The organism is Mycobacterium sp., assembly GCF_047975165.1.
Classification (GTDB): Bacteria; Actinomycetota; Actinomycetes; order Mycobacteriales; family Mycobacteriaceae; genus Mycobacterium.
In genome coordinates, this window is the sequence record NZ_JBKECZ010000164.1 from 1 (window position 1) to 101,536 (window position 101,536).

A 101,536-nucleotide genomic window follows, 5' to 3' on the forward strand; every position below is an offset into this window, starting at 1 on the left:
CAGGGTCAGTGGGCAGGGCTCGCGTCCAAGAGTGGTGCTACCGGTGGTGGTTCACCGGCGCCGCGGGCGCCGGCTCACTCCCCCTCGCGGCCTGATTCTCGGCTACGTTCACCGGCGCCGCGGGCGCCGGCTCACTCCCCCTCGCGGCCTGATTCTCGGCTACGTTCACCGGCGCCGCGGGCGCCGGCTCACTCCCCCTCGCGGCCTGATTCTCGGCTACGTTCACCGGCGCCGCGGGCGCCGGCTCACTCCCCCTCGGTACCGAAGTTGCGCGTGACCGACGGGTCCACCGGGATCCCCGGCCCCGTCGTCGTCGACACGGTCACCTTCTTCAAGTAGCGCCCCTTGGACGAGGACGGCTTGTGCCGCAGGACCTCGTCGAGTGCCGCACCGTAGTTCTCGGCCAGCTGCTTCTCATCGAACGACGCTTTGCCGATGACGAAGTGCAGGTTTGCCTGCTTGTCGATACGGAAGTTGATCTTGCCGCCCTTGATGTCGTTGACGGCCTTGACGACGTCGGGGGTTACGGTGCCGGTCTTCGGATTGGGCATCAAGCCGCGGGGACCCAGCACCCGGGCGATTCGCCCCACCTTGGCCATCTGGTCCGGAGTGGCGATCGCGGCATCGAAATCGAGGAATCCGTCCTGGATCTTCTCGATCAGGTCATCGCTGCCGACGATGTCGGCCCCGGCGGCCGCAGCCTGCTCGGCCTTCTCGCCCACCGCGAACACCGCAACTCGAGCGGTCTTGCCGGTACCGTGCGGCAGGTTCACCGTGCCGCGCACCATTTGGTCGGCCTTACGCGGGTCGACACCGAGCCGGATCGCCACCTCGACGGTAGCGTCCTGCTTGGTCGAAGACGTCTCCTTGGCGAGCTTGGCCGCCTGCAGAGGTGTGTAAAGGCTGTTGCGGTCGATCTTTTCAGCCGCAGCGCGATATGCCTTGCTGTTCTTGCTCATTTCGATATCCAATCTGTGTTGGGTTCGTGGTCGTCAAGCGGGCCGAAGCTGGCCCTCCCACGTTTTCCTCAGGCCGGTACTACTCGACCGTGATACCCATCGAACGGGCGGTACCGGCGATGATCTTGGCTGCCGCGTCGATGTCGTTGGCGTTGAGGTCCACCTTCTTGGTCTCGGCGATCTCGCGTACCTGATCCCAGGTGACCTTGGCGACCTTGTCCTTGTGCGGCTCCGCCGAACCCTTGGCGACGCCGGCGGCCTTCAACAGGAGTTTGGCGGCGGGAGGCGTCTTCAGCGCGAACGTAAAGCTGCGGTCCTCATAGACCGTGATTTCCACTGGGACGACATTGCCGCGCTGGTTCTCCGTCGCGGCATTGTAGGCCTTGCAGAACTCCATGATGTTGACGCCGTGCTGGCCGAGCGCCGGGCCGACCGGCGGCGCAGGGTTGGCCTGCCCCGCCGCAATCTGCAGCTTGATCAGCCCGGTTACTTTTTTATTCTTCGGGGCCATGAGATGTCGAGTCCTTCCTGGTTCTTCAAAGCTTCGGCGACGATGCCGGCCAGCTAGATCTTGGAGACCTGGTTGAAAGTCAGCTCCACCGGTGTTTCGCGTCCGAAAATGGAGACCAGCACCTTCAGCTTCTGCTGTTCGGCGTTGACCTCGTTGATCGTGGCCGGCAACGTGGCGAACGGCCCGTCCATCACCGTCACCGATTCGCCGACCTCGTAGTCGACCTCGATGACCGGGCGCTCCAGCCCACCCGCCTCGGCCACGACTGCCGTACTTGCCGCCCCCTTCACGGGCTTCTTTGCCGCCCCACGCGGCAGCAGGAACTTCACCACGTCGTCGAGTGTCAGCGCCGACGGCCTCGACGTCGCACCGACGAACCCGGTCACTCCCGGGGTGTTGCGCACCGCGGCCCAGGAGTCATCGGTCAAGTCCATCCGCACCAGGATGTAGCCGGGCAGCACCTTGCGGTTGACCTGCTTGCGCTGCCCGTTCTTGATCTCGGTGACCTCTTCGGTGGGAACCTCCACTTGGAAGATGTAGTCACCGACGTCGAGGTTCTGCACACGAGTTTCAAGATTGGCTTTCACCTTGTTCTCGTAGCCAGCATACGAATGGATGACGTACCAGTCGCCGGGTTTGCTGCGCAACTCCGCCTTGAGTGCAGCGACCGGGTCGACCTCTTCCGCCGCTTCTTCCACGGGCGCATCGACATCCTCGGGCTTGTCGGCCTCTTGCACGTCGACCGCCTCACCCGCGAACGCGTCACCGGTAGTCACGGTATCAAAGTCCTCTCTATCACTGGAACGCCTCAGCCGAACACCAGCAGCACAAGTTTGCTCAAGCCCACGTCGGCACCGGCCACCAGCGCCACCATGAAAACCAGGAAAACCAGCACCACCGACGTGTAGGTGAGCATCTGCTTGCGGTTGGGCCAGATCACCTTCCGCATCTCGGCAACGACCTGCTTGAGGTAGTTGTAGACGAATACGAACGGGCTCAGCACACTCGACGAATCCGCCTTCTTGGACTTCTTCCCCGACTTCCGGGCCTTATCTGCCTTGGCTTTCTTACCCGCGCCGGACGGCGAATCCGAAGCCGACTTCGACGCACCCTGCTGCCCGGCCGCCTCGGACTCGGCCGCGTCGCCTTGGTCGGATTCCGCGGCTCGCTGCCGCGACCGTTTGCCCGTCGGGCGCTGGGGTCGCGGGACCGTCTCGGTCGCGACCACCGCCCGGGTCTCGCTATCGCGGTTGCCCCCGGTGTCGCCGCCGTCGCTTGCGGCGTCGTCGGCAATATCGCCTTCGTCGCTCACCGCATGCTCCTTCGTTCGCTGACTATCCGACGTGCCGTGCCACTGCGGCTGGCCACATTCCCAGTGTCCACCATGGCACCCTACCTATGCCTGCCTATGCGCCCGCTCCTCCTCAAACCGACCCGGTCCGCATCTTCGCCGGGTGGCCAGCCTCAGCAGGGGCGACAGGACTTGAACCTGCAACCTGCGGTTTTGGAGACCGCTGCTCTGCCAGTTGAGCTACGCCCCTTCACGGGCCTACACAACTCGCGCGCTCCCCGATCGCCCCGGATGGACCGACGGACAGCGCGCTTCTACTGGGAAAACCCGAGGTCCGAGTGTACATCGACCCGGGACCCAGATACCAATTAGCCGGTCCTGACGACCTGACCGGTCTCCTTGTCCCACCGAAGTTCGATCGAGTTGTCGCCTTCGTGCCCCATCATCGTGGTGAAAGCCTCCAGGACCACTTCTCCGTGCTGGTTGACGCAGGTGTTCCTGGTGACCACGATGTCGGCGCCGAAACGCTCGTTGACCGAATCGACGACCATGGTGGCGACGAGCCGGTCTCCGACTTTCACCGGCTTGCGATAAACGAACTTCTGATCCACCTGAACGATCTGCATGGTTTCGAAGCCCACATCGACGTTCCGGAAGAAATCGTCCTGGACAAGCTTGGCGACGATCGCTACGAAGGTCAGCGGCGCCAACAGGGCGTCGTGGCCGAGTTCGGCGGCAGCCTGCTCGTCGAAACTGGCCGGATCGGTGGCTTTCACCGCTGTTGCGAACTGGCGGACCTGCTCGCGGCCCACCTCGAAATAGTCGGGGTATTGCCAGCTCATCCCTCGGATATCGGTTTTGAGGGCCATCGGCTACGCCAGCTTCGCCGAGGCGGTGGCCCGACCGAAGATCTTCTTGCCGCCGGTCGTCGCGGTGAGGGCGACGGTCACCGACTTGCTCTCCGGATCGACCGACTTGACCCGGCCGTTGAACACCAGCTCCGCGCCTTTGCCGTCGTTGGGCACCGGTACGACCGCGGTGAATCGCACGTTGTATTCGGTGACCGCGCCCGGGTCACCGACCCAGGATGTGACGTAGCCGCCACCGATGCCCATGGTCAGCATGCCGTGGGCGATCACCGTGTCCAGCCCCACCACCTTGGCGATCTCGTCGTCCCAGTGAATGGGGTTCAAGTCACCCGATACACCCGCGTAGCTCACCAAATCCTGCCGGGTCAGGGTGTAGATCTTCTCTGGAAGCCGATCTCCGACCTGCACCGAACTGAACTCACGCACCGCCATCAGAAAATCCCTCTCCGCCGTCTTCCCCGGCACGACCGGCCAACGTCGTGTACGTCTCCTGCACGATGTCACCTTCTTGGTTGCTGATGATCACCTTATTCACGATCAGCTCGGCACTGTGGGCGGCACGCACGGACTCCACGTACACGTCGCAGTAGAGCTTGTCGCCGGCCCTGATCGGCCCGAGGAACTTGAGCACCTGATCGACATGGACGATCTTCGCCTCCATCAATCCGATGCCGGCGTCATGGAAAAAAGCCAGCTGCGCCTTATAGCCCAGCACGCTGGTGAACGTCGGCGGCACCGGCAGCGCCGAGTAGCCGAGTTTGGCTGCCTCGTCCTCGCCGAAGAAAAAGCGGTCGTCGTTCTTCACCGCCGTCGCGTACTCGCGGATCTTCTCCCGCTCAACGACGTAGTAGTCGGGGTAGCGGTAATGCATCCCGACGATCTTCTGGCCCAGTGACACTGGCTATCGCACCTACCTACGAATCCGCTGCGTTGCGCACATCCGGGGCTCAGCGTGTTTCGCGGTGCGCCTGGTGTTTGCCGCAGTTGGGGCAGAACTTCTTGAGTTCCATCCGGTCGGGGTCGTTTCGTCGATTTTTCTTGGTGATGTAGTTGCGGTGCTTGCACACCTCGCAGGCCAAGGTGATCTTCGGCCGCACGTCGGTACTGGAAGCCATATCTGTTCTCTCTCGAATCTCTGTCGAAGCCGCATCTTGTGTTGTAGCGATGGCCGGACTCGAACCGGCGACCTAACGATTATGAGTCGTTCGCTCTAACCAACTGAGCTACACCGCCTCGGAACCCGCCCATCTGCAAGTTCGGCGCCACCTCATCGGCATCCGCCGAGCCCCCTAACGGAATCGAACCGTTGACCTTTTCCTTACCATGGAAACGCTCTACCGACTGAGCTAAGGGGGCCGTCCGCCCGTAGCGACCAGTCGTGCCGCGGGCCTAGAAGAGGGTACAACCTGCCCCGCAACGGCACCAAACCACCGACGACCTTCACCGACCCGATAGGACGCCGGGCTCGCTCGAGGCGCCGCGATGGCCGGCCTGGTTCGCAGTCCGGTGGACAACCAATACGCTGTTGAAATGTCAGACTCAGACCGGCTGTACTTCCGTCAGCTGCTATCCGGCAGCGATTTCGCCGTCGGCGACCCGGTCGCGACGCAAATGCGCAACTTCGCCTACCTGATCGGCGATCGCCGGACCGGCGACGCCATGGTCGTCGACCCGGCGTACGCGGCCGGAGACCTCCTCGACACCCTCGAATCCGACGGCATGCGACTGTCCGGTGTCCTGGTGACCCATCACCACCCCGACCACGTCGGCGGCTCCATGATGGGTTTCGAACTCAAAGGGCTGGCCGAGCTGTTGGAGCGGGTGAGCGTGCCCGTCCACGTCAACACCCACGAGGCACTGTGGGTTTCCCGGATCACCGGAATCCCCCTGCCCGATCTGACCACCCATGATCACCGGGACAGGATCGCCATCGGCGACATCGAGATCGAATTGCTGCACACTCCCGGCCATACTCCCGGGAGCCAGTGCTTTCTACTCGACGGACGGCTGGTCGCCGGCGACACACTGTTCCTCGACGGATGCGGGCGCACCGACTTTCCCGGGGGTGACAGCGACGAGATGTACCGCAGCCTGCAGCAACTCGCGGCGCTGCCGGGCGACCCGACCGTCTACCCCGGGCATTGGTACGCGACCGAGCCCAGCGCAGCACTGTCGGAGGTCAAGCGTACGAACTATGTGTATCGCCCCGCCAGCCTCGAACAGTGGCAGACGATGATGGGCGGCTGAGGGTTCCCGACGCGGTATTCGGCGGGAATATCCGGCCGGCAGCCGGCCGCGGCTGCACGCTGCGGGCCACCACTCTACGATCGTCTCAACCGCATTCCTGAGGGGAGTTGGCCGGTGGGATGGATTCAAGCGCGTTGGGATGACATCACCAACGTCGAGTCCAGTACGTGGCTCGCGTGGGCCGCATGGGTCGCTATCGCACTGGGCGTGGTCACGCTGATATTCACCTACCGGCAACTGCAGCGCAATCGCGGGCTGGTGACGAGCAAGACGAGGCCTCATGTCGCCATGCTCATGGAGCCCAACGTCACCGACTGGCACATCATCGAATTGGTGGTACGGAATTTCGGCCGCACCGCCGCCTACGACGTCGGGTTCAACTTCCCCAAGCCCCCGACGGTGGCCGCGTACGAGAACGCGTCCGCTGGCTACGCCGACGTCGTCGAACTGCAACTCCCCGCGACCTTGCCGACACTGGCGCCCGGCCAGGAGTGGCGGATGGTATGGGATTCCGCACTCGACCGCGCCGAAATCGGCCACAGCATCGATTCCCGATTCGACGGCACGCTGACCTACTACGACAGCCCGGAGCGGCCGCGCGGATGGAAATTCTGGCGGCGCACCCGGCGTCCGCTGGAGACCAAGGTGGTGCTGGACTGGGACGCCCTGCCGCCGGTTCAGCGCATCGAACTGATGACAACGCACGACCTGGCAAAGCGGGAGAAACAAAAACTCGAGTTGTTGCGCAGCCTGCTGACCTACTTTCACTACGCGAGCAAAGAAACTCGCTCAGAGGTGTTCCGCAGCGAGATCGAACGCATCAACCAGGCAATTCAGGAAACTCAAGACAGGTGGCGCACCCGGCAGGCCGACGAGTCCGCCACTGCCGGCTCGAACTGGGGCGGCACCGACACCGACCCGGGTAGGCATCGCGGTCAGCCCGCGTGACCGACCGACGGGAACCCCCGGCAGCAGGCACCGGAATCGGTCCCGGCGTCGATCTGATCCAATCGAAAACCGCAGAAGAGGAGCAGCACCCATGAGCGGCCCGGTTACCTACACCCACGACGGAGCCATCGCGGTCATCCGGATGGACGACGGCAAGGTCAACGCGTTGGGACCGGCCATGCAGCAGGCCCTCAACGACGCCATCGACCAAGCCGAAAAGGACAACGCCGGGGCGTTGGTGATCACCGGGAACCAGCGGGTGTTCAGCGGCGGATTCGACCTGAAGATCCTCACCTCCGGCCAGGCGCAACCCGCGATCGACATGTTGCGCGGGGGCTTCGAACTGGCCCACCGGCTGCTCTCGCATCCCAAACCGGTGGTGATGGCATGCACGGGCCCCGCGATCGCGATGGGCTCATTCCTGTTGTGTTCCGGCGATCACCGGATCGCCGCCCCCACCTACAGCATTCAGGCGAACGAGGTCGCGATCGGAATGGTCATCCCCTGGGCCGCCCTGGAGATGCTCAAGCTCCGGCTGACCCGGGCGGCCTACCAACAGTCCACCGGGCTGGCCAGAGCCTATTTCGGGGATACTGCACTGGCGGCCGGCTTCATCGACGAGATCGTCGAACCCGACATGGTGGTGGCCCGCGCCGAGGAGTCCGCGCGCGAATTCGCCGGCCTCAACCAGCCGGCGCATGCGGCAACCAAGCTGCGTGCCCGCGCAGAGGCGCTCAAGGCGATTCGTGCCGGCATCGACGGGATCGAAAAGGAATTCGGGCTCTGACGCCCGACTAAGGGCAACGTGTCGGCCGCCCGGTCTAAGGTGGCCCGCGATGGCACTTCACCTCCACCGGGCTGACCGAACCGACCTGCTTGCCGACGGCTTGGCCGCCCTGCTGGCGGAGCCGCCGGCGGACCCGTTCGCCGGGGAAATCGTGCTGGTTCCCGCCCCCGGGGTCGAGCGTTGGCTCAGCCAGCGCCTGTCGCACCGATTGGGCGCGTCGGTGCGTCGAAGCGACGGCGTCTGCGCCGGGGTGTCGTTTCGCAGTCCGGCATGGCTGATCGCCGAGATCACCGGCACCGCCGACGACGATCCGTGGTCACCGGAGGCAATGGTGTGGCCGCTGCTGGAGGTCCTCGACCGCTCGCTGGACGAGCCGTGGTGCCGCACAGTGGCACAGCACCTGGGCCATTTCGACTCCGGCGACGAATCCGAGCTGCGGCAGGGGCGGCGCTATTCGGTGGCGCGACGGCTGGCCGGGCTGTTCGCCTCCTACGCCCGGGAGCGTCCCGAACTGCTTGCCGGCTGGCTCACCGGAGACACGAGCGACCACAGGGATCTCGACTCCGACCTGACCTGGCAACCGCAGCTGTGGCGCGCGCTGGTAAGGCAGGTTCCGGCCGACCCGCCACATATCCGCCAGCAGCAGGCCCTGGCCCGGCTGCGCAATGCTGCTAGCGACCTGCCGGCCAGATTGTCGCTGTTCGGCCACGCCCGGCTGGCGAGCAGCGAGGTGGCGCTGCTCACGGCGCTGGCGACCCACCACGAGCTGCACCTGTGGCTGCCGCACCCCAGCGAGGCGCTGTGGCGGTCGTTGGCCGGCGGGCACGGCGCGGTGCCCCGCCACGAGGACGCCACGCACCGTGAGGTCGCCCATCCGCTGCTGGCGACACTCGGCCGGGATCTGCGCGAGCTGCAACGCGGCCTGCCACCGGATCCCGCCACCGACGAGTGTCTCGACGGAATCGATCGGCCGCAAACCCTGCTCGGCTGGTTGCAGTCCGACCTGGCCGCCGACGCCGTCCGGCCCGAGGGCCGCACGTTGGCCGCCGACGACCGATCGGTGCAGGCACACAGCTGCCACGGTCCGGCCCGCCAGGTCGATGTGTTGCGCGAGGTCCTGCTCGGTCTGCTCGCCGACGACCCGACGCTGGAGCCTCGCGACATTCTGGTGCTGTGCCCCGACATCGAGACCTACGCGCCGTTGATCGTCGCCGGATTCGGTGTCGGCCTCGCCCTGGCCCCCGGCGACACGGCGCCCGGCGCACATCCGGCGCATCGCCTGCGGGTGCAACTGGCCGACCATTCACTGCTGCAGGCCAATCCGCTGCTCGCGATGGCATCGGAACTGCTGGCGCTGGCCGGCGGCCGGGTGACCGCGGGCGAGGTGCTCAACCTTGCCAAAACGCCTCCGGTGCGCGCCCGGTTCGCCTTCGACGACGACGATCTGGAGGACATCGCCGGTTGGGTGCGGCAGTCGAACATCCGCTGGGGTTTCGATCAGGCGCACCGCGCACCCTTCGGCGTCGACTTCGTGCACGACACCTGGCGATTCGGCATGGACCGGATACTGGCCGGGGTCGCGATGTCGGACTCGTCGGCGGCCTGGATCGGCTCAACACTGCCGCTGGACGACGTCGGTAGCAATCGGATCGAGTTGGCCGGCCGATTCGCCGAGTACATCGACCGATTGCGGCGGGTGGTCGCTTCCCTCACCGGGACGCAGCCAGTGCGCGACTGGCTGGCCGCCTTGGCCGACGGCATCGGCCTGCTGGCGCTGGTGCCCGACGACGATGCCTGGCAGACCGCCCAGATGCAACGAGAATTCGCCGAGGTACTGAACACGGCGGGCCCGAGGTCGCACACCCCGATGCGGCTGACCGATATCCGCGCGCTCTTGCGGCAACACCTTGCCGGGCGTCCCACGCGCGTCAACTTCCGCTCCGGTTCGCTGACCGTGTGCGCGATGACGTCGCTGCGGTCGGTCCCCCACCGCGTGATCTGCCTGGTCGGCCTTGATGATGGCGCGTTCGGACGGACCGGAGTCGTAGACGGAGACGACGTACTGGCCCGGCACCCGTTGACCGGCGAACGCGACCCCCGCTCCGAGGACCGCCAACTGATGCTCGACGCCATCGGTGCCGCGACCGGCAGCTTGGTGATCACCTATACCGGCGCGGATCAATACTCGGGGCGGCCCCGCCCGCCGGCGGTGCCCCTGGCCGAGCTGCTCGACACCCTGGACGTGACCACAACCGGGCAGATCCGCTCTCGTATCCTCACCGAACATCCCTTGCAGCCGTTCGATGTTCGCAACGTCGAGCCCGGCAGGCTGGTGCCCGGGGTGCCGTTCAGCTTCGATCCGACCGTGCTGCGGGCGGCCCGTTCGGCCACCGGCAACCGCGGCGAGCGACCCAAGTTCGTTTCCGGGCCGCTTCCGTCGCCGGCAATCGGCGACGTCGACCTGGACGACCTGGTCTCCTTCTTCAAGGATCCGGTGAAGGGCTTCTTCCGGGCACTGGACTACACACTGCCGTGGAAGGTCGACGGCACCGTCGACGGCATGCCGGTGGATATCGACGCACTCGGGAAATGGACGGTCGGCGAACGGATGCTGCACGACATCCTCGGCGGCATGGACCCCGACCAGGCAAGGCAGGCCGAATGGCGGCGCGGCACCGTGCCGCCCGGCCGGCTCGGCTGGCGCACGGTGACCGAAATCCGCGACCAGGCCGCGCTGCTGGCCACCGCCGCGCAGGAGTTCCGCCGGGCTGATCCGGTGGCCTACGACGTCGACATCGACCTGGGCTCCAGGCGGCTGACCGGCACGGTGCCGCAGGTGTTTGCCGACGGCCTGGTGTCGGTGACGTACTCCAAACTGGACGGCAAGCATCTGATAGAGCCGTGGATCCGGCTGTTGGCGCTGTTCTCCCATGCCCCCGATCGGGCCTGGTCGGCCATCTGCATCGGTCGGGCGAAGCAGGACACCACCCCGCGGGAGAGGGTGCTCGGACGGGCGGACCGGGAGGCCCGCGACGTCCTTGCGGAGCTGGTGGCCATCTATGACGCCGGACGACGCGAGCCGATTCCGTTGCCGCTCAAGACGTCCTACGCGTGGGCGGAGGCCAGGCACACCGGAGATTACCCACAACGGGCAGCGAATTACCGGTGGCAGTCGGGCCAGTATCCCGGCGACGACGCTGAACCCGCCCATGTCCGCGCGTGGGGCCGGCAGGCGCCGCTCGCCGACCTCATGCAGCCGGTGCGGCCGGGCGAAGAATTCCCGGGCGAGGACAACCGGCTGGGCGCCTACGCCGCTCGCCTGTGGCTGCCCATTTTGCGCGCCGAATCGCCCGCGGGAAGAAACCGCCGCTGATGGAGCCTTTCGACCTGTTGGGACCACTCCCAGCCGACGCCTCCACCACCGTACTGGAGGCCAGCGCCGGAACCGGCAAGACGTTCGCGTTGGCCGGACTTGTCACCCGCTACATCGCCGAGGGCCGGGCGCGGCTGGACGAAATGCTGCTCATCACGTTCGGACGGGCGGCCAGCCAAGAGTTGCGGGACCGGGTTCGCCGCCAGATCAACGACACGTTGGCGGCTTTCGACGACCCGGCCACCGCGGGCGACAACGACTTGACGGCCTATCTCATCCAGGGCGACGACGCCATTCGCAGCGAACGCAAGCAACGACTGCGTGATGCGCTGGCCGGAGTCGACACGGCGACGATCGCCACCATTCATCAGTTCTGCCAACTGGTGCTCAACTCACTTGGGGTAGCAGGTGATTCGGACTCCGGCGTCACACTCGTCGAGGACTTCGGCGACCTGGTCACCGAGATCATCGACGATCTCTACCTGGCCCGGTTCGGCCACGATCGCGACGCACCCACATTGGGCTACGACGATGCGCTGAACATATGCCGTGCAGCGGTGAAGAACCCGTCGACGCAATTGCGGCCGGCCAGTCCACAGCCGGGCTCACCCGAAGCCACCCGGGTCACCTTCGCCCGGGACGTGCTCGCCGAACTGGAAAAACGCAAGCGCCAGCGCGGCATCCTCGGGTATGACGACCTGCTGAGCCGGTTGGCCGATGCGCTGAGCGCCGACGACTCCCCTGCCCGGCTCCGCATGAAACAGCACTGGCCCATCGTCATGGTCGACGAGTTCCAGGACACCGACCTGGTGCAATGGCAGGTCCTGGACCGGGCCTTCAACGGACAATCCACGCTGATCCTGATCGGCGACCCGAAGCAGGCCATCTACGGGTTCCGCGGCGGCGACATCGCCACCTACCTGCGTGCGGCAGCCACCGCGGGGGACAAGCGCACGCTGGCGACGAACTGGAGAAGCGACAGCGCACTGGTCGACCGGCTGCAGGTCGTATTGGGCGGAGTCGAATTGGGCGCCCCGGAGATTGTCGTTCGCAACGTGCGGGCATCCCGCCGAGGCCACCGGCTGACGGGTGCCCCACGCAACGATCCGTTCCGGCTACGGGTGGTGCGACGAACCACCCTGGGCCACAATAAAACTCAAGACGTTCCCATCGACAAACTACGCACCCACATCGGCCGTGATCTCGCCGCCGACATCGGCGCGCTGTTGGCCGGTGGAGCGATGTTCGACGGTGAGCCATTGCAGGGCCGTGACATCGCGGTGATAGTCGAGCGGCACCGGGATGCCGCCATCTGCCATCAGACATTGACCGAGGCGGGGATTCCCGCGGTGCACACCGGCAATTCGGACGTCTTCCAATCGGAGGCCGCCGAAGACTGGCTGGCCCTTCTGGAGGCCTTCGACCAGCCGCATCGCCCCGGCCTGGTGCGCGCCGCCGCAGCGACAATGTTCTTCGGACTGACCGCCGAGGACATCGCCACTGGGGGTGACACGCTCACCGATGAGATGGCCCAAACCTTGCGCGAGTGGGCCGACCAGGCCGGCCGGGGCGGGGTCGCCGCCATCTTCGAGGCAGCCCGGATACGGGGAATGAGCGACCGGGTCCTGTCGTGCCACGGCGGCGAGCGGCGCATGACCGACGCGGCGCAGGTGACCCAGCTCTTGCAGGCGGCCGCGCACCGCGAGCATTTCGCACTTCCCGCGCTGCGGGACTGGTTGCGCGCCCAACGCGATGAAGGTGACAGCAGCGAACGCAACCGCCGCCTGGACAGTGATGCGGCGGCCGTCCAGATCATGACGATCTGGGCGAGCAAGGGGCTGCAATACCCGATCGTGTATCTACCGTTCGCGTTCAACCGCTACGTCCGGCAGCGCGGCCCGGTGCTGTTCCACGACCGGGATGTGCGGTGCCTGCACATCGGTGGCAAATCCAGCCCGGACTTCACCGCCGCCAGCCCCCTCGGGCTCCGCGAAGCCGCCAACGATGCCAGCCGATTGACCTACGTCGCGATGACTCGCGCCCAGTCCCAGGTGGTGGCGTGGTGGGCGCCTGCCAAAGACGAACCCAACGGCGGACTGTCGCGGCTGCTCAGGGGACGTCGACCCGGCGAAGCCACCCTCCCCGATCGTTGCGAACCCGCCAGGATCACCGACGATGACGCGCGGGCGCGGCTTCGGGAGTGGGAGGATGCCGGCGGTCCGGTCCTGGAAGATTCCGTGATCGCCTGCGCGCCACCTGCTTCCGTCACCGCGCCGCCGTCGGATCTCGCTGTCCGCCAGTTCCAGCGAACCATCGACACCGGATGGCGACGCACCTCCTACTCGGGGCTGGTCAGGGCGGCCGAGACGGCAGGTGCCGGCGGCGAGCCCGAGGTGAGTGAATTGGACGACGAGGCCGCGGAGATCCCGATCGGCGAAGCCGCGGCCGCACCGGGCGTGCCATCTCCCATGGCCGAGCTGCCCACCGGAGCAAAGTTCGGCTCGCTGGTGCATGCGGTCCTGGAAACCGCCGACCCGCTGGCCGCAGACCTCACCGCCGAACTCGAGGCCCGGATCCGAACGCATTCGGTGCGGTGGCCGGTGAATGTTGCCGATGCCGAACTGGCGGCGGCCCTGGTGCCCATGCACGACACCCCGCTGGGGCCGCTGGCCGGCGACCTGACGCTGCGACAGATCGGTCTCCCGGATCGGCTGCGGGAGCTGGACTTCGAGTTTCCACTGGCCGGCGGAGACCGCTGCGACCGCGACACTGACATTCGGCTCGCCGATGTCGGGAGGTTGGTGGGTTCCCACCTTCCCGCCGGCGACCCGCTGGCATCTTACGCCGACAGGCTCCTCGACGAACCACTGTGCGACCAGTCGCTGCGCGGGTATCTCAGCGGCTCGATCGACGTGGTGTTGCGCATTCCCGACGGGCCGGGGCGGGGGCCGGGGCACCGCTACCTGGTCGCCGACTACAAGACCAACTGGCTGGCCGGACCGGACCGCCCGCTGACCGCTGCCGACTACACCGGACCGCGACTGGCCGAGGCGATGCTGCATTCGGATTATCCATTGCAGGCGATGCTGTACAGCGTTGTGCTGCACCGTTTTCTGCGTTGGCGGCAGCCCGGCTACGACCCTGCGCGACACCTGGGCGGTGTGCTCTACCTGTTCGTTCGCGGGATGTGCGGGCCGGGCACGCCGGTGATCGATGGCCATCCGGCCGGGGTGTTCAGTTGGGCGCCGCCGACGGCGCTGGTGAGCGATCTGTCCGAACTGCTCGATGCGCGCGGGGGGGCCGGATGAGCCTCGACCCCGTAGACGTCCTCGACGCCGCGGACCGAAGGCGCACTGTCGGCGCCACCGGGCTGCTGCGGACCTTCAACGAGGCCGGCGTGATCGAGGCCGCCGATGTCCATGTCGCACAAAGGCTTACCGAGATGGCGGGTGAATCGAATCCGGACGTTGCGCTGGCGCTCGCGCTGGCGGTGCGTGCGCTGCGGGGCGGTTCGGTGTGCGTGGACCTACGCTCGGTGGCCGCGCAAGTCGGCATCGCCGATCTGCCCTGGCCGGCGCCCGAGGGGTGGCTTGCCGCGGTACTCGCCAGCCCGCTGGCGGGGTCGCCTCCGGTGCTGCGGATTTACCACGACAACCTGTATCTCGACCGGTACTGGCGCGAGGAGCAGCAGGTCACCGACGACCTGTCGCACCTGTTGGCCACCCGGACCTCGGGGCGAGCACCCGGGATCGGGCGGCTGTTTCCGCCCGGCTTCGATGAACAACGTGTGGCCGCGCAGGTGGCGTTGGGGCAAGGCCTGACGGTGCTCACCGGTGGGCCCGGGACGGGCAAGACGACCACGGTGGCACGGCTGTTGGCCCTGTTCGCCGAACAGGCGGAACTGGACGGCAAGCCGCGGCTGCGGATCGCGCTGTCCGCACCGACGGGCAAAGCCGCCGCGCGCCTCAACGAAGCCGTGCAGACCGAAATAGACAAACTGGATCCTCTTGACCGGCACCGGGTTTCCGGCCTGCGGGCCACCACCCTGCACCGCCTGCTGGGCAGCCTGCCGGACAGCTCGTCGCGGTTTCGCCACAACCGCGGCAACCGGTTGCCGCACGACGTGATCGTGGTCGACGAGACCTCGATGGTGTCGCTGACGATGATGGCTCGGCTGCTCGAATCGGTGCGTCCGCAGGCGCGGCTGCTGCTCGTGGGAGATCCCGATCAGTTGGCGTCGGTGGAGGCCGGCGCGGTGCTGGCCGACCTGGTCGAGGGGTTCGGGGCCGCCGCGGGTTCTCCGGTAGCCGCGCTCAAGACTTCCCACCGGTTCGGCAAGTCGATAGGCGCGCTGGCTTCAGCGGTCCGCAACGGCGACGCGGATCGGGCCGTCGAGGTTCTGCGGTCCGGCGGCGATCACCTCGAGTGGATCGACACCGACCAGCCCGCCGATGTGCTGCGCAATCCCCTGGTGTCCCACGCACTTCGGATCAGGCAGGCCGCGCTGCTCGGTGATGCCCGGGGTGCACTGGCGACGCTCGATGAGCATCGGCTGCTGTGTGCGCACCGGCGCGGACCCTACGGAGTCCAGTACTGGAATCGGCAGGTAGAACGCTGGCTGGCCGAGGCGACCGGCGAGCCCATCTGGTCCGCGTGGTACGCCGGCCGGCCGGTGCTCGTCACGAAAAACGATCACGGAATCGGTGTGTACAACGGCGACACCGGCGTCACCGTCTTGCACCGCACCGGTCGCCGGGGCGCGCTGCGCGCCGTCATCGCCGCCGCCGACGGCATGCAGGAGTTCACGACCAGCCGCCTGTCCGATATCGAGACCATGCACGCCATGACCATCCACAAGAGCCAGGGAAGTCAGGCCGACGAAATCACCGTGCTGATGCCACCGGAGGATTCACGGCTGCTGACCCGGGAGCTGTTCTATACCGCGGTCACCCGGGCCATGAGCAAGGTGCGGATCATCGGTTCCGAGGCCACGGTACGTGCGGCGATCCAGCGCCCGGCGGTGCGGGCCAGTGGGCTGGCGCATCGGTTGCGGGCGGGCGCAGGCAACTAGGCGACGTGTCGCCCGCCGGGCGCGGGGTTCGGCGGGCCCGGACTTGTCGTACCCCTTTGTGATGATGGGGTCATGTACTCGATCGCACCCCCGGGTGACAGTGATGCGCTGCCGTTTCCGGCGTCGGTGTCTGATGGCCGGCTGGAAGGACTGTTCGAGGAACTCGCGGAGTTGACCGGGCAGCGCAATGCCATCGATGGGCGGATCGTTGAGATCGTCGCCGAAATGGATCACGACGGGTTGTGGGGCAACACCGGGGCGCGGTCGGTCGCCGCGGTGGTGGCCTGGCGCACGGGTTGTTCCCCGGCGAACGCGAAAACGGTCGCCACCATCGCCCAACGCTCCGCGGAGTTCCCGCAGTGTGTGGCCGGGTTGCGGGAAGGCCGGCTCTCGCTGGATCAGGTCGGCACCATCGCCGCCCGCGCGGGGGACGGCTCCGATGCCCACTACGCGCAGCTGGCCCGGTGCGCCTCGGTCACCCAGCTGCGCACCGCGATCAGCCTCGAACCACGACCGGATCCCGACCCCGCACCGGAACCGAAACGTTCGATCCGCAAGACCAGCGACGAAACCTCCACCAGTTGGCGGATCACCCTGCCGCACCTGGAGGCCGCCACCTTCGACACCGCCCTGCAAGCCCACCTCGATGCACTGGTCACCAACTGGAAAGCCGACCGCGAAGAAACCGGTACCGGCGCCGGCCAGGGGTCCGGTGAGGACGCTGACGAGGGTGCCGGCGGCTGGCCGGGTGACAGGGCCGGCGGCAGGCCCGGCGGCGAGGCGAACGACGGCGAGCAGATCCCACCTATGCCCACCACCATCGACGCGTTCCTGGCCCTGGTCGAGGCCGGCTGGGACACCGAAGCCGCCCGGCGCCCGCATGCCCAGCGCACCACCGTCATCGCCCACCTCGACGTCAAAGACAGGGCTGCCGCCCTGCACCTGGGCCCACTGCTCTGCGATGCTGACCGCCAATATCTACTGTGCGACGCCACTTTCGAGGCCTGGTTCGAACGCGACGGCCAACCCATCGGTGTCGGGCGCACCAGCCGCGCCATCCCCCGCCGGCTACGCCGCGCCCTGGAACACCGCGACCGCACCTGTATCGTCCCCGGCTGCGGAGCCACCCGCGGCCTGCACGCCCACCACCTACGGCACTGGGAAAACGGCGGCCCCACCGAACTAACCAACCTCGCCCTGGTCTGTCCCTATCACCACCGAGCCCACCACCGCCGCCTGATCACCATCACCGGCCCCGCCGAGAACCTCACCATCACCGACAGCGACGGCCACCACCTCACCAACGCATCCGGGGCCCACCCACCCACCAAACCCCCACCGGAGGTACCCCCTGCACCGGACCCACCGGCGAACGCGCCCAATGGTGGTGGTACCAGCCCTACGAACCCAAAACGCGAGAACCAGCGGCCGAACCCGAACCCCAGCCGGAACCCACGGCAGAACCACAGCCACCACCGTCGGCAAGCTGACCCCAGCCCCAGCCCCAGCCCCAGCCCCGGCCCCGGCCCCAGCCCTGACCCCAGCCCCAGCCCCGGCCCCGGCCCCGGCCCCGGCCCCGGCCCCGGCCCCAGCCATACCGGAACCGGTGCGACCGGAAGACTCACCATCCACGGCAACCGGCGCCGGGCGGCGATCCCGGGCGTCGCCACCGGAGAATGATCCGGGATACCAATCCCCAGGTGCCGCAACCGACTGTCACCGCAGGACAGCCGCTACCGACCACGGGTCACCGGCCGCGCGTGATCCCGGCCCCTCGGTCACCTTGGTGCGGAATCGCACCGTGGCGAACGTGACGACGTCGTCTTGCCACTGACCGGTAAGTCGGGCGATGGTAGTGACCGACAATCCCGCACCCGTGCCGAGGAACTGCTCCAAAGCTGGGCCGAAGTCGCTGGTCGACAGCCCATGTAGGTACAGCAGCGGCAGCACCTCACGTGGTTGCCAATTGCCGTTGCCCACCACCAGCCGGTGGCCGTTCCCGTCGAGCTGATCATTGAACTGAGCAACGTAGGCGGCAAACTCAGCCTGCAACGCCGAGGCCGACATCTGCCGAGTGTCCACGCGGGCGAAGTCATCGATCACCGACGACACCGGGCCCGCCAACACGACCGGCGCAGCAGAACCAACACGATTGCGGCCTCACGGACTGCGTTGGGCATGGGGCCTACCTTCCCGAACCAGCGCGCCAACGCCGGCCGTTGATCAGACAACTGGACTTCAGATCGCCCTCGGGACGGTGCACCCAAATTCGTCGCCTCGCCGAGGCTCATCCACAGGTTCTGATCAGTGCTCGCGCCGCGTTCGGCAACCTGAGTTGCACGATCGCCGGCGTGGGATCGAATCCACTGGCCTACCCAGCGCAACCGCGTGGTCGCGGCGGCCCGCGGCATCTACCGGAGCCAACCGCCCACCCTGGTGGAATCGCATCGGCGATTCACCCCGCCCGCGGTCAGCACCAACCAGGACCGTTGCAGCTAAGCAACCGCGGCACGCGAGGCCACGAACACCTCGGTGGGCATCGGGCGGCGCAACCGCCAGGTGATCGCCATCGGTCGATCGCCCTCGTGCGAAACATAGTCGGCCGGACCGAGGAACACATAGGGTGCCGCTCCCAGCTCATTGGTCTTCGAGTCGCGGACGAAAAGCAGGATGCGCGAGCCGCGTTCGCGATGATGAATGTAGCGTTGCCCGGTCGGCGACGCCGACGACGTCGTCGATTGCGATTCCCAGTGGAAAAGTTCTGGGCTGAGCGCGAAGTCGCGATACATCGTCGTCGGCGAGTAGTCCGTTTCGGTCTTGCTCAGAGTGATCAGGAAGGCGTCGGCGTTCGCCGCAGCGCACCAGGCCACACCTTCTCGCATGGTGCTCGGGGTCCGTTTCATCGATGCGAGCCCCAGTGCCGACAGAATCTCTTCGCGCGAATAGGTGGCATGCACTTCCAGCGGCACGTCACCGAAATCAGGACCGAAACCACCCAGGGGATGAGTAGTGCGATGCGCTCGACCGAACGCGATGTCGATGACCTCTCGCAGTTCGTCGACAACCGGCTCCTGAGCGAGCGCGGCCAATCCATCCGCCGCACTGGGAAATTCGCCGCCGTCCGGGAAGAGCGAAAAGAACAGCATCGCGGCCAACCGCTCTTCCGCGGCACTTGGTGGCTCACCCGCCAAAATCGCCTGATAGGCAGCCCTTCGCTGAGGATCATCGACGTGCGCAAAAACGCGCACCCGCTTGACCAACGCCCGCTCGTAGGGACCCGGTTCGCCCGCGAGTTTCCCGGCCTCGCGGCACAACGTCGTCCAGGACCGTCCCGATCCGTCCGAACGCAACACGTCTTCCAGGCTTCGGCCGAATTCGTCGAGGTAGGACGCGAGGTCGCTGCCCGGGTGCGAGCGCACCTCGGAGACCAGCTCCGTCCGGCGGGTCGACACCTGCTGGCGGATGTTGTACAGCACGACTTTCCGCGCCACCTCATCGAGCACAATCTGACTACCCGATGGCAGGAAAGGAAAACCCTGCTGAACCTGGCGCTCCAGAGATCTGCGGCCCACCCCGGTCAATGCGCGGAATCGCAGATCGAAGCGGAACTCACGGCGTTGGTTACCGACGAAGTCCAGCGCGGTCAGCACCGTCTTGCCCGGCGTCAGCCGCAACCCGCGGCCCAGTTGCTGCAGAAAGACGGTGGCGCTTTCAGTCGGACGAAGGAACAGGACCGTGTCTACCTCGGGAATGTCCAGTCCCTCGTTGAATAGGTCGACCGCGAAGACCACGTTGATCTCCCGATTACGCAACGCGGTCAGCACCGACCGGCGTTCGGCAGCCGATGTGTCCGCCCACACCGCTCGCGCCGGAATGCCCGCCGCGACAAAATGTTCCGTCATATAGCAGGCATGGTCGACGCTCACGCAGAAACCGAGTGCCCGCATCGCCGAAACATCGTCCACCTTGTCGCGCAGTTCCTTCAGCACGATGCGGGTCCGTGCGTCATTGCCGGTATAGAGATTGCTCAGCGCCGCCAGATCGTATCCACCCCGTTTCCAGGCCTGGCCGTCAAGATCCGTCCCGTCGCCGATGCCGAAATAGTGGAACGGACACAGCAGGTTCTGCTCCAGCGCCTCCCACAGCCTGAGTTCGGTGGCGACCCGACCGCCGAAGAAGTCGCGCACGTCCACACCATCGCCGCGCTCCGGCGTCGCCGTAAGGCCCAGCAACTCCAGCGGCCTCAAATGATCGAGCAGACGGCGGTACGAGGATGCCTCGGCATGATGGAACTCGTCGACGACGACAACGTCAAAATGCCCGGGTTCCAACGTCGACAGACGATCGGCAGACAGTGACTGGACGCTGGCGAACACGTGGCGCCACTGCTCCGGAACGTTGCCGTCCACCAGCAACTCGCCGAACGTGGCGTCAGTCAGTACCTCCTGATACATGCGACGGGCCTGGGTCAGGATCTCCTTGCGGTGCGCGACGAACAGCAGCGTCAAGTCACGGCCGTGGATCTCCCGGGCGAGGCGCCGATAGTCCAGTGCGGCGACGACGGTCTTGCCGGTGCCGGTGGCCGCGACAATCAAATTGCGGTGGTTGCCATGCAGAACACGCTCGGCATCGAGCTCCTCGAGCATCTCGGCCTGGTAGGGCTTGGGCTGCACCTCCAAACCCGACAGGGTTACCGTGAGCCGGTCGCGTTGCCGACCACCGGCCGCGATATCGAGGGCGGCCCGTAGCTTGTCCCCATCCGCATCTGGCTGGTACTGCTCGAATTCGCGATTCTGCCAATATGATTCGAAAGTAGTCCGGAATTTGTCCAGCAGATGCGGTGTCGACACCGCCGACAGCCGCACATTCCACTCCAGGCCGTCCACCAGTGCGGCATGCGACAAATTGCTCGAACCCACATAGGCGGTGTGAAAGCCCGTGTCGCGCCGCAACAGCCAGGCCTTGGCGTGCAGCCGGGTCCGGTCGGTCTCGTAGTTGACGCGGACCTCGGCACCGAAGTCGCGCACCAGCGCATCCAGCGCCCGCGCGTCGGTTGCACCCAGATAGGTGGTCGTGATGACTCGCAGCGGCACACCGCGCGCCTTGAGATCATTGAGTTGACATTCCAGCAGGCGCAGCCCCTGCCACTTGACGAACGCGCACAGCAGGTCGACACGGTCGGCGCTGGCAAGCTCGGTACGCAATTCCGCCGCCAGCACCGGTTCGTTGCGTGCGTTCGTCATCAACGCGGCGTCGGACAGCGGGGTGGCCGGCCGCGGCAGTCGACGATCACCGAGCCTGTTTGCCGGGGCTACCGACTCCAGCCGGGTGATCCTTTTCGGATCGTCCTGATCCAGGCGTTCGTCCATCACTGCCGGGTCGGCCAAAACCGACAGAATCTTGGACACCAACTCGGCCCGCGCCTGCGGGCCGACCGTCATCCGCAGCGCCCGCTCGATGAGCGGCGTCAGGTGCCGCGCGATGGTCAGCGGCTGCTCGGCCTCATCGACCACTCCGATACCGGGATCGAGGTCGGCACAGGCGGCCAATTCCGCTTTCAGCCGCTCTGTCAACAGTGACTCATAGAGGCCTTCCCGCACGCCCGCACCGTAACGCACGGCCCGACAACCCGCCCGCAGGCGCGAGGCCCCCAGCCATTTCCGGCCGAGCCGACTTGTCACACCCCGGTTGTAGCGTTCGCGCCATGTTCCACTTCGCGCCAAGGAGGATCCGATGACCGCGCCCCTGCCAGGCTGGTACCCCGACCCGCCCGGGGCACCGGGGCAGCGCTATGTCGATGGTCGGCGGTGGACCTACCGCGCGCCATCTCCATCACCGCCGCCAACGCCACCCCCGACGTCAATCGTCATCAACAACACCGTCGCCGCCCCGACGCACCTGGTTGTCAGCCCGGGTCCCAACCACGCCTTGCACCTGGTGCTCACGCTGCTCACCTGTGGCATGTGGCTACCGGTCTGGCTGGTCGTCGCCGTCGCCGGCGGCCGGCAGCCGGCGAACGCCGGTGGCAGGCCGCTCCGCGGCGTCGAATGCCGGCGTCATAATTTCCAGCACAATCGGCGGCCTGTACCTGCTGGGCCTAGCGACCAGTTACCCCGCCGTGTTCCTCGGCCTGGTCGCGCTGGCCGGTCTCGGCTACCTGAGATACCGGGCCTACGAACGTTCGCTGGACCGCCGCGCCGAGCAGGCCAAGATCGCCGCCCGCGCCGAAGGCCAGCACCAGGCGTACATGTCAGGTGAACCGCGGGGCATCTACGGCCAATATCCACCCGCACCCCTCACCGTATCCACGATGAGTGAGCTCTCCGGTCAATCGGAGCACCCGACCGCTACGGCCAACGCGGCGCAAACCGCGCGCATCCGAGTGTCCGCGAGCCGGCCCACTCGACTGACCAGAACCGATACCGAGACACTTTCGACGGAGTCCAGGTTGACCGCGCAGCGACGCGGAATCGGGTCGGCGTCGGGTTCGAGGACCACCTCGCTGGCCAGCCCCCGAACGTTCGTCGTACACGGAGCGACCAGAGTTCGACGCAGCCGGGGGATCGCCGCGTCCCGCGACAGCACGACCACAGGACGCCGCCCGATATCCGCCAACTCGCACCACCACACTTCGCCACGGGCGGGTAACCCGCTCACACGTTTCCCACCGCCCGGCGCCACGCCGCCAGATCGCCCCACGCGTCGGGTTCGCCGGCAGGGTGCTCGTCATAGACCAGATAACTCGCGTCGATCTCGGCCGACCGATGAGCCGAGACCAACGCGGCGAGTGCCTCATCGACGAGCGCGGCGTCGGTCAGCCCCGCGCGCAGGCTGCGCGCACGCCCGAGAAGCCCACCGTCGACCGTTGTGCTCAACCGTATGCGTTTCATGCCACAATTATGGCATCATCATGTGATCATTTCGTCGGTGGCGTGGCCGCATCACGCAATCTCTGATCTCGTCACAATCGTTTCGACGACGTGAAGCGACGGAGGGTTCCCGCCGTTTCGCCGACGGGATCGCAATGGACTCGCTCGACCCGCGCATTCCGAGGATCGGAATCCGAGCCGGCTACACCCGCTGCGCCGCAACGAACTGCGTGCGGGGCGAGGTGTCCTCCACCCCGTCGGGTATCCCCCGCCCGAACCCGGCCATCAGTTCGGCAGCGGGCGTCACGCTCGTCTCCCAGCCGTGGCGGCGCAGCCAGGCGCCGACGTCTTCGCGCTCCTCGAAGTACCAGAGTTCGTCGGTACGCGGCATAACCCGTTGCGGATCGACCTCGGCCATGATCCCGCGGAGGCGGTCCATCCGCTCGCGCCGCCGCGCACGAAGATCCGGATCCAGCCATTGGGCCCCGGGCGCTTCGACGGCAATCCTGCTTCCGGCCGCCGCGAGCACCTGGATGCGCTCGAACAGCAGCTCATGAGCGGCGGCGGGCAGATACGACAGCAGCCCCTCCACCGACCAGGCACTCGGTGCCGACGGGTCAAATCCTGCCTGTCGCAACGCCTCCGGCCAGTCCTGGCGCAGGTCCACCGCGACGGCGATCCGCTTGCACGCCGGCTCGGTTCGCAACCCGGGGCCAGATCCGGCACTCGAACCCGCAACAGACCCCGCAATGGCCGACACCTTGAACTCCAGCACCTTGGCCTGGTCCAGTTCGTAGACCGCGGTGCCATCCGGCCACGGCAACCGCCAGGCCCGCGAGTCCAGGCCGGCCGCCAAAATCACCGTCTGCCTGATCCCCGGGCCCCCGGCCTCCACTGCCTGCCCCCCGGCCCCGGCCCCGGCCCCGGCCCCGGCCCCGGCCGCATCGAGGAAAAACCCGTCGAAGAACGCCGTACGCGCCGCCATGTAGTCCACCATCGACTGCATCTGCACCGGCAGGTGCGGCTCGGCTCGCAGAAGTTCGTCGGGCAGGTCCGGCTTGGCGAACCAGTTCCATATCCCGTCGCCCACGACATCGAGGAAGACCCGCGCGTACGGATCGCTGATCAGCGGATTGTCGCTCTCGGTTTCCGCCGCCCGGGCTGCGGCCACACCCCATGCGGTCGCCCCGACGCTCTCGGTGATTTCCCAGCTGTCGTCGTCGCTGCGTGCCACTGTCACATCCTCAGTCGTTTTCAGCCGCCCGGTGCCAGCATGCTCTGCCAACCCCGGTCGCCGATGTGTTCGGAGCTCTCTACCGAATACACCGCACCGTCGGGCCCTACGACGGTACCGCTGGTCACGTCGTAGAGCGCGGTAGGTGCGACATCGGGTGTGTAGACGCACGGATTGGGTTGTTGGCCATTGCATTCGACGGTTCCGGACCCCGGACGTTGCAGCGGATCGCTGGACGGCGGCGGCGTGCCCGGAACCCGGTCCGCGGGTAGCGGGTTCTCGCCGGTGTTGACCGACGGCGCCGGCATCACCTGGCCGGGCTTCACCGGCTGATCACAACGGGCTGCCGGCGCCGGACAGGTGAGCAGCTGGTCGGGGTCCCCGTACCAGGGGTTGGTGCCGAGCGGCACGTAGGGCTGGTCGCTTCGGCACTCCCGGGGGGTCGCGGCCCGTTTGCCCGGCACGTCGACGCAGGGGTAATTCCGCGCTCCGCGAACCACATTCTGCGCATCCATGGGAATCTTGCAGTACGTGTTGCCCGGCAGTGGCGCCGCACTGGTGTCGGCCGGCGCCCGCCACTGCGAAGCCGGCAGGAAACCGGTCAGGCACGGCGGCGGTTGGTTGAGCGCAATCACCCCCACTCCCAGCGACGCCTGGCCGGGAGCACCCGAGGTAACCGACTGGGCGATGGCACCGGCCTGCGGAAGGAACACCAACGCCTGTTCGACGCCATTGCGGTAGCGCTTGAGCATGTCGAACACGATCTCGAGATTGGCCAGTGTCTGCGGCAGCGACTCCCGCACATCGCCGAACGCCGCATTGACCTGGTCGGCGGTCGGGGCCGCGTTGCCCAGAATGTGCCGTATCGAATCGTCCTGCTGCGCGGTCTGTGCGGCCAGCGTGTTCAGATTCGCCGCCCAGCGACCGATGTCGTCGCCGGACACGACCTGACTGTCGATGATGGCCGAGGCCCGCTCGACGATGTCGTCGATGTCGGTCAGGCTGCCCCGGAAGTCGTGGGCGATCGCCTGGGTGGCATCCACCAGCCGGCGCAGCGATGGCCCCATTCCGCCCACGGCCAGCGACGTCTCGTGCAGAAGATCGGCGATCGTGTCCTTGGGCAGCACCGCCAGCCCCCGATAGGCGGCGTCCAGCGCCGGACCGATCCGACCTGGAACGCTGGTCTTGGTGATGGTCTGCCCGTCGTGCAGATAGGGACCACCGCCGTGGGTTGCCACCAGGTCGAGATACTGCTCGCCGATCGCCGACACCGAGTGCACATCGGCCGACGCGTCCGACGGGATCCGGTAGCCGTCGTCGATGCTCATCCTCACCCGCGCACCGCGCTCGGTCGGCTCCACCTCGGTCACCGTTCCGATGGTGATGCCCCGGTAGGTGACGTTCGCGGTGCGGTACAGGCCGCCCGATTGCGGCAACTCCGCGTACAGCGTGTAGCGGCCGACACCGACGAGGCTGGGTATCCGCAGGAAGTACCACACCAGGACCACCACCGCGGAAACGGCCAGCAGAACCAGCACGGCGAGCTGGACCTTGATGAACCGGGTCAGCATCACTCCCCCCTTTCCACCAGCGGTCCGCCCGGCGCATCGTTGGGGTTGGGCGTGTAGCGCACATCGGGAATCATGGTGTCGGGGTCCCGGCCCCAGGACTGCTCCAGCGCCCGCAGCATCCCGGAGAACCCGGTTGCACTCAGCAGCGAATTGTCCAGGGTGGACAGCGTCATGTCGAAAGCCCCGGAGATGTTGATGTAGTCGCCGCGAATCACCTTGGCGACGTCGTCAATATTGAACGGCGCGGTCAGTCCCAGCCGCAGGGCGTCGACCACGAACGGGGCGGCCCGCAGCAGCTGCCGCAGCGGCCGTTGCAGTGCCCTGAGGTTCTCGTCGAGGTCGGCCCGGGAATCGGTCAACGCGGTGCCGGCGATTTCGCTGAGCCGGCCCAGAGACAGCATAGCGTCGGCGAACAGATCACGTGTGTCCGCGAAATGCTCTATCAACGGGGGCATTTCGGTGAGGACTTGGTCCAACGTGTCGCGCCGGTTCGCGACGGCGGCCAGCAATTGGTTCGACGAGTCGATGGCGCGGGTGAAATCGTCTCGCCGGCGGTTCAGTTCGGTCGAGAACGTGGCCATCCGCTGGAGGAATTCGCGAATCTGGTCGACGTGGCCGTCGAGAATCCCCAGAATTTCGGTTTGAATCAAATCCAGGCTCGGGATACCGCCACCGTTGAGGATCACCGCCACACTGGCCAGCGTGCGTTCGACTGTCGGGTAGGCAGACGAATTCCCCAGGGTGATCGTGTCTCCGCTGCGCAGAGGTTTCGGCGACGGCTCCGGCGGTGCGGCCAGCTCGACGTGCTGGGTTCCCAGCAGGCTGGTCTGACCGACCTTGGCGGTGGCGTTCTCCGGCAATCTGACGGTCGGGTCCAGACTCAGCGTCAGGGTCGCGACCCAATCCCGGCCGATCCTGATGTCGCGCACGGTGCCCACCCAGACGTCGGCGACCCGGACACGGCTGTTGGTGTTGAGCGCCAGGGTGTCGGGGAGCTGCACGTAGACGGTCATGTGATCCGGCCCCGCACCGTGCCCGACCGGCAGTGGGACATTGGCGATTCCGCGCCAGTCGCACGATGTGACCAATGCCGGCACCATTGCCAACACCAGCGCGTACAGTGCCCCGCGGCAGCCTCGGCGCACCCCGGCTCGCAGCAGCGCGCTCATCCTGCGCCTCACCGCCCCGGTCCTGCCGGGGAGGCGGCTCCGGGAGGCCCGGGCGTGGGAGCCGGTGGCAGATACCAGGGCGGCACCGGCGGATTGGACTCGTCATAGGAGTTCGGCGGTCCGGGCAGGTTTGTTCCGGGCGGCGGCGGAGCGATGTCGGGACCACCCATCAGCTCTGAGAGTGATTCAGGTGTAAGAAGATTCGATGTTGCCCTCTGAACCTGCATGCCCTGCATTCCCGGCGCGACAACCCAGCCCGGTTCGTGATTACCGTGAGAGAGCAGGGTATCCGGCGAGAATATTCCCGGCACCGTCGTGTCCTTGTATCCCGGCGGCGGCCGCAACCGATCCTCGGAGTAGGCGACCTCTTTGGGTAGAGCGGCCGCGGAACTGAAGAAGTTCGCACCCATCGGCAGATAGTTGAACTTGATCGTGTCCAGCACCGGTGTCAGGTACTGCGCGCACAACTCGGCGGAATCCTGATAGCCCAGCCGGCTGCCGGCCTGGATGGCACTGCAGATGAACTGCAGCGGATTGGCGAAGTTCGGGAATGCAAACAACCCCACCAGGGAACCGTGCAGAGGGTAGTAGATGTTGTTGAAGTTCGCCGCAAACGTCGGCAGCACGTGCAGCGCAGTTTCCAAACCGTCCCGGGTATCGGGTTGCAGGATCGTCGTCGTCACATCGGAGATGTTTCCCAGGTCATGGGTCAGGTCGGATCTGTTGTCCTCGACGAACGTTCGAACCTCGGCAAGCACATCGTCGACACGGCCGGCCATATCCGCGACGTCGTGATCGGATTCGGCGAACCAGTCGGTGAAATCGGCCAGGTTGTCGTTGAGCGCGACGAACTGCTTGTCGTTGCGGTAGAGGGCGGTGACGAACTGCGCCAGGCTGCGCGTGATCGCGACGAAGTCCCCCCGGCCCTCGTTCAGGGCGGTCAACGCCTGCGACAGGCCGTCCAGTGTCTCGCGGACCTGCCGCCCCCGGTGAGCGAGATTGTCCCCGGCCGAGTCGATGATGTCGCCGAACGGCCCCTTGGGCTGCGCCTCGGTGGGCCCGAGTTCCCGCAGGATGCCATTGAGGGAATCGCGCAACTGATCCCACTCCACCGGCACCGTGGTCCGCTCGACCGGGATCACCGCCCCGCTCCGCAGGGCCGGACCACCGGTGTAGGGCGGCGAGAGTTGGATGGTGCGGGAAGCAACCAGGCTGGGGTTCAGTATCGTCGCTGTCGCGCCGGCGGGCACCAGATACCGGCTGCTGTAGTGAAATTCAACCCGCATCTGGTCGCCGGACGGCTCGATCCTGTCGATCGATCCGACCCGCACCCCCATGATCTGCACCTTGTCGCCCGGGTAGAGGGCAAGTGTTTCGCTGAAGTATGCGACAACCCGGGTGTTGGTCAGCTTCCGGTAGATCTGCACCCCGGTCACAGCGGCGACAGCGGCCAGCACCATCGCCGAAACGGCCACCAGGATCACCGTTCGGGACAGCTTCGGCAGCCGAATGCTGCGGATGTCGAAGATCGTGCTCATTTGGTGCCACCTCCCGTTGCTGCCGGCCCCACCGGCTCCGTCCGGGCACCCGGTGGTGCGTCTGCCGGGAACGGAACCGGCATTCCGGGCACACTCGGAGGTATCTCGCCGGGTCGACCCGCAGCCGGCACACCGGGTGCCGCCGGAGGCGCCTCGGACGTCGGCGCCGACACCCGCACGTCCAGGGGCGCCGGGAAACCACCCGCGATCGGACCGAACGGACCCTGGTCGGACATGGCGCAGGGCAACGGATTTTCCGGCCCCGGGCGGGCGTCGGCTGAGGGTGTATACGAACAGGGCGAACCCGGCGGCACGGCCGGCAACGGATGCTCGGGGGTACCCTCCAGGACCACCGGGCCCGGCGGCGGTGCGCCGTTGGCGGACCGAGTGCCATTGGGATCGGGGAACCGGAATGCCGGCAATCCCGCGCTGCGCCAGAATTCCTCGGGATCGATGCCGCGCTTCTTGAATGCCGCGTCGACGAATGGCTGAAGCATCTGGGGGGGTATCAGATTGACGACGATCGCCTTGAAGTACGGCCCCGAGCCGACGGCCTCGGTCAGTGCCGCGGAGTACCTGGCGAAAAGTGTCAGCACTTCGCTGAGTTCGGTCTTGCGCTTGACCAATTCGTCGCTGACCGTGCCCAATTCCCGCAGCATGCGATTGATGTTGGGATTCTCCTGGAACATCGTCTTCAGCTGCTCGGAGGCCTCGGTGACATTGCTCAGCAGGACCTTCAACGCCTGGGAGCGCTGCTTGAACGCGGCGAGCAGTGTCCCGGAGTTCACCAGCAGGCCGTTGATCTGCTGGCTGCGGTCGCCGAGCACCCGGCCGATCTTGTTCGCGTTCTCCAGCAGTTGCTTGATCTGCTCTCCCCGTTCACCGATGCTGCTGGAGAATTCCTTGATGCCATCGAGGGCCGCGCCGAGATGTGGAGCCGTCTGGTCGAATGTCTCCGACAGCACCTCCAGCGACCGTTTGACGGCGCCGATGTCCCACCCGGTGGCCGCGTCGGTGGCGTCGACGAACGCGTCGTACACCTGGTACGGCGTGCTTGTCTGCGATGGCGGCAACACACCATTGGGCCGCAGGACTTGCGAACCCCGAGGCTCGATCTTTATGTTCCGCCGGCCGAGCAGCGTATCGGTCCGGATCGACACCCGGCTGGCGGTGCCGATGGTCTTGTCCGCCAAGGTGAATCCGATCAGGACTTTGTCACCCTGAATGACCAGTGACCGCACCAGGCCTACGTTCACACCGGCGATCCGCACCTGATCTCCGGTGCTGATCCCCCCGGTGTCGGCGAACTTCGCGTAGTACATCGGCGTCGCGAAAAGTACCGGGACACTGGTGAAGCTCTGCGCCACAGCAACAACCAGCAGGGTTACCGTCATTCCCAGCAGGCCCACCCGGCCTCGGTTGAATTCGGTCAGCACTCTCACTGCGGCGTGCACCTTCCGGTGGGCTGCCCGAAGAACTTGATCACCCGTACCGGCCCCCCGGGCTGCAGTCCGTTGACCTTCACCGAGACGTCGCAGAGGTAGAAATTGTAGAAGTCTCCGTAGGTGCCTCCGGCCCGGCCGATGGTGCGATAGGCCTCCGGGAGTTTGGCCAGCACCTCGTCGAACGGGGGAAGGTCGGCCACCATGGATTCCTGAATCCCTTCGAGATATCCGACGGTGTCGTGCAGCACCGGCCGGTTCTCCCCCAACAGGTCGGAAACGGTTCCGGCGGCACTGCTCAGGTGCGCCGCCGCGGCCGCCAGCGGGTCGGCGCGATCCTTGAGTCCGGTGATCAGGGTCTCCAGCTTGTCGACGGTCCGATCGAAATCCTTCTGGTGCTTCACGGCCGTCGTCAGCACGATGTTCAGGTTGGCGACAACCTCGCCTATCGCTTCGTCCCGGTCGGCCAGCGCTGTGGTGAACGACGCTGTTTGATCCAGGATTTCGTTGATGGTGGCACCCTGGCCCTGAAACACGGTGAGGATCGATCGGGCGATGCCGTTCACCTTTTCGGGACTCATGGTTTGCAGCAGTGGACGGAACCCGCCGATCAGCCCGTCGAGATCCAGCGCGGGCTGGGTCTGGTCCAACGGAATCGTCGCGCCCGCTGCCAGCTGTCGTCCGCTGTCGCCTCGTTTGAGTTCCAGATATCGATCCCCGATCAGGTTCAGGTACCGAATCGACGCGGTTGTCGCTCGATCCATCGGCAGCCAACGGATCACGTCGAAGGCCACCAGCACCCGGGTATCGCCATCGATCAGGGTCACCTTCGAGACTTTGCCCACCTCCACGCCGGAGGCGCGGACGAACTGGCCTGGCCGCAGTCCACTGGCGTCGCTGAACAGTGCCGAATACCCCGTGGTCCGGTCGAATCGCAACTGCCCGAACACGATGACGATCACCCCGGTGAACGCCAGCAGGACCAGCCACACGGCGCCCAGTTTCAGTGTTGTGATTCTCATGGGTTGATCGTGTTCTCCCCGTATTGGCGGCCCCATACGTACTCGGTGAGCATGGGCTGACCGAGTTCGACGTGGTTGTAGGGCGTGATGCTGGCGCCGGTGTCCATCACCAGATAAGGCGCCGGCCACAAGTCGCGGGTGATGGCCTGCCAGCAGCCCGGTCGCCCGCCGGGTCCACCGCGGGCATTCACCCGCGGCAGGTTGTCCGGATACACATACGGGTTGGGCGCCCCGAGGATCGTTCCCGCCGCCGACAGCGAATATCCGTTTCCGCCGATTGCCTCCGAGACCTTCGGGGCGGCGTCGTGGAAATTCCGGACCAGGCAAAACAGCTCCGGGCTGTAGGTGTCGAGCAGCCGCGCCGTGGGAACCAGGTCCGCCGCACCCCGGGTCAGATACGGTGCGCTGCGGGCGAACACCTCTCCCCCGGTCTTGCCGACGCCGACTGCCGCCAGCAAGGCCGCGTCCAGATTGCTCTGCTGGCTGTTCAGTGTGCGCACGGTCGTCACCGCGTTCTGAAGGAAGGCCCACAGATCCGGAGAGGCGTGGGTATAGACGTCGGCCAGGTCGGCAAGTCGCTCAACGTCGTAGCCGAGCTGTGGAAGTCTCGGATTCAACTGGGCCAGAATCTCATTGCCGTCGGCTATCGAATCGCCGAGCTTGGCGCCGAGCCCGCCGAGGGCTTCTGCCATCGCTGACAGCGTGGCATTCAGCTCGACCGGATCCACCTTTTCGGCCAGTGCGGTCACGGTTTCGAAGAGCGTATTGAACTCCGTGGTCACCGACTGGGCGTCGATTACGTCGCGCGGCGAGATTCGCCGGCGTTCGGGATTCTCCGGCGACGACAACGCCACATACTTGTTGCCGAACAGCGTTGCGGCCTCGATGTCGGCGACCACATTGGCCGGCATGTACCTGATGTATTTCGGATTCACGTCCAGTAGGAGCTTGGCGGCGGGCCGGCCGTCGCGGGAGAACTCCGAAATCGCCGACACCCGACCGACATCGACGCCGTTGTAGGTGACTTTCGAGCCCTCCTCCATCACCAGCCCGGCGCGCTGGGTCACCAGCGTCAGGGTGGTCTTGGCAGTGAAATCGCCGCGAAACTGCTTGTACACCAGGGTAAGAACCGCCACACCGACCAGTAGGGCGATCACACCCTCCGCATAGGCCCAGGCCCGGCGACGGTTGCGGGCGGGCAGGATCGGCACCGGGACTACACCGTGAGGTTGAAGTTGGGGTCGACGCCGTAGAGCGCAACCTGGGCCAATAGGACCACGACCACCACCGAAACCAGCGACAGCCGCATCGACCGGCCGACGGCTTGGCCGACACCGACCGGACCACCGGTGGCCGTGTACCCGTAGTAGCAGTGGCTGATCATCACCACCACCGCGATGATCACCACCTCCACCACCGACCAACCCACATCCTCGGGCCGTAGAAAGGTCCGGAAGTAGTGCTCGTAGGTGCCGTTGGATTGGCCGTACATGATGGTCGTGACCACCTGGCCGGAAGTGAACGCCATGTCCAAGGCCAGCGCGTACAGCGGAATGATCACCAGCAGCCCGCCCAGGATCCGGGTGGAGACCAGAAACGAGATCGACTTGATGCCCATGACTTCCAGTGCGTCGATCTCCTCGCTGATGCGCATGGCGCCCAGTTGGGCGGTGGCGCCGGCGCCGACCGTCGCAGCCAATGCGACTCCTGCGACGATGGGTGCCGCCACGCGGGTATTGGCCAGCGCGGCAAAGAACCCGGTGAATGCCTCGACGCCGATGTTGCCCAGGGACGCAAACCCCTGAATGGCGATCAGCGAGCTGCCGGACAGTGTGACGAAACCGATGATGGCCACCGTCCCGCCGACAACCGCCATCGCACCTGTGCCCATACCGATTTCGGCGGTGAGCCGGAGCGTCTCCCTACGGTAGCGGTACAGCGCCCACCAGATCTGCACGACCGCGATCCTGGTGAACTGTGCGAAATTTCCCAGGCCCTCGAGGGCGCCCGTCTTGGCCCGGCCATAGCGGTCGACGCCGGCCGCCGACCGCGGATAGCGGACGGGCGGTGCGGCAGGCGCTATCGACCACACCATGTCAGTGCCCTGTCCCGAACCGGACGCCGATGGTGGTCAGGACCACGTTGACCGCGAACAAGCCAATCACGCACAACACCAGCGTTTCGTTGACCGCGGTGCCGACGCCCTTCGGCCCGCCCTGGGTGGTGAGCCCGCGGTAGCAGCCGACGAGGCCGGCGATCGTTCCGAAGATCGCCGACTTGACCACCGAGATGATCACCTCGGGCAGACCGGTGACCATGGTCAGCGTTCCGACGTAGGCGCCGGCCGACACGTGCTGAATGAAGACGCCGAAGACGAATCCACCCACCAGCCCGATGGTGATGACCGCGCCGTTGAGCAGGGTGGCCACGATGGTCGCGGCAACGACACGCGGCACCACCAGCCGGTGAATGGGGTCGATTCCGAGGACCTCCATCGCGTCGATTTCTTCGCGCACGGTGCGCGCACCCAGGTCGGCGCATATCGCCGTCGCCCCGGCCCCGGCGATGACCAGGACGGTGGTCAGCGGGCCCAATTGGGTGACCGCCCCCAGCGCCGCACCCGCGCCCGAGATGTCGGCGGCACCGAACTCGGCCAGCAGGATGTTGAGGGTGAAAATGATCAGCACGGTCAGCGGTATCGACACCGCCAGGGTCGGCAGCAATGAGACACTGGTGATGAACCAGCCCTGGTCGATCATTTCGCGCCAGTGGAACGGCCGACGGGTCATTGCCTTGCCGGTCAGTACACAGGTGCGATAGAACCCACCGACGGCATCGATCCCGGGCTGGACCTGGGCGCGAACGAAATTGGCGATCTCGACGTGGGTTGTCACGTGCGTCCCAAACGGTCGAGCTCGGCCATCAGCGTCGAATTCGTGGCCTCGAGCATTTTCTCGGCGACGGTCTTCGCCTCGGCCGAATCGCCGGAGCAGATCGCCTCGGTGAGCTCGCGGTAGGCGGCCGGCTGCCTGAGTTCAGGGGTCTGTGTGGCACCGAGCGCCACCAACGCCGGTTCGTAGGTCAGCCGAAATACGTTGTACATCAGCTGGAATACGATCGATCCGGCGCCTTCGACCACATGATCCCAGAACTCCAGCGCGTGGCGTTGCCACGCGATCGGGTCATCTTCGCTCTCCAGCTCGCGCACGGAATTCTCCAGTAGCGCGGCCAGGCCGGGTCCATGGCGCTGGGCGGCCAGCTCGGCGATCTGCGGCCCGCTACGCGACCGCACCTCCAGGATGCTGCGGAAAACGGCGCCGTCCAAATTGCCGTCCCGGAACAGCAGCTGCGGCAGCAGATCCAGGCCCGCGTGCCGCCGAAAGTCACGCACGGTGGTGACGTCGCCGTGACGCACCTCGACCAAGCCCGCCGCCGAAAGCCGCTTGAGCGCCTCGCGGACGGCCGGCCGTGAGATTTCCAGCATCTCCGCCAGCTTGCGTTCACTGGGCAACGCCTCGCCGGCCCGGATCTCTCCGCTGAGCACATCGGCGGCGATCTGCTCGAACACCGCGTCGGGTACCGATCGGCGAACTACCGGCTGGAGCACCACGGGCCAAGTATGGAGCTCGAAAAGGTATGAGGTCAAGTGGCCATACCAATAATCCTCGACTTTGTCGCACCCTCCATAGGCGGACACTCAGAAGTTCGCGCCGGGCATCCATCGAATCAGCCGCCCGGGAAATTCGGCGTCCGGCTAAGTTGTCTGCAGACAGCCGGTACACCGGGCCGCAGGAAAGACACCGCCGATTGGATCCGAGGATCTGCGCACATGCGAGTTGACGGGCGCGACATCACCGTCTCCGGCAGCTTGCTGCAACCGCTTACCCGGCGCACCACCGACATCATCCGGCTGGCCCTGGCCACCGCCGCCCTCGTTCTGGCGGTGACCAGTTCGCTGCTCACCCGGCCCGGATGGGTGGCACTGGAGAAGTCGATCTCCGAGATCGTCGGCGTCCTCACCCCCGCTCAGGCCGACCTGGCATACCTGGTGTACGGCGCCGCGATGCTCGCGCTGCCGTTCATGATCCTGGCCGGACTCGTGCTCTTCGGGCAATGGAAGCTACTGGGCGCCTACGCGGTCGCGGCGTTGCTGGCGACGCTTCCGCTGTCGATAAGCAGCAACCGGATCTCGCCACCACGCTGGCACTTCGACCTCTCGGAGAAGCTCACCACGCTGCCGGCCCAGTTTCTCGACGACCCGCGCTGGATCGCGATGCTGGCGGCAGTACTGACCGTGTCGGGTCCCTGGCTGCCCGCGCGCTGGCGGCACCGGTGGTGGGCCCTGCTGCTGGCTTTCGTACCCATACACCTGGTCATCAGTGCCATCGTGCCGGCACGCTCGCTGGTGGGGCTGGCCGTGGGATGGTTCGTCGGCGCGTTCGTGGTTCTGGTGGTGGGGACACCGGCGCTGGAAGTACCGCTGGAGGGCGCGATCCGCGCCATGGCGGACCGCGGTTTCGAGGTCACCAGGCTGGTGGTGGTGCATCCCGCGGGATCAGGCCCGCTGGTCCTGGCCGCGGAATCGGGGAATCCCCAACCGTCGGGGACGGTCGAGTTGTACGGCCCGCACCAGCGCAGCGGCGGCGCGCTGATACAGCTGTGGTGGAAGATGCGCCTGCGCGGGACCGAAACCGCTCCGCTGCAGACATCGCTGCACCGCGCCGTCGAGCATCGTGCCCTGATGGCCATCGCCGTCGGCGACGCCGGAGTGGCCAACACATCGACCATCACCCTCGCCACCCTCGACCGCGGCTGGACCCTGTACGCACACCAACCCGTTCAAGGGACTCCGCTCGATGAGTGCGCAGACACCACCGCCGTCTCCGAGGTGTGGGAATCGCTGGGCGTACTGCACCGCCAACGGATCTCGCACGGCGACCTAAGCTGCAATCAGATCACCGTGGCAGGCGACGCGGTGCTCTTCGGCGGTTTCGGAGCGGCCGAATACGGCGCCACCGACGCACAGCTGCAATCCGACCTCGCCCAACTCCTGGTCACCACGGCGGCACTCTACGGCGCCGAGCCGGCCGTTACCGCCGCTATCGGTGCGTTCGGCCGCGACAGGATCCTCACGGCGTCCCGTCGGCTCACCAAATCTGCTGTACCCAAACGGATCCGGAAATCTGTAGCCGATGCCAAGAGCGTGATTTCCGCCGCCCGCGCGGAGGTGAAACGTCAGACCGGCGCCGACGAGATCGAATCCGAGACCATCACCCGCTTCAGCCGCAGCCAGTTCATCCAGCTGATCCTGATCGGAGCACTGGTCTATGTCGCCTACCCGTTCCTGAGCACCGCGCCGACGTTCGTCTCCGAACTGCGCAAGGCGAACTGGTCGTGGGCACTACTCGGACTGCTGGTCTCGGCGCTGACCTACGTCGGGGCCGCGGGCGCACTGTGGGCCTGCGCAGACGGATTGGTCAGCTTCTGGAAGCTCTCGATCATGCAGGTGGCCAATACGTTTGCGGCGACCACCACACCGGCCGGGGTCGGTGGACTGGCCTTGAGCACCCGGTTCCTGCAGAAAGCCGGCCTGACTCCGTTGCGGGCCACCGCGGCGGTGGCACTGCAGCAATCGGTTCAGGTGATCGTCCACGTGGCGTTACTGGTCTTTTTCAGCGCGGCCGCCGGGACATCGACCGACCTGTCGCATTTCGTGCCCACCGCCACGGTGCTGTACCTGATCGGTGGTGTGGCACTGGGTATCGCGGGAACCTTCCTCCTGGTGCCCAACCTGCGGCGCTGGCTGGCAACCGAATTGCGTCCCAAGCTGACGGAGGTGGGTCGTGACCTGCGCGACCTGGCCCGGGAACCCAAGCGACTCGCGCTGATCGTACTGGGTGCCGCCGGAACGACTCTCGGTGCGGCCCTGGCGCTGTGGGCCAGCGTCGAGGCTTTCGGCGGTGGCACCACTTTCGTCACGGTCACCGTGGTCACAATGGTCGGCGGGACCCTGGCCTCGGCCGCACCCACCCCGGGTGGCGTCGGCGCAGTCGAGGCGGCGCTGATCGGCGGGCTGGCCGCCTTCGGCGTGCCGGCGGCCATCGGGGTGCCGTCGGTCCTGCTGTACCGGGTGCTGACCTGTTGGCTTCCGGTGTTCGTCGGCTGGCCGGTGATGCGCTGGCTGACCGAGAACGACATGGTCTGAACAGCCGCCAGCTGTCCGCCGGAGTTCTTCCAGCAAGCTATTCCTCATGGTCGGAAGTCGAGACTATAACCAAAACCATACTGCGTCTGCTGGTTTCACCTGAGGTGGTGATCAGGTCCAGCACGTAGGAATCGTAGGGGACGGACGGCGCCACCGTGATCGTCACATCGGCCGTCGCCGATCCGTCGTCGCCGAACTTCGCCGTGACCGATGCAACGGTGATTCCGTTGACAGGTGCCGTCCCAGTGACCGTGTACTCCGCCGCGGCATCGCTCATCCGTTGCGCATCCAATGTCACGGTCCCGGTGCTGCCCGGCGTGATGGTGACGATGGGATCGGAGATATTAACGGCCACAGTCGAACTGCCAATTCCAAACGATGGCGGAGCCGAGAGTTGTCCGTCGCCCCACGCCTTGTCCGGCTCGCCCGCAAGCGCAAAGTCGACGTTGCCGCCGGAGACGATGATCGATTCGGGAAGATATGTCCGATCGCTGGGCTCTCCGTCGACACGTAAGCCCCTGATGTACTGCATTCGGTTTCGCCCGGACGCCCCCGGCGCGCTGACCCGGATGAATTTCCCGTCCGGCAAGGCGATTTCGGCGCGATCGAACAGCGGTGTGTTCACCGTGAGGATAGGTGTGCCAGGGGTGATCGGATACATTCCCAGCGCGGCCCACACGTACCAGCTGGACATCGCGCCCAGGTCGTCGTTGCCCGGCGCACCATCGGGACTCGGACCGAACAGCCCGCGCACCCGGTCGACCGTGAGCTGAGTTCGCCACGGTTGTCCGATGTAGTTGTACAGCCACGGAACTCCGAAACACGGCTCGTTACCGGCCCACAGGTAAGGCTCGTTGGGGCCCACGTTCAGCTTTTCGGTGAACCGGTCGAGCCGCTCGGCCACCTCGGCACGACCGCCAAGAGCAGCCACCAGGCCGGCGACATTGTGCGGAACCAGCCAGAGGTACTGCTCGGCATTGCCCTCGTCGAACCCCGGCTGGCCGAACCCCCTGTCCGGAATGTCGAACCCGGGGCCGCCGCTGAAGAATCCGGTCGGACTGCGCGGCGAGACGTACCCGGTACTGGCATTGAACAGGTTCTGCCAGTAGTGCGAGCGGCGCTGAAACTCGGCCGCTGTCGCCTCGTGGCCGAGTGCCCGGGCGAAGCGGGAGATGGCGAAGTCGGCCACCGACCACTCCAGGGTCACCGATGCGCCCGGGCCGAATTCCGGCAGCTGGGGGGCATACCCCAGCTCCCGGTAGGTGACCGCCCCCGGGCGCTCCACGTACCCGTGAACACCGGCACCGCCGGTGTTCGCCGCCCGCACCATATAGCGCAACGCCAACTCGGCATCGAAGTCCTTGGCGCCGAACGCATAGAAGTTCACCAGAAGCGGCACCACGGCGTCGCCGGTCATCTGGCTCGTCGCACCGTTGGCCAGCGCCCAGCGCGGAAGCGCTCCGCTTTGCTCAGCGTCGTTCACCAGCGACTGGGCCATATCACCGGCCCGCTCCGGGAACACCAGTCCCTGCAGTGCGGCAAGGCTGCGGTAGGTATCCCAGTCGGAGAAATTGGCGTACTGCGTCCGCCCTGCGGCCAGCGTGTGAATCGTGTCGTCGAATCCCAGATAGCGACCGTCGGCATCGTTGAAGGTGTTGGGGTGCAGTAACGACCGGTACAGGCTGGTGTAGAACGTCACCAGGTCCCCGGGGTCCCGGCCTGCCACCCGGATGCGCGACAAGGCGGCATCCCACGCGCTCGACGCACTCGCCCGGTCACCATCGAAGCTCCCGTCGCCCTCAGCCCCGAGGTTGGCCAGCGCGCCGCCGATTCCGACATAGGAGAGGCCCGTGCGGACTTCGAGCACGGTTCCCGCCGGGAACTGGACATACCCGCCGCTGTACGGCGAATTCGATTGCCGGGCACCGGCGTAGACCGAGGAGCCGTCCCAGGTGCCGTAGCTGGTGAACGGCTGGCTGAACTTCATTGCGAAGTACACCGTGTAGGTGTTCTTCTTGCCGCAGAACGAACCGCTGGTCGCCCAACCGGTGATGGTGGTGTTGTCGTCGCCGATCCGCAGGGCGGCGCGAGAGTTGCCGGCCAGCGAGGCGCCGGCCCGCACGTGAAACACCGAGGGCCCGCGATCGATCGGATAGCTGAACCGGCCCACACCGGTACGGGTGGTGGCGGTCAGTTCCGCTTTCACCCCGGTGTCCGGGAACTGGACCGTGTAGTACCCCGGTACCCCCACTTCGGTGTCGTCGTGAGCGATTCGCTCCCAGGCTTCCCACGGTTGCACGCCCACCGGGGTGGTTGTGGGAAGCATGGAAACGTCGCCGAACGCCGGGCAGCCGACCGAGGCGTGGGTCATGCTGAACCCGGTGGCGCGCGCGTTCGCATGGTCGTAACCGGCGTAGTTGTTCACCGTGTCCGGCGAGTACTGGACCATGCCGAACGGCATCGCCGGCCCGGGAAAGTTGTTGATCTCGCCCACCCAGTCACCCCCGGTCCCGGTGCCGATGAGGGTGTCGACGTACTTCGCCGGATTGACGACCAGCAGGGGTTCGCCGTCGTAGGCGGTCGGTGAACCCAGGATCAACGGCACAGCAAGGACGGGCACAGCCGCCGCTGCGAAGACGACCCTCAGCGACCTTCGAGACCGCATAGATTTCTCTTACTCCACGCGAGCACTTTCGGCGGGCATTTCGGCCAAACTGCGCGCGTCTAACTCTCGAACAAATCCCGCGAGCGTAGCGCCACGGCGACGTCAGCCGGGAATTTCAGCGACCACGTTACGCTGGCGGCACGTCCGGACGGTGAGACGACCAGGGATGCGCCGATTCCAGTTGCGCGGCCACCCGAATCAGCACGTCCTCGCGACCGTAGCCGGCGACCAGCTGGACCCCTATCGGCAGGCCATCGGCATTGCGGTGCAGCGGCAGGCTGACCGCCGGCTGCCCGCTCATGTTGAACGGTGGTGTGAAAGAAGCGAATTGCGCGCCGCGCCGCATCGGCGCCGTAGGATTCTGCGGATCGTTGTCGAACTCGATCAGCAGCGGCGGAGGTTCGGCCACCGTCGGCGTGAGCAGCAGGTCCCAGCCGTCGGCCCACCACTGTTGCACCTCACGCCGAAAGGCATACATCGCGGCTTCGGCCACCGCATAGTCCACGGCACCGACGTGCCGCGCCCCCTCGATCAACGCCCAGTTCACCGGTTCGATGTCGTCGGAGGTCAATTCCCGCCCGATGGTCTCGCCGAAGCCGCGGGCCGCCATCGCCAGCTGGGTAGCCCACAGCGCCATGAACTTCTGCTGCAAAGCCCTATCGCCCAGGCACGCCGGCCAGGCCGGCTCGACCACGTGTCCGAGCCTCTCGAGCATCCCCGCCGCGGCACGCACCGCCGAAACGCAATCCGGGTCCAGGAACTCGCCCCGCGGGTGGACGTCCAGCAGGCCGATTCGCAGCCGGCCGGGGTCGGCCCCCACCTCCTCGCGGTAGGGGCGCGACGGCGGGGGTGCGATCACGGTGTCCCCGATACCGGGGCCGCGTACCGCGTCGAGCAGACCGGCGATATCGCGGACCGTGCGGCTCAGGCCCAACTCCACGCCAAGACCCACCTCGGCGCGTTTCGGTCCGACGGTGATCCGCCCCTGACTGGGCTTGAGGCCGACCAGACCGCAGCACGATGCCGGGATCCGGATGCTGCCGCCCCCGTCCGAGGCGTTGGCAAACGGCACCATTCCGGCGGCGACCGCTGCGGCGGCACCCCCGCTGGAGCCGCCCGGCGTGCGGTCCAGCGCCCAGGGGTTGCGGGTCGCTCCCCACGCCAACGGCTGAGTGGTGGGCAGGCTACCCATTTCGGGGCTGTTCGTCCGCCCGGCGATGACGAGTCCGGCCGCCTTGAACCGGGACACCAGGCTGGTGTCGGCGGTGTCGATGCGGCCGGCATTCTTCAGGGCAACGTTGCCGTTGGTCAGTGTCTGACCGGCGAAACTGGTGTAGAGATCCTTCAGCAGAAACGGCACCCCCCGGAACGGGCCGTCGGGCAGCCCCGGACCGGCGGCAACTGTGCGGGCGTGGTCGAACCACTCGATGACGACGGCGTTCAACGCCGGGTTGAATCGTTGGATCCGGTCGATCGCCGCTTCCAGCAATTCCGTGGGTGTGACGTGTCCGTCGGCCACCAGTGCAGCCTGGTCGGTTGCGTCCATCCAGCGCGTCTCGTCAGTAAGAGCACCCATAGCCCTAGCCCTACCACGCCCGATCGGGCTCAGGCAACGCAGTGATCCGCCCGGTGGTGGCAGGTACAGGATTCGAACCTGTGAAGCTTTCGCGACGGATTTACAGTCCGCTCCCATTGGCCGCTCGGGCAACCTGCCGCCTAGCAGGGTACAACGACGGGGTAGACAGAGCACAAACGGCTAGCAACCCAGGAGGCAGGTACCCCATGGCGGATTCATCGTTCGACATCGTCAGCAAGATCGATCGCCAGGAGGTCGACAACGCACTCAACCAGGCCGCCAAGGAGCTGGCCACCCGATTCGACTTCCGCGGGACCGACACCGGGATCGCCTGGAAAGGCGAGGAAGGCATCGAACTGACGTCGTCCACCGAAGAGCGCGTCAAAGCCGCCGTCGATGTGTTCAAGGAGAAGCTGATCCGCCGCGACATCTCGCTGAAGTCCTTCGACGCCGGCGAGCCGCAGGCCTCGGGCAAGACGTACAAAGTGACCGGCACCCTCACGCAGGGCATCAGCAGCGAGAACGCCAAGAAGATCACCAAGCTCATCCGCGACGACGGCCCGAAGACCGTCAAAACCCAGATCCAGGGCGAGGAGGTTCGCGTCACCAGCAAGAAGCGCGATGATCTGCAGGCCGTCATCGCGATGCTGAAGAAGGCCGACCTCGACGTCGCACTGCAGTTCGTCAACTACCGCTGACTGCTGACTACTGACTACCCCGACCTCGGAGCGCACCACAGCGGCCACGGCCACTGGCCGACCGGGCAATGGGTACCTAGGCTGGGTGCCACCACCCGCGTACCGGGCGTGACACCACCCGAAGTCAAGCGAGGTTCACGATGACCGCGACTCCCCAGGAAGCCGCACACAACCCAACCGCGACAGAGTTCGTCGACGTCGTCATCGTCGGCGCCGGTATTTCCGGCCTGGGCGCGGCCTACCGGATATTGCAGCGCAACCCATCGGTGACCTACCGGATCCTGGAGCGGCGCGAACGCATCGGGGGCACCTGGGACCTGTTCAGATACCCGGGTGTTCGCTCGGACAGCAGCATCTTCACCCTGAGCTTCCCCTACGAGCCGTGGACCCGCGAAGAAGGTGTTGCCGACGGCGAGCACATCCGCGAGTACCTCAACCACGTCGCACACAAGCACGGGATCGACGAGCACATCGAGTTCAACAGCTACGTCCGCGGAGCGGACTGGGATTCGACGACCGACACCTGGACCATCACCGTCGAACAGGCGGGGGTCACCAAACACTGCCGCAGCCGGTTCGTGTTCTTCGGCAGCGGCTACTACAACTACGACCAGGGCTACACTCCCGACTTCCCCGGTATCGAGGACTTCGGCGGCACCGTGGTGCATCCGCAGCACTGGCCCCAAGACCTGGACTACGCGGGCAAGACCGTGGTGGTGATCGGCAGCGGCGCCACCGCGGTGACCCTGATCCCCGCGATGGCCGAACGCGCCGGCAAAGTGATCATGCTGCAGCGTTCGCCGACCTACATGATTTCGGCATCCAAGTACAGCAAGTTCGCCTGGGCATGCCGTAAGTTGTTGCCCCGCAGGGCGGCCCACCTGGTCATCCGCCTCTACGCCGCTCTCACCGAGGGCCTGTTGTGGTTCCTGTCCCGCAAGACGCCGGCATTCATGAAGTGGCGGCTGCGCCGCAAGGCGGTCCAGACGCTGCCTGCGGGCTACGACGTCGACGTCCACTTCAAACCCCACTACAAGCCGTGGGATCAGCGGTTGTGTCTCATCCCGGATGCCGACCTGTACAGCGCCATCGCCGACGGTCGCGCAGACGTGGTCACCGACCACATCGACCATTTCGACACCACCGGCATCGCACTGAAGTCCGGCCAACACCTCGATGCCGATATCGTCGTCACCGCCACCGGCCTGCGGCTACAGGCACTCGGTGGCGTCGACATACGCATCGACGGCGCCGAGATCAACCCCACCGACCGCTTCGTCTACAAGGCACACATGCTCGAAGACGTACCCAACCTGTTCTGGTGCGTCGGCTACACCAACGCTTCCTGGACACTGCGAGCCGACATCACGGCCCGCGCCACGGCGAAGCTGATCGAGTTCATGGCCGCGCACGGTTACACCCATGCCAGCCCCCATCTGGGCGGCCAGTCGATGCCCGAGAAGCCCTCCTGGGACATCCAGGCCGGCTATGTCCGTCGGGCGCTGCACGCACTGCCCAAGTCGGGCACCAAGCGGCCGTGGAATGTGCGCCAGAACTACTTCGCCGACGCGATCGACTATCGGTTCGACCGCGTCGAGGAGGCAATGGCCTTCGGTCTCGCTGCGAACCGCACTCCGCTCGCCGGATAGGCACCCCGCTCGGGCACTGTCAAATGCCCGGCGACCGCAATAGGGTGAACTCATGGCAGTCAGTGCGCGCGAACCCAAAGTCGTCGTCCTCGGTGGCGGTTCCTGGGGCACCACGGTGGCATCCATCTGCGCGCGCTGCGGTCCGACGTTGCAGTGGGTGCGCTCCGAGGACACCGCCAACGACATCAACGACAACCACCGCAACACCCGGTATCTGGGAGAGGAAGTCGTCCTCAGCAAGTCCCTGCGCGCCACGACCGACTTCGCCGAAGCCGCCAACTGCGCCGACGTCATCGTCATGGGGGTGCCCTCCCACGGCTTCCGCGGCGTCCTCACCGACCTCGGCAAGGAACTGCGTCCGTGGGTGCCGGTGGTGTCACTGGTCAAGGGTCTCGAGCAGAGCACCAATATGCGCATGTCGCAGATCATCGAAGAGGTGCTGCCCGGCCACCCGGCAGGAATTCTCGCCGGACCCAACATCGCCCGCGAAGTGGCCGAGGGCTACGCGGCAGCCGCGGTGCTGGCGATGCCCGACCAGCACCTGGCCACCCGGTTGTCCACTCTGTTCAGCACGCGGCGTTTCCGCGTCTACACCACCGACGACGTGATCGGTGTCGAGATGGCCGGTGCGCTGAAGAACGTGTTCGCCATCGCGGTCGGCATGGGTTATTCGCTGGGGATCGGCGAGAACACCCGCGCACTGGTGATCGCCCGGGCACTTCGCGAGATGACCAAACTCGGTGTGGCAATGGGTGGCAACACCGAGACGTTTCCCGGCCTGGCGGGCCTGGGCGACCTGATCGTCACCTGCACCAGCAAGCGCAGCCGCAATCGCCATGTCGGTGAGCAACTCGGCGCGGGCAAGACCATCGACGAGATCATCGCGTCGATGAATCAGGTCGCCGAGGGGGTCAAGGCCGCCAGCGTGATCATGGAGTTCGCCAACGAATTCGGACTCAACATGCCGATCGCCCGGGAAGTCGACGCGGTGGTCAACCACGGTTCCACCGTCGAGCAGGCCTACAGCGGCCTGGCCGCCGAGACACCCGGGCACGAGGTGCACGGAACGGGCTTCTAACCCGGCTGTCGCCACCGTCACACCGCATCGACGCCCTCCGGAGACGTCACAGCGAAAATTTGCGTTCGCTATGCACCTGGCCCGCCCGGTTGCCGGCACCCACCAACCCCCATACCGTCGTAGGCAGGTCGTCCGGCGATTGAACTCAGGAACACAGTTGTTCTAGGGGAATGGAATTCGCCTATGCACCAATACGTTACGACTTCGCAACAATGCGCGATCCGGGGTGGGACAGCCAAAACTCACCGGCCGGGCACGACGCCCCGGCCTCTGACGCGCTTGACCTGACTGGAGCCTCCGATGCCGAAACTCGACCGAACCCGAACTACCCAGCACGATGGCAGCCGACGAAACGGCTTGCCCCAGGAGGATATCGACTCGACTCAATCGCGTTCGCGATCCGACGGGTGGCGATCGGCGCTGCGCCACGACCTGCCTGCCTCATTGGTCGTATTCCTGGTGGCGCTTCCGCTGTCACTGGGCATCGCGATCGCCTCGGACGCGCCGGTGCTCGCCGGGGTGATTGGCGCGATCGTCGGCGGCATCGTCGGCGGCGCACTCGGCGGGTCTCCGCTTCAGGTCAGCGGCCCCGCGGCCGGCCTCACCGTGATCGTCGCCGATCTGATTGCCGAATTCGGCTGGGGGTTAACCTGTTTCATCACGGTGGCCGCCGGTGCTATACAGGTTCTGTTGGGCCTCAGTCGTGTTGCCCGTTCCGCACTTGCGATTTCACCGGTGGTGGTGCACGCGATGCTGGCCGGTATCGGGATCACCATCGTCCTTCAGCAGGCGCATGTGCTGCTGGGCGGATCCTCGCACAGTTCGGCTTGGGAGAACGTCAGCGAGTTGCCCGCCCAGGTAGTCGGCGCTCACCGTCCCGGACTGTTCCTGGGCCTGATGGCCATCGCGATCATGGTCGCCTGGCGGAAGGCACCGGCCAAGCTGGCCGCCATTCCCGGCCCACTGCTGGGCATCGTCGTGGTCACCGTTGTCTCACTGGTATTTCCCTTCGACGTTCCGCGGATCACCCTGAACGGATCCCTCGTCGAGGCGTTGCGATTGCCGGCGATTCCGCACGGGAACTGGGGTGCGGTCATCGTCGGGATCATCACCGTCACGCTGATCACCAGCGTGCAGAGCCTGTTGACGGCCGTGGCAACCGACCGGATGCACAACGAGGCGCGCACCAACCTCGACCGTGAACTGGTGGGTCAGGGCGCGTCCAACATGGTGTCGGGCGCGATAGGCGGCCTGCCGATCGCGGGTGTGATCGTGCGTAGCGCCGCCAACATCAAGGCAGGTGCGAAAACAAGTACGTCGACGATCCTGCACGGCTTCTGGATCCTGTTGTTCGCGGTCCCGTTCGCCGGCTTGATCGAGAAGATTCCCAGCGCCGCATTGGCCGGCTTGCTCATTATCGTCGGTATTCAGCTGTTCCAGCCCGCTCACATCGAAACCGCGCTCAAAACGGGTGATCTCGGCGTCTATCTGGTGACCATCGTCACCGTCGTCTTCCTCAACCTGTTGCACGGCGTCTTGATCGGACTCGCTGTGGCGATTGCGATAACGGCTTGGCGGGTAGTCCGAGCCAGGGTGGAAGCCATTCCCCACGACGACGGATGGCTGGTAACGCTGGAAGGCGTCTGCACATTCCTCAGCCTGCCCAGGCTGACCCGAGTTCTCAGCTCGATACCCCAGGACGCCACGGTGACATTGCATATCGGTGTCAGCTACCTTGATCATGCCGCGCTGCAATCGATTACCGATTGGCTGGACCGCTACGAGAAGACCGGCGGGCGGGTGATCGTCGACGGGCTGCTCGAACACGGGCACCCGCCGCGGCGGCGCCACCCCGGCCACCTCACCGCGGAACCGGCAGTCGCGACCCGAGTTCCCCAGGTGGTCGACTGAGAAGGAAAAGAGGTAGCCGTCGGCGGCCCCGGCGTCAGCCCTGCGTCATCGCCTCCAGCCGGCGAATACGGTCTTCTATCGGCGGATGCGTCGCGAACATCGATCCGATCCGGTCACCGGCACGGACCGGGTTGGCGATCATCAGATGTGCCTGGCTGACCAGCTGAGGCTCCGGGGGCAACGGCGCCATCCGCACCCCACCGGAGATCTTGCGCAATGCCGAGGCCAGTGCCAGCGGGTCACCGGTCAGCACCGCACCCGATTCGTCGGCCTGGTACTCCCGTGAGCGGGACACCGCCATCCGAACCACGGTTGCGGCGATCGGACCTAGCAGCGAAACCAATAGCATGGCAAAGGGATTGGTCCCCTGGTTCCGGTTGCCGCCGGCCGCCCCTAACCACATCGCCATGTTGGCCAGGGAGGTGACGACCGAAGCCAGCGCACCGGCCACGCACGAGATCAGGATGTCGCGGTTGTAGACGTGGGACAGCTCGTGACCCAAAACGGCGCGCAACTCACGTTCGTTGAGGATCTGCAGGATGCCGGTGGTGCAGCAGACCGCGGCGTTGCGCGGGTTGCGACCGGTGGCAAACGCGTTGGGCGCATCGGTGCCGCTGACATAGAGCCTCGGCATGGGCTGATGGGCCGCGGTGGCCAGTTCCCGAACGGCTCGGTACATCGTCGGTTCCTGCAACTCGGAAACCTGCTGTGCGTGCATGGCCCGCAGGGCCAGCTTGTCACTGTTGAAGTAGGTGTAGACGTTCATCCCCACGGCGAATATGGTCGCCATGATCAGCGTCGTCCGGCCGAACAACGCGCCGATGAACACGATCATCGCCGACATTCCGGTCAACAGCAGGAACGTCTTAAACCTGTTCGAATTCGGGTGCCAGGTCATGGGCGCACGTCCTCCTGAACTTGTTCTGGTTGCTGTTGGGTAACGACTAAGACAACTCTGGAGTTCCACCCCCGCCGGAGTCAACCGTGCCGGCGCACGGTGTAGTCCACCAACGCCTGCAGAGCGTTGCGGCCCGGCCCGTCGGGCAGTAGGTTCACCTCGTCGTGGGCCCGCGCAGCGTACCGCGCCAGGGTCTCCTTGGCCCTGATCAAGCCCCGTGATGCGCGCAGCAGAGTCAGCGCCTCCAGGACCAACGCATCGTCGTGAAGTGGACCGGCCAGTAGCTCGCGCAGACGCACTGCGTCGGATCCGTTCTCCCGTAGGGCGTAGAGCATCGGCAGCGTGTGCACGCCTTCACGCAGGTCGGTGCCCGGGACTTTTCCCGACTCGTCGGAGTCGCTGTCGATATCGATGATGTCGTCGGCGATCTGAAAGGCCGTGCCGACCACGGCTCCGAGCCGGCTCAGCCGGTCGACCTGCTCGGCGCCGGCTCCGGAGAACATCGCCCCGAAACGGCCGGCGGCCCCGATCAAGCTGCCCGTCTTCTCGTGAACAACCGTGAGGTACTGCTCGATGCCGTCGACTCCCTCGGGGACACCCTGGGTTTCGCGCATCTGGCCGGTGACGAGTTCGGCGAACGTCTCGGCGACTATCCGCACCGCCCCCGGCCCCAGCCGCGACACCAGCCGCGAGGATGTCGCCAACAGATAGTCACCGGCGAGGATCGCAACATTGTTGCCCCAGCGGGCATTCACACTGGGGGCACCGCGGCGGACGTCCGCCTCGTCCATCACGTCGTCGTGGTACAGCGTCGCGAGGTGGATAAGTTCGACGATCGCGCCGGCCAGCGTGACGTCGGGGTTGACCGGGTTCGGCCCGGTATGGGCGGCGAGCACCGTGAACAGCGGACGGAACCGTTTTCCGCCCGCCTTGAACAGGTGCAGCAGCGATTCGGTCATCACCTCATCGGAGCCGCGCAGTTCGGCCTCCATGAGCTCTTCGACCCGGGCGACGCCCTGGCGCACGGTGGCGGCGAACTCGGCGTCGCCGAAGTCCACACCCGCCACCACGCTCGCCGGAGTCCCCATTGAACCAACATACTGGGGAGCGTGAATACCGCAGACTTCCAGGCCGACGTGGTGGTGGTGGGCGCCGGTCCGGCGGGGTCGGCGGCCGCGGCCTGGGCCGCGCGGGCGGGCCGGGACGTACTCGTCATCGATTCGGCGGAGTTTCCCCGCGACAAGGCCTGCGGAGACGGGCTCACGCCACGCGCGATCGCTGAACTGAAGCTGCTCGGCCTCGGCGAATGGCTGGCCGGCCGCATCGAGCACCGCGGCCTGCGGATGAGTGGATTCGGCAACGAAGTCGAGGTCGAGTGGCCCGGCCCGTCGTTCCCTTCGCACAGCAGCGCGGTGGCCCGCCTCGAACTCGACGACCGGATCCGCCAGGTGGCGCAGGACTGCGGGGCGCGCATGCTGCTGGGATCCAAAGTTGTCGATGCACATCACGATTCGTCGAGACGCGTGGTGTCGCTGACGCTGGCCGACGGGACCGAGGTTGGCTGCCGCGCGCTGATCGTCGCCGACGGAGCGCGCTCCCCGGTGGGTCGCAAGCTGGGGCGCCGCTGGCATCAGGACACCGTGTACGGGGTAGCGGCCCGCGGCTACCTGACCACGCCGCGCGGCGACGAGCCGTGGCTGACATCGCACCTGGAGCTGCGCTCCCCGGACGGCGCCGTGCTGCCGGGCTACGGCTGGATCTTCCCGCTGGGCAACGGCGAGGTGAACATCGGCGTCGGAGCGTTGTCGACGACCAAGAGACCCGCCGACCTGGCGCTGCGGCCGTTGATCTCGTACTACACCGACCTGCGTCGCGACGAGTGGGGGTTCCGCGGGGCGCCGCGGTCGGTGGCTTCGGCGCTATTGCCGATGGGCGGCGCCGTGTCGGGTGTGGCCGGACCGAACTGGGTGCTGGTCGGCGACGCCGCGGCCTGCGTCAACCCGCTCAACGGCGAGGGTATCGACTACGGCCTGGAAACCGGGCGGCTGGCCGCCGAGATGCTGGATTCCGCCGATCTGTCGCAGCCGTGGCCGGCGCTGCTGACCGACCACTACGCGCGGGGCTTCTCGGTTGCCCGCCGGCTCGCGCTGCTGTTGACGTTCCAACGGTTCCTGCCGGCGACCGGACCGGTCGCGATGCGTTCGTCCGCGGTGATGCGCATTGCCGTGCGGGTGATGGCCAACCTGGTCACCGACGACGACGCGGATTGGGTGGCGCGGGCGTGGCGCAACGGCGGGCGGGCATCGCGGCGGATCGACCGGCGGCCGCCGTTCAGCTGAACACCATCTCATTGGACGCTTCACCGACGGCCGTCGACAGCACCTTGTTTCACTCCATGCCGGTCGAGTTGCGCGAGGGCTATCAGCGTTCCATCGTGCGGTCAGCGGCGCCGGGGGCATCGTATTTCGTGCTGGTGTTCGACCGGGATGCCCGGCTTCATCGCTCGTGACGAGGGCGGAGGCCGCAGATCCGTCGGGGCGTGCCTGTTGTCAGCGCATCCGGGCTGATCGCCGGGCAAGGGTCCCAGCGCGAAGCAGCCAGGTGTATAGTTCAGCTAATGAACGCAAAGAGGCTGGTGGCGGCGACCGCACTGACGGGAGCCGGCATCGCGCTGGCGGCCCCGGCGCAGGCCGATGACTACGACGCCCCGTTCAACACCCAGCTGCACACCTACGGCATTTACGGCCCCCAGGACTACAACGCCTGGCTGGGCAAGATCAGCTGTCAACGAATCGACCGGGGCGTGGACACCACGGCCTACAACTCGGCCACCTTCCTGCAACGGAATCTGCCGCTGGGCACCACCCAGGGGCAGTCATTCCAGTTCCTCGGTGCCGCAATCGACCACTACTGCCCGGAGAACCTGGACTTCCTGCGGCGCGCCGGCATCTGAGCCGAGCGCTCAGCGCAACGTTTTGCTCGCGAGCGTAGCGCCATGGCGAAATCCGGAGCGCGAAATCGCAGTCCCGTTACGCTCGCGAACGATTCGCAGCCTCACCCACCACATCGCCCGATCCCTGCTGGACACCGGTGTGCAATGCGACGATGCCGCCGCTGAGATTGCGCCACCGCACCGCCGACCACCCGGCCCGGGAGATCTCATTCGCCAACGCGGCCTGGTCGGGCCAGGCCCTGATCGACTCGGCAAGATAGACGTAGGCTTCGGCGTTGCTGGACACCGCTTGCGCCACCCGCGGCAGTGCCCGCATCAGGTATTCCTTGTAGGCGGTGGCGAACAACGCGTTTGTGGGAGTGGAGAATTCGCACACCACAAGCCGGCCACCGGGCCGGGTGACGCGGGCCATATCGCGCAGTGCGCCGGGGAAGTCGACCACGTTGCGCAGCCCGAAGCTGATGGTGACCGCGTCGAACACCGCGTCGGCGAACGGCAGCCGGGTGGCATCCCCGGCGACTTTGGGCACCTGGCGGGCGCCGCCCGCGGCCAGCATCCCGACCGAGAAATCGGCCGCCACACACCACGCCCCGGATTTGGCCAACTCCACCGTCGACACCGCGGTGCCGGCGGCCAGGTCCAGCACCTTCTGACCGGGGCCCATCCGCACCGCGGTTCGGGTGGCACGGCGCCAACGCCGGTCCTGACCGAAGGACAGCACGGTGTTGGTGAGGTCGTAGCGGCGAGCGACACCGTCGAACATCGATGCGACGGCCCTGGGATCCTTGTCGAGGTCGGCGCGGCTCATCGGGCAAACGCTACCCGCCGCCGGGGTTGTCCGCGCGCCTGTTCAACCGCCTGTCCAGGACGGCGAGTCCGGCCAGCACGGCTGCCGCCACCACCCAGGCCACCACGGCGATGGACCCGGCGGGGATGATCGCCAGCTTCGCGCTGCGGTGCCGGACCCGGACCAGGTTCGGATCTTTCTTGTTGTATTCGACGTAGATCCGCATGCCCGTTGCCAATTCGGACGGATAGAGCACACCGAGCTCCGGGCGGTAGGTGATGCGATCGGGGGTGACGAACTCGATGGTCGACCGGCGAGGGCCCGCACTGAGCACCTCGGCCTGCGCGACCCCCATATTGCGCTGGATCGCCAGATCGTTGCGCCAGGCCCCGGCCACCAGCAGTACCGACTGAAACGTCACCAGAATCGCGACGATCAACACCGCGATCCGAACCCATCGGACCGCGACCCTGGGACCGGTATCGGGGAGTTCTTCGCTGGTTCCATGGATCAGTACGCGCGACACCGTTTTCAGCGGTCCGGCGACGGACGGAAGTCTCACAGGGCCGTCCTGATCGCCGCGTGCAGCCGGCGCAGTGACGACCGATCGGCCTTGACCTCCAACACCCGCACGCCACTGGCGGGTTCGGCCAGTGCGCGCGACAACTCGCCGACTTCGATCTGCCGGCTGTCCACGTGGTAGGCGCGGCAGAGCGCACCGACATCCACATCGTGCGGGGTGCCGAAGATCCGCGCGGAGACATCGGCGAACCGCGGATCACCCTGTTCGAGCAACTCGAAGATCCCGCCGCCGTTGTCGTTGGAGACCACGATCCTCAGATCGCCCGGCGCGGGCTCGGTGGGTCCTATCAGCAGACCGGAGCTGTCGTGGAGGAACGTCAGATCCCCGAGGAGCGCAATTGTTCGAGCGGGTTCGTCCCGGGCGGCGGCGACCTCGTGCGCGAGCGCCGCGCCGATGGCGGTGGATACCGTGCCGTCGATACCGGCGACCCCCCGGTTGGACAGCACTCGGATGCCCCGCGGGTTCAGGCCGACAAGAGCCATGTCGCGCACCGGGTTTGACGCCCCGAGGATCAACTGGTCACCCGGCCGCAGCGCGTCGGCGACGGCGGCGGCGACATGCAGACCGGTGGTCAACGGGTGTTCGGCGAGTTGACCGTGCACCGCCGCGAGCGCCTGTCGGTCCGCCGCCGAGCACCGGTGCAACCATGCCGGGTCGGGTGCGCCGGTCGTCACCGCCCTGGTCCCGGTGGCCTGCGAGTTGCCCGAGACATCGGGCCAGCGCGGCCCCGTCGTCAACGCATATACCGGAACTCCCGGGTCGGCGAGCAGCGCGGCCACCGGACGGTGCAATGTCGGCCGGCCCAGCATGATCACCTGCCGCGGTCGCAGCTTCGTCAACGCCAGTGGATGCAGCGGGTTGCCGCCGGCGGGCGGACACTGCGCGGTCGGCTCGGCCACCGTCGGCAGCTGCGCCAGGTTGGGGTGGCTGCCCGCTCCGTGCCCGGCGATGACGACGGTGTCGGCGGAGATATCGATGTCCAGCGGTTGGTCGAAGGTGACCGGCGGCGTGTACGTCCACGGCTTGCCGTCGGCCCGACCCTGCGGAACCGCCTCACCGCAGGGCTCCGGGTCGGGCACCAGGGGCTCTCGCAGCGGGATGTCGAAGTGCACCGGCCCGGCGTTGGCGCTGCGAGAACCCGTGGCGGCCACCAATACTCGACAGGTGGCCGACCGCCAGATCGCGTTGAGCTCGGCAAGTCGTTCCGGTGCATCCTCGGCCAGTCCGAGGCTGATGCTGGCACGCACCTGGGTGCCGAAGTACCCCAGTTGCTCCATCGTCTGGTTGGCCCCGGTGCCCAGCAACTCATACGGACGGTTTGCCGACAAGACGATCAGCGGAACCCGGGCATAGTTGGCCTCCACCACCGCCGGACCCAGATTGGCGACCGCGGTGCCGGACGTCATCGCGATACACACCGGCGCATCCGCACCCACCGCCAGGCCGATCGCCAGGTAGCCGGCGGTGCGCTCGTCGATGCGAACGTGCAATCGGATCCGGCCGGTGGCGTCGGCGTCCCGCAAGGCGAAAGCCAAGGGTGCGTTGCGCGAACCCGGGCACAGCACGACATCGCGCACACCCCCGCGAATCAACTCGTCAACGACGACGCGAGCTTGTGTCGTCGACGGATTCACCCCTACAGGGTGTCACAACCGGCTAGCCCTTTTCGGCCGCTTCCCGCGACGGTGGGGTCTTGACGAGACTGATCTTGTCCCGGCGAATAGCGGTCTCGATTCTGCCCTGGATATCCCGCAGCGCCGAAAGAACATCCCCGCGCACCTGCGCGATCTCTTCGGTCAGACGTGTCCGTTCCGTCTGCACCCCGGAAGCATCCTGGCGAAGCTGCCGGACTCGTCCTTCAAGGGATTCGATCTCCCCGTGAAGGCGCTCGACGTAGTCGATTACCTGATCGCGATTGAAGCCGCGCACTTGCACCTGAAAATCAGGGAATTCCGTTGACATCCGCATTTCCGTATTCCCGACGAGTTACGTTACGTCGTCCAAAGGGCGGCCGGTCACACTGTTCTCCTACCGCCGACTTCATTACTACCCGACGCCACCGAGCTCTCCATGAGTAACGTCATCGTCCTCATCCGAGTGCGCGCCATCAGGGGAGTCGGAATCCGAGGGCGGCGCCAGCACGGAAACAGACCCGATCTGGCCAGGCGGATCCAGTTGCTGCTCCAACGAATAGAATTTGTCGTAGAAGTGCTTCAGCTGGGCATTGATTCTGTCACGCACCTGAACCAGATCATTCAAGTTCTCTCGTGCCGCCGCGCACTGCGCCTCGGTATCCCTTTTGACCTGCGCCAAAATCTCTTCCGCCTGGCTGGTGGCCGAGGCTACCCGCGCCGCGGCATCGCGCGAGGCCTGCTCCAGCTGCCGGTTGATATCCGACCGGGACTGCTTGCTCCGGTTCTCCATCTCGACCCGCAGGTTCACCGCCTGTTGACGTTCGATCTTCGCTTCGTCGAGAAGTTCGACTGCCCGCTCCTCGGCGTCGCCTCGCACGGTCTCGGCATACCGATGCGCCTCGGCTCGAATCTCCTCGGCTTCCACCGTCGCGGCGTTCAGAATTCCGGAAAGCCGGTGTTCCATATCGCCGATGTCGGCGGGGATGCTCCCGGCCATCTCCACAAATCGCGCGGACATCGATTCCAGCTCGGCCTGGGACCTTCCCAGCTCGTCGCGGAGCTCCCCGATGCGTGAATCACCCCCGGCCACCCCGAAGAGATCGCCAATAGGCTAATCCAGCCGGTCAGCCCACCGAGAGGGCTGCCCTATGCCGTACCTCGGGACAATGCGTCTCCGAATACCCTCATGCAACTCCTCCGCTGCCACGGTGCACAGAGTAGCCGATCAGCACCGGGATTGATGCAGGCGGCAAGCTTATTTAGTGAGTCTAGGTACAACTTCATCTCGACGGCGCGGCCCAGATCTGTGCACTGGCAATCCCGGGCGCGATGGACTAGATAGGAACGATGACATCCCGCACATGGACGGTGATCGGCGCCGGACCCGCCGGCATAGCCGCCGTCGGCCGGCTGCTCGACCAGCAGATCGCACCCGATGAGATCGCCTGGATCGATCCGGCATTCGCCGGCGGCGACCTGGGTCGGCTGTGGGGAGCGGTCTCCAGCAACACCATTGCCGGGACGTTCCTGGAATACCTCAACGGATCCCCGTCCTTCCGATTCTCCGAGGCGCCCCCGCTGCCGCTGGGCGAGGTCGACCCGAATCAGACCTGCGCCCTGGGGTTGGTGACCGATCCGCTGCTGTGGATCACCGGACATCTGCGCGAGCGGGTCGCCGTGTTCGAAACGACCGCGACTGCCCTGCGCCTGAAAGGGCGCAAGTGGCACATCGACACCGAGAGCGGCGAAATCCTCTCGGAGAACGTCATTCTCGCCGTCGGCGCGGTACCCAGGAAGCTCGACTATCCCGAGCTGGACGAGATTCCACTGGAAGTGGCGCTCGACCCGGGACGCCTGACCGAGGAATCACTCCACGGCGCGACGGTCGCTGTCTTCGGATCCTCGCACTCGTCGATGATCGTGCTGCCGAACCTGCTCGCACACCCGGTGGAGCGAGTAATCAACTTCTACCGGGGGCCATTGAAATACGCTGTCTATCTGGATGATTGGATCCTGTTCGACGACACCGGACTCAAAGGCCGCGCGGCAGACTGGGCCCGGGAGAACATCGACGGGGCGCTTCCGGACCGCCTGGAGCGGCACTCAGTCGGCGATGCCGGATACGAAGAAAAGCTCCGCGAGTGCGACCGCGTTGTCTACACCGTCGGCTTCGAGCGCAGAGCCCTGCCCGCGACTCCGCAGTGGGGCCCGCTGGACTACAACCCGCAGAACGGGATCATCGCGCCGGGACTGTTCGGGCTGGGTATCGCGTTTCCCGAATACGCCGAGGATCCCTACGGCTACGGGCAATACCGGGTCGGGCTAAAGAAATTCATGGATCACCTCGACGCCGTCCTGCCACTGTGGCGTGCCTACCACACATAGTCGGCGTGGCCTGCGGCTAGACCCCGCCGAAGAACTTCAGCAGCGCCGCGTTGACGGCCTCCGGCCGCTCCAGGAACCCCAGGTGCCCGGCATCGGGAATCTGCAGGTAGCGCCCGCTCGGCAGTGCGTCGGCGACCTCGCGCCCCAGGTAGGGAGGTGTCACCACGTCGTCGGAGAAACCGATCACCAGCACCGGCGCGGCAATGTTCCGGTAGGCGGACAAGCGGTTTTCCTGCGGCGCGATGTCCAGCTGAGTGCGAAAACCCGGCGTGAGTCTGGTCGGCCACATGCTGAACATGGCGATCCAGTCCTCGACTGCTGTGTCGTTGTTCAGTGTTTTGCGCGAAAAATTCTCCAGCAAACGGCTTTTCGCAACGTAACTGGGCGGCAACTCCACATCTGCCGCACCGAGGTCCGCCTCGGCCTGGTGAAAGAACTGCCGGCAGCGGTCCAACCGGCCTCTGGTGGCCATCAGGACCGCAGAGCTGACCAGCTCGGAACGCACCACCATGAGCTCCTGGGCGATGAACGCCCCCATCGACACCCCGACCAGCCGGACCGGGCCCAGGTCCAGCGATTCGATCAGCTCCGCGGTGTCGGCGACCATGGTTTGCGTGGTGAAGCCTTCGGCGTTCTCGGTGGCGCCGATCCCCCGATTGTCAAACGTGACGCATCGATATCCGGCCGCCAGGAATGCCGGAACCTGGTGCAAATGCCAGGTACGGCCCGCTCCACCGCGTCCGGCGATGAAGACGACCGGTTCGCCGGTCCCCTTGTCGTCGTAAGCCAGGTTGGTCACTCGAACGACCGTACAACCAGCGGGTAGCAGACCTCGACCCGGTCGATCCACCATTGCCGCCGGTGTTGCGCGGCGCTCAGTGCCCGCAACCGCGCGGGATCCGGTGCTCGCGACCCGACCCGCAGAAATCCGTCGACGGGAGCCGGGGAGTCGGCGACGTCGTCGACGAACAACCTTCCCGTGCCCAGTCCGCACGCGTGCCGCAACTGCGGCAGGGCCGCGGCGGCGAGCAGCCCGCGGCCGATACCCACCGCCGAATCGAGCGCACTGGAGACCACGATGGGGACGTCGAATTGCCGGGCGATCTCCAGGAACCTCGAAATCCCACCCAGCGGAGCAACCTTGAGTACGGCGATATCGGCTGCGCGGGCACGCACCACGGCCAGCGGATCCTCGGCTTTGCGAATACTCTCGTCGGCCGCGACCGGCACGTCCACCCGCCGGCGCAGTTCGGCCAGTTCCCCGACGGTGGCGCAGGGCTGTTCCAGATACTCCAGCGGGCCACCCCCCGTCAGCGCCCGAGCGGCCTCGACGGCCTGGCGCACCGTCCACCCGCCATTGGCGTCCACCCGCACCGTCGGAACCAGTTTGCGCACAGCCTCGACGCGATCGACGTCCTCGGTCAAGGTCTGCCCCGGTTCGGCCACCTTCACCTTGGCGGTCCGGGCACCCGGAAAGCGGGCCAGCACGTCGGGCACCCGGGACGCGCTGACCGCCGGCACCGTGGCATTGACCGGGATGCGGTCGCGCAGCATCGGTGGCGGCTTCCGGTAGGCGGCCTCGACGGCCGCGGCCAGCCAGTGCGCGGCCTCGGCGGGGCCATATTCGACGAACGCACCGAACTCGCCCCACCCGGCCGGGCCCTCGATCAAGGCGAGTTCCCGGGTGGTGATGCCGCGGAACGGGACCCGCATCGGCAGCGCGACGACGTGCAGGCGGTCCAGTAGGTCCGATAGTGCCGGTATCACTGCCGGTAGACCCGGCGGCCTGCCAGATAGGTGGCCCGCACCTGCAGATCGGCGATCCGCTCTGGCGCCACGGTGCGCGGATCGGCGGACAGCACCACGAGGTCCGCGTATTTGCCGACCTCGATCGAGCCGACGATGTCATCGGCGAACAGCTGCCACGCCGCGTCGATGGTCTGGGCGCGGATCGCCTGCTCGACGGTGAGGCGCTCGTCGGGGGCGAGCACCCGCCCGCTGGGCGCCACCCGGGTGGCGGCGACACTGATATTGCGCAGTGGTTCCTCGGGGGTGACCGGCGGGTCGTTGTGCAGCGATATGCGCATGCCCGCGGCGACTGCCGAACCGGCCGGCATCCACCGGGATCCGTGCTTCGGCCCGAACAGCCCGTCGACGATCACGTCGCCCCAGTAGTGGATCTGGTCGACGAAGATGCTGCAGGTGACCCCGAGCGCGGCGGCACGCTGCAACTGCTCGGGCCGGATAGCGCCCACGTGTTCGAGTCGCAGCCGATGGTCGGGGCGCGGATTGCGTTGCAGCGCTTGTTCGTACACGTCGAGAATGGTGTCCACACCTTCGTCGCCGTGCACGTGGCAGGCCATCTGCCAGCCCAGTGGCAGGTAGGCCCCGACGATCTCGATCAGCTGCTCGCGGGTGTAATTCGCGCATCCGCAGGAGCCGGGGGTGATTCCCGCGGAGCGGGTGGCCTCGGTGTCCAGGTAGGGAAACGACAGCGCGATGTTGCCGATCCAGGGTGAGCCGTCCACCCAGATCTTGATGCCGACCTGACGCACGATGTCGTCGCCCTGCCCGGGTGTCGCATCGGTGGACATCGCGGCGGTGGACATCTCGTACAGGCGCAACCGCACCGTCAGGTCGTCGCGCACCGCCGCCAGCAGGGGGGTGAACTTCGGGTCGAACGCCATCTCCGAGCAGGTGGTCAACCCGGCCCGGTTCAGCCGGGCGCACTCGGTGCGCAGCATCTCCGGGTAGCCGCCGGGGGAAATTGCACCTGACAGCAGCGGGAACACCGCGGCGGTCTCCTCGGCGGTGCCGTCGAGTTCGCCGTCGGCGGCGCGGCCGTACCTGGCGCCCTTGGGATCGGGTGTGTCGCGAGTCAGTCCGTTGAGGGCCGCCGCGCGCGAGTTGAAGTAGGCCTTGTGGCCGGAGTTGTGGATGATCACCAGCGGGCCGTCGGGAGCGATGCCGTCGAGCCAAGCCAGGGTCGGATCCGGCAAACCGGCCTGCAGCAGCGCATCCCAGCCGTTGAGGTAGGCCCCGTCGGGTCCGCGGTGGGCGGCCTCACGGCGGATCGCGTCGACGACGTCGTCGGGATCGGCGATGGTGACCGGGCGGATGTCGACGATCCGGTCTGACAGCGCGACGGCCTCCATCAACGGATGACCGTGCGCCTCGACGAATCCGGGCAGTACGCACCCGTCACCGACGTCGATGGTCTCGGTGCCCGCACCCACGTATCCGGCCACCTCGGCCCGCTCCCCTACCGCGACGATGCGGCCGTCGGCGATGGCGATCGCTTCGGCGGTGGGTCTGGCTTCGTCGACGGTGAGTACGGTTCCGGTGATGACGACGTCCGCAACGGCCATAGCCGGTAATCCTAAGGCGTGACCGCCCGCACCGGTGCCCGGCCAGCCAGAACTGCAACACGTTCTACTCTGGGAGGTATGAACCCCACCGACGACGAAGCGGACCGAGGCGATGAGGTGGGGCGCCATGAGTGACCACCTGCTGCGCAACCCGACCCACAACGGCCATCTACTGGCGGGCGCGCTCAAACGGCACCGGGACCGGCCGGTGCTGTTCCTCGGCGACACCACGCTGACCGGCGGACAACTGGCCGAGCGGATCAGCCAGTACGTCCAGGCCTTCGAGACACTCGGCGCCGGATCCGGAACGACCGTCGGGCTGCTGTCGCTCAACCGCCCCGAGGTGCTGATGATCCTGGGCGCCAGCCAGATCCGGGGCTACCGGCGCACCGCCCTGCACCCGCTCGGCTCGCTGGACGACCACGCCTACGTACTCACCGACGCCGGCGCCACTGCGCTGATCATCGACCCCAACCCGATGTTCGTCGAGCGTGCGATCGGGCTGCTGGACAAGGTACCGTCACTGGAGAGGATCCTGACCATCGGCCCGGTGCCCGGCAATCTGGCTGACGTGGCCGTCGACCTGTCCGCGGAGGCCGCCACATACCAGCCGAAACCGTTGAACGTCGCCGACCTGCCGCCGGACCACATCGGCGGCCTGACCTACACCGGCGGCACCACCGGCAAGCCCAAGGGCGTGATAGGCACCACCGGCAACATCGCCGCCATGACGGCGATCCAGCTCGCCGAATGGGAATGGCCGCAGCACCCGCGATTCCTGATGTGCACGCCACTGTCGCATGCCGGCGCCGCATTCTTCACTCCCACCGTGGTCAAGGGCGGGGAGATGGTGGTGCTGGCCAAGTTCGGTCCCGCCGAGGTCCTCAAGGTGATCGAGGAGCGGCGCATCACCGCGACCATGCTGGTGCCGTCGATGCTGTACGCGCTGATGGATCACCCCGACTCGCACACCAGGGACCTGTCATCGCTGGAAACGGTGTATTACGGCGCCTCGGCGATCAATCCGGTCCGGCTGGCCGAGGCGATCCGGCGGTTCGGCCCGATCTTCGCCCAGTACTACGGCCAGTCCGAGGCTCCGATGGCGATCACCTACCTGGCCAAGGACGACCACGACGAGAAGCGGCTGACGTCGTGCGGACGTCCGACTCTGTTCGCGCGGGTGGCGCTGCTGGGCGAGGACGGCAATCCGGTGCCGCGGGGTGAGCCCGGTGAAATCTGCGTCAGCGGACCACTTCTGGCCGGCGGGTACTGGAACCTGCCCGAGGCCACCGCCGAGACGTTTGCAGACGGGTGGATGCACACCGGTGACATGGCCCGCGAAGACGAGGACGGCTTCTACTTCATCGTCGACCGGGTCAAGGACATGATCGTCACCGGCGGCTTCAACGTATTCCCGCGCGAAGTCGAGGACGTCATTGCCGAGCACACCGCGGTGGCGCAGGTGTGTGTGGTGGGCACACCCGACGAGAAGTGGGGCGAGGCCGTCACCGCCGTGGTCGTACTGCGGGCCGAAGCGGCCCGCGACGACGCCGCGATCGAGACGATGACCGCCGAGATTCAAGCCGCCGTCAAGGACCGCAAGGGATCGGTACAGTCGCCCAAACGGGTTGTCGTAGTCGATGCGTTGCCGCTGACCGCGTTGGGCAAACCGGACAAGAAGGCCGTCCGCGCCCGGTTCTGGGAGGGTTCGGGGCGTGCCGTGGGCTGATCCGCGCGGGCCCGCACACAATCGATTCAGGGCGCGGACGCGGGACGGAGGTCGCCGGCCATGAGTGACAATCCATTCAACGCCGCCGCCTGGCAGACGGTCGACGGCTTCGAGGACCTGACCGACATCACCTACCACCGCCATGTGGCGGACGCGACGGTGCGGGTGGCCTTCGACCGTCCCGAAGTCCGCAACGCGTTCCGGCCGCACACCGTCGACGAGCTGTACCGGGTCCTCGACCACGCCCGGATGTCACCGCGGGTCGGTGTGGTGCTGCTGACCGGTAACGGGCCGTCGCCCAAAGACGGCGGCTGGGCGTTCTGCTCCGGAGGTGACCAGCGCATCCGCGGCCGCTCCGGATACCAGTACGCCAGCGGTGAGACCGCCGACACCGTCGACCCCGCACGCGCTGGCCGACTGCACATCCTCGAAGTGCAGCGGCTGATCCGGTTCATGCCCAAGGTAGTGATCTGCCTGGTCAACGGGTGGGCGGCCGGTGGCGGGCACAGCCTGCACGCGGTGTGCGACCTCACCCTGGCCAGCCGCCAGCACGCCCGATTCAAGCAGACCGACGCCGACGTCGGCAGCTTCGACGGCGGCTACGGCAGCGCGTACCTGGCGCGCCAGGTGGGCCAGAAGTTCGCCCGCGAGATCTTCTTTCTCGGCCGGCCCTACACCGCCGAGCAGATGCACCGGATGGGCGCGGTGAACGAGGTGGTCGACCACGCCGAGTTGGAGGCGGTCGGGGTGCGGTGGGCCGCCGAGATCAACGCCAAGTCGCCGCAGGCGCAGCGGATGCTGAAGTTCGCCTTCAACCTGCTCGACGACGGCCTGGTGGGCCAGCAGCTGTTCGCCGGCGAGGCCACCCGGCTGGCATACATGACCGACGAGGCCGTCGAGGGCCGGGATGCGTTCCTGCAGAAACGCCCCCCGGACTGGACCCCCTTCCCCCGGTACTTCTGACTCTCTGGCCCAGGTCCCGGCCTGGGCCCCGGCCCCCCGCCAAGCTTCCCCGCTCCCCCGCCCCCCGCCCCCCGCCCCCCGCCGAGCGTTAACGCACGGGCACACTCGACGCCGAGCGTTAACGCACAGGCACACTCGACGAGAGTCGGGCCGCTCGGCGGGCGCCAACCCCCTAGACTCCCCTCGTGAGCACGAGCCCGTTTCGCCGGCTAACGGACCAACTGGTGCTGACCGGGATGCGCCCGCCGACCGCACCGCGGATGCTCCTCATCCGTCCGGCGAGCAGCCGTATCGACCTCGAGGGCAAGCGTGTCCTGCTCACCGGGGCCTCGTCGGGTATCGGCGAAGCTGCCGCGGAGCAGTTCGCCCAGCGAGGCGCCACGGTCGTCGCCGTCGCACGCCGGCAGGACCTGCTCGAGGCGCTGGCCGAACGGATCACCGCCTCGGGTGGCACGGCGTTGTCGTGCCCCTGCGACCTCTCGGACATGGACGCCATCGACATCTTGGTCGCCGAAGTGCAAAACCGGCTCGGCGGAGTCGACATCCTGATCAACAACGCGGGACGCTCCATTCGCCGTCCGCTGGCCGCGTCGCTGGACCGGTGGCACGACGTCGAGCGGACCATGGTGCTCAACTACTACGCGCCGCTCCGGCTGATGCGCGGGCTGGCGCCCGGGATGATCGAACGTGGCGACGGCCACATCATCAACGTTTCCACCTGGGGTGTGCTCAACGAGGCGTCACCGCTTTTCGGGGCCTACAACGGATCCAAGGCCGCGCTGACCGCAATCACCCGGGTCGCCGAAACGGAGTGGGGCCACAAAGGTGTGCACTCAACCGCCCTGTACTACCCGCTGGTGGCCACCCCGATGATCGCCCCGACCAAGGCCTACGACGGCATGCCGGCGCTGACTGCACACGAGGCGGCTCAGTGGATGGTCACCGCGGCCCGGACCCGACCGGTGCAGATAGCGCCCAAGATCGCGATCGCGGCCAAGGCCCTCAATACCGTCGGCCCCGGGTGGGCGAACACTCTGATGCGGGGGCGCAACAGCCAATCGACGTAACAAGGGTCTGTACCTCAACCGCCCTGCGCGCTCGGTGTCGACTCACCCGATAATCGGGGGCATGGAGATTCTCGCAAGCAGGATGCTACTTCGGCCGGCCGACTACGAACGTTCGCTGAGCTTCTACCGCGATGAAATCGGACTGGCGATAGCCCGTGAATACGGTGCCGGCACAGTATTTTTCGCCGGCCAGTCATTGCTGGAGCTGGCAGGTTTCGGTGCGCCCGACCACACCCGGGGGCCGTTTCCCGGCGCTCTGTGGCTTCAGGTACGCGACGTACAGGCAACCCAGGCCGAATTGCGGGGGCGCGGCGTTCGGATCGCGCGCGAGGCACGTCGCGAATCATGGGGCCTGCACGAGATGCACGTGAGGGATCCCGACGGTGTCACGCTGATCTTCATCGAGGTGCCTCCAGGGCATCCGTTGCGCACCGACACCAGGGCGGGAACTCCGGCGAACCCCGGGTGAACGGGTAGGTAACATTTGGCGACGCCCCTCGGTACACCGGTGTTTCGCCGGTCCGAGCATTCGACAGCCACGCATCCCGACCACCAGAATCAGGCCCTGTGAACATCGAACTGTTCCTGTTGATCATCGTGGTGATCACCGCACTGGCGTTCGATTTCACCAATGGGTTTCACGACACCGGCAATGCCATGGCGACGTCCATCGCCAGCGGCGCCCTGGCGCCAAAGGCCGCGGTAACACTGTCGGCGCTGCTGAACCTGCTCGGAGCGTTCCTGTCCACCGCCGTAGCCGCCACCATCGCCAAAGGCCTCATCGACGTCGATCTGGTCACGCTGGAGCTGGTATTCGCCGGCCTGGTCGGGGGCATCGTCTGGAATCTGATCACCTGGCTGCTGGGTATTCCCTCCAGTTCTTCGCACGCCCTCATCGGGGGTATCGTCGGTGCGACCATCGGGGCCGTCGGCGGGCACGGCGTCATCTGGAGGGGCGTGGTCTCCAAAGCCTTAATCCCGGCCGTGGTGGCCGCGATCCTGGCCGTCGTCGTCGCAGCCGTCGCCACCTGGCTGGTCTACCGGATCACCCGGGCCGTTCCTGCCGCTCGCACCGAAGCCGGCTTCCGACGCGGCCAGATCGGTTCGGCATCCCTGGTTTCCCTGGCCCACGGCACCAACGACGCGCAGAAGACGATGGGCATCATCTTCCTCGCGCTGATGTCCTACGGATCGGTCGACAAGACCACCGTCATGCCGCCGCTATGGGTCATCGTGAGCTGTGCGGTGGCAATGGCGGGCGGTACCTATCTGGGTGGCTGGCGCATCATCCGCACGCTGGGTAAGGGCCTGGTAGAGATCAAATCGCCGCAGGGTATGGCTGCTGAATCATCCTCGGCCGCCATCATTCTGCTCTCGGCCCACTTCGGCTACGCCCTGTCCACGACGCAGGTCTGTACCGGTTCGGTGCTGGGGAGCGGAGTGGGCAAACCCGGCGCGGTGGTTCGCTGGGACGTCGCCGGACGGATGGTGACCGCTTGGCTGGTGACCCTTCCGCTGGCCGGATTCTTCGGCGCGATCACCTACTGGATCGTGCACCTCGTCGGCGGCTACCCCGGTGCCATCATCGGCTTCGCACTGCTCATCGCAACTTCGGCGGCCATCTATCTCAAGTCGCGGCGGGTCAAGGTCGACCACAACAACGTCAACGCCGCATGGCGCGGGAATCTGACCGCCGGACTCAACGGCACGGGTCCGCTCGAACCACACGATACGAACCCGACGCTGGCTGTTGCGGTGCTGCAGACCGGCTCCGCGGACGAGCCGCTGACTGCCAGGAGCGCGTAATGGAGGCCTGGTTCAACTACTCGGCCACCGCAAGAATTTTGTTGTTCAGCCTGCTGGCGGGGGCTGCCCTGCCGGGGTTGTTCGCGCTAGGGGTCCGCTTGAAAGCCGCCGGGACCGGAGCTCTTGGTGCCGGCACTGTGCCGCGACCGTTGCTGCTGATTGTCGCGTACGTGATTTACGGTTTGGTCGTCGCAGCGGTCATCCTGGGAGTGCTCTACATCGCCCGGGATTTCATCGCCCATCACATACACTACCCGTTTCTGGGCGGCACACCATGACACTCACGGCACCGTCGCCTCTCACAGTCGTTGGTACCCAACGAGGCGAGGTGATCGCACAGTGAACCGATCTCTCAGCTCGATCGTTTCGTGGCTGCGCGCCGGATATCCCGACGGTATTCCACCGACGGATTCCTTTGCCGTGCTTGCCTTGTTGGCGCGCCGACTGACCAACGACGAAATCAAGACGGTCGTCAACGAACTGATGCGGCAGGGCGAGTTCAATTCCGGCAATATCGACATCGGTGCCGCGGTCGCACAGCGTACGGCCGAATTGCCGTCGCCGGCAGACATCGAACGTATTCGAAAACGGTTGGCCGCCAAGGGCTGGCCGCTCGACGACCCTCACGACGACGGAGACGACTCATAGCGGTGCTCCGGGCGCTACGCGTCCCGCGCGGTTCGGCGAGCGCGGTATTGCTACCTGCGCTGCAACGGGTTCTCAACGGACGGGACTCCGCGATCGTTGCGGTGCCGGACTGGGGCGCGGCCGACACCGCCTTGCGCGCAGTGCGGGCCGGCGAACCGATTGGCGACGATGTGGCACTGGTTGCGTCGACATCGGGAACCACCGGTGCGCCGAAGGGGGCGTTGCTCACCGCTGCCGCGCTCTCCGCGAGCGCAGAAGCGACACATCATCGGCTCGGCGGCCCGGGCCGCTGGTTGCTCGCTCTGCCGCCATACCACATCGCCGGACTTCAGGTGTTCGTGCGCAGCATCCTCGCAGGTTCTGCACCCGTTGAGCTGGATGTCTCCGACGGCTTCGACGTCGCCGAATTACCTCGGGCGGTAAGGAAACTCGGCTCGGGCCGGTGCTACACCGCCCTGGTGGCGGCTCAGCTCTCCAAGGCCCTCGACGACCCGGCCGCCGCCGCCGCACTGGCCGGCTTGGACGCCGTCCTGCTGGGCGGCGGACCCGCACCGCAGCCGGTGCTCGACGCCGCATCGAACGCCGGGGTCACGGTGATCCGCACCTATGGCATGAGCGAGACCGCCGGCGGCTGCGTCTACGACGGAGTTCCACTGGACGGGGTCGGGCTGCGGGTGCGCTCCGACGGACGGATCGTTGTCGGTGGCGCGACCCTGGCCAGCGGATACCGCAACCCGGTCGTCCCCGACCCGTTCACCGAACCGGGCTGGTTCGTCACCGACGACCTCGGTGCACTGCAGGGCTGCGGCGAAGCCGGTCTGTTGACAGTGTTCGGACGGGTGGACGATGCCATCAGCACCGGCGGATTGACCGTGCTGCCGGGCCCCGTCGAGAGTGCCTTGCGCACCCACCCTGCAGTGGCCGACTGCGTGGTATTCGGGGTTGCCGACGCCCGGTTGGGCCAGCGCGTGGTCGCCGCGGTCGTCCTCAACGCCGAATTCGCGGCTCCGGACCCGAATGCGCTGCAAGCCCATGTAGAACTCACCCTGGACCGCAGCGCCGCCCCGAGGGAGGTGCATTTCCTCGCGGAGCTGCCGCGGGGTGGTATCGGCAAGGTGGACCGGAAAACCTTGGTGCGCCGGTTCGGTACCGGAGGGGTTCGATAGGGGCTGGACCTCCGCGCGTATCGCGCTTCTCCCGCCCGAACCGCAGCCGGATCAGTTGGCTGCTGAACTACCGCTACCGGTAGCGCTGCCGCTGCCAGCAACGCCCGACGGCTGCTTCGGCGCCGGCTGCGGGGGAGATTTGGGCGCCGCAGGTGGCGGGGCCTGGGTTTGCGGCGCCGCAGCCCTGAGTTCGGACACGGTGATTCACCTCAAAGTCGGTAGGAGAGCGTGCGCTACGGCAAGCGTGGCCCTTTTCCCCAGTAGTGGTCGCCCGGGTCGCGCTTTGCCCAGCCGCCAGCGTCGTAGTCGTCGATGGTGAAGCATTCCCCGCACAGCTGCTCACCGAAGGCGGACTGTCGGTTCAGGCGGTCAGTGTCGCGGGGGTGTCCTCCTGTTCTGCCGGCTCCTCGCCGACGGTGCGTGTTTTGCTCAGGACGTCCAGGCCGGGGTGACGCCGGGATTCGGCCCATTCGTCGTGTTGTTCGGCCAGCACGGCCCCGACGAGTCGGATCAGAGCGGTGCGGTCGGGGAAGATACCCACGGCATCGGTCCGGCGGCGGATCTCCTTATTGAGGCGTTCCTGGGGATTGTTCGACCAAATCTGGCGCCAGATCTGTTTGGGGAACGCAGTGAACGCCAACAGGTCCGTGCGGGCTGCTTCGAGGTGCTCGGCAACCTTGGGAAGCTTGTCGGCCACAGCGTCGATGATCCGATCATACTGTGCCCCAACAGGGTCAGTGTCAGGCTGATCGAACACCGAATGCAGCAGGGTCCGTACCCACGGCCACGACGCCTTCGGGGTGATCGCCATCAGATCGGTCGTGTCGTGCGTACGGCAGCGCTGCCAGGCCGCCCCGGGCAACGTCGCCCCGATCGCCGCGACCAACCCAGCATGGGCCTCGGAAGTGACCAGTTTGACCCCCGAGAGCCCGCAGCCGGTCAGCGACCGCCGGAACGTTAACCAGCCCGCACCATCCTCGACGGTGGACACCTCGATGCCCAGGATCTCCCGGTGGCCCTCAGCGTTGACCCCGACCGCGATCACGGCGTGCACGTTGACGACCCGTCCACCTTCACGCACCTTGAGCACCAGGGCATCAGCGGCCACCAAGGTGTACGGGCCGGTATCCAGCGACCGGGTGCGGAACGCCTCGACGACGGTGTCGAGTTCGGTGGCCATCACCGACACTTGCGGCTTCGACAACCCGGCGATCCCCAGCGTTTCCACGAACTTGTCCATCCGCCGGGTGGAAACTCCGAGCAGGTAGCAGGTCGCCGCCACCGTGGTCAGGGCCCGCTCAGCACGTTTGCGGGAGTCCAGCAGCCAGCCCGGGAAATACGATCCCTACCGCAGCTTCGGGATCGCCAGATCCAACGATCCTGCACGGGCGTCGAATTGGCGGTGCCGGTACCCGTTGCGGAAATTGGTGCACCCCGCGCTGCGCTCGCCATATCCAGCGCCGCACAGCGCATCGGCCTCCGCGCCCATCAGGGTATGGATGAACATGGCCAGCAGCTCACCCAGCACGTCGGGGTGGACGGTGGTGAGTCGCTCGGCAAGCACGGTGGGCACGTCGATATTGTGGGCAGGGGTCATCGCGTCGGCCCCTTTACTCGAGTGACTTTTGCGGGTCCCTCGACGAATCACGCGATGACCTTCAATCATTCGGCTACAACACGCCGATACCGCTGATCAGGTCCAACTCGCACACCACTCTGCTCGACGCAACCGCGGGGTACCGATTCTGGACACGATGTTGTGGAACACCATCGCGGCCATCGTCTCGGCACGTGCTGGAATGAACCCTTGGTAGCCGATCATTCCGGCGGGCGCCCACAGTGGTAGCACTTGAACTCGCCTGGGCAGGAAGGGGAATACCGTCTTCAGCCCGGGGAGGTACACGCCATGAAACTTCACTGGACCGAAGAGCATGTAGATGCCTGACCAGTTGACCAACACACCCGCAACGGCGCTGAAGACAGGAATGGTGATCAGGTCGAGCCAGAGCCGGGACACCGAATCATCACTTCGCCCACGGGAATGCCTTTGCCGCCACCACAGCCATCACGCGCTGGTACGACGGGCCTAGGAGACGGGCCAGCAGGTCGATGGCCTTGGCCTCCAGGCCGATCACGACCCGGCCGTGGCCGTCGGCTACCCCGTTCACGATGGTTCTCGCGGCCATTTCTGGTGAGTGGATGAGGAGCCATTTGTCGTAGAAGTCGGTGAGGGTCCGGTGATCTTCGTTCTCTGCGACGGTTGCGTTGCGGACGACGGCGGTCTTGACGCCGCCGGGATGTACGCAGGTCACCTTGACCGGATGCTTACTGACGATCATTTCCTGGCGCAAGGCCTCGGTGAAGCCGCGCACCGCGAATTTGGCTGCGTTATAGGCGCTCTGGCCTGGCACCGCAATCAGCCCGAACAGGCTCGAGATGTTTACGATGTGTCCGTCGCCGGACGCAATCACATGCGGAAGAAAGGCTTTCGTGCCATTGACGACGCCCCAGAAGTCGACGTCCATGACTCGTTCGATGTCCTTGAACTCTGCATCCTCGACGTTGCCGTTGTATGCGATGCCGGCGTTGTTGTAGACCTGGTTGACGGTCCCAAAGTGCGCGGCGACGGTTTCGGCGTAGGCCAATACGGCCTGGCGTTCGGCGACGTTCAGTTGCTGCGAGTGCACGTCCGCGCCGAGTGCCTCGACCTGACGGACGGTCTCGGCAAGTCCGGCCGTGTCAATATCGGAAAGTGCCAAGCGTGCGCCCTTGGCAGCCAAATTGAACGCGAGCGCCCGGCCGATGCCGGACCCGGCACCGGTAATGACCACGACTTTACCTGCGAATGAACTCATGAGGTCGGCCCCTTCTTTCTTGTGACCCCCGGATTCGGGGCGATCACGTGGCTGAGTAGTGCTGTGCCGAGGTCGATGACCGCTTCGCGCGCGTCCGGGAGCAGACTGACCTGGAGGTGGAAGTCGTGCCAAAGGCCGTCGAAGCGGCGGTGGGTGATGACCCCGGATGGTGCATTGACGACGGCGGCTTCGATCTTGTTGGCGTCGAAGGAGATCGGATCATCTCCGGCGCTCTGCATGACGATGGGTGGCAAGCCCGCCATTTCCCCGTACACCGGGGAAATACCCGGTCGTCGCGGATCGTCCGCCCCGGCGTAGCGCGGTGCCCACTCGGCCGCGATCTCCGGAGTGATCAGGGGATCTCGCAGCGCTGGACGTGTCGCCTCCACATCGACGGCGAGGTCCGCCCACGGACAGATCAGCCCGAGCGCCGCAGGTGGTGAGATGCTCCGGTCGCGCAGGGCCATTGCCAATGCCAGCGTCAGCCCGCCTCCTGCCGAATCGCCAACAATGACAGTGTTCTTCGGGTCGAGACCATCTGCGAGCAGTTGCGAATAGACCCGGACCATCTCCTCGAGCGCAACTGGATACTGCGCGTCCGGTGCGCGCGAATAGTCAGGCACCAAGGCCGTCATTCCGGCCGCATCCGCGAGGTGTGCGGCCAGGCCTCGATACCCCCTCGCGCTGCCGAGGGAATAGGCGCCGCCGTGGAGATAGATCAGGGTGCGATCCGGTGCGGCGTTTGGGGGCAGCACCCGAACAACGGGAACTCCCGCGACGGTGAGGCGCTCGATTCGAGTGCTTCTCGGGGAGCGGGCCGCGGCTGTCAGTATCTCCAGCAGCATGCGCCGCCCGATGATGCCAAGACGGCGAGAGCCGAACAATGGTCGCGCGGTCCGAAGAACCGCCCGGACCAAACGCTTTCTGACCTTGATTTCGGACCTCGCTTACTCGGGTGACGCTGTGCGGCACTGATCTAAAGGATGGCGGACGGGTCGTCGCGTGTATTGACATCATCCGACGTTCCTTTAACATTTCCCGACACTTAGGGGGTGAACTGATGGGCAGCCTGATTCGAGCCACCACGCTGTGGGGTTACGCCGAGCAGGTGGCTCAACTCGGCGGGGAGATATTGTCAATATCTGCGGATCGGTGGTTTTCAGGCGACCTCCCTTCCGCCGGTTTCGGCCTCGGTCGTCGATTTTTCGGGTGTGATGTCGGCGGGTCGTTCGAGCAGCTTGCCCTTGTGGAAGACGGCACCGGCTCGGACGGGGGCGACCAGGTTCGGGGCGTTGACGGCCCGCCAGCGGGCTTGTGCGGCATCGATCAGCTTGTAGGCCATCGGCGATCCCGGCCACCCGTGATCCCGGCCCCTTGGCGACCTTGGTGCGCAACCGCACAGTAGCGAACGTGGACTCGATCGGGTTGGTGGTACGCAGGTGAATCCAGCGCTCGGCCGGCTACTTGAAGAATTTCAGCAGCACATCGAGGTCGTCGGTGATCTTGGCGACCACCTTGGGATACTTCGCGCCGAAGTCGACTTCGAACGCCTTGACCGCGACCTGGGCCTTGTCAATGTCCTCGGCGATGTAGATCTCTTTGAGGCTGGCCAATGCTGCCGGGTGTGCAGATTTCGGGAGTGCCGCAAGCACATTGGCCAGTTTGTGGAACCAACACCGCTGCTCGCGGGTGTCCGGGAACACCTCACGCAGCGCCTTCCAAAACCCGAGTGCACCATCGCCGACCGCCGGCACGAGTGCGGTCATGCCACGCCGTTTGCAGTCGCGCAGCACATCAGGCCACGACTCGATCGACTTCCGATACCCATCGGTGACGGCGACCAGCTCCTTGCGGCCGTTAGCGCGCACCCCGAGCATCACCAGAAACCAGAGCTTCTCCTGCTCCAGACGCACCTTGAGGTGGATGCCGTCGACCCACAGGTAGACGTAGTCGATGCTCGACACATCCCGGGCGGCGAACGTCTTGGCCTCGTCTTGCCACTGGGTGGTCAGCCGGATGATCGTCGAGGCCGACAGCCCAGCACCCGAACCGAGGAACTGCTCCAAAGCCGGCCGGAAATCTCCGGTGGACAGCCCATGCAGGTACAGCAGCGGCGACACCTCGCACACCTGCGGGGACTTGCGCGCCCAGGCCGGCAGGATCGCCGAGGAAAACCGCTGGCGCTCGCCCGAATCAGGGTCGATGCGGCGGTCGTTGACCCGTGGCGCGGTCACCGCCACCGCGCCGGCCGCCGTCAGCACCGTGCGCGGCTCGTGAAAGCCGTTACGGACCACCAGTCGATGACCGTTTTCATCGAGCTGATCGGCGAACTGTGCCACGTAGGCGGCGACCTCGGCCTGCAGCGCCGCGGCCAGCATCTGCCGGGCCCCATCGCGAACGATCTCGTCGAGCAGCAACCTGCCGGGGCCGCCGGCGTCGTCGTTGGCCTCCTGAGCGTCGTGAACTACGGTGAGCATGGGCGCACCTTCCCCACCAGCGCGCCAACGCCGGTCTTGATCGAATACCTGATTCCGTGATGATCATCCCCGGGAAGGTGCGCCCACTTTCAGGCCGCCTCGCCGAGGCTCATCCACAGGTATCGATCATTGCTCCAGGGAGGATCCGGCGACTCTCCGAGAGCGCTTCGGGATCCCTGCGGAAATCGAGAACCAGGAAGACGCGGTCATCTCCATCGATGCCTACGTTCGGATGCTGCAGGCCAGCGCCGAAGATCTGGACTGTCCCGATTTTGGCCTCCGCCTGGCGCAGTGGCAGGGCCTGGACATGCTCGGACCTATAGCAGTGGTCGCGCGGAACACGCAGACGGTACGCAACGGGTTGGAAATGATTGGGCGTTACCTTTATGCCCATTCACCCGCACTGAAACTGAGATTTTCGCCCTCTGACTCGGTGAATGGCCTCAGGTTCACCTATGAGATTGCGGAACCGGGACGCACCTCGGTGGAGCAGTCGTATGAAATCAGCATGGCGATTGCGGCCCGGATCATTCGGTTGGTCGGCGGACCGGCAGCACGGCCCGACGTCGTTTCGTTCACACACGACCAGCTCGGGTCGGACACCGCGTACCGTGAGGCGCTCGGATGCCCGGTGCGATTTCGACAGACTTGTTGCGGATTCGAGATATTCGAGGGCTTGGCCGACAAACGAATCGTGAACGCAGACTCCGCGACGCGCCACATCGCGGCGAAATACCGGAAATCCAACTACCTTCCGCCCACGGCCTCGTTGTCCCAACGCGTGACGGAGATGATCCGCCGCCTGCTTCCCACTGGCCAATGCACCATCGACGCCATCGCCGATCAGCTCGCGATTCATCTACGGGCACTGCAACGCCGACTGGAAGCTGAAGGTGCGCGATACCAGGACTTAGTCGACCAGGAACGTCGTATGTTGGCGGGGAAGTACCTCGCCGAGCCGGGGCTGCCGCTCAGCCAGATCGCCGGATTGCTCGGCTACGCCGAACAAAGCACCCTCAATCGCTCGTGCCGGCGGTGGTTTGGCAAGACACCGCAGCAAGTCCGAGCGGGACTGCCGGGAACTTGACTCTCAGGGATCGGTCGCCAGTCGCGCGATCCCCGGCACCAGATAGCGCGCGATGAACGCGCGCATACCGTCATCGTCGTGGAGCGGAATGGGACCGCCGGGCGCGAGAATGAGCGACACGCCTAGGCGCACCGTCGTTTCAGCGACCATTGCCGCATCCTGATCGCTCAACGGCCCGCCGCCGCTGGAACCCAGCCAGCCGGCTACGGAGTGCCGCATCAGCGCGATCGCGCTCACGCCGCCGCTCGTGCCTGCACCCAGAAACGTGTCGGGTTCGGTCTTCATCAGTTTTACGAAGAGCGGATGGTCGCGCAGCTCTCTCACGGATGTGAAAATCGCTTCGGTGAGCCCGGTTTCGAGGTCTCCGGCCCTGATGAACGTACACTGAATGCTCTCGGCCGTCTGCGCCAGGATCTGCAGGAGTACAAGCTGCGCCAAGCGCTCCTTGCTTTCGAAGCGCCGGAACACAGTCATCCGGCCAACTCTTGCCGCGCGGGCGATGTCATCCATTGACGTACGCCGGACGCCGACCTCCTGGAAGCAGGTCAGCGCGGCGTGCAGGATTTGATCGCTGAGGTCGTCTGCGGAACCGTTCGGCACCCGCCCATGGTAGGAGTCAGGCCGGGTCGAGAACAACGCGGCCCCCGTGCTTGGGCAGCAGCGTGATGTTCATTCGGACCGGTGGTTCGATTGGCGTATCCGCTACGCGGAAGCGGGCGTGGCGCAGGATCGTTCGCAGAATGACACGGAGTTCCAACATCGCGAAGGGTGCGCCCAGGCAATATCGGGTGCCGCCGCCAAACGGGATCCACTCAGAGGTCTTGGGCCGGTTTTCCAGGAATCTCTGCGGCAGAAATTTGCCCGGCTCGGGGTACAGGTCGGCGCGGCGGTGCACCGCGTAGGTGAACGGCATGATGATGCGGCCGGGCTCGATCTTCGTGCCATCATCGAAGGTGAACGGCTCCACCACATAGCGCAAATTGAACACTACGGGCGGATGCAACCGGAGTGTTTCATACATGGTGGCGTCCAACCACGTCGGGTCGTCACCCTGCGCCGACTCGGTGAGCGTATCGAGCAGTTCGGGTTGGCGGACAAGCTCATTTCCCAGCCAGGCCAGGGAGTTGCTGGTGGTCTCGTAGCCGGCGATCAGCAACGCCGCGATCGATTCGCGCACCTTGATATCAGGCATGGGTTCACCGGTGTCGTCGCGGACACCGAGCAAGATGCCGAGCACATCGTCGCTGTGCTCGTCACCGGCTTGCCGACGTTCATCGATCTCATCCTGGATCAGCGCCTCCACGGCGAGGCGCGCGTTTCTGATCTCGTCGTAGTTCCCGGTCCATTTGCCTCCCATTGCGGTGGCCCACGCGGTTTGGATGGCCAGCTTCGTCGAGTGAATCGATTCCAGCCACGCGATCGCGGCTTCGCTCGCGCGGCTTACCCGCTGCGGGTCGGTCATCCCGAAGATCACCTCGGCGACGATGTCGAGTGCGATCGGGCCGGCCATGTCGCGGAAGCTGACCTCTTCTCCCATCGGCCAGGAGGCAAGCGCTTTCTCGGTGAGGCGCACCATGGCATCTTCATACGATTTGAGCGCCTTGCCGTGGAACGGCGGGCTGACGTAACGGCGATTGGTGGCGTGCTGCTGGCCTTCCATGCTGATGATGGTGTTGTCGCCGAAGATCACGTGATGCGGCGAAAATCGGCCCAGCGCCGGCGTCAGCTGCAGCACGGTGTTGGGAGCCTTGAAGACCTGCCTGATGTCGTCGGGGTTCGTGATGCAGAGCGCATCTGAAGAGCCAGGCAGGTTCAACAGGAAGCGGTCACCGAGCCGCGTCATACGGGCGAAGAACTGTTCGGGTGCCAGCCAGTACTCAGCTGCATAGGCGAACGACGACAGACGCATGAATCCCGCCTTCCGCGGTACTATGCGACGGATCGTGATCGATAGTACCATGGAATCCCCGGGGTCGGACAACCCCTACAATGCAAACTTGAGAAGGAACCTTGGACATCCTGCGCACCCCCGATCACCGGTTCGCAAGCCTCTCGGGCTACCCGTTCACCCCGCACTACGTCGAAGTGGCGGCGGCCGACACCGGCCATTTGCGAATGCACTATCTCGACGAGGGCCCTGCCGACGGACCGGCCATTGTCCTGCTGCACGGCGAACCGACGTGGAGTTACTTGTACCGCAACATGATTGAGCCACTGGCGGCAGCCGGATATCGAGTACTGGCGCCCGATCTGATCGGCTTCGGTCGTTCCGACAAGCCCAGTCGTATCGAGGATTACACATACCTGCGACACGTGCAGTGGGTGACGTCGTGGTTCGACGCTCTCGGATTGCGCGATGTCACGCTTTTCGTGCAGGACTGGGGATCGTTGATCGGATTGCGCATCGTCGGCGCACGAGGCGACCTTGCCGGGCGCATCGTGGTCAGCAACGGGACCTTGCCCATCGCTGACCGCGGTGCATCGCTCACATTTCGGATCGGGAGCGCCGTCGCACGTCTCGCCCCCGTGATTCCATGCGGGCGAGTCCTGTCGGTAGGGACAGTCGGCAGGGTGTCGGCACAGGTGCGTGCAGGTTACGATGCGCCGTTCCCGGACAAGGGATTTCAGGCCGGAGTGCGCGCATTCCCCAGGTTGGTCCCGACGAGACCCGACGATCCGGCAGTGCCGGCCAACCGCGCAGCGTGGGCAGCCCTGGGCCGATGGCGGAAACCGTTCCTATGTGTCTTTGGCGCCAAGGACCCGATTCTCGGCGACACTGACCGCTCACTGATCGCCCATGTTCCCGGCGCGAAGGGCCAGCCGCACGCCCGGATCAATGCCGGCCACTTCGTTCAGGAGGACTGCGGCCCCGAGCTGGCCAGGCGGATTCTTGAGTGGTCGCGATGATTCAGCATCACTGGCCGTCAGTTGTCGGCGACTACCCGTGAGCCCTCGAACGTCGCTTGACCCACAAGGCTCAGCTTTGCCGTGCCGGACAACTCGTCTCCAGCCACCGTGGTCACGAAGTGTCCGATCATCGGCAGCGGCCGCTTCACCGTGATCTGCCATGTGAGGTTCTCGCCTTGCACGGTGCCATTGACGGGGTGACCCCCACCGGCAAGCATCGTTGCGGTGCCCGACAGTGCCATGCCTGTGGTGGCCAACTCCAACGTGCCGGCCTGGGATGCCAGTGGCGTATGGATCGTGATTTTCCACTTGCCGTCAGCTGACATTCCTACCTCACTTGCTGATGCTGTCAGTGATCTCGTCGATATTCGACGTGCGCTGCGCTCGCGGCATGCCATCGAAGAACATCGAATTGATGATCTCCCAGACGTGAAGGGTGTCGAAATACTCCTTGAACTGGTAAATCTTCCCGTTCCGGACGCGGATCAGAAAATGGTGCTGATTGTGGAACGCCACATCGTTGATGGTTCCGAAGCTCTCCGCCTCGATCGATACACGGTCCTGTTCGGCAGTCACGTGGCCGAAGTTGAATGTTCCGCCCTGAATGGCATTGGTGATCCCTGCCCAGATGGCCAAACCGCCGGCGGCCGACAGGCGACCGCTCTTTGCCATGTCTCCCGCAAGGAAGAATTCGCAGTCGTCGGTGAGCATCGACGCGCCGGCTTCGTGGTCCCCAGAGTGCATGGCCTTGAGAAAGTCAACCGCCAGCTGCTTGTTGTCGAGTGCGGACACTAGTATTTCCTGGTGCGAGACGAAGTACTCACTGTGTCTCACGTATCAGGGGTGGTCAAGCATTCATGGCTGGCCGGCCCGGGTGAGGCCGGGCACCATAAAGTTGCGCAGCATCGAGCGCAGTTCGACCTCGCCTTGGGCCTGGCGAGTGCGGAGCACGAGTTCCGCCACGATGAAATGGTTGACGAACTGGGCGATATCTCGATCGCTCAATCTTCACGCACTTCGCCGCGGAGGCGAGCGGGTTCGAGGATCGGCCGCAGCATCGTCGACAGGCGCTCGGTCAGCGCTTCGTCGGCCCCGGCGATGCCGCCGGTCATCCCGACGATCTCCGGAGAGAACAGCAACGCGGGGTGCTCGTCGGTTTCGGCCCGGGCAAGGCACTGCACGTCACCCTCGGTGAGCTGGCCGGCGAATGACGCATGCTGGCGGGGGAGTTCGACGACCAGTCGGCTCAGTTCTCTGACGCAGATTCGCAACAGGACCCCGAGGATGATCGCGTCCCGGCCACCTTCGAGGTATCGGTAGATCGTCGCGCGCGACACCCCGGCCGCCTTGGCGATGTCATCGATGGTCGTCTTCTGGAGTCCGTCGCGGACCAGGCATGATTCCGCGCCATCGAGGATGCGGCTCCGGATCTCGTCGCGGTGAACTTCGAGTGGCGCCATGGGTCCTGACCGTACGCTGAGGAGTGAGACAACTACCATTACTGGTCGCGAACGCGTTTCGTCCTCGAATGTCGCGTAAAGACAATAATCTGTCGGGAAGAGTCAAGACTCGTGACGTCGAACGCGGCCATGCTCGTATCATGTCTTCGCAGCACTTCGACGTACTGATCGTCGGCGCGGGCCTGTCTGGAATCGGCACGGCCAGCCAACTCACCGCCGCGTTCCCGAATCGGACCCTGGCTTTGCTGGAACGGCGCGAACGACTGGGCGGCACCTGGGATCTGTTCCGCTACCCAGGGATTCGCTCCGATTCTGATATGTACACGTTCGGCTACAAGTTCCGTCCGTGGAACGAGCTGAAAGTGCTCGCCGACGGGGGGTCTATCCGGCAGTACATTGCCGATACCGCCGCCGAATACGGCGTCGACAAGATGATCCATTACGGCCTGAAGATCGTGGGTGCGGACTGGTCCAGCGCCGAGAAACGCTGGACCGTCAAGGCCAATGATGAGGCGACCGGCGAGATCCGCGGATACACCTGTGATTACCTGATCAGCTGCACAGGCTACTACGACTACGACTCCGGCTATCTGCCGACATTCTCCGGTGAGGAGCGGTTCACCGGGAGATTCGTGCATCCTCAGTTCTGGCCGGACGACCTGGACTATCGCGGCAAGAACGTCGTCGTGATCGGCAGTGGCGCAACGGCTGTCACGTTGGTGCCGGCCATGGCGGGCGACGTCAAACAAATCACCATGCTGCAACGCTCGCCGTCATACATTTTCTCGCTCCCGGCGTACGACAAGATCTCCGAGATGCTGGGCCACTTCCTGCCGCGCACGTGGGTGTACGCCTTTGGGCGCAAGCGCAACATCCTGATCAATCGGCAGACGTTCAAGGCCTGCCGCCGCTGGCCGCGTGCCATGCGCCGGCTACTCATGTGGCAGGCACGCCGCCACCTCGGCCCCGGATTCGACATGAGCCACTTCACCCCGGAGTACATGCCGTGGGACCAACGGCTGTGTGTCGTGCCGGACGGTGACCTGTTTGCGGTGCTCGCGTCCGGCAAGGGGTCGATCGTCACCGATCAGATCGAGACGTTCACCGAGACAGGCATATTGCTGAAATCGGGTCGCGAACTCGACGCCGATATCGTGGTCACCGCCACCGGCCTGAACATGCAGGCGCTGGGCGGGATGGCGTTGACCGTTGACGGTAAGGCGCATTCATTGCACGAGCAGATGATCTACAAGGGAGCCCTCATCGAGGATCTGCCCAACATGGCGTGGGTGGTCGGCTATACGAACATTTCCTGGACCCTGAAGGCCGATCTGGTCGGCACCTACCTGGTCCGGTTGCTGAAGTACATGGACGACAACGGCTACACGGTGGCCGTCCCCCATGACGTCCAAGGTTGCGCGACAACGGACTCCATCTTCGACGAACTCAATTCCGGCTACGTGCAGCGCGGCAACCTGGCGCTGCCGCGGCAGGGGTCGAAGCTGCCCTGGAAAGTGCTGATGAAATACGAGAAAGACACCGCCCTACTGCTCGATGATCCGATCAACGACGGTGTGCTCAGGTTTGAAAGGCCGCGAGCGACTATTTCCCCGTCGCATTCGATGGACCGGAATTTCGGCGCCAGTATCTGATGAGGAGAAACTTGTGAAAACCACAGCAGCAGTATTGCTGGAAGCTGGAAGGCCTTTCGAACTCATGGAGCTCGAACTCGACGGCCCCGGCGAAGGCGAAGTGCTGATCAACTACACAGCAGCCGGACTGTGCCACTCCGACCTGCATCTCACCGACGGCGACCTGGCTCCTCGTTTTCCGATCGTCGGGGGACACGAAGGCGCCGGCATCATCGAGGACATCGGCCCGGGAGTGACGAAAGTGAAGCCCGGTGACCACGTGGTGTGTAGTTTCATCCCAAGCTGCGGGAGCTGCCGCTACTGCTCGACCGGTAGACAGAGCATCTGCGATATGGGAGCCACGATCCTTGAGGGTTCCATGCCGGATGGATCGTTCCGATTTCACCGCAACGGAACCGATTTCGGGGCGATGTGCATGCTCGGTACCTTCGCTCAGAAGGCGACCATCTCCCAGCATTCAGTGGTGAAGATCGATGACTGGCTGCCGCTGGAGACCGCGGTACTGGTTGGTTGCGGGGTACCGACCGGATGGGGCAGCGCCAACTACGCCGGCGGTGTCCGCGCGGGGGACATCACTGTCATCTATGGCATCGGCGGGATTGGAATCAACGCCGTGCAAGGCGCATTGCACGGCGGCGCCAAGTACGTCGTGGCGGTTGATCCATTGGCGTTCAAACGGGACACCGCATTAAAATTCGGCGCGACCCATGCGTTCGATACTGCTGCAGAGGCCGCTGCCACAGTAACCGAGCTGTCATGGGGCCAAGGCGCAGACCAGGCGATCGTCACGGTTGGCACGGTCGACGAAGAGGTCGTGTCGGCGGCTTTCGACATCATCGGCAAGGGCGGCACCGTTGTGGTCACGGGACTGGCGGCCCCCGAGAAGTTGACGGTCCACGTCTCTGGATTGGGACTGACCCTCTACGAGAAAACCATCAAAGGGTCGATGTTCGGCTCGGCGAACCCGCAATACGACATCGTGCGCCTACTGCGGCTGTATGACGCCGGTCAGCTCAAGCTGGACGAACTGGTGACGACAAAGTACCGGCTCGAAGACATCAACCAGGGTTATCAGGATCTTCGCGACGGCAAGAACATTCGCGGGGTGGTGATCCATTGACGACGGCCATGGCGGTGAGCGGCACCAGTATGGATGACTATCCGCTCACGCTGTCCAGCATCGTCGAGCGCGCCGAGTGCTTCCACGGCGATACCGAGGTGGTGTCGAGGCGGCCGTCCGGGTCTATCTCTCGCACCACTTTCGGTACCTGCGCCTCGAGGGCCCGGCGTCTCGCCGGCGCACTACGTGAGCTGGGCGTCGGCGCCGGCGATCGGGTCGCGACGTTGTTGTGGAATCAGAGCGAACATCTCGAGCTGTACTTCGCGGTTCCGGCGATGGGGGCGGTGATCCACACGCTCAACCCTCGGCTGTTTCCCGACGAACTCTCCTTCATCGTCGGCGACGCGCAGGATAGCGTGATCGTCGTCGACGAATCATTGTTGGAGGTTTTCGAAACATTCCGTGCCGGACACGAATTCGCTCAGATAATCGTCGTCACTCACAGTGCAAAGGCGCCTGAGGGGATGCTGGACTACGAATCGGTCGTGGCCGAAGCGGAACCGATCGAATGGCCTCAGCTGGACGAACGCCAGGCCGCCGCTATGTGCTACACCTCCGGCACCACCGGTAGGCCAAAAGGCGTCGTCTACTCGCATCGCGCTCTGGTGCTGCACTCTCTCGTCGCGGCTCTTCCCGATCAACTGGCGGTATCGGCGAGGGACTCAATTCTTCCGGTGGTGCCCATGTTTCATGCCAACGCCTGGGGCCTGCCTTATGCCGCGGCGCTGGCCGGTGCGCGCCTGATCTTCCCGGGCCCCCACCTCGATGCGGTCAGCGTGCTGGATTTGTGTGCCAAGGAGCGCATTACAATGACTGCGGGTGTTCCCACGGTGTGGATGGGGATCCTCGCCGCGCTAGACACAGAACCGCAGTGGTGGGACCTGTCGAATTTGGACCGGCTGATTGTCGGGGGTGCGGCGGTACCGCGGTCGATGTTCGAGGGGTTCGACCGCCATGGCTTGACCGTCGTACAAGCCTGGGGCATGACCGAGACCGCGCCGCTGGGCGCGATCTGCCGCCTGCCCGCAAGACTGGACGGGAGCGAGCCCGATCAGCAGTACGACTTCCGCACCCGGCAAGGCGTCGCGAGCCCGTTCTTCGACATCCGGGCCCGTGACGACACCGGTCACGAAATCGGCTGGGACGACACCGCGATGGGCGAACTCGAGGTACGCGGCCCCTGGGTCGCGGCCAGCTACCAGGGCGGTCGCGGTGCAGAGAGTTTCACCGCCGATGGCTGGTTCAAGACCGGCGACGTGGTACGCATCGATCCGAACGGTTGCATCCGGATCTGCGACAGGTCCAAGGACCTCGTCAAATCCGGTGGTGAATGGATCTCCTCGGTCGACCTGGAAAACCACCTGATGACACATCCCGCAGTCATGCAGGCCGCCGTGATCGCGGTGCCCGATGACCAGTGGGGGGAGCGTCCGCTGGCCGTCGTTACCTTGCGCGAAGGGGCTCATGCGTCCGTTGACGAACTGCGCGAGTACCTCGCCAAGGCGTTCGCCAAATGGCAGCTGCCCGACTGCTTCCGGTTCGTCGATGCGATTCCGTGTACGGCAACCGGAAAGTTCAAGAAATCGGAACTCCGAGAGCAATTCGCGGCTAGTTCATGATCTCGCCTGAGTTCGGACACCGTCCGCCGATTTTGGTGGGGTTAGTGAATCACCCCGGGGTTTGATGCACACCTTCTTTCGAGGGAAGATAGTTCGCATCATGGCAAAGAGGTACGACGACGAGTTCAAGGCCCGGGGGGTGCGGTTGGTCACCGATCATGTCGAGGAGTACGACGCCCGCACGGCGTGCATTGCCGGTGTCGCCAAGCGGTTGGGGGTGTCTTATGAGTCGCTGCGCCGCTGGGTAAACCGGACCGAGGTCGACACCGGCCAGCGTGATGGGGTACCCACCGATGCCGTGTGGGAGTTGCGTGGACTTAGACGCAAGAACCGGGAGCTTGAGGAAACTATCGGAATCCTCGAGGCAGCAACGAGTTTCGTCGCGCGGGAGGGTCGCGCCCGGTGGGGTGGTGTAAGTTGAGCCGACGTGTTGGGTGAGGCTTTGTAGGTTTTCACTATGCCGTGAGAGCGGCTGTGGGGGCAACACTTTCGGTGGGTTTGCCGTTCGGGGCGTTGGTGTTGAGTAGGGCCAGGGTGGCTTCGGATAGGCAGCGTTTGTCGGCGACATGCCATTCGTCGTGGGCTTCGACGGGCACGGAGCCGGCCAAGCGCAGCAGTGCGGCGGGGTTGGGGAAGACACCGACGACGTCGGTTCTGCGTTTGATCTCGCGGTTGAGACGCTCCAACGGATTGGTCGACCAGATTGTTTTCAAGTGCGCGACCGGGAAGTCGGCAACGGCGGTGACGTCATTGGCAGCATCGCGCAGCATGGTCTCGACCTTGGGGAATTGGCGACCGAGCATGGTGGCGATGGTGTCGAGCTGTTCGCGGACGTGCCCGGCATCGGGTTGGGCGAAGAGGGTGCGGATCGCCGCGGCCACCATTTCCGCGGCGCCCTTGGGCACATGGGCTAATCCTCGATTCACCGATGAACGGGCTGGTTATTCGGGTGTCGGAATGATGAAAGTGCCCTCTGAGCTGGAAAGATCGGTGTTGTCTAGCAATGATCTGACCGGTTCAGGAAAGGCACTTTCAGTGCGATTGTGAACCGGACCGGGTTTCTTGCGCGCCTTCTTCTGAGGGAAGGATGGGCACGATGCCGAGCAAGTACGACGAGAACACCAAGGCCAAGGCGGTGCGGTTGGTCCGCGAACACTGCGATGACTACGCCACGGAGTGGGCGGCGATGCGGGAGATCTCCGGCCGACTGGGGATGAGCGCGGAGACGCTGCGCAAGTGGGTGCGCCAAGCCGAGGTCGACGCGGGCGAGACGGCCGGGGTGTCCAGCGAAGAGAAACGCGAGCTTCGTGAGCTGCGCCGGAAGAACCGGGAGCTTGAGACAACGATCGAAATATTAAAGGCCGCAACGACTTTCTTTGCGCTGGAGTGCGACCCGCTACACCGTTGATCTGCGAGTTCATCGACGATCACAAGGAGCGGTTCGGGGTCGTACCGATCTGCCGCGCCCTGGGTATCCAGGGCGCGGCGATCGCCCCCCGCACCTATTGGGCTCACCGGTCAGCGGCACCGTCGAAACGGGCGCTGTGGGACACCACGATCACCGAGATCCTGGCCGGCATCGACGAACCCGACGCTGACGGTAAACGGCCGCCAGAATGGCTGTACGGCAGTGTGAAGATGTGGGCACATCTGCGCCGCCAGGGCATCCCGGTGGCCCGCTGCACGGTAGAACGGCTGATGCGCGTCAATGGCTGGCGCGGCGTGACCCGAACCCGCCGGGTGCGCACCACCGAGCGACATCCGGCCGCCGAACGGGCGCCGGACCTGGTGGGTCGCCGCTTCCGGGTGTCGCGGCCCGACGCGTTGCACGTGGCTGACTTCACGTACGTGCCGCTCGATGGCGGCGGGTTCGGCTACACCGCGTTCGTCATCGACGCCTACGCCGGGCTGATCCCCGGCTGGGAATGCTCGCTGACGAAGAACACCGCATTCGTCGAACGCGCTCTGCTTTCTGCCGCCGCTTACCGAGCTCGTCAAGGCCATTCATTGACCGGGCAAACCATTCATCATAGCGATGCCGGGAGTCGGAATACCGCAACGCATTTCACTGAATCGCTGATGTTGTCCGGGCTAATTCCGTCGATCGGGACCGTCGGGGATGCTCTGGACAACGCGCTGGCCGAAACGACGATTGGGCTGTACAAAACCGAGTGCGTGCGCGACGGCTCACCGTTCCGGGCCGGTCCGATTCGGACTCTGGCCGACCTGGAGAAGATCACCTCCGCTTGGGTCCACTGGTACAACACCAGCAGGCTGATGCACCGCCTGGGCCGACGCCCGCCGACCGAAGCGGAGGCCGGGTATTACGCTCAACAACCGATCGGAGACCACACCGGTCACACGTAACCAGGTGTGCATGAAACCCGGGATGCTTCAACCCTATGGCCACAAGCGATAACCCAAACCTGCGTTGTTCACCTGCTGCGCAACAGCTTTCGATATGCGTCGAAGAGGGACTGGGCAGCGATCACGAAAGACCTGAAGTTGGTCTACACCGCGGCCAGCGATTCCGCAGCACTCGAGGCGTTCACCGGGTTCAGCCAGACCTGGGGCGAGCGCTACCCGGCGATCATGAGTCTCGACCCAACCGGCAAGGGCCGACAGCGCTGGATGAACCGATGGAAAGCCCCACTCAACGCGTTCGAGCTAGCCTTCCCCGGACGATTGACCGCAGGACGAAAGTAAAAGTACAACAACAAGTTACACCGTTAACTTGACAGTCCCACTAAGCCATCCAGGTCCGACGGCGGCTTCGGCGCCGGCTGCGGGGGAGGTTTGGGCGCCGCAGGCCGCGGGGCCTGGGTTTGCGGCGCCGCAGCCGGCGGGGCCTGGGTCGGCGGCTGAGTGGGCGCCGGTGTGGGTACAGGCGCAGCCGCGGAGGGCACGGGCGCAGCGGTTGTCGGCGCGACTGTGGTCGGCTGGATCGTCGCAGTCGCTGGCGCCTGGGTGATCGGCTCGGTCGTCGGCGCCTGGGTCGGCGCCCGAGTCGTCGGCTGAATCGTCGGTTGGGTTGTCGGCGGCTGCGTCGTCGGCTTTGCCGTAGTCGTCGGCGGCTGCGTCGTCGGCTTTGCCGTAGTCGTCGGCGGCTGCGTCGTCGGCGGCTTGGTTGTCGGCGGCTGCGTCGTCGGCTTTACCGTCGGCAGCGGGACCGGCGGCTTGACAATCGGCACCGTCGGCATGCCTGGCAGCCAACCGGGGAACGGGACGATCACCGGAACCGGCAACGGTGCCGGCAGGGGGATAGGTACCGGCGCCGGAGCCACCGGAACCGGTACGGGAACCTCCTGGCGCGGTGCGACCCCCTGGACAATGGGAACGGTGCCGCCCTGGAAGCCCGCATTGGGCACCCCGGCCGGAGGAAGCGGCACCGGAGCCTGCTGCTCGGTGGGCAACAGCGGCATGAACTTACCCGGTTGCGCGTTCTGGTGACCTTCAACGGGCATCGACGCGGCAGTCGGACGCACGGTGACAGCAACGGCAACCGCCAGCGAAGCGAAGCCGAGCACCGTGAATGCCACCACAGCGTTGCTGATGAGCAGCCGCTTGAGCCCCAGACCGCCCGCAGGAGCACCGGGGTCGTCATCGAACCCGGTGTCGTAATCGGTGTCGTATTCGCCGTCGTAATCGCCGTCGTATCCGGCGTCGTAGTCGCCGGCGTATTCAGCCAGGGCGTCGTCATCCGCCGCCGGCGAGACGACGTCCTCGGACTGCGAATACGCCAACTCCTCGTCCCCCGCGCCGCAGTGTCCGGTGCCGGAAGTTGAAACAGCTGCCGTCGCATCCCCGCCAACCACCGGCGCCACCCGCGTCGCATCCGCGGCCACCGCCACCACCTGGACGTTCGCGACACCGCCGTACTCCAGCGCCTGCCTCAGCTGGTCGGCCAGATTCGCATCCTCCACGGCCAGCCACGTCCCGACCAGTCGATGCCCGTCGGCCCCCAGCAACCGGTTGGTACCCGCCACCGTCTGCACCAAGGCTTCGACGGGGTTGTCAGCCAGGTCGACGGTGTATTGGTCGATCGGCCCGTCGCCGGATGCAGCCGCGTCGACCAGGACCAAGCGTGCGACCGGGCCCGCGACCACGACCCTCAGCACCACGTCCATGTGCGGCTTCCCTTCGGCCGGCCGCCCCGCTACCGGCATTGTCCGGTGTCGCTACATTGCGATACCGTCGGCAATACTCGTCATCCGGGCGACGGTGTTTCTCCGTGATCCCAGCGTAGCCACAGTCCGTACCAGCCAGAGCGGTCAGCGCAGATCCATAGCTTGCTCACAGCGACGACTACGTCTTCCGAATGGAGAATATGTTCGCAAGCCGACAACGAGGCCGTCTCGGCAGGGGGTTCCCCTACCGAGGAAATACCGCCTCTACCAGCAATACCCAACCTCGATCCCTGGGGGCATCGTGACGCTGACCGGCGACGAAACGCCGACCAATCCCATTCCCGACGCAGCGGCGCACCTGGCTCGGCGCCGCAACACCATTCGGGACCTGATCGCGATCGGCTTGTTGCTACTGGCACCGCTGTTCCCGTGGAATCTCTACTTCGGGTTGGGCATCCCGGGAAGCAGCACGGTGATCTGGGAGGTTCTGGCGCTGGTGACGCTGATGTCGCTGGCGGCGCCGGTGTTGTCGCGGGCGCACATCGACCCGGTCGTGCTGAGTCGACTGCGCCTGGGTCTCAACGTTCCCTACCTGCTGCTGATCGGAACGTTCATCGCCTACAACGTGTTCGAATCGATCATGCTGGGGGGCACCGTCGGCGTACCGGGCGGTATCGGCCCGGGTGGCTGGCTTGGCTTTGCCGGCGCGCTATTGAGCGCACAGCCGGTATTCACCAGCCCCGTCGTAGACGAAGTCCGCCACCAGCGTTGGCTGCGGGCAGCCCGGTTCCTCGGCTACACATCGATAGCCGGCGCGGTCCTGGGGGCGGGCTTCAACCTGGCCTGGCGGCTGCGATACGCGTTGCAGGGCATCACCGGCACCGAGACGTTCGGTACCCGCAACATAGCCGTCATCCTGACCGCGACGGTGTACGGCCTGGTCGCGCTGACGGCGGTCGTGGTCGCGTCATACTGGAGCCGGCGCAACACCAAGGATTCCCGGTTGGTCACCGGGGCGCTGGCCGCGTCGACGCTGGTTGCCGGCATGCTCGTCTGGACCCTTCCGGTCGGCCGCGAAATCGACGCCTTCCACGGCATTGCCCAGAACACGACAACGGCCGGAGTCGGGTACGAGGGCTACCTGGCCTGGACGGGCACCGCGGCACTGTTCCTACCGTTGGCGCTGTTCAGTTCCCCGGAGACCCGGGCAGACCGGGAGCTCTGGCGCAATGCCATCCGCAAGGCGCTCGCGCTGATCGGAGTCTGGTGTCTGGGCTCGGTTCTGATGAGGATGACCGACTTCGTCGTCGCGGTGATCCTGAACTACCCGTACTCGCGGTACGACACCATGACGCTGGCGGCGTTCGACCTCACCACCGCAGCCCTCGCGTGGTGGCTACGGGCCCACCTGTCCGGCGCCGCGCTGCGGTCACGGCTCACCTTCGCGTTGAGTGGCTTCCTGTTCACCCTCACGGTGTCGCGGGTATTCCTCGGAGTCATGCTGGCCCCCCGGTTCGAGGAATTGCCGGGCGTGGTGGTCAACCGGGTGTACGGAAACAACCTCGCCCAACAGATCACCAGCACATTCGACGTCGCACTGTGCGGGGTGGCGCTGTGCGTCTTCATCGGAGTCATCATCGCGGGCCGGATTCGCAGACCCCGGCGACGCCCTCCCGGCGGCCGCCCGGCACGGCCCCCCGCCGGTGGATCACCGCGCCCCGCCGGTGGATCACGACCCCCGGCTCCGGCTGGGCCGAGCCGGTCACCGCGGATCGCCCGGCCCACTCAGGGGCCGCGACAGCCGAGGATTCATCGGCCGCCCGGCACCCCGGCATAGGCTTCGTCCACCGAGCGCGACCGCACAGTAACGCTCGGCGACGGACGCGACCGCACAGTAACGCTCGGCGACGAAGGTCGCTCCAGCCGTAGCCAACCCACTCAGGGCAGCTCGAACGGCAGCGGCACCCCGGCATGCCGCAGACAGTGTGCGCAGCTCCGCTCGGGCAAGACCCGCCCGATCGCGGCCCGCACCAGCTTTTTGAGCATCTCGATGTTCTCGCCGAATCCCGCGAACACCTCGGCACCGGTCACACCCTCCCCGGCCGCCACACCGGCATCCACATCGGTAACCAAAGCTATTGTCACATAGCATAATTCAAGCTCGCGAGCCAGTATCGCCTCAGGGTATCCGGTCATGTTGACCAGGCTGAACCCCGCCGAGGCGAACCACCGGCTTTCGGCCCGGGTGGAGAACCGCGGCCCCTGGATGACCACCATGGTGCCGCCGTCGACCACCTCTGGCCCGTCGGGCGCACCGGACACGCCGGCGACGGCGGCCCGCAGGGTCGGGCAGTACGGGTCGGCGAAGCCGGTGTGCACTGCACCGGTGTCGAAATAGGTGTCCGGCCGCCCCCTGGTGCGGTCGACCAGCTGGTCGGGCACCACCACCGCCCCGGGGCCGAAGGCCGGGTCGAGACTGCCGACGGCGCACGGGGCGAACACCCGCCGCACCCCCAGTGCACGCAGCGCCCACATGTTGGCCCGGTAGGGCACCGTGTGCGGGGGGTATTCGTGGGCGGCCCCGTGCCGGGGCAGGAAGGCGACTTCGTGCTCACCGACAACGCCGATCGTGATGGGTCCGCTGGGCTTGCCGTAGGGCGTGTCCGGGAAGACCGTGCGGGTGCCCGCATCGAAAAACGTGTAGAACCCACTGCCACCGATCACCGCGAGCATTCGCTCATTCTCGCCCATGGGGCAGGATGCCCTGGTGGCCAGTTTTGCGCAGTGGGCATCCGGCGCCCGCCCACGAACGCTGCCGAACGCGGTGGCACCCGTTGTCGCGGGCACCGGCGCGGCCGCCTGGGGGCACGGCGCGGTGTGGTGGAAGGCGCTGTTGGCGCTGGCCGTAGCCATCTCGTTCGTGGTCGGGGTCAACTACGCCAACGACTACTCCGACGGCATCCGCGGCACCGACGACGACCGCACCGGCCCGGCACGGTTGGTGGGTTCGCGGCTGGCGACCCCGAACGCGGTGTTGACCGCCGCGTTGATCAGTTTGTTCACCGGCTGCGTGGCGGGGCTGGCACTGGCACTGGTCAGCTCACCCTGGCTGATCACTGTGGGCATCGCCTGTGCCGCCGGGGCCTGGTTGTACACCGGCGGATCCAAGCCCTACGGGTATTCGGGTTGGGGGGAGGTGGCGGTATTCCTGTTCTTCGGCCTGGTCGCCGTCCTGGGCACCCAGTACACCCAGGCCCTGCGGGTCGATTGGGTAGGTCTGGTGCTGGCCGTGGCCATCGGGGCGCTGTCGTCGTCGGTACTGGTGGCCAACAATCTGCGCGACATTCCCACCGACACCCGCGCCGGCAAGTTCACCCTGGCGGTTCACCTGGGGGACCGCCGCACCAGGCAGCTCTACCACTGGCTCCTGGCCGCCGCCGGCGCGTCAACACTGCTGCTGATGCTTGCAACCCCGTGGTGTGCCGTGGCACTGGCGACCACCCCGCTGGCACTGCGGGCCGACCTGCCGGTGCGAACCGGCCGGGTCGGGGCGGAACTCATCCCGGTGCTGCGCGATACCGGGCTGGCGATGCTGATGTGGGCGATCGCGGTATCCACCGCGCTGGCGCTGGCCTGAACAGGGCTGGCTGCCGACTCCAGACCCGCACGCCTAGAGTCGTTCGCGAGCGTAACGGGGCTGCGTTTTCGCGCTCCGAATTTCGCCCTGGCGTTACGCTCGCGAGCCAGCGGGATGTATCCACCGCGCTGGCGTTGGCCTGAACAGGGCCGGCTGCCGACTCCAGACCCGCACGCCTAGAGTCGATCACGTTCAACGGGTGCGAGCCGACAAGTGAGGACCGCTATGCCAGAGATCGCGTCCGCCAGCGGACCAACGAAGGTCGGTTTGCTCAGCGTCGGGGCGTATCGCCCCGAACGGGTGGTGACCAACGACGAGATCTGCGAAAACATCGACTCCTCGGACGAGTGGATCTATTCGCGCACCGGCATCAGGACCCGCCGGTTTGCCGCCGAGGAGGAGACAGCGGCATCGATGGCCACCGAGGCCTGCCGCCGGGCCCTGACGAACGCCGGACTCACCGCGGCCGATATCGACGGCGTGATCGTCACCACCAACACTCATTTCCTGCAGACTCCACCGGCCGCTCCGATGGTCGCCGCAGCCCTGGGGGCCAAGGACGTTCCGGGGTTCGACCTGTCGGCCGGATGCGCCGGGTTCGGATACGCCCTGAGCACCGCGGCCGGCATGATCAGGGGCGGCGGCGCCGCCAAGATGCTGGTGGTCGGTACCGAAAAACTATCCCCGACCATCGACATGACCGACCGGGGCAACTGCTTCATCTTCGCCGACGGCGCCGCCGCCGTCGTAGTGGGCGAGACACCGTCGCAGGGCATCGGGCCGACCGTCGCCGGCAGCGACGGAGAACAGTCCGGTGCCATCCGGCAAGACATCGACTGGATCACGTTCGCCCAGAATCCCGAGGGTCCGCGCCCGTTCGTCCGGCTCGAAGGTCCGGCGGTCTTCCGTTGGGCGGCTTTCAAGATGGGTGACGTCGGCCGCCGCGCGCTGGAGAGCGCCGGGGTCGAACCCGACCAGATCGACGTGTTCGTGCCCCATCAGGCGAATCGCCGCATCAACGAACTACTGGTCAAGAATTTGGACCTAAGGCCGGACACGGTGGTCGCCAACGACATCGAGAATGCCGGCAATACCTCGGCAGCTTCGATCCCGCTGGCGATCGCCGAACTCATGGAATCCGGGGCTGCCCGGCCAGGGGATCTGGCCCTGCTGATCGGCTACGGCGCGGGCCTCACCTATGCAGCTCAGGTAGTCCGGATGCCGCTGAACAGCGTGCGGTGAGGCACGGCGACCTCACCGCATCTCGGACCCGAGGTCGTCCTCGGGCTCGACATCGGTGCCGGGCTCCGCTTCGCCGCGCAATCGGGCACGCAACCGGTCCCGTTCCGTCCGGCGCTGCTCCCCAGCGTCAGCGAGCGCGGCGGTCGCGCGCCGCCGCAGCGGACTGAACACCCAGATGCCCAGTGGCATCCCGATGACGATGCCGAACAGTGCGGCGATGACAACCGGGAAATCGGCCACCCCGAGCAACCTGGCCAGACCGTAGATCACACCGGTGACGGCGACGACCAAGAGCAGCCGAACCACCGAGTAGACGACGACGTCTACGATCCCGCGGCGCAGCGCCGCATTCCTCTGAGACCGGTCGCCCGACGCCGCTGACACGGTTTGAGCCTACGGCGCGGGTATATTCGCTCTCAGGAGGTGTCGAGTGTTGTACCTGCTCGTCGTCCTGGTTGTCGGGACATTGATTTATTTCGGCATACGCGCGGCCCGGTCCCAGGCAAGCCGGCCGAGGATGCGCGTTATCGGACCCGATGACGATCCGGAGTTTCTGCGCCGTTTGGGCGACAACAAGCCGCACTGAAGTCCGGGCCGCACCGGCCGCGGATCACCCGGGGTTCGGACTCAGGTGCGCCTGGTCGCCCGGGAACCCGTCGGCGACCGCTGCCGCCAGCTCGACGACCGCTTCACGGGTCTCCCGCTTCAGCCGGTCGAGGCTGATCACCCCGCCTTCCTCAAGATGCGGGTCGAAAGGTACCACCTGCACCCGACGGCACCGCTGGGCGAAATGATCGACGACCTTGTGCAGGTCGACCTTGCCGGAATTCGACCGGACGGCGTTGATCACCGCGATCGAATCGCGCACCAGGCCTTCGTGGCCGTGGGCCTGCAGCCAGTCCAGCGTTGCCGAGGCGCTGTGGGCGCCGTCGATGGAGCCCGCAGCGACCACGATCAGCACGTCGGCCTTGGCCAGGACCGCCGGCATCGCCGAATGCAGCAGCCCGGTGCCGCAGTCGGTGAGCACCAGGCCGTAGAAGCGGTCCAGGATGCCCAGGGCGCGGGTGTAGTCGTCGCCGTCGAAGGCCTCCGAGACGCTCGGGTCGCTGTCCGAGGCCAGCACTTCCAATCCGCTGCTGTTCTGTGACACATAGCGGCGGACATCGCTGTAACGCTCGATGCTCCCGGCGTCACGCAGCAGGTCCCGCACGGTGGCCGCAGTGCCGGGCGTGACCTTCTCGCGCAGCGTTCCGCGATCGGGGTTGGCATCCACGGCAACCACCCGGTCGCCGCGGATCGCCGCCAGGGTGGACCCCAGGGTCGCGGTGATCGTGGTCTTGCCGACGCCACCCTTCAGCGACAGCACCGCAATCCGATAGCAGCCGCTCAGGGGTCGGTTGATCTGGGCAACCAGATTGTTGTGGCGAGTCGCCCGGGGGCTCTCCCCCAGGTTGATCAACTGCCCGGACAACCCGTACAGCACACGGCGCCATCCCTCCGAGGGAGGAGGCTTGACCGGCCGCAACAGTGCGTCGGCGGACAGTTCCGGGTACCCGGCGTGCGATTGCCGCTCCTGGTACGGCGACGGCGGTTGGGGCTCCGGATCGAACTCGGGCCGGCCGTGACGCGCGCCGGGGTGCTCCTGGGGGCCCGGGTAGTACGCGCCGTAGGCGGTCGGGTCGACGCGGAACGCATCGAACGGGCGCGGCCCGAAGTCTTGAGTCGGATGTTCTGACACGTGCTGGACCCCTTCCGAACCCCTGCTGAATCCCTACTCAACCCCTGCCGAATCCCCCGGGGTCCCGGGTCTTCCGTCTCCGGTCAGCCCACGCCGGCGTAGGAGTGCAGACCGACGGTCACCAGGTTAACGAAGAACAGGTTGAAGACCATGGCGACAAACCCGACGACATTGATCCAGGCTGCCTTGCGGTCCCGCCAGCCCGCGGTGGAACGGGCATGCAGATAGGCGGCATAGACCACCCAGGCGACGAAGGACACGGTCTCCTTCGGGTCCCAGCCCCAGTACCGGCCCCAGGCCTCCTCGGCCCAGATCGCGCCGAAAATAACCCCGAATCCGAATACCGGGAACGCGAAGATCGTCGTTCGGTAGGCGACTCTGTCCAGGGTCTGCGCATCCGGGAGCTTCTGCACCAGGCGCTCCAGCGCACCCCCGGCGCCCGGCCCGCCCGAGGTCTCCCCCAAGTGCGAAGTGCGCAGCAGGAACAGCATGCTGGCGATGCCCGCCACCAGGAACACCCCGGAGCCGAGGCTGACCACCGAGACATGAATCGGCAGCCAGTAGGACCGTAGCGCCGGCATCACCGGTGCGGCATTGGTGTACAGCCAGCGTCCGGACACGGTGAGCAGGATCAGGATCGGCAGCAGCAGGAACACCCACAGCGGGCGGTATTGCGGGCGCCGCAGCACTACCGCGCCGGCAACCAGCCCGCACAGGCAGGTGAGGTTGATGAACTCGTACATGTTGCCCCACGGCACCCGGGTGGTGGCCAGCCCGCGCAACACGATGCAGACGAAAAGCAGACCGATCCCCAAATACAGCACCGCCACGCCCGCGCGCCCCACACGTTCGGCGAAGGGCCGCTGCCGCAGGTCGGCCACGACCCCCGGAGTGGCGCTGTCGGTCGGCACACCGCCGGCCGCCACCGGTTGCGGATCCCGGGTGCGGGCGTAGGCGAGTTCACTGGCCAACAGCATCAGGGCCACCACCAGCGCCACCACCGCCGAGGTGAACGCCCAGTCGGAATACCTGGCCAGGCCGATGTCGATGTGCGCGGCGTTCATGTCACGTCCACTTCTGCGCTCCTCTTGGCCACCGCGTCGCCTGCCGCGGCTGCGCCGGACCCGGGGCCGGGCTCGGGTCCGGGCGCACTGCACCCGGCCAGCAGCCGCTCGGTCAGCCGCTCGAATTCCGCACCCCAGCCGGAGTTGTCGGTACGCGCCAAACCACCCATTTCGATCTCGACGGTACCGGGGACCGCATCGGCGTCCTGCGGGTCGGGGCGGCCCGGGGTGAGCCGCACCCAGATCCGGCGTCGACGTACCAGCAGCGACACCAGCAGCCCGGCCATCATCGCCACGGCGAATACCAGCACCCAGCGCTGGCCGGGGTCGTGGGAGACCTGGATATTGACGAACGGCACGGCTCCGTCGAAGCGGACGACGGTGCCGGCGCCCGGTCCCCGATCGATCCGCACCTGTTCGCCGGCCCGCAGGTTGACCCGTTTCTCCTTGGTCAGCCGGCCCTGCTCGATCAGCCGCGGGTCCAGGTGGAACAACGACTGCGGCCGTCCGGAATCCAATCCGGTGTCGCCGCGATAGATGTCGATGGCCACCGCCGGATCGTCAAGCGCCGGGAAACGCGAAGACAGCAGGCTGCCGTCGAGTTGTTCGGTCGGGGCCAGCAGTCCCTGGATCGCGATCTGATGTTTGCGACGCTCGGCGCCGTCGGGATAGCTGCCGGCCGGCGGGTCGATCCGCGCCACCCCCGAGGACAGCAGCGTCTGCGGGTTATCCGGTTGCCACTGCACGGTCGACGTGCGAACCTGCCCGTCGGGGAAAACCACCGTGAAGGTCGGGGCGTAGCCGTGGCCCTGCAGATAGACCCGGGCGCCGCCGACGCGCAGCGGGTGGTTGACCTCGATCCGGTACGGCCGCCAGGTATCGGTCGTCAGGTCGCTGCCGGCCTGGTAGTCCAGGTCCGCTGCGAACGAGGTGGCCTGCCCGGACGGCAGGTAGTGGGCGTCGAAATTGTTGACCCGCAGGCAGATCGGGTACAGCGACGTGCCGTCGACGGTGTTGCCGGCACGAAACGAGTCGAAGGCGGCCGGCGAGGCCGAGCAGAAGCCGGGGCCGCCGTCGGCGATCACGATCACGTTGCCCTCGTAACCGAAAAGCTTGCCGGCGGCCACCGCGACCAGCAGACCCAACAGCGAGAAGTGGAACGCCAGGTTGCCGAACTCGCGAAGATAGCCCTTCTCCGCGGACACCTCGACGCTGTCCGCGTTGCCCCGGGTGGTGGTGCGCCAGCCGCGCAGCCGGCCGACGATGGTGGCCGCCAAGGCGTCGGCGGAAACGTCGCGGGCCCGGGCCCGCGCGTGCTTGGGCAGCCGGGCCAGATTGCGGGGTGCGGCCACCGGCTGAGTCCGCAGGCTGCGGGCGTGCTCGATGATCCGCGGGGTCAGGCAACCCACCAGGGAGACGAACAGCAGGACGTAGACGGCAGTGAACCAGAAGCTGGAGAACACGTCGAAGGCCTGCAGCTCGTCGAGCCACGGACCGATCACCGGATGGGCACGCAGGTAGTCGTCGACCTTGCCCGCGTTGAGGCTGCGCTGCGGCAGCAGCGCCCCGGGAATCGCGCCCAGCGCGAGCAGGAAAAGCAGGACCAGCGCGGTACCCATCGACGTCAGTGATCGCCAGGTGTTGCGGATCTTCGCCGCGAGCAGCCTCGCGACGCCCGGGCCGCTCATATCGGCAATTTCACGTCGGAGACGAAGGCGTCGCGCAGCCAGGACACGAAGTCGTTCCACACCCCGGTGACCAGTGCGACCCCGACCGACACCAGCAGGACGCCGCCGAATATCTGGATCGCCCGGGTGTGGCGGCGCAGCCAGCCCAGGCCGGACACCGCCCGCGCCGACCCGAACGCCAGCACCACGAACGGAATCCCCAGGCCGAGGCAGTAGGCCACCACCAGGGCGATTCCCCGGGCCACACTGGCCCCGTCGGTGGCCGAGGCGACGGTGATCACCCCCGTCAGCGTCGGCCCCAGGCACGGTGTCCAACCCCGCGCGAACACCGCACCCAGCAGCGGCGCACCGGCCACCGTCGTCAACAGGCGGGGACTGAACCTCGCCTGGCGCTGCAAGGCCGGGATCAGCCCCACGAACGCCAGTCCCATGACGATGGTCAGCACGCCGCCGATGCGCTGTAGCGCCAACTGGTTCTCGATCAATGCCGAGGTCATCCCCAGGACTGCCACGGTGCCCAGCACGAACACCGCGGTGAATCCGGCGACGAACAGGGCCGCCGAACCGGCGACCCGCCACCGCGCCGTCGGCGGCGACGCGAGGCCACCGGGTCCCCGGTCGCCCGCTCCGTCGCCGGCGTCCACACCGACCACGGCGGCCAGATACGACAGATAGCCGGGCACCAGCGGCACCACACACGGCGATGCGAACGACACCAGACCGGCCAACATGCACACACCGAGGGCCACCACCAGTGGCCCGGCGGCGGCGATCTGGGCGAAACCGGTCACCGCAGTCCCGGATCCGGTGCCTGCGGCGTGGCCGCGGAATCCGGTTCGCCCGGCTCCGCGGCGACCCGCATGACCACCGGTTGCAGATCCTGGGCCAGCAGTTCGCGCAGGAACACCGCGGCCACCCGGTGGCGGCGGTCCAGCACCACCGTGGACGGAATCACCGTCGTGGGGTACTTGCCGCCGAAGGCGATCAGGGTCCGCATCGGCGGATCGTAGATCGACGGGAACGTGACGTGGCGGTCGGTGACGAAATCCAGCGCGGCTTGCCGGTTGTTGTCCCGGACGTCGATGCCCAGGAAGGAGACGCCCGACGCGCGGGTCGCGTCGTCGACGCGCTGCAGCTGGCTGATCTCGGCCCGGCACGGCCCGCACCACTGGCCCCACACATTGACGACGACGACCCGGCCGCGAAACGCCGGGTCGTCCAGCGAAATCGTGCGCGCCGGGTCTGTCAGGCTCGGCCCGGACAGCGGCCCCGGGCGGCCCCGGCTATCCGGCGGGTCGTAGAAGATGTCGGTCCGGCCGCCGGGGGACACGAACTCGAAGGTGCCGCCCTGGGCGACGGCATCGCGGCCGGCGCAGCCGGTGAGCAACGAGGCCAGCACCACCGCGGTGAGCACTACCCTGGGCAGGCTCATCGCGCCGCCGGCTCGGAGTACTCCACGCCGGTCGGCCGGTCGCCGTCGTAGACCAGGGTGGTCACCGACGCCAGCGCGCATTCCCGGCCCCGCGGGTCATGCCAGAGCCGCTTGCCGGTCACGTGCATACGCAGTGTCCAGACCGGCAGCTGGTGGCTCACACACACCACCTCGTGACCTGCCCCGCGCGCCCGCGCCCTACCCGCGGCGGCGGCCATCCGGGTCGCGATCTGGGTGTAGGGCTCGCCCCAGGACGGTCGGATCGGATTGCGCAACCGCCACCAGAAGCGCGGATCCCGCCAGGCGCCGTCACCCGGCCCGACCTTTCGGCCCTCGAAGAAGTTTTCCGACTCGATCAGATCGGCGTCGGTGTCGACAGCCAGGCCGTGCCGGGCGGCAATGGGCGCCGCGGTTTCCCGAGCCCGCTGCAGCGGGGAGGCGACCACCGCGACGATGTCACGGCCGGCGAGGAAGTCAGCAACCGCCACCGCCTGCGCCGCACCGGTGTCGGACAGCCGGAATCCCGGCAGCCGTCCGTAGAGGATGCCGGTGGGGTTGTACACCTCGCCGTGGCGCACCACGTGGACCCGGGTCGTTTCGGCCATCAGGGCCTGGCCTCCCGGGCGGCGACGGCAGCAGCCGGCAGCGCTGCCGCGATGCGGCCGAACGCGCCCTCGTCCAGCGCAGCCGAGACGAACCACGCCTCGAACGCACTGCACGGGGGGTAGACACCCGCGTCCAGCAGCGCGTGAAAGAACGGCGGGTAGCGCCACGTCTGGCTGGCCTGGGCGGAGGCGAAATCGGTTACCGGCGTGTCCCCGAAGAACACACCGAGCATGTTTCCGGCCCGCGGAACGCGGTGCGGCACGCCGGCATCGGTCAACGCGCCGGTGAGCATTGCGGCCAGCCGGTCGGCGTTGGCGTCCAGCGCCGCGTAGACGGCGCCGTCGGCGGCCCGCAGCGTCGCCAGCCCGGCCGCCACCGCCACCGGATTACCCGACAGGGTGCCCGCCTGATACACCGGCCCCAGCGGGGCCAGCCGCTCCATCACCTCCGCCCGGCCGCCGAAGGCCGCCGCGGGCAGTCCGCCGCTCATCACCTTCCCGAAGGCGAACAGGTCGGCATCGACCGGGTCGAGTCCGTACCAGCCGGCGCGGCTGACCCGGAATCCCGTCATCACCTCGTCGAGGATCAGCAGCGCGCCGTGTTCGGCGGTGATCTTCCGCAGCCCGGCGTTGTAGCCCGGTGCGGGCGGGACCACGCCCATAGTCCCCGGACTGGCCTCGGTGATCACCGCGGCGATCTGCTCGCCCGCCTCGGCGAACGTCGCGGCCACCGCATCCAGGTCGTTGTAGGGCAGCACGATGGTGTCCGCCGCGGCCGCGCCGGTGACCCCCGGCGAGGACGGCAACCCCAGGGTGGCCACCCCGGAACCGGCGGCGGCAAGCAGGGCGTCGGCGTGCCCGTGGTAGCAGCCGGCGAATTTGACGATCTTGGGCCGTCCGGTGAACCCGCGTGCCAGCCGGATCGCGCTCATGGTGGCTTCGGTGCCCGAGTTCACCAACCGGATCCGCTGCACCGGCGCCACCCGGCCGATGATCTCGGCGGCCAGTTCGGTCTCGGCCGGGGTCGGCGCCCCGAAGGAAAGGCCGTCCGCGGCCGCTTTGACCACGGCATCCACCACGGCGGGGTGTGCGTGGCCCAGGATCATCGGCCCCCAGGAGCAGACCAGATCGATGTAGGTGTCGCCGTCGGCATCGGTCAGGCGGCAGCCCTGCGCCTGCGTGATGAACCGCGGCGTGCCGCCCACCGCGGTGAAAGCCCGCACCGGGGAGTTCACTCCGCCGGGAATCATCCTGCGGGCCTCGTCGAACAGCCGAGCGGACGCTCCCGGCTGCCCGGTCACCCGGTCGGCGCTACCCATGGCGACCAGTGTTCCAGTCTGGGCGGTCCGCTCGACTACAGGGTGTACTCGACTACCGGGTGTAAGAGATCGGGCCGGGTTGAACTTCACCGGGGCATACGAGTTGGATGGATCGCATGCGACTACCCCAACAGCTCGCCCGGTTCAACCGGCACGTCACCAACCCCATCCAGCGGCTGTGGGCGGGCTGGGCCCCGTCCTTCGCCATCATCGAGCATGTCGGCCGCAAATCCGGCAAGCCCTACCGCACCCCGGTGAACGCCTTCCTCGCCGAGGTGGACGGAAAACCGGGTGTGGCGGTGCTGCTGTCCTACGGCCCGGACCGCGACTGGCTGAAGAACCTCAAGGCGGCCGGCGGCGGGCGGATGCAGCGCCGTGGCAAGACCTTCGGAATCACCGACCCCCGCGTTGTCGGCAAGGCCGAGGCCGCCGAGCACGTCACCGGCGCCTCGCGGGTGTTCGCGCGTCTTCCGTTCGACGAGGCGGTCCTGTTCACCCGCACATGACCACGCTGACCGCAGTCCTGGAGCGTTCGATCCCGTTCCACAGCACCGCGGGCGCGGCCCCGGCCAACGCACTGGTCAACTTCTCCGGCCACACCGTCTCGCTGGTGGCCCTGGTCGCCGTCCGGGCCGGCAGACGCGCCGTCGGGGTGGCGTTCAATTCGATCGGGAGGTTCGCCCAGAGCGGAATCCTGCGCGAACGGATGATCCCCCGGCTGCTGGCCGCACCTCCGCAGATGCTGCTCGACGATTCCGGACGGCTCGATCCGGCCGCGGTGCTGGCGTGCGCCATGCGAGACGAGAAGCCGGGCGGGCACGGGGACCGGGCAACCGCTGCGGCCGCCCTGGAACTGGCGTGTTGGGATCTGAACGCCAAACTCGACGACGAACCCGCCTACGCGAGCATCGCGCGTCACTTCGGTCGCGTCCCGGCCGAATCGGTTCCGGTGTATGCCGCCGGCGGCTACTACTACCCAAGTTCCGGCTCCGGATCCGGCTCCGGATCCAGCTCCGGATCCGGCTCCGGCTCCGCGGCTCTGGCCGACGAGCTGCGGTCCTACCTCGACCTCGGCTACGACGCGGTGAAGATGAAGATCGGCGGGGTCCCGATGGCCGAAGACCTCGCCCGGGTCGAGACCGCGATCGCGATTCTCGGCGACGGCGGGAGGGTCGCGGTCGACGCCAACGGGCGGTTCGACCGGGCGACGGCCACCGCCTGGGCCGCGGCGCTGGCCCCCTACGGGCTGCGCTGGTACGAGGAGCCGGGCGACCCGCTGGATTTCGACACCAACCGTGCGGTGACCGACTGCTACGGCGGCGCGGTCGCCACCGGGGAGAATCTGTTCTCGGTGCCCGACGTGATCAACCTGCTCCGGTACGGCGGCATGCGGGCGGGCCGCGACATTTTCCAGATGGACGCGGGGCTGAGCTACGGATTGACCGAGTACGCACGAATGATCGAGGTGCTCGAATCGCACGGCTTCGACCGCCGGTTCGCCCTCCCCCACGGCGGGCATCTGATCAACCTGCACATCGTGGCCGGGCTGGGCCTGGGCGGCTGCGAAGCGTATCCGGGGGTGTTCCAGCCGTTCGGGGGCTACTCCCCGGGCTGCGCACTGGGTGCGGGCAGGGTCGCCCCGACGGACGCACCCGGCTTCGGGCTGGAACAGAAGCCGGGACTGGCCGAGGCAATCGACGAGTTGACGGGACAGGGGTGCGGATGAAAATCGGTCTGATCGGCTGCGGCGCAATGGGTTCCATCTATGCCGCCAAGCTGGCCGCCGCGGCCAACGAGGTCGTGGTGGTCGACAGCTACCGGCCGGGCATCGACGCGATCGCCCAGCACGGGCTGCGGGTCAGCGGCCCCGGCTACGACACCACGGTGCGGTTGCGGGCCGCCACTGTCGCTCCCGCCGAGCCGATGGACCTCGTCATCCTGGCGGTCAAGGCCGCCGACGTGACCACCGGCGCGCAGCAGGCACTTCCGATGCTGGGCGAGGCCACCCCGGTGCTGACCATCCAGAACGGCCTGGGCTCGGCCGAGACTGTGGCCGGGATCGTCGGTGATCAGCGGGTGACGGTGGGGATCGCCAGCGGATTCGGGGCGTCCCGGGTGGCGCCCGGGCATGTGCACCACAACGCCATGCGCGCCATGCGCTTCGGCGCGTACTCGTCGCTGCCGCACGCCACGGTGGAGTCGATAGCGCGGGTGTGGACCGACGCCGGATTCGACGCCGCCGCCGTCTCCGACATCGCCGCCATGCAGTGGGAGAAGCTGATCTGCAACGTGGCCTACAGCGCCCCGTGTGCGTTGACCGGCATGACCGTCGGCGAGGTCATGGACGACCCGGACATGGGGCCGGTCAGCAGGGCCGCGGCCACCGAGGCCTGGCAGGTGGCCACGGCGTCCGGCATCGCCGTGAACGTCACCGATCCGGTCGCCCACGTGCGCGACTTCGGCGCCGGCATGCCCGGCGCGAAACCCTCGGCACTGCTCGACCATCAGGCGCGTCGCGTCAGCGAGATCGACGTCATCAACGGTGCGATACCGCGCCAGGGAGCCCGCGTCGGCGTCGGGGCACCGGTGAACGCGACCCTGACCGCGCTGGTCAAGACGGTCGAAAAGCGCTGGGGTAGCGGAGATTAGCGGCGCAGGCGGCTGCGAGTCGTTCGCGAGCGTAACGGGGCTGCGATTTCGCGCTCCGGATTTCGCCGTGGCGTTACGCTCGCGAGCAAGCGGGTTGAATCGCACCGGCAATTAGCCGACCGTGCGGATCCGCCCGGTCGACTTCGCCGCGAAGAACACCCCGACCACCAGCACCCAGGACAACAGGC

Annotated in this window: 86 protein-coding genes, 4 tRNA genes and 10 pseudogenes; 40 read left to right on the top strand and 60 right to left on the bottom strand. The window is 66.3% G+C overall.

Translation table 11 applies throughout. The features are described from left to right. Nucleotides 1-245: 245 nt before the first annotated feature. The 11 genes from rplA to ACK5M9_RS15350 form a co-directional block, all read right to left on the bottom strand. Nucleotides 246-959, bottom strand: coding sequence for a 50S ribosomal protein L1 (rplA, locus tag ACK5M9_RS15300; RefSeq protein ID WP_416894003.1), 714 nt, complete (start codon nt 957-959; stop codon nt 246-248). A 79-nt stretch (nt 960-1,038) separates the two neighbouring features. Then, nucleotides 1,039-1,470 carry a 50S ribosomal protein L11 gene (gene rplK, locus ACK5M9_RS15305; RefSeq protein WP_416894004.1) on the bottom strand — a complete coding sequence of 144 codons (432 nt, stop codon included), beginning with the start codon at nt 1,468-1,470 and terminating at the stop codon, nt 1,039-1,041. A gap of 53 nt (nt 1,471-1,523) precedes the next feature. Next, a complete protein-coding gene (nusG, locus tag ACK5M9_RS15310; RefSeq protein ID WP_416894005.1) occupies nt 1,524-2,246 on the bottom strand; it encodes a transcription termination/antitermination protein NusG in 723 nt (240 codons plus the stop codon). Nucleotides 2,247-2,278: 32 nt separating this feature from the next. Further along, complete coding sequence (secE, locus tag ACK5M9_RS15315) at nt 2,279-2,782, bottom strand: preprotein translocase subunit SecE (protein WP_416894006.1); 504 nt, start codon at nt 2,780-2,782, stop codon at nt 2,279-2,281. Between the two features lie 156 nt (nt 2,783-2,938). Then, a tRNA-Trp gene (locus ACK5M9_RS15320) sits at nt 2,939-3,011 on the bottom strand. 118 nt (nt 3,012-3,129) lie between these two features. Then, entirely contained in the window at nt 3,130-3,630 is a 501-nt protein-coding gene (gene hadC, locus ACK5M9_RS15325) for a (3R)-hydroxyacyl-ACP dehydratase subunit HadC (RefSeq protein ID WP_416894007.1), read from the bottom strand. A gap of 3 nt (nt 3,631-3,633) precedes the next feature. Continuing rightward, nucleotides 3,634-4,062 (bottom strand): (3R)-hydroxyacyl-ACP dehydratase subunit HadB, encoded by a 429-nt coding sequence (gene hadB, locus ACK5M9_RS15330; RefSeq protein WP_416894008.1) that lies wholly within the window; start codon nt 4,060-4,062, stop codon nt 3,634-3,636. Continuing rightward, the gene (gene hadA / locus ACK5M9_RS15335; protein ID WP_416894009.1) at nt 4,049-4,528 is read right to left on the bottom strand and encodes a (3R)-hydroxyacyl-ACP dehydratase subunit HadA; all 480 of its coding nucleotides are present in this window, start codon (nt 4,526-4,528) and stop codon (nt 4,049-4,051) included. Before hadA ends, hadB begins: the two co-directional genes overlap by 14 nt. Nucleotides 4,529-4,577: 49 nt before the next feature. Next, nucleotides 4,578-4,745 (bottom strand): 50S ribosomal protein L33, encoded by a 168-nt coding sequence (rpmG, locus tag ACK5M9_RS15340; protein WP_007167776.1) that lies wholly within the window; start codon nt 4,743-4,745, stop codon nt 4,578-4,580. A 44-nt stretch (nt 4,746-4,789) separates the two neighbouring features. Then, a tRNA-Met gene (locus ACK5M9_RS15345) sits at nt 4,790-4,863 on the bottom strand. 50 nt (nt 4,864-4,913) lie between these two features. After that, a tRNA-Thr gene (locus ACK5M9_RS15350) sits at nt 4,914-4,986 on the bottom strand. A gap of 174 nt (nt 4,987-5,160) precedes the next feature. Here ACK5M9_RS15350 and ACK5M9_RS15355 point away from each other — a divergent pair. The 7 genes and pseudogenes from ACK5M9_RS15355 to ACK5M9_RS15385 all read left to right on the top strand — a co-directional run bounded on the left by ACK5M9_RS15355 (nt 5,161) and on the right by ACK5M9_RS15385 (nt 17,546). Further along, nucleotides 5,161-5,877, top strand: coding sequence for an MBL fold metallo-hydrolase (locus ACK5M9_RS15355; protein ID WP_416894010.1), 717 nt, complete (start codon nt 5,161-5,163; stop codon nt 5,875-5,877). A gap of 114 nt (nt 5,878-5,991) precedes the next feature. Beyond that, the gene (locus ACK5M9_RS15360; protein WP_416894011.1) at nt 5,992-6,825 is read left to right on the top strand and encodes a hypothetical protein; all 834 of its coding nucleotides are present in this window, start codon (nt 5,992-5,994) and stop codon (nt 6,823-6,825) included. Nucleotides 6,826-6,916: 91 nt separating this feature from the next. After that, nucleotides 6,917-7,612: a crotonase/enoyl-CoA hydratase family protein gene (locus ACK5M9_RS15365; protein ID WP_416894012.1), complete on the top strand. Its 696-nt coding sequence runs from the start codon at nt 6,917-6,919 to the stop codon at nt 7,610-7,612. Nucleotides 7,613-7,661: 49 nt separating this feature from the next. Then, the gene (gene recC, locus ACK5M9_RS15370) at nt 7,662-10,985 is read left to right on the top strand and encodes an exodeoxyribonuclease V subunit gamma (RefSeq protein ID WP_416894013.1); all 3,324 of its coding nucleotides are present in this window, start codon (nt 7,662-7,664) and stop codon (nt 10,983-10,985) included. Then, nucleotides 10,985-14,293: a UvrD-helicase domain-containing protein gene (locus ACK5M9_RS15375; RefSeq protein WP_416894078.1), complete on the top strand. Its 3,309-nt coding sequence runs from the start codon at nt 10,985-10,987 to the stop codon at nt 14,291-14,293. The genes recC and ACK5M9_RS15375 overlap by 1 nt, the downstream gene beginning before the upstream one ends. After that, entirely contained in the window at nt 14,290-16,056 is a 1,767-nt protein-coding gene (gene recD, locus ACK5M9_RS15380; RefSeq protein WP_416894014.1) for an exodeoxyribonuclease V subunit alpha, read from the top strand. The genes ACK5M9_RS15375 and recD overlap by 4 nt, the downstream gene beginning before the upstream one ends. Nucleotides 16,057-16,128: 72 nt before the next feature. After that, nucleotides 16,129-17,546: pseudogene (locus ACK5M9_RS15385) on the top strand (DUF222 domain-containing protein). Between the two features lie 316 nt (nt 17,547-17,862). On the opposite strand, the pseudogene ACK5M9_RS15390 reads toward ACK5M9_RS15385, so the two are convergent. Both ACK5M9_RS15390 and ACK5M9_RS15395 read right to left on the bottom strand, forming a co-directional pair. Further along, a pseudogene (locus tag ACK5M9_RS15390) lies at nt 17,863-18,183 on the bottom strand (IS256 family transposase); the annotation flags it as partial. Between the two features lie 368 nt (nt 18,184-18,551). Continuing rightward, entirely contained in the window at nt 18,552-21,656 is a 3,105-nt protein-coding gene (locus ACK5M9_RS15395; protein WP_416894079.1) for a DUF3427 domain-containing protein, read from the bottom strand. 133 nt (nt 21,657-21,789) lie between these two features. Between ACK5M9_RS15395 and ACK5M9_RS15400 the strand changes: the two are divergent. Further along, nucleotides 21,790-21,858 (top strand): annotated as a pseudogene (locus ACK5M9_RS15400) (hypothetical protein); the annotation flags it as partial. A 525-nt stretch (nt 21,859-22,383) separates the two neighbouring features. Here ACK5M9_RS15400 and ACK5M9_RS15405 read toward each other — a convergent pair. From ACK5M9_RS15405 to ACK5M9_RS15460, 12 genes and pseudogenes are all read right to left on the bottom strand, one after another. Beyond that, nucleotides 22,384-22,713 carry a type II toxin-antitoxin system PemK/MazF family toxin gene (locus ACK5M9_RS15405; protein WP_416894015.1) on the bottom strand — a complete coding sequence of 110 codons (330 nt, stop codon included), beginning with the start codon at nt 22,711-22,713 and terminating at the stop codon, nt 22,384-22,386. Beyond that, a pseudogene (locus ACK5M9_RS15410) lies at nt 22,710-22,958 on the bottom strand (antitoxin); the annotation flags it as partial. The gene ACK5M9_RS15405 and the pseudogene ACK5M9_RS15410, both read right to left, overlap by 4 nt. Nucleotides 22,959-23,127: 169 nt before the next feature. Further along, entirely contained in the window at nt 23,128-24,159 is a 1,032-nt protein-coding gene (locus ACK5M9_RS15415; RefSeq protein WP_416894016.1) for an SAM-dependent methyltransferase, read from the bottom strand. Nucleotides 24,160-24,179: 20 nt separating this feature from the next. After that, nucleotides 24,180-25,730, bottom strand: coding sequence for an MCE family protein (locus ACK5M9_RS15420; protein ID WP_416894017.1), 1,551 nt, complete (start codon nt 25,728-25,730; stop codon nt 24,180-24,182). After that, complete coding sequence (locus tag ACK5M9_RS15425; RefSeq protein ID WP_416894018.1) at nt 25,730-26,899, bottom strand: virulence factor Mce family protein; 1,170 nt, start codon at nt 26,897-26,899, stop codon at nt 25,730-25,732. The genes ACK5M9_RS15420 and ACK5M9_RS15425 overlap by 1 nt, the downstream gene beginning before the upstream one ends. A gap of 8 nt (nt 26,900-26,907) precedes the next feature. After that, nucleotides 26,908-28,437 (bottom strand): virulence factor Mce family protein, encoded by a 1,530-nt coding sequence (locus ACK5M9_RS15430; protein ID WP_416894019.1) that lies wholly within the window; start codon nt 28,435-28,437, stop codon nt 26,908-26,910. Then, nucleotides 28,434-29,879, bottom strand: coding sequence for an MCE family protein (locus tag ACK5M9_RS15435; protein WP_416894020.1), 1,446 nt, complete (start codon nt 29,877-29,879; stop codon nt 28,434-28,436). The genes ACK5M9_RS15430 and ACK5M9_RS15435 overlap by 4 nt, the downstream gene beginning before the upstream one ends. Then, nucleotides 29,876-30,901, bottom strand: a complete 1,026-nt coding sequence (locus tag ACK5M9_RS15440) for an MCE family protein (RefSeq protein ID WP_416894021.1) — start codon at nt 30,899-30,901, stop codon at nt 29,876-29,878. Before ACK5M9_RS15440 ends, ACK5M9_RS15435 begins: the two co-directional genes overlap by 4 nt. Further along, complete coding sequence (locus ACK5M9_RS15445) at nt 30,898-32,112, bottom strand: MCE family protein (RefSeq protein ID WP_416894022.1); 1,215 nt, start codon at nt 32,110-32,112, stop codon at nt 30,898-30,900. The genes ACK5M9_RS15440 and ACK5M9_RS15445 overlap by 4 nt, the downstream gene beginning before the upstream one ends. Before the next feature lie 5 nt (nt 32,113-32,117). Beyond that, nucleotides 32,118-32,996: an MlaE family ABC transporter permease gene (locus tag ACK5M9_RS15450; RefSeq protein ID WP_416894023.1), complete on the bottom strand. Its 879-nt coding sequence runs from the start codon at nt 32,994-32,996 to the stop codon at nt 32,118-32,120. Nucleotide 32,997: 1 nt separating this feature from the next. Further along, nucleotides 32,998-33,795: an MlaE family ABC transporter permease gene (locus ACK5M9_RS15455; RefSeq protein ID WP_416894024.1), complete on the bottom strand. Its 798-nt coding sequence runs from the start codon at nt 33,793-33,795 to the stop codon at nt 32,998-33,000. Next, the gene (locus ACK5M9_RS15460; RefSeq protein WP_416894025.1) at nt 33,792-34,511 is read right to left on the bottom strand and encodes a FadR/GntR family transcriptional regulator; all 720 of its coding nucleotides are present in this window, start codon (nt 34,509-34,511) and stop codon (nt 33,792-33,794) included. Before ACK5M9_RS15460 ends, ACK5M9_RS15455 begins: the two co-directional genes overlap by 4 nt. Nucleotides 34,512-34,730: 219 nt before the next feature. Here ACK5M9_RS15460 and ACK5M9_RS15465 point away from each other — a divergent pair, with 219 nt between their 5' ends. Then, a complete protein-coding gene (locus ACK5M9_RS15465; protein ID WP_416894026.1) occupies nt 34,731-37,106 on the top strand; it encodes a lysylphosphatidylglycerol synthase domain-containing protein in 2,376 nt (791 codons plus the stop codon). A gap of 37 nt (nt 37,107-37,143) precedes the next feature. Here ACK5M9_RS15465 and ACK5M9_RS15470 read toward each other — a convergent pair whose 3' ends face one another. From ACK5M9_RS15470 to ACK5M9_RS15480, 3 genes are all read right to left on the bottom strand, one after another. Further along, nucleotides 37,144-39,771: a GH92 family glycosyl hydrolase gene (locus ACK5M9_RS15470; protein ID WP_416894027.1), complete on the bottom strand. Its 2,628-nt coding sequence runs from the start codon at nt 39,769-39,771 to the stop codon at nt 37,144-37,146. Nucleotides 39,772-39,898: 127 nt separating this feature from the next. Continuing rightward, complete coding sequence (locus ACK5M9_RS15475; RefSeq protein ID WP_416894028.1) at nt 39,899-41,347, bottom strand: amidase; 1,449 nt, start codon at nt 41,345-41,347, stop codon at nt 39,899-39,901. A 54-nt stretch (nt 41,348-41,401) separates the two neighbouring features. Next, nucleotides 41,402-41,485: transfer RNA gene (locus tag ACK5M9_RS15480), tRNA-Tyr, on the bottom strand. Between the two features lie 68 nt (nt 41,486-41,553). On the opposite strand from ACK5M9_RS15480, the gene ACK5M9_RS15485 reads away from it, so the two are divergent. The 4 genes from ACK5M9_RS15485 (at nt 41,554) to ACK5M9_RS15500 (ending at nt 46,683) form a co-directional block, all read left to right on the top strand. After that, a complete protein-coding gene (locus tag ACK5M9_RS15485; RefSeq protein WP_416894029.1) occupies nt 41,554-42,045 on the top strand; it encodes a YajQ family cyclic di-GMP-binding protein in 492 nt (163 codons plus the stop codon). A gap of 140 nt (nt 42,046-42,185) precedes the next feature. Next, entirely contained in the window at nt 42,186-43,694 is a 1,509-nt protein-coding gene (locus ACK5M9_RS15490) for a flavin-containing monooxygenase (protein ID WP_416894030.1), read from the top strand. Nucleotides 43,695-43,746: 52 nt separating this feature from the next. Beyond that, nucleotides 43,747-44,772: an NAD(P)H-dependent glycerol-3-phosphate dehydrogenase gene (locus ACK5M9_RS15495; protein ID WP_416894031.1), complete on the top strand. Its 1,026-nt coding sequence runs from the start codon at nt 43,747-43,749 to the stop codon at nt 44,770-44,772. Nucleotides 44,773-45,072: 300 nt separating this feature from the next. Further along, nucleotides 45,073-46,683, top strand: a complete 1,611-nt coding sequence (locus ACK5M9_RS15500; protein ID WP_416894032.1) for a SulP family inorganic anion transporter — start codon at nt 45,073-45,075, stop codon at nt 46,681-46,683. 34 nt (nt 46,684-46,717) lie between these two features. Here the strand turns inward: ACK5M9_RS15500 and htpX are convergent, their stop codons facing one another. Together htpX and grcC1 are read right to left on the bottom strand one after the other, a co-directional pair. Next, on the bottom strand, nt 46,718-47,581 hold the full coding sequence (gene htpX / locus ACK5M9_RS15505; protein WP_416894033.1) for a zinc metalloprotease HtpX: 864 nt from the start codon (nt 47,579-47,581) through the stop codon (nt 46,718-46,720). A gap of 80 nt (nt 47,582-47,661) precedes the next feature. After that, nucleotides 47,662-48,669 (bottom strand): nonaprenyl/(2E,6E)-farnesyl/geranylgeranyl diphosphat synthase, encoded by a 1,008-nt coding sequence (gene grcC1, locus ACK5M9_RS15510; RefSeq protein WP_416894034.1) that lies wholly within the window; start codon nt 48,667-48,669, stop codon nt 47,662-47,664. 21 nt (nt 48,670-48,690) lie between these two features. On the opposite strand from grcC1, the gene menJ reads away from it, so the two are divergent. The 3 genes and pseudogenes from menJ to ACK5M9_RS15525 all read left to right on the top strand — a co-directional run bounded on the left by menJ (nt 48,691) and on the right by ACK5M9_RS15525 (nt 50,534). Next, entirely contained in the window at nt 48,691-49,920 is a 1,230-nt protein-coding gene (menJ, locus tag ACK5M9_RS15515) for a menaquinone reductase (protein ID WP_416894035.1), read from the top strand. Nucleotides 49,921-49,946: 26 nt separating this feature from the next. Next, nucleotides 49,947-50,072: pseudogene (locus ACK5M9_RS15520) on the top strand (class I SAM-dependent methyltransferase); the annotation flags it as partial. A gap of 126 nt (nt 50,073-50,198) precedes the next feature. Further along, complete coding sequence (locus ACK5M9_RS15525; protein ID WP_416894036.1) at nt 50,199-50,534, top strand: DUF732 domain-containing protein; 336 nt, start codon at nt 50,199-50,201, stop codon at nt 50,532-50,534. Nucleotides 50,535-50,610: 76 nt separating this feature from the next. On the opposite strand, the gene ACK5M9_RS15530 is transcribed toward ACK5M9_RS15525, so the two are convergent. From ACK5M9_RS15530 to ACK5M9_RS15550, 5 genes are all read right to left on the bottom strand, one after another. After that, a complete protein-coding gene (locus tag ACK5M9_RS15530) occupies nt 50,611-51,342 on the bottom strand; it encodes a demethylmenaquinone methyltransferase (protein WP_416894037.1) in 732 nt (243 codons plus the stop codon). A gap of 10 nt (nt 51,343-51,352) precedes the next feature. Then, entirely contained in the window at nt 51,353-51,847 is a 495-nt protein-coding gene (locus tag ACK5M9_RS15535) for a DUF3592 domain-containing protein (RefSeq protein ID WP_416894080.1), read from the bottom strand. Nucleotides 51,848-51,879: 32 nt separating this feature from the next. After that, nucleotides 51,880-53,538 carry a 2-succinyl-5-enolpyruvyl-6-hydroxy-3-cyclohexene-1-carboxylic-acid synthase gene (gene menD / locus ACK5M9_RS15540; RefSeq protein WP_416894038.1) on the bottom strand — a complete coding sequence of 553 codons (1,659 nt, stop codon included), beginning with the start codon at nt 53,536-53,538 and terminating at the stop codon, nt 51,880-51,882. Nucleotides 53,539-53,560: 22 nt separating this feature from the next. Then, nucleotides 53,561-53,866, bottom strand: coding sequence for a hypothetical protein (locus ACK5M9_RS15545; protein ID WP_416894039.1), 306 nt, complete (start codon nt 53,864-53,866; stop codon nt 53,561-53,563). A gap of 84 nt (nt 53,867-53,950) precedes the next feature. Beyond that, nucleotides 53,951-54,556: a hypothetical protein gene (locus tag ACK5M9_RS15550; protein WP_416894040.1), complete on the bottom strand. Its 606-nt coding sequence runs from the start codon at nt 54,554-54,556 to the stop codon at nt 53,951-53,953. 350 nt (nt 54,557-54,906) lie between these two features. Between ACK5M9_RS15550 and ACK5M9_RS15555 the strand changes: the two genes are divergently transcribed. Further along, nucleotides 54,907-55,923, top strand: a complete 1,017-nt coding sequence (locus tag ACK5M9_RS15555; protein WP_416894081.1) for a pyridine nucleotide-disulfide oxidoreductase — start codon at nt 54,907-54,909, stop codon at nt 55,921-55,923. 16 nt (nt 55,924-55,939) lie between these two features. Here the strand turns inward: ACK5M9_RS15555 and ACK5M9_RS15560 are convergent, their stop codons facing one another. Genes ACK5M9_RS15560 through ACK5M9_RS15570 form a run of 3 tightly spaced genes read right to left on the bottom strand, consistent with a single transcriptional unit; the run spans nt 55,940 to nt 59,291 of the window. Next, nucleotides 55,940-56,722 (bottom strand): alpha/beta fold hydrolase, encoded by a 783-nt coding sequence (locus tag ACK5M9_RS15560; protein ID WP_416894041.1) that lies wholly within the window; start codon nt 56,720-56,722, stop codon nt 55,940-55,942. Further along, a complete protein-coding gene (locus ACK5M9_RS15565; RefSeq protein ID WP_416894082.1) occupies nt 56,719-57,636 on the bottom strand; it encodes an o-succinylbenzoate synthase in 918 nt (305 codons plus the stop codon). The genes ACK5M9_RS15560 and ACK5M9_RS15565 overlap by 4 nt, the downstream gene beginning before the upstream one ends. A gap of 50 nt (nt 57,637-57,686) precedes the next feature. Next, nucleotides 57,687-59,291 carry an amidohydrolase gene (locus tag ACK5M9_RS15570; protein ID WP_416894042.1) on the bottom strand — a complete coding sequence of 535 codons (1,605 nt, stop codon included), beginning with the start codon at nt 59,289-59,291 and terminating at the stop codon, nt 57,687-57,689. 127 nt (nt 59,292-59,418) lie between these two features. Between ACK5M9_RS15570 and fadD8 the strand changes: the two genes are divergently transcribed. From fadD8 to menE, 8 genes are all read left to right on the top strand, one after another. Beyond that, on the top strand, nt 59,419-61,020 hold the full coding sequence (fadD8, locus tag ACK5M9_RS15575) for a fatty-acid--CoA ligase FadD8 (protein WP_416894043.1): 1,602 nt from the start codon (nt 59,419-59,421) through the stop codon (nt 61,018-61,020). 60 nt (nt 61,021-61,080) lie between these two features. After that, a complete protein-coding gene (locus ACK5M9_RS15580; protein WP_416894044.1) occupies nt 61,081-61,983 on the top strand; it encodes a 1,4-dihydroxy-2-naphthoyl-CoA synthase in 903 nt (300 codons plus the stop codon). A 185-nt stretch (nt 61,984-62,168) separates the two neighbouring features. After that, on the top strand, nt 62,169-63,050 hold the full coding sequence (locus ACK5M9_RS15585) for an SDR family oxidoreductase (protein ID WP_416894045.1): 882 nt from the start codon (nt 62,169-62,171) through the stop codon (nt 63,048-63,050). A 61-nt stretch (nt 63,051-63,111) separates the two neighbouring features. After that, nucleotides 63,112-63,519 (top strand): VOC family protein, encoded by a 408-nt coding sequence (locus ACK5M9_RS15590; RefSeq protein ID WP_416894046.1) that lies wholly within the window; start codon nt 63,112-63,114, stop codon nt 63,517-63,519. A gap of 98 nt (nt 63,520-63,617) precedes the next feature. Then, the gene (locus ACK5M9_RS15595) at nt 63,618-64,856 is read left to right on the top strand and encodes an anion permease (RefSeq protein ID WP_416894047.1); all 1,239 of its coding nucleotides are present in this window, start codon (nt 63,618-63,620) and stop codon (nt 64,854-64,856) included. Then, complete coding sequence (locus tag ACK5M9_RS15600) at nt 64,856-65,134, top strand: hypothetical protein (RefSeq protein WP_416894048.1); 279 nt, start codon at nt 64,856-64,858, stop codon at nt 65,132-65,134. Before ACK5M9_RS15595 ends, ACK5M9_RS15600 begins: the two co-directional genes overlap by 1 nt. A gap of 61 nt (nt 65,135-65,195) precedes the next feature. Beyond that, the gene (locus ACK5M9_RS15605) at nt 65,196-65,504 is read left to right on the top strand and encodes a DUF3349 domain-containing protein (protein ID WP_416894049.1); all 309 of its coding nucleotides are present in this window, start codon (nt 65,196-65,198) and stop codon (nt 65,502-65,504) included. Nucleotides 65,505-65,551: 47 nt separating this feature from the next. Further along, complete coding sequence (gene menE / locus ACK5M9_RS15610; RefSeq protein ID WP_416894083.1) at nt 65,552-66,670, top strand: o-succinylbenzoate--CoA ligase; 1,119 nt, start codon at nt 65,552-65,554, stop codon at nt 66,668-66,670. 361 nt (nt 66,671-67,031) lie between these two features. Here the strand turns inward: menE and ACK5M9_RS15615 are convergent. From ACK5M9_RS15615 to ACK5M9_RS15635, 5 genes and pseudogenes are all read right to left on the bottom strand, one after another. Then, nucleotides 67,032-68,267 (bottom strand): annotated as a pseudogene (locus ACK5M9_RS15615) (IS256 family transposase). A gap of 96 nt (nt 68,268-68,363) precedes the next feature. Next, nucleotides 68,364-68,687 carry a hypothetical protein gene (locus ACK5M9_RS15620; RefSeq protein ID WP_416894050.1) on the bottom strand — a complete coding sequence of 108 codons (324 nt, stop codon included), beginning with the start codon at nt 68,685-68,687 and terminating at the stop codon, nt 68,364-68,366. Between the two features lie 7 nt (nt 68,688-68,694). Further along, a complete protein-coding gene (locus ACK5M9_RS15625) occupies nt 68,695-69,525 on the bottom strand; it encodes an SDR family NAD(P)-dependent oxidoreductase (RefSeq protein ID WP_416894051.1) in 831 nt (276 codons plus the stop codon). After that, a complete protein-coding gene (locus ACK5M9_RS15630; protein WP_416894084.1) occupies nt 69,522-70,460 on the bottom strand; it encodes an alpha/beta hydrolase in 939 nt (312 codons plus the stop codon). Before ACK5M9_RS15630 ends, ACK5M9_RS15625 begins: the two co-directional genes overlap by 4 nt. 224 nt (nt 70,461-70,684) lie before the next feature. After that, a pseudogene (locus ACK5M9_RS15635) lies at nt 70,685-72,002 on the bottom strand (IS256 family transposase). Nucleotides 72,003-72,144: 142 nt separating this feature from the next. Here ACK5M9_RS15635 and ACK5M9_RS15640 point away from each other — a divergent pair. Then, nucleotides 72,145-73,089: pseudogene (locus tag ACK5M9_RS15640) on the top strand (AraC family transcriptional regulator); the annotation flags it as partial. 3 nt (nt 73,090-73,092) lie between these two features. Here the strand turns inward: ACK5M9_RS15640 and ACK5M9_RS15645 are convergent. Together ACK5M9_RS15645 and ACK5M9_RS15650 are read right to left on the bottom strand one after the other, a co-directional pair. Further along, nucleotides 73,093-73,689, bottom strand: coding sequence for a TetR/AcrR family transcriptional regulator (locus tag ACK5M9_RS15645; protein ID WP_416894052.1), 597 nt, complete (start codon nt 73,687-73,689; stop codon nt 73,093-73,095). Nucleotides 73,690-73,705: 16 nt separating this feature from the next. Then, nucleotides 73,706-74,998, bottom strand: a complete 1,293-nt coding sequence (locus tag ACK5M9_RS15650) for a cytochrome P450 (RefSeq protein WP_416894053.1) — start codon at nt 74,996-74,998, stop codon at nt 73,706-73,708. A 101-nt stretch (nt 74,999-75,099) separates the two neighbouring features. On the opposite strand from ACK5M9_RS15650, the gene ACK5M9_RS15655 reads away from it, so the two are divergent. Continuing rightward, a complete protein-coding gene (locus tag ACK5M9_RS15655) occupies nt 75,100-75,996 on the top strand; it encodes a haloalkane dehalogenase (protein WP_416894054.1) in 897 nt (298 codons plus the stop codon). 17 nt (nt 75,997-76,013) lie between these two features. Here ACK5M9_RS15655 and ACK5M9_RS15660 read toward each other — a convergent pair whose 3' ends face one another. From ACK5M9_RS15660 to ACK5M9_RS15675, 4 genes are all read right to left on the bottom strand, one after another. Next, on the bottom strand, nt 76,014-76,322 hold the full coding sequence (locus tag ACK5M9_RS15660) for a hypothetical protein (RefSeq protein WP_416894055.1): 309 nt from the start codon (nt 76,320-76,322) through the stop codon (nt 76,014-76,016). A gap of 7 nt (nt 76,323-76,329) precedes the next feature. Next, nucleotides 76,330-76,788 (bottom strand): nuclear transport factor 2 family protein, encoded by a 459-nt coding sequence (locus ACK5M9_RS15665; protein WP_416894056.1) that lies wholly within the window; start codon nt 76,786-76,788, stop codon nt 76,330-76,332. A 63-nt stretch (nt 76,789-76,851) separates the two neighbouring features. Then, on the bottom strand, nt 76,852-77,001 hold the full coding sequence (locus ACK5M9_RS15670; protein WP_416894057.1) for a hypothetical protein: 150 nt from the start codon (nt 76,999-77,001) through the stop codon (nt 76,852-76,854). Then, complete coding sequence (locus ACK5M9_RS15675) at nt 76,998-77,456, bottom strand: TetR/AcrR family transcriptional regulator (RefSeq protein ID WP_416894058.1); 459 nt, start codon at nt 77,454-77,456, stop codon at nt 76,998-77,000. Before ACK5M9_RS15675 ends, ACK5M9_RS15670 begins: the two co-directional genes overlap by 4 nt. 140 nt (nt 77,457-77,596) lie before the next feature. Between ACK5M9_RS15675 and ACK5M9_RS15680 the strand changes: the two genes are divergently transcribed. From ACK5M9_RS15680 to ACK5M9_RS15695, 4 genes are all read left to right on the top strand, one after another. After that, on the top strand, nt 77,597-79,108 hold the full coding sequence (locus ACK5M9_RS15680) for a flavin-containing monooxygenase (protein WP_416894085.1): 1,512 nt from the start codon (nt 77,597-77,599) through the stop codon (nt 79,106-79,108). A gap of 13 nt (nt 79,109-79,121) precedes the next feature. Further along, nucleotides 79,122-80,228: an NDMA-dependent alcohol dehydrogenase gene (locus ACK5M9_RS15685; protein WP_416894059.1), complete on the top strand. Its 1,107-nt coding sequence runs from the start codon at nt 79,122-79,124 to the stop codon at nt 80,226-80,228. Nucleotides 80,229-80,257: 29 nt separating this feature from the next. Next, complete coding sequence (locus ACK5M9_RS15690; protein WP_416894060.1) at nt 80,258-81,847, top strand: long-chain fatty acid--CoA ligase; 1,590 nt, start codon at nt 80,258-80,260, stop codon at nt 81,845-81,847. 100 nt (nt 81,848-81,947) lie between these two features. Then, on the top strand, nt 81,948-82,268 hold the full coding sequence (locus ACK5M9_RS15695; RefSeq protein WP_416894061.1) for a transposase: 321 nt from the start codon (nt 81,948-81,950) through the stop codon (nt 82,266-82,268). Between the two features lie 34 nt (nt 82,269-82,302). On the opposite strand, the pseudogene ACK5M9_RS15700 reads toward ACK5M9_RS15695, so the two are convergent. Next, nucleotides 82,303-82,761: pseudogene (locus ACK5M9_RS15700) on the bottom strand (transposase); the annotation flags it as partial. 182 nt (nt 82,762-82,943) lie between these two features. On the opposite strand from ACK5M9_RS15700, the gene ACK5M9_RS15705 reads away from it, so the two are divergent. Then, nucleotides 82,944-84,214 (top strand): IS3 family transposase gene (locus ACK5M9_RS15705; protein WP_416894062.1). Its coding sequence is split into 2 segments (ribosomal slippage): nt 82,944-83,226 and nt 83,226-84,214, totalling 1,272 coding nucleotides; the frame shifts between segments, so codons are not numbered across the junction. 33 nt (nt 84,215-84,247) lie between these two features. Then, nucleotides 84,248-84,553 (top strand): annotated as a pseudogene (locus ACK5M9_RS15710) (transposase); the annotation flags it as partial. 23 nt (nt 84,554-84,576) lie between these two features. Here ACK5M9_RS15710 and ACK5M9_RS15715 read toward each other — a convergent pair. After that, the gene (locus ACK5M9_RS15715; protein ID WP_416894063.1) at nt 84,577-85,974 is read right to left on the bottom strand and encodes a hypothetical protein; all 1,398 of its coding nucleotides are present in this window, start codon (nt 85,972-85,974) and stop codon (nt 84,577-84,579) included. Between the two features lie 307 nt (nt 85,975-86,281). On the opposite strand from ACK5M9_RS15715, the gene ACK5M9_RS15720 reads away from it, so the two are divergent. Then, nucleotides 86,282-87,811 (top strand): hypothetical protein, encoded by a 1,530-nt coding sequence (locus ACK5M9_RS15720; protein ID WP_416894086.1) that lies wholly within the window; start codon nt 86,282-86,284, stop codon nt 87,809-87,811. Between the two features lie 101 nt (nt 87,812-87,912). On the opposite strand, the gene ACK5M9_RS15725 is transcribed toward ACK5M9_RS15720, so the two are convergent. Continuing rightward, nucleotides 87,913-88,707, bottom strand: a complete 795-nt coding sequence (locus ACK5M9_RS15725) for an S-methyl-5'-thioadenosine phosphorylase (protein WP_416894064.1) — start codon at nt 88,705-88,707, stop codon at nt 87,913-87,915. A 34-nt stretch (nt 88,708-88,741) separates the two neighbouring features. On the opposite strand from ACK5M9_RS15725, the gene ACK5M9_RS15730 reads away from it, so the two are divergent. After that, nucleotides 88,742-89,611, top strand: coding sequence for a 1,4-dihydroxy-2-naphthoate polyprenyltransferase (locus ACK5M9_RS15730; protein WP_416894065.1), 870 nt, complete (start codon nt 88,742-88,744; stop codon nt 89,609-89,611). A 225-nt stretch (nt 89,612-89,836) separates the two neighbouring features. Continuing rightward, nucleotides 89,837-90,853: a beta-ketoacyl-ACP synthase III gene (gene fabH, locus ACK5M9_RS15735; RefSeq protein WP_416894066.1), complete on the top strand. Its 1,017-nt coding sequence runs from the start codon at nt 89,837-89,839 to the stop codon at nt 90,851-90,853. A 12-nt stretch (nt 90,854-90,865) separates the two neighbouring features. Here fabH and ACK5M9_RS15740 read toward each other — a convergent pair whose 3' ends face one another. After that, nucleotides 90,866-91,237, bottom strand: a complete 372-nt coding sequence (locus ACK5M9_RS15740; RefSeq protein ID WP_416894067.1) for a DUF4229 domain-containing protein — start codon at nt 91,235-91,237, stop codon at nt 90,866-90,868. A 46-nt stretch (nt 91,238-91,283) separates the two neighbouring features. Here ACK5M9_RS15740 and ACK5M9_RS15745 point away from each other — a divergent pair, with 46 nt between their 5' ends. After that, on the top strand, nt 91,284-91,439 hold the full coding sequence (locus tag ACK5M9_RS15745) for a hypothetical protein (RefSeq protein ID WP_416894068.1): 156 nt from the start codon (nt 91,284-91,286) through the stop codon (nt 91,437-91,439). 24 nt (nt 91,440-91,463) lie between these two features. Here ACK5M9_RS15745 and ACK5M9_RS15750 read toward each other — a convergent pair whose 3' ends face one another. The 7 genes from ACK5M9_RS15750 to hemL form a co-directional block, all read right to left on the bottom strand. After that, a complete protein-coding gene (locus ACK5M9_RS15750) occupies nt 91,464-92,591 on the bottom strand; it encodes a MinD/ParA family ATP-binding protein (RefSeq protein WP_416894069.1) in 1,128 nt (375 codons plus the stop codon). A gap of 83 nt (nt 92,592-92,674) precedes the next feature. Next, nucleotides 92,675-93,655, bottom strand: a complete 981-nt coding sequence (ccsB, locus tag ACK5M9_RS15755; protein WP_416894070.1) for a c-type cytochrome biogenesis protein CcsB — start codon at nt 93,653-93,655, stop codon at nt 92,675-92,677. Next, nucleotides 93,652-95,343 carry a cytochrome c biogenesis protein ResB gene (gene resB / locus ACK5M9_RS15760; RefSeq protein WP_416894071.1) on the bottom strand — a complete coding sequence of 564 codons (1,692 nt, stop codon included), beginning with the start codon at nt 95,341-95,343 and terminating at the stop codon, nt 93,652-93,654. The genes ccsB and resB overlap by 4 nt, the downstream gene beginning before the upstream one ends. Then, entirely contained in the window at nt 95,340-96,134 is a 795-nt protein-coding gene (locus ACK5M9_RS15765) for a cytochrome c biogenesis CcdA family protein (RefSeq protein ID WP_416894072.1), read from the bottom strand. Before ACK5M9_RS15765 ends, resB begins: the two co-directional genes overlap by 4 nt. Further along, nucleotides 96,131-96,775: a TlpA disulfide reductase family protein gene (locus ACK5M9_RS15770; protein ID WP_416894073.1), complete on the bottom strand. Its 645-nt coding sequence runs from the start codon at nt 96,773-96,775 to the stop codon at nt 96,131-96,133. The genes ACK5M9_RS15765 and ACK5M9_RS15770 overlap by 4 nt, the downstream gene beginning before the upstream one ends. Next, the gene (locus ACK5M9_RS15775) at nt 96,772-97,380 is read right to left on the bottom strand and encodes a histidine phosphatase family protein (RefSeq protein WP_416894074.1); all 609 of its coding nucleotides are present in this window, start codon (nt 97,378-97,380) and stop codon (nt 96,772-96,774) included. Before ACK5M9_RS15775 ends, ACK5M9_RS15770 begins: the two co-directional genes overlap by 4 nt. Then, complete coding sequence (gene hemL, locus ACK5M9_RS15780) at nt 97,380-98,699, bottom strand: glutamate-1-semialdehyde 2,1-aminomutase (protein ID WP_416894075.1); 1,320 nt, start codon at nt 98,697-98,699, stop codon at nt 97,380-97,382. Before hemL ends, ACK5M9_RS15775 begins: the two co-directional genes overlap by 1 nt. Before the next feature lie 116 nt (nt 98,700-98,815). Between hemL and ACK5M9_RS15785 the strand changes: the two genes are divergently transcribed. The 3 genes from ACK5M9_RS15785 to ACK5M9_RS15795 are packed head-to-tail and all read left to right on the top strand — an operon-like array spanning nt 98,816 to nt 101,348. Further along, nucleotides 98,816-99,205 carry a nitroreductase family deazaflavin-dependent oxidoreductase gene (locus ACK5M9_RS15785; RefSeq protein WP_416894087.1) on the top strand — a complete coding sequence of 130 codons (390 nt, stop codon included), beginning with the start codon at nt 98,816-98,818 and terminating at the stop codon, nt 99,203-99,205. Further along, the gene (locus tag ACK5M9_RS15790; RefSeq protein ID WP_416894076.1) at nt 99,202-100,425 is read left to right on the top strand and encodes an enolase C-terminal domain-like protein; all 1,224 of its coding nucleotides are present in this window, start codon (nt 99,202-99,204) and stop codon (nt 100,423-100,425) included. The genes ACK5M9_RS15785 and ACK5M9_RS15790 overlap by 4 nt, the downstream gene beginning before the upstream one ends. Then, the gene (locus ACK5M9_RS15795) at nt 100,422-101,348 is read left to right on the top strand and encodes a ketopantoate reductase family protein (RefSeq protein WP_416894077.1); all 927 of its coding nucleotides are present in this window, start codon (nt 100,422-100,424) and stop codon (nt 101,346-101,348) included. The genes ACK5M9_RS15790 and ACK5M9_RS15795 overlap by 4 nt, the downstream gene beginning before the upstream one ends. Nucleotides 101,349-101,536: the final 188 nt, after the last annotated feature.

Excerpts from the sequence above, each read along its gene's own strand:
- ACK5M9_RS15355 (WP_416894010.1), top strand. The coding sequence starts at position 5,161 with ATGTCAGACTCAGACCGGCTGTACTTCCGTCAGCTGCTATCCGGCAGC.
- ACK5M9_RS15715 (WP_416894063.1), bottom strand. The coding sequence starts at position 85,974 with ATGGACGTGGTGCTGAGGGTCGTGGTCGCGGGCCCGGTCGCACGCTTG.
- ACK5M9_RS15775 (WP_416894074.1), bottom strand. The coding sequence starts at position 97,380 with ATGGCCGAAACGACCCGGGTCCACGTGGTGCGCCACGGCGAGGTGTAC.
- ACK5M9_RS15545 (WP_416894039.1), bottom strand. The coding sequence starts at position 53,866 with ATGTCAACGGAATTCCCTGATTTTCAGGTGCAAGTGCGCGGCTTCAAT.
- ACK5M9_RS15675 (WP_416894058.1), bottom strand. The coding sequence starts at position 77,456 with ATGGCGCCACTCGAAGTTCACCGCGACGAGATCCGGAGCCGCATCCTC.
- ACK5M9_RS15790 (WP_416894076.1), top strand. The coding sequence starts at position 99,202 with ATGACCACGCTGACCGCAGTCCTGGAGCGTTCGATCCCGTTCCACAGC.
- ACK5M9_RS15440 (WP_416894021.1), bottom strand. The coding sequence starts at position 30,901 with ATGAGAATCACAACACTGAAACTGGGCGCCGTGTGGCTGGTCCTGCTG.
- ACK5M9_RS15530 (WP_416894037.1), bottom strand. The coding sequence starts at position 51,342 with ATGAGCCGCGCCGACCTCGACAAGGATCCCAGGGCCGTCGCATCGATG.
- ACK5M9_RS15375 (WP_416894078.1), top strand. The coding sequence starts at position 10,985 with ATGGAGCCTTTCGACCTGTTGGGACCACTCCCAGCCGACGCCTCCACC.
- rplK (WP_416894004.1), bottom strand. The coding sequence starts at position 1,470 with ATGGCCCCGAAGAATAAAAAAGTAACCGGGCTGATCAAGCTGCAGATT.
- ACK5M9_RS15690 (WP_416894060.1), top strand. The coding sequence starts at position 80,258 with ATGGATGACTATCCGCTCACGCTGTCCAGCATCGTCGAGCGCGCCGAG.
- ACK5M9_RS15525 (WP_416894036.1), top strand. The coding sequence starts at position 50,199 with ATGAACGCAAAGAGGCTGGTGGCGGCGACCGCACTGACGGGAGCCGGC.
- ACK5M9_RS15420 (WP_416894017.1), bottom strand. The coding sequence starts at position 25,730 with ATGCTGACCCGGTTCATCAAGGTCCAGCTCGCCGTGCTGGTTCTGCTG.
- fadD8 (WP_416894043.1), top strand. The coding sequence starts at position 59,419 with ATGAGTGACCACCTGCTGCGCAACCCGACCCACAACGGCCATCTACTG.
- ACK5M9_RS15485 (WP_416894029.1), top strand. The coding sequence starts at position 41,554 with ATGGCGGATTCATCGTTCGACATCGTCAGCAAGATCGATCGCCAGGAG.
- ACK5M9_RS15770 (WP_416894073.1), bottom strand. The coding sequence starts at position 96,775 with ATGAGCCTGCCCAGGGTAGTGCTCACCGCGGTGGTGCTGGCCTCGTTG.
- recD (WP_416894014.1), top strand. The coding sequence starts at position 14,290 with ATGAGCCTCGACCCCGTAGACGTCCTCGACGCCGCGGACCGAAGGCGC.
- fabH (WP_416894066.1), top strand. The coding sequence starts at position 89,837 with ATGCCAGAGATCGCGTCCGCCAGCGGACCAACGAAGGTCGGTTTGCTC.
- ccsB (WP_416894070.1), bottom strand. The coding sequence starts at position 93,655 with ATGAACGCCGCGCACATCGACATCGGCCTGGCCAGGTATTCCGACTGG.
- grcC1 (WP_416894034.1), bottom strand. The coding sequence starts at position 48,669 with ATGGGGACTCCGGCGAGCGTGGTGGCGGGTGTGGACTTCGGCGACGCC.
- hadC (WP_416894007.1), bottom strand. The coding sequence starts at position 3,630 with ATGGCCCTCAAAACCGATATCCGAGGGATGAGCTGGCAATACCCCGAC.
- resB (WP_416894071.1), bottom strand. The coding sequence starts at position 95,343 with ATGAGCGGCCCGGGCGTCGCGAGGCTGCTCGCGGCGAAGATCCGCAAC.
- ACK5M9_RS15725 (WP_416894064.1), bottom strand. The coding sequence starts at position 88,707 with ATGCTCGCGGTGATCGGTGGCAGTGGGTTCTACACGTTTTTCGATGCG.
- ACK5M9_RS15695 (WP_416894061.1), top strand. The coding sequence starts at position 81,948 with ATGGCAAAGAGGTACGACGACGAGTTCAAGGCCCGGGGGGTGCGGTTG.
- ACK5M9_RS15430 (WP_416894019.1), bottom strand. The coding sequence starts at position 28,437 with ATGAGCACGATCTTCGACATCCGCAGCATTCGGCTGCCGAAGCTGTCC.
- ACK5M9_RS15490 (WP_416894030.1), top strand. The coding sequence starts at position 42,186 with ATGACCGCGACTCCCCAGGAAGCCGCACACAACCCAACCGCGACAGAG.
- rplA (WP_416894003.1), bottom strand. The coding sequence starts at position 959 with ATGAGCAAGAACAGCAAGGCATATCGCGCTGCGGCTGAAAAGATCGAC.
- ACK5M9_RS15495 (WP_416894031.1), top strand. The coding sequence starts at position 43,747 with ATGGCAGTCAGTGCGCGCGAACCCAAAGTCGTCGTCCTCGGTGGCGGT.
- ACK5M9_RS15625 (WP_416894051.1), bottom strand. The coding sequence starts at position 69,525 with ATGAGTTCATTCGCAGGTAAAGTCGTGGTCATTACCGGTGCCGGGTCC.
- ACK5M9_RS15600 (WP_416894048.1), top strand. The coding sequence starts at position 64,856 with ATGGAGGCCTGGTTCAACTACTCGGCCACCGCAAGAATTTTGTTGTTC.
- ACK5M9_RS15365 (WP_416894012.1), top strand. The coding sequence starts at position 6,917 with ATGAGCGGCCCGGTTACCTACACCCACGACGGAGCCATCGCGGTCATC.
- ACK5M9_RS15500 (WP_416894032.1), top strand. The coding sequence starts at position 45,073 with ATGCCGAAACTCGACCGAACCCGAACTACCCAGCACGATGGCAGCCGA.
- ACK5M9_RS15475 (WP_416894028.1), bottom strand. The coding sequence starts at position 41,347 with ATGGGTGCTCTTACTGACGAGACGCGCTGGATGGACGCAACCGACCAG.
- htpX (WP_416894033.1), bottom strand. The coding sequence starts at position 47,581 with ATGACCTGGCACCCGAATTCGAACAGGTTTAAGACGTTCCTGCTGTTG.
- ACK5M9_RS15565 (WP_416894082.1), bottom strand. The coding sequence starts at position 57,636 with ATGCGGGTCCCGTTCCGCGGCATCACCACCCGGGAACTCGCCTTGATC.
- ACK5M9_RS15680 (WP_416894085.1), top strand. The coding sequence starts at position 77,597 with ATGTCTTCGCAGCACTTCGACGTACTGATCGTCGGCGCGGGCCTGTCT.
- ACK5M9_RS15590 (WP_416894046.1), top strand. The coding sequence starts at position 63,112 with ATGGAGATTCTCGCAAGCAGGATGCTACTTCGGCCGGCCGACTACGAA.
- hadB (WP_416894008.1), bottom strand. The coding sequence starts at position 4,062 with ATGGCGGTGCGTGAGTTCAGTTCGGTGCAGGTCGGAGATCGGCTTCCA.
- ACK5M9_RS15795 (WP_416894077.1), top strand. The coding sequence starts at position 100,422 with ATGAAAATCGGTCTGATCGGCTGCGGCGCAATGGGTTCCATCTATGCC.
- ACK5M9_RS15550 (WP_416894040.1), bottom strand. The coding sequence starts at position 54,556 with ATGTCCGCGCGATTTGTGGAGATGGCCGGGAGCATCCCCGCCGACATC.
- rpmG (WP_007167776.1), bottom strand. The coding sequence starts at position 4,745 with ATGGCTTCCAGTACCGACGTGCGGCCGAAGATCACCTTGGCCTGCGAG.
- ACK5M9_RS15580 (WP_416894044.1), top strand. The coding sequence starts at position 61,081 with ATGAGTGACAATCCATTCAACGCCGCCGCCTGGCAGACGGTCGACGGC.
- recC (WP_416894013.1), top strand. The coding sequence starts at position 7,662 with ATGGCACTTCACCTCCACCGGGCTGACCGAACCGACCTGCTTGCCGAC.
- ACK5M9_RS15785 (WP_416894087.1), top strand. The coding sequence starts at position 98,816 with ATGCGACTACCCCAACAGCTCGCCCGGTTCAACCGGCACGTCACCAAC.
- ACK5M9_RS15465 (WP_416894026.1), top strand. The coding sequence starts at position 34,731 with ATGCGAGTTGACGGGCGCGACATCACCGTCTCCGGCAGCTTGCTGCAA.
- ACK5M9_RS15660 (WP_416894055.1), bottom strand. The coding sequence starts at position 76,322 with ATGTCAGCTGACGGCAAGTGGAAAATCACGATCCATACGCCACTGGCA.
- ACK5M9_RS15650 (WP_416894053.1), bottom strand. The coding sequence starts at position 74,998 with ATGCGTCTGTCGTCGTTCGCCTATGCAGCTGAGTACTGGCTGGCACCC.
- ACK5M9_RS15425 (WP_416894018.1), bottom strand. The coding sequence starts at position 26,899 with ATGAGCGCGCTGCTGCGAGCCGGGGTGCGCCGAGGCTGCCGCGGGGCA.
- ACK5M9_RS15470 (WP_416894027.1), bottom strand. The coding sequence starts at position 39,771 with ATGCGGTCTCGAAGGTCGCTGAGGGTCGTCTTCGCAGCGGCGGCTGTG.
- hemL (WP_416894075.1), bottom strand. The coding sequence starts at position 98,699 with ATGGGTAGCGCCGACCGGGTGACCGGGCAGCCGGGAGCGTCCGCTCGG.
- ACK5M9_RS15450 (WP_416894023.1), bottom strand. The coding sequence starts at position 32,996 with ATGGTGTGGTCGATAGCGCCTGCCGCACCGCCCGTCCGCTATCCGCGG.
- ACK5M9_RS15570 (WP_416894042.1), bottom strand. The coding sequence starts at position 59,291 with ATGGCCGTTGCGGACGTCGTCATCACCGGAACCGTACTCACCGTCGAC.